General features: G+C 59.2%; 109 protein-coding genes, 1 tRNA gene and 1 other RNA gene (2 of these 111 running past the window's edge). 55 read left to right on the plus strand and 56 right to left on the minus strand.

Annotation, left to right across the window (positions count from 1 at the left end):
• On the plus strand, positions 1–1,968 hold the 3' portion of the coding sequence (locus ACTJKV_RS05165; RefSeq protein ID WP_274103058.1) for a hypothetical protein. 36 nt of this gene lie to the left of the window's left edge; 1,968 of the gene's 2,004 nt are visible here — the last part of the coding sequence; its start codon lies beyond the left edge, outside the window; its stop codon occupies positions 1,966–1,968.
• Between the two features lie 188 nt (positions 1,969–2,156).
• Here ACTJKV_RS05165 and ACTJKV_RS05170 read toward each other — a convergent pair whose 3' ends face one another.
• Positions 2,157–2,306 (minus strand): hypothetical protein, encoded by a 150-nt coding sequence (locus ACTJKV_RS05170; protein WP_162723035.1) that lies wholly within the window; start codon positions 2,304–2,306, stop codon positions 2,157–2,159.
• 50 nt (positions 2,307–2,356) lie between these two features.
• On the opposite strand from ACTJKV_RS05170, the gene ACTJKV_RS05175 reads away from it, so the two are divergent.
• The 14 genes from ACTJKV_RS05175 to ACTJKV_RS05240 all read left to right on the plus strand — a co-directional run bounded on the left by ACTJKV_RS05175 (position 2,357) and on the right by ACTJKV_RS05240 (position 15,562).
• Positions 2,357–4,630 carry a hypothetical protein gene (locus ACTJKV_RS05175; protein ID WP_274103059.1) on the plus strand — a complete coding sequence of 758 codons (2,274 nt, stop codon included), beginning with the start codon at positions 2,357–2,359 and terminating at the stop codon, positions 4,628–4,630.
• Between the two features lie 17 nt (positions 4,631–4,647).
• Complete coding sequence (locus tag ACTJKV_RS05180; RefSeq protein ID WP_274103061.1) at positions 4,648–6,129, plus strand: hypothetical protein; 1,482 nt, start codon at positions 4,648–4,650, stop codon at positions 6,127–6,129.
• The gene (locus ACTJKV_RS05185; protein ID WP_274103062.1) at positions 6,119–8,299 is read left to right on the plus strand and encodes a hypothetical protein; all 2,181 of its coding nucleotides are present in this window, start codon (positions 6,119–6,121) and stop codon (positions 8,297–8,299) included. Before ACTJKV_RS05180 ends, ACTJKV_RS05185 begins: the two co-directional genes overlap by 11 nt.
• Before the next feature lie 424 nt (positions 8,300–8,723).
• Positions 8,724–10,421 (plus strand): hypothetical protein, encoded by a 1,698-nt coding sequence (locus ACTJKV_RS05190; protein ID WP_274103063.1) that lies wholly within the window; start codon positions 8,724–8,726, stop codon positions 10,419–10,421.
• Positions 10,418–10,888: a hypothetical protein gene (locus ACTJKV_RS05195; RefSeq protein WP_274103064.1), complete on the plus strand. Its 471-nt coding sequence runs from the start codon at positions 10,418–10,420 to the stop codon at positions 10,886–10,888. The genes ACTJKV_RS05190 and ACTJKV_RS05195 overlap by 4 nt, the downstream gene beginning before the upstream one ends.
• 21 nt (positions 10,889–10,909) lie before the next feature.
• Complete coding sequence (locus ACTJKV_RS05200) at positions 10,910–11,329, plus strand: hypothetical protein (protein WP_274103065.1); 420 nt, start codon at positions 10,910–10,912, stop codon at positions 11,327–11,329.
• A 171-nt stretch (positions 11,330–11,500) separates the two neighbouring features.
• A complete protein-coding gene (locus ACTJKV_RS05205; protein ID WP_274103066.1) occupies positions 11,501–12,310 on the plus strand; it encodes a phage head spike fiber domain-containing protein in 810 nt (269 codons plus the stop codon).
• A 181-nt stretch (positions 12,311–12,491) separates the two neighbouring features.
• On the plus strand, positions 12,492–13,289 hold the full coding sequence (locus ACTJKV_RS05210) for a hypothetical protein (RefSeq protein WP_274103067.1): 798 nt from the start codon (positions 12,492–12,494) through the stop codon (positions 13,287–13,289).
• Entirely contained in the window at positions 13,290–13,457 is a 168-nt protein-coding gene (locus ACTJKV_RS05215; RefSeq protein ID WP_274103068.1) for a hypothetical protein, read from the plus strand.
• A 56-nt stretch (positions 13,458–13,513) separates the two neighbouring features.
• On the plus strand, positions 13,514–13,735 hold the full coding sequence (locus ACTJKV_RS05220) for a hypothetical protein (protein ID WP_274103070.1): 222 nt from the start codon (positions 13,514–13,516) through the stop codon (positions 13,733–13,735).
• Entirely contained in the window at positions 13,722–14,309 is a 588-nt protein-coding gene (locus ACTJKV_RS05225) for a lysozyme (RefSeq protein ID WP_274103071.1), read from the plus strand. Before ACTJKV_RS05220 ends, ACTJKV_RS05225 begins: the two co-directional genes overlap by 14 nt.
• Positions 14,306–14,689, plus strand: a complete 384-nt coding sequence (locus ACTJKV_RS05230) for a hypothetical protein (RefSeq protein WP_274103073.1) — start codon at positions 14,306–14,308, stop codon at positions 14,687–14,689. The genes ACTJKV_RS05225 and ACTJKV_RS05230 overlap by 4 nt, the downstream gene beginning before the upstream one ends.
• Positions 14,613–14,921, plus strand: coding sequence for a hypothetical protein (locus ACTJKV_RS05235; RefSeq protein WP_274103074.1), 309 nt, complete (start codon positions 14,613–14,615; stop codon positions 14,919–14,921). Before ACTJKV_RS05230 ends, ACTJKV_RS05235 begins: the two co-directional genes overlap by 77 nt.
• A complete protein-coding gene (locus tag ACTJKV_RS05240; protein ID WP_111849430.1) occupies positions 14,921–15,562 on the plus strand; it encodes a hypothetical protein in 642 nt (213 codons plus the stop codon). Before ACTJKV_RS05235 ends, ACTJKV_RS05240 begins: the two co-directional genes overlap by 1 nt.
• 18 nt (positions 15,563–15,580) lie before the next feature.
• Here the strand turns inward: ACTJKV_RS05240 and ACTJKV_RS05245 are convergent, their stop codons facing one another.
• From ACTJKV_RS05245 to cpdR, 13 genes are all read right to left on the minus strand, one after another.
• The gene (locus ACTJKV_RS05245) at positions 15,581–16,153 is read right to left on the minus strand and encodes a DedA family protein (RefSeq protein WP_274103075.1); all 573 of its coding nucleotides are present in this window, start codon (positions 16,151–16,153) and stop codon (positions 15,581–15,583) included.
• Positions 16,154–16,188: 35 nt separating this feature from the next.
• Entirely contained in the window at positions 16,189–16,536 is a 348-nt protein-coding gene (locus tag ACTJKV_RS05250) for a hypothetical protein (RefSeq protein ID WP_440598516.1), read from the minus strand.
• Positions 16,505–16,891, minus strand: coding sequence for an ACT domain-containing protein (locus ACTJKV_RS05255; RefSeq protein WP_274103076.1), 387 nt, complete (start codon positions 16,889–16,891; stop codon positions 16,505–16,507). Before ACTJKV_RS05255 ends, ACTJKV_RS05250 begins: the two co-directional genes overlap by 32 nt.
• 13 nt (positions 16,892–16,904) lie before the next feature.
• Complete coding sequence (locus ACTJKV_RS05260) at positions 16,905–18,218, minus strand: acetylglutamate kinase (protein WP_274103077.1); 1,314 nt, start codon at positions 18,216–18,218, stop codon at positions 16,905–16,907.
• A gap of 196 nt (positions 18,219–18,414) precedes the next feature.
• A complete protein-coding gene (locus ACTJKV_RS05265; protein WP_274103078.1) occupies positions 18,415–19,734 on the minus strand; it encodes an ABC transporter substrate-binding protein in 1,320 nt (439 codons plus the stop codon).
• A gap of 95 nt (positions 19,735–19,829) precedes the next feature.
• On the minus strand, positions 19,830–20,678 hold the full coding sequence (locus ACTJKV_RS05270) for a carbohydrate ABC transporter permease (protein WP_274103080.1): 849 nt from the start codon (positions 20,676–20,678) through the stop codon (positions 19,830–19,832).
• Positions 20,678–21,619 (minus strand): carbohydrate ABC transporter permease, encoded by a 942-nt coding sequence (locus ACTJKV_RS05275; protein WP_274103082.1) that lies wholly within the window; start codon positions 21,617–21,619, stop codon positions 20,678–20,680. Before ACTJKV_RS05275 ends, ACTJKV_RS05270 begins: the two co-directional genes overlap by 1 nt.
• Positions 21,612–22,712 carry an ABC transporter ATP-binding protein gene (locus tag ACTJKV_RS05280; RefSeq protein WP_274103083.1) on the minus strand — a complete coding sequence of 367 codons (1,101 nt, stop codon included), beginning with the start codon at positions 22,710–22,712 and terminating at the stop codon, positions 21,612–21,614. The genes ACTJKV_RS05275 and ACTJKV_RS05280 overlap by 8 nt, the downstream gene beginning before the upstream one ends.
• Before the next feature lie 44 nt (positions 22,713–22,756).
• Entirely contained in the window at positions 22,757–24,268 is a 1,512-nt protein-coding gene (arfA, locus tag ACTJKV_RS05285) for an arabinosylfuranosidase ArfA (RefSeq protein ID WP_440598517.1), read from the minus strand.
• Positions 24,269–24,440: 172 nt separating this feature from the next.
• The gene (locus tag ACTJKV_RS05290) at positions 24,441–25,367 is read right to left on the minus strand and encodes an ArsR/SmtB family transcription factor (protein ID WP_274103086.1); all 927 of its coding nucleotides are present in this window, start codon (positions 25,365–25,367) and stop codon (positions 24,441–24,443) included.
• 59 nt (positions 25,368–25,426) lie between these two features.
• Positions 25,427–25,687 carry a hypothetical protein gene (locus ACTJKV_RS05295; protein WP_274103088.1) on the minus strand — a complete coding sequence of 87 codons (261 nt, stop codon included), beginning with the start codon at positions 25,685–25,687 and terminating at the stop codon, positions 25,427–25,429.
• A 227-nt stretch (positions 25,688–25,914) separates the two neighbouring features.
• Positions 25,915–25,989: transfer RNA gene (locus ACTJKV_RS05300), tRNA-Val, on the minus strand.
• 81 nt (positions 25,990–26,070) lie between these two features.
• The gene (cpdR, locus tag ACTJKV_RS05305; RefSeq protein ID WP_027675545.1) at positions 26,071–26,433 is read right to left on the minus strand and encodes a cell cycle two-component system response regulator CpdR; all 363 of its coding nucleotides are present in this window, start codon (positions 26,431–26,433) and stop codon (positions 26,071–26,073) included.
• Positions 26,434–26,612: 179 nt separating this feature from the next.
• Here cpdR and ACTJKV_RS05310 point away from each other — a divergent pair, with 179 nt between their 5' ends.
• Positions 26,613–27,497, plus strand: a complete 885-nt coding sequence (locus ACTJKV_RS05310) for an N-formylglutamate amidohydrolase (protein WP_274103093.1) — start codon at positions 26,613–26,615, stop codon at positions 27,495–27,497.
• 349 nt (positions 27,498–27,846) lie between these two features.
• Positions 27,847–28,623 (plus strand): histidinol-phosphatase, encoded by a 777-nt coding sequence (gene hisN, locus ACTJKV_RS05315; RefSeq protein WP_274103094.1) that lies wholly within the window; start codon positions 27,847–27,849, stop codon positions 28,621–28,623.
• Positions 28,624–28,641: 18 nt separating this feature from the next.
• Here the strand turns inward: hisN and ACTJKV_RS05320 are convergent, their stop codons facing one another.
• Complete coding sequence (locus ACTJKV_RS05320) at positions 28,642–29,583, minus strand: alpha/beta fold hydrolase (RefSeq protein ID WP_112358554.1); 942 nt, start codon at positions 29,581–29,583, stop codon at positions 28,642–28,644.
• Between the two features lie 424 nt (positions 29,584–30,007).
• Between ACTJKV_RS05320 and ACTJKV_RS05325 the strand changes: the two genes are divergently transcribed.
• On the plus strand, positions 30,008–30,490 hold the full coding sequence (locus tag ACTJKV_RS05325) for an Hsp20 family protein (RefSeq protein WP_062598884.1): 483 nt from the start codon (positions 30,008–30,010) through the stop codon (positions 30,488–30,490).
• A 139-nt stretch (positions 30,491–30,629) separates the two neighbouring features.
• On the opposite strand, the gene ACTJKV_RS05330 is transcribed toward ACTJKV_RS05325, so the two are convergent.
• Complete coding sequence (locus ACTJKV_RS05330) at positions 30,630–31,670, minus strand: bile acid:sodium symporter family protein (protein ID WP_274103096.1); 1,041 nt, start codon at positions 31,668–31,670, stop codon at positions 30,630–30,632.
• A 199-nt stretch (positions 31,671–31,869) separates the two neighbouring features.
• Between ACTJKV_RS05330 and ACTJKV_RS05335 the strand changes: the two genes are divergently transcribed.
• Positions 31,870–32,730 (plus strand): LysR substrate-binding domain-containing protein, encoded by an 861-nt coding sequence (locus tag ACTJKV_RS05335; protein ID WP_112358553.1) that lies wholly within the window; start codon positions 31,870–31,872, stop codon positions 32,728–32,730.
• Between the two features lie 12 nt (positions 32,731–32,742).
• Here ACTJKV_RS05335 and ACTJKV_RS05340 read toward each other — a convergent pair whose 3' ends face one another.
• Positions 32,743–33,798: a threonine aldolase family protein gene (locus ACTJKV_RS05340; protein ID WP_116491965.1), complete on the minus strand. Its 1,056-nt coding sequence runs from the start codon at positions 33,796–33,798 to the stop codon at positions 32,743–32,745.
• A gap of 557 nt (positions 33,799–34,355) precedes the next feature.
• Here ACTJKV_RS05340 and ACTJKV_RS05345 point away from each other — a divergent pair.
• Positions 34,356–34,574 (plus strand): glutaredoxin, encoded by a 219-nt coding sequence (locus ACTJKV_RS05345; protein ID WP_274103098.1) that lies wholly within the window; start codon positions 34,356–34,358, stop codon positions 34,572–34,574.
• A gap of 19 nt (positions 34,575–34,593) precedes the next feature.
• On the opposite strand, the gene ACTJKV_RS05350 is transcribed toward ACTJKV_RS05345, so the two are convergent.
• Both ACTJKV_RS05350 and ACTJKV_RS05355 read right to left on the minus strand, forming a co-directional pair.
• Positions 34,594–35,184 (minus strand): hypothetical protein, encoded by a 591-nt coding sequence (locus ACTJKV_RS05350; protein ID WP_274103100.1) that lies wholly within the window; start codon positions 35,182–35,184, stop codon positions 34,594–34,596.
• A complete protein-coding gene (locus ACTJKV_RS05355) occupies positions 35,181–35,477 on the minus strand; it encodes a PadR family transcriptional regulator (protein ID WP_274103101.1) in 297 nt (98 codons plus the stop codon). Before ACTJKV_RS05355 ends, ACTJKV_RS05350 begins: the two co-directional genes overlap by 4 nt.
• An 880-nt stretch (positions 35,478–36,357) precedes the next feature.
• On the opposite strand from ACTJKV_RS05355, the gene gltB reads away from it, so the two are divergent.
• Genes gltB through ACTJKV_RS05375 form a run of 4 tightly spaced genes read left to right on the plus strand, consistent with a single transcriptional unit; the run spans position 36,358 to position 43,320 of the window.
• Complete coding sequence (gltB, locus tag ACTJKV_RS05360) at positions 36,358–41,112, plus strand: glutamate synthase large subunit (protein WP_116492390.1); 4,755 nt, start codon at positions 36,358–36,360, stop codon at positions 41,110–41,112.
• Positions 41,113–41,168: 56 nt separating this feature from the next.
• A complete protein-coding gene (locus ACTJKV_RS05365) occupies positions 41,169–41,447 on the plus strand; it encodes an antitoxin (RefSeq protein WP_274103102.1) in 279 nt (92 codons plus the stop codon).
• Positions 41,444–41,842, plus strand: a complete 399-nt coding sequence (locus tag ACTJKV_RS05370; RefSeq protein WP_274103104.1) for a type II toxin-antitoxin system VapC family toxin — start codon at positions 41,444–41,446, stop codon at positions 41,840–41,842. The genes ACTJKV_RS05365 and ACTJKV_RS05370 overlap by 4 nt, the downstream gene beginning before the upstream one ends.
• Positions 41,843–41,862: 20 nt before the next feature.
• Positions 41,863–43,320, plus strand: coding sequence for a glutamate synthase subunit beta (locus ACTJKV_RS05375; protein ID WP_062427885.1), 1,458 nt, complete (start codon positions 41,863–41,865; stop codon positions 43,318–43,320).
• Positions 43,321–43,379: 59 nt separating this feature from the next.
• On the opposite strand, the gene ACTJKV_RS05380 is transcribed toward ACTJKV_RS05375, so the two are convergent.
• Positions 43,380–44,342 carry a GlxA family transcriptional regulator gene (locus ACTJKV_RS05380; RefSeq protein ID WP_274103105.1) on the minus strand — a complete coding sequence of 321 codons (963 nt, stop codon included), beginning with the start codon at positions 44,340–44,342 and terminating at the stop codon, positions 43,380–43,382.
• Positions 44,343–44,422: 80 nt separating this feature from the next.
• On the opposite strand from ACTJKV_RS05380, the gene ACTJKV_RS05385 reads away from it, so the two are divergent.
• On the plus strand, positions 44,423–45,094 hold the full coding sequence (locus tag ACTJKV_RS05385) for a DJ-1/PfpI family protein (protein ID WP_274103106.1): 672 nt from the start codon (positions 44,423–44,425) through the stop codon (positions 45,092–45,094).
• An 80-nt stretch (positions 45,095–45,174) separates the two neighbouring features.
• On the opposite strand, the gene ACTJKV_RS05390 is transcribed toward ACTJKV_RS05385, so the two are convergent.
• The 3 genes from ACTJKV_RS05390 to ACTJKV_RS05400 form a co-directional block, all read right to left on the minus strand.
• Entirely contained in the window at positions 45,175–45,366 is a 192-nt protein-coding gene (locus ACTJKV_RS05390; RefSeq protein ID WP_111849550.1) for a hypothetical protein, read from the minus strand.
• Positions 45,367–45,519: 153 nt separating this feature from the next.
• Positions 45,520–46,758, minus strand: a complete 1,239-nt coding sequence (locus ACTJKV_RS05395) for an SGNH/GDSL hydrolase family protein (RefSeq protein ID WP_440598518.1) — start codon at positions 46,756–46,758, stop codon at positions 45,520–45,522.
• A 90-nt stretch (positions 46,759–46,848) separates the two neighbouring features.
• On the minus strand, positions 46,849–48,072 hold the full coding sequence (locus ACTJKV_RS05400; protein WP_062427985.1) for a lytic murein transglycosylase: 1,224 nt from the start codon (positions 48,070–48,072) through the stop codon (positions 46,849–46,851).
• Positions 48,073–48,272: 200 nt separating this feature from the next.
• Between ACTJKV_RS05400 and galU the strand changes: the two genes are divergently transcribed.
• Positions 48,273–49,163 carry a UTP--glucose-1-phosphate uridylyltransferase GalU gene (gene galU / locus ACTJKV_RS05405; protein ID WP_062427889.1) on the plus strand — a complete coding sequence of 297 codons (891 nt, stop codon included), beginning with the start codon at positions 48,273–48,275 and terminating at the stop codon, positions 49,161–49,163.
• 317 nt (positions 49,164–49,480) lie between these two features.
• On the opposite strand, the gene ACTJKV_RS05410 is transcribed toward galU, so the two are convergent.
• Positions 49,481–51,049 (minus strand): surface lipoprotein assembly modifier, encoded by a 1,569-nt coding sequence (locus ACTJKV_RS05410; protein WP_274103108.1) that lies wholly within the window; start codon positions 51,047–51,049, stop codon positions 49,481–49,483.
• A 152-nt stretch (positions 51,050–51,201) separates the two neighbouring features.
• On the opposite strand from ACTJKV_RS05410, the gene ACTJKV_RS05415 reads away from it, so the two are divergent.
• A complete protein-coding gene (locus ACTJKV_RS05415; protein ID WP_274103109.1) occupies positions 51,202–52,197 on the plus strand; it encodes a KpsF/GutQ family sugar-phosphate isomerase in 996 nt (331 codons plus the stop codon).
• Here ACTJKV_RS05415 and ACTJKV_RS05420 read toward each other — a convergent pair.
• Positions 52,127–53,167 (minus strand): DMT family transporter, encoded by a 1,041-nt coding sequence (locus tag ACTJKV_RS05420; protein WP_274103110.1) that lies wholly within the window; start codon positions 53,165–53,167, stop codon positions 52,127–52,129. The two genes, ACTJKV_RS05415 and ACTJKV_RS05420, sit on opposite strands and share 71 nt — an antisense overlap.
• 62 nt (positions 53,168–53,229) lie before the next feature.
• On the opposite strand from ACTJKV_RS05420, the gene ACTJKV_RS05425 reads away from it, so the two are divergent.
• Complete coding sequence (locus tag ACTJKV_RS05425) at positions 53,230–53,841, plus strand: TetR family transcriptional regulator C-terminal domain-containing protein (protein ID WP_274103112.1); 612 nt, start codon at positions 53,230–53,232, stop codon at positions 53,839–53,841.
• A gap of 106 nt (positions 53,842–53,947) precedes the next feature.
• Here ACTJKV_RS05425 and ACTJKV_RS05430 read toward each other — a convergent pair whose 3' ends face one another.
• The 6 genes from ACTJKV_RS05430 to ACTJKV_RS05455 all read right to left on the minus strand — a co-directional run bounded on the left by ACTJKV_RS05430 (position 53,948) and on the right by ACTJKV_RS05455 (position 61,262).
• Positions 53,948–54,412, minus strand: a complete 465-nt coding sequence (locus ACTJKV_RS05430; RefSeq protein WP_274103113.1) for an NfeD family protein — start codon at positions 54,410–54,412, stop codon at positions 53,948–53,950.
• 1 nt (position 54,413) lies between these two features.
• Entirely contained in the window at positions 54,414–55,469 is a 1,056-nt protein-coding gene (locus ACTJKV_RS05435) for an SPFH domain-containing protein (RefSeq protein ID WP_112953627.1), read from the minus strand.
• A gap of 43 nt (positions 55,470–55,512) precedes the next feature.
• Entirely contained in the window at positions 55,513–56,562 is a 1,050-nt protein-coding gene (hemH, locus tag ACTJKV_RS05440) for a ferrochelatase (RefSeq protein ID WP_274103115.1), read from the minus strand.
• Positions 56,563–57,063: 501 nt separating this feature from the next.
• Entirely contained in the window at positions 57,064–59,046 is a 1,983-nt protein-coding gene (locus ACTJKV_RS05445) for a 5'-nucleotidase C-terminal domain-containing protein (protein WP_274103116.1), read from the minus strand.
• Between the two features lie 210 nt (positions 59,047–59,256).
• Positions 59,257–59,625: an outer membrane lipoprotein Omp10 gene (gene omp10, locus ACTJKV_RS05450; RefSeq protein WP_062439721.1), complete on the minus strand. Its 369-nt coding sequence runs from the start codon at positions 59,623–59,625 to the stop codon at positions 59,257–59,259.
• 194 nt (positions 59,626–59,819) lie between these two features.
• Positions 59,820–61,262 carry a homospermidine synthase gene (locus tag ACTJKV_RS05455; protein ID WP_333631144.1) on the minus strand — a complete coding sequence of 481 codons (1,443 nt, stop codon included), beginning with the start codon at positions 61,260–61,262 and terminating at the stop codon, positions 59,820–59,822.
• Positions 61,263–61,504: 242 nt separating this feature from the next.
• On the opposite strand from ACTJKV_RS05455, the gene ACTJKV_RS05460 reads away from it, so the two are divergent.
• On the plus strand, positions 61,505–62,413 hold the full coding sequence (locus tag ACTJKV_RS05460) for a sensor domain-containing diguanylate cyclase (protein WP_111849683.1): 909 nt from the start codon (positions 61,505–61,507) through the stop codon (positions 62,411–62,413).
• A 7-nt stretch (positions 62,414–62,420) separates the two neighbouring features.
• On the opposite strand, the gene ACTJKV_RS05465 is transcribed toward ACTJKV_RS05460, so the two are convergent.
• Both ACTJKV_RS05465 and ACTJKV_RS05470 read right to left on the minus strand, forming a co-directional pair.
• Positions 62,421–63,056 carry an aminotransferase class IV gene (locus ACTJKV_RS05465; protein WP_113266696.1) on the minus strand — a complete coding sequence of 212 codons (636 nt, stop codon included), beginning with the start codon at positions 63,054–63,056 and terminating at the stop codon, positions 62,421–62,423.
• A 96-nt stretch (positions 63,057–63,152) separates the two neighbouring features.
• Positions 63,153–65,003 carry a M3 family oligoendopeptidase gene (locus ACTJKV_RS05470; protein WP_113266697.1) on the minus strand — a complete coding sequence of 617 codons (1,851 nt, stop codon included), beginning with the start codon at positions 65,001–65,003 and terminating at the stop codon, positions 63,153–63,155.
• Positions 65,004–65,173: 170 nt separating this feature from the next.
• On the opposite strand from ACTJKV_RS05470, the gene ACTJKV_RS05475 reads away from it, so the two are divergent.
• From ACTJKV_RS05475 to ACTJKV_RS05485, 3 genes are all read left to right on the plus strand, one after another.
• Positions 65,174–66,721 carry a sigma-54-dependent transcriptional regulator gene (locus tag ACTJKV_RS05475; RefSeq protein WP_440598519.1) on the plus strand — a complete coding sequence of 516 codons (1,548 nt, stop codon included), beginning with the start codon at positions 65,174–65,176 and terminating at the stop codon, positions 66,719–66,721.
• A gap of 207 nt (positions 66,722–66,928) precedes the next feature.
• The gene (locus tag ACTJKV_RS05480) at positions 66,929–68,806 is read left to right on the plus strand and encodes a DUF882 domain-containing protein (protein WP_062427903.1); all 1,878 of its coding nucleotides are present in this window, start codon (positions 66,929–66,931) and stop codon (positions 68,804–68,806) included.
• Between the two features lie 658 nt (positions 68,807–69,464).
• Complete coding sequence (locus ACTJKV_RS05485) at positions 69,465–71,669, plus strand: hypothetical protein (protein ID WP_440598520.1); 2,205 nt, start codon at positions 69,465–69,467, stop codon at positions 71,667–71,669.
• A 68-nt stretch (positions 71,670–71,737) separates the two neighbouring features.
• On the opposite strand, the gene ACTJKV_RS05490 is transcribed toward ACTJKV_RS05485, so the two are convergent.
• Positions 71,738–72,244 (minus strand): DinB family protein, encoded by a 507-nt coding sequence (locus tag ACTJKV_RS05490; RefSeq protein ID WP_440598521.1) that lies wholly within the window; start codon positions 72,242–72,244, stop codon positions 71,738–71,740.
• 100 nt (positions 72,245–72,344) lie between these two features.
• Between ACTJKV_RS05490 and ACTJKV_RS05495 the strand changes: the two genes are divergently transcribed.
• Entirely contained in the window at positions 72,345–72,941 is a 597-nt protein-coding gene (locus tag ACTJKV_RS05495) for a TetR/AcrR family transcriptional regulator (RefSeq protein WP_116491987.1), read from the plus strand.
• Between the two features lie 175 nt (positions 72,942–73,116).
• Here the strand turns inward: ACTJKV_RS05495 and pyk are convergent, their stop codons facing one another.
• Together pyk and ACTJKV_RS05505 are read right to left on the minus strand one after the other, a co-directional pair.
• Positions 73,117–74,556, minus strand: a complete 1,440-nt coding sequence (gene pyk / locus ACTJKV_RS05500; RefSeq protein ID WP_062427905.1) for a pyruvate kinase — start codon at positions 74,554–74,556, stop codon at positions 73,117–73,119.
• Positions 74,556–75,038 carry a DUF1036 domain-containing protein gene (locus tag ACTJKV_RS05505; RefSeq protein ID WP_062427906.1) on the minus strand — a complete coding sequence of 161 codons (483 nt, stop codon included), beginning with the start codon at positions 75,036–75,038 and terminating at the stop codon, positions 74,556–74,558. The genes pyk and ACTJKV_RS05505 overlap by 1 nt, the downstream gene beginning before the upstream one ends.
• A gap of 194 nt (positions 75,039–75,232) precedes the next feature.
• On the opposite strand from ACTJKV_RS05505, the gene ACTJKV_RS05510 reads away from it, so the two are divergent.
• From ACTJKV_RS05510 to ACTJKV_RS05520, 3 genes are all read left to right on the plus strand, one after another.
• Positions 75,233–76,021: an N-formylglutamate amidohydrolase gene (locus ACTJKV_RS05510; RefSeq protein WP_440598522.1), complete on the plus strand. Its 789-nt coding sequence runs from the start codon at positions 75,233–75,235 to the stop codon at positions 76,019–76,021.
• A 14-nt stretch (positions 76,022–76,035) separates the two neighbouring features.
• Entirely contained in the window at positions 76,036–76,341 is a 306-nt protein-coding gene (locus tag ACTJKV_RS05515; protein WP_062427908.1) for a DUF1244 domain-containing protein, read from the plus strand.
• Between the two features lie 150 nt (positions 76,342–76,491).
• Positions 76,492–76,746 (plus strand): DUF2312 domain-containing protein, encoded by a 255-nt coding sequence (locus tag ACTJKV_RS05520; protein ID WP_062439745.1) that lies wholly within the window; start codon positions 76,492–76,494, stop codon positions 76,744–76,746.
• A gap of 36 nt (positions 76,747–76,782) precedes the next feature.
• Here the strand turns inward: ACTJKV_RS05520 and ACTJKV_RS05525 are convergent, their stop codons facing one another.
• The 6 genes from ACTJKV_RS05525 to ACTJKV_RS05550 form a co-directional block, all read right to left on the minus strand.
• On the minus strand, positions 76,783–77,475 hold the full coding sequence (locus ACTJKV_RS05525) for a hypothetical protein (RefSeq protein WP_274103130.1): 693 nt from the start codon (positions 77,473–77,475) through the stop codon (positions 76,783–76,785).
• Positions 77,382–77,987 carry a tetratricopeptide repeat protein gene (locus ACTJKV_RS05530; protein ID WP_274103131.1) on the minus strand — a complete coding sequence of 202 codons (606 nt, stop codon included), beginning with the start codon at positions 77,985–77,987 and terminating at the stop codon, positions 77,382–77,384. Before ACTJKV_RS05530 ends, ACTJKV_RS05525 begins: the two co-directional genes overlap by 94 nt.
• 100 nt (positions 77,988–78,087) lie before the next feature.
• Complete coding sequence (ykgO, locus tag ACTJKV_RS05535) at positions 78,088–78,213, minus strand: type B 50S ribosomal protein L36 (RefSeq protein WP_003497670.1); 126 nt, start codon at positions 78,211–78,213, stop codon at positions 78,088–78,090.
• A 134-nt stretch (positions 78,214–78,347) separates the two neighbouring features.
• Positions 78,348–79,427 carry a 5-(carboxyamino)imidazole ribonucleotide synthase gene (locus ACTJKV_RS05540; protein ID WP_274103160.1) on the minus strand — a complete coding sequence of 360 codons (1,080 nt, stop codon included), beginning with the start codon at positions 79,425–79,427 and terminating at the stop codon, positions 78,348–78,350.
• Positions 79,424–79,891, minus strand: a complete 468-nt coding sequence (purE, locus tag ACTJKV_RS05545) for a 5-(carboxyamino)imidazole ribonucleotide mutase (protein ID WP_274103319.1) — start codon at positions 79,889–79,891, stop codon at positions 79,424–79,426. The genes ACTJKV_RS05540 and purE overlap by 4 nt, the downstream gene beginning before the upstream one ends.
• Before the next feature lie 75 nt (positions 79,892–79,966).
• Positions 79,967–80,170, minus strand: a complete 204-nt coding sequence (locus ACTJKV_RS05550; protein WP_062427987.1) for a YdcH family protein — start codon at positions 80,168–80,170, stop codon at positions 79,967–79,969.
• 587 nt (positions 80,171–80,757) lie between these two features.
• On the opposite strand from ACTJKV_RS05550, the gene ACTJKV_RS05555 reads away from it, so the two are divergent.
• Positions 80,758–80,934 (plus strand): YdcH family protein, encoded by a 177-nt coding sequence (locus ACTJKV_RS05555; protein ID WP_082447303.1) that lies wholly within the window; start codon positions 80,758–80,760, stop codon positions 80,932–80,934.
• Positions 80,935–81,077: 143 nt separating this feature from the next.
• On the opposite strand, the gene ACTJKV_RS05560 is transcribed toward ACTJKV_RS05555, so the two are convergent.
• Positions 81,078–81,842, minus strand: coding sequence for a sulfite exporter TauE/SafE family protein (locus tag ACTJKV_RS05560; RefSeq protein ID WP_274103161.1), 765 nt, complete (start codon positions 81,840–81,842; stop codon positions 81,078–81,080).
• 180 nt (positions 81,843–82,022) lie between these two features.
• Between ACTJKV_RS05560 and ACTJKV_RS05565 the strand changes: the two genes are divergently transcribed.
• The 6 genes from ACTJKV_RS05565 to ACTJKV_RS05590 all read left to right on the plus strand — a co-directional run bounded on the left by ACTJKV_RS05565 (position 82,023) and on the right by ACTJKV_RS05590 (position 87,644).
• Positions 82,023–82,676: a thiamine phosphate synthase gene (locus ACTJKV_RS05565; protein ID WP_153311706.1), complete on the plus strand. Its 654-nt coding sequence runs from the start codon at positions 82,023–82,025 to the stop codon at positions 82,674–82,676.
• Between the two features lie 8 nt (positions 82,677–82,684).
• On the plus strand, positions 82,685–83,920 hold the full coding sequence (locus ACTJKV_RS05570) for a tetratricopeptide repeat protein (RefSeq protein ID WP_440598523.1): 1,236 nt from the start codon (positions 82,685–82,687) through the stop codon (positions 83,918–83,920).
• 212 nt (positions 83,921–84,132) lie between these two features.
• Positions 84,133–84,933, plus strand: coding sequence for an inositol monophosphatase family protein (locus tag ACTJKV_RS05575; protein ID WP_062599050.1), 801 nt, complete (start codon positions 84,133–84,135; stop codon positions 84,931–84,933).
• Positions 84,934–85,318: 385 nt separating this feature from the next.
• On the plus strand, positions 85,319–86,341 hold the full coding sequence (locus tag ACTJKV_RS05580) for a flagellar motor protein MotA (RefSeq protein ID WP_112521007.1): 1,023 nt from the start codon (positions 85,319–85,321) through the stop codon (positions 86,339–86,341).
• Positions 86,342–86,343: 2 nt separating this feature from the next.
• Positions 86,344–87,375, plus strand: coding sequence for a peptidoglycan -binding protein (locus ACTJKV_RS05585; protein WP_062427918.1), 1,032 nt, complete (start codon positions 86,344–86,346; stop codon positions 87,373–87,375).
• A 17-nt stretch (positions 87,376–87,392) separates the two neighbouring features.
• On the plus strand, positions 87,393–87,644 hold the full coding sequence (locus tag ACTJKV_RS05590; RefSeq protein ID WP_062439769.1) for a hypothetical protein: 252 nt from the start codon (positions 87,393–87,395) through the stop codon (positions 87,642–87,644).
• A gap of 15 nt (positions 87,645–87,659) precedes the next feature.
• Here ACTJKV_RS05590 and ACTJKV_RS05595 read toward each other — a convergent pair whose 3' ends face one another.
• The gene (locus ACTJKV_RS05595; protein WP_112953725.1) at positions 87,660–89,462 is read right to left on the minus strand and encodes an ABC transporter transmembrane domain-containing protein; all 1,803 of its coding nucleotides are present in this window, start codon (positions 89,460–89,462) and stop codon (positions 87,660–87,662) included.
• A 236-nt stretch (positions 89,463–89,698) separates the two neighbouring features.
• Here ACTJKV_RS05595 and rpmE point away from each other — a divergent pair, with 236 nt between their 5' ends.
• A complete protein-coding gene (gene rpmE, locus ACTJKV_RS05600) occupies positions 89,699–89,920 on the plus strand; it encodes a 50S ribosomal protein L31 (RefSeq protein ID WP_062427919.1) in 222 nt (73 codons plus the stop codon).
• A 236-nt stretch (positions 89,921–90,156) separates the two neighbouring features.
• Here the strand turns inward: rpmE and rcdA are convergent, their stop codons facing one another.
• The 3 genes from rcdA to ACTJKV_RS05615 form a co-directional block, all read right to left on the minus strand.
• Positions 90,157–90,669 carry a protease adaptor protein RcdA gene (gene rcdA, locus ACTJKV_RS05605; RefSeq protein ID WP_274103163.1) on the minus strand — a complete coding sequence of 171 codons (513 nt, stop codon included), beginning with the start codon at positions 90,667–90,669 and terminating at the stop codon, positions 90,157–90,159.
• Between the two features lie 352 nt (positions 90,670–91,021).
• Positions 91,022–91,219: a DUF1192 domain-containing protein gene (locus ACTJKV_RS05610; protein ID WP_062427921.1), complete on the minus strand. Its 198-nt coding sequence runs from the start codon at positions 91,217–91,219 to the stop codon at positions 91,022–91,024.
• Positions 91,216–92,499, minus strand: a complete 1,284-nt coding sequence (locus ACTJKV_RS05615) for an MFS transporter (RefSeq protein WP_062427922.1) — start codon at positions 92,497–92,499, stop codon at positions 91,216–91,218. Before ACTJKV_RS05615 ends, ACTJKV_RS05610 begins: the two co-directional genes overlap by 4 nt.
• A gap of 249 nt (positions 92,500–92,748) precedes the next feature.
• Here ACTJKV_RS05615 and ACTJKV_RS05620 point away from each other — a divergent pair, with 249 nt between their 5' ends.
• The gene (locus ACTJKV_RS05620; RefSeq protein WP_165457088.1) at positions 92,749–92,904 is read left to right on the plus strand and encodes a hypothetical protein; all 156 of its coding nucleotides are present in this window, start codon (positions 92,749–92,751) and stop codon (positions 92,902–92,904) included.
• A gap of 142 nt (positions 92,905–93,046) precedes the next feature.
• On the opposite strand, the gene ACTJKV_RS05625 is transcribed toward ACTJKV_RS05620, so the two are convergent.
• The 7 genes from ACTJKV_RS05625 to tkt all read right to left on the minus strand — a co-directional run bounded on the left by ACTJKV_RS05625 (position 93,047) and on the right by tkt (position 101,779).
• A complete protein-coding gene (locus ACTJKV_RS05625) occupies positions 93,047–93,337 on the minus strand; it encodes a 2TM domain-containing protein (protein ID WP_153311709.1) in 291 nt (96 codons plus the stop codon).
• 326 nt (positions 93,338–93,663) lie between these two features.
• Entirely contained in the window at positions 93,664–93,798 is a 135-nt protein-coding gene (locus ACTJKV_RS05630) for a helix-turn-helix domain-containing protein (protein ID WP_236769615.1), read from the minus strand.
• A 233-nt stretch (positions 93,799–94,031) separates the two neighbouring features.
• Positions 94,032–95,057, minus strand: a complete 1,026-nt coding sequence (locus ACTJKV_RS05635) for a class I fructose-bisphosphate aldolase (protein WP_274103164.1) — start codon at positions 95,055–95,057, stop codon at positions 94,032–94,034.
• Between the two features lie 265 nt (positions 95,058–95,322).
• Positions 95,323–96,525, minus strand: a complete 1,203-nt coding sequence (locus ACTJKV_RS05640) for a phosphoglycerate kinase (RefSeq protein WP_274103165.1) — start codon at positions 96,523–96,525, stop codon at positions 95,323–95,325.
• 104 nt (positions 96,526–96,629) lie between these two features.
• Positions 96,630–98,447: a potassium/proton antiporter gene (locus tag ACTJKV_RS05645; protein ID WP_274103166.1), complete on the minus strand. Its 1,818-nt coding sequence runs from the start codon at positions 98,445–98,447 to the stop codon at positions 96,630–96,632.
• Positions 98,448–98,640: 193 nt separating this feature from the next.
• A complete protein-coding gene (gene gap / locus ACTJKV_RS05650) occupies positions 98,641–99,651 on the minus strand; it encodes a type I glyceraldehyde-3-phosphate dehydrogenase (RefSeq protein ID WP_113271630.1) in 1,011 nt (336 codons plus the stop codon).
• Between the two features lie 145 nt (positions 99,652–99,796).
• Complete coding sequence (gene tkt, locus ACTJKV_RS05655; RefSeq protein ID WP_274103167.1) at positions 99,797–101,779, minus strand: transketolase; 1,983 nt, start codon at positions 101,777–101,779, stop codon at positions 99,797–99,799.
• A 388-nt stretch (positions 101,780–102,167) separates the two neighbouring features.
• Here tkt and ACTJKV_RS05660 point away from each other — a divergent pair, with 388 nt between their 5' ends.
• The 7 genes from ACTJKV_RS05660 (at position 102,168) to ACTJKV_RS05690 (ending at position 107,171) form a co-directional block, all read left to right on the plus strand.
• Entirely contained in the window at positions 102,168–102,440 is a 273-nt protein-coding gene (locus ACTJKV_RS05660) for a DUF4164 domain-containing protein (protein ID WP_062427932.1), read from the plus strand.
• A 12-nt stretch (positions 102,441–102,452) separates the two neighbouring features.
• The gene (locus tag ACTJKV_RS05665; RefSeq protein ID WP_274103168.1) at positions 102,453–102,830 is read left to right on the plus strand and encodes a cell division protein ZapA; all 378 of its coding nucleotides are present in this window, start codon (positions 102,453–102,455) and stop codon (positions 102,828–102,830) included.
• Positions 102,831–102,909: 79 nt separating this feature from the next.
• Positions 102,910–103,067, plus strand: a non-coding RNA gene (gene ssrS, locus ACTJKV_RS05670) — 6S RNA.
• Between the two features lie 277 nt (positions 103,068–103,344).
• Positions 103,345–104,607, plus strand: coding sequence for a hemolysin family protein (locus tag ACTJKV_RS05675; RefSeq protein ID WP_062427934.1), 1,263 nt, complete (start codon positions 103,345–103,347; stop codon positions 104,605–104,607).
• Positions 104,607–105,203, plus strand: coding sequence for a 5-formyltetrahydrofolate cyclo-ligase (locus tag ACTJKV_RS05680; protein ID WP_274103169.1), 597 nt, complete (start codon positions 104,607–104,609; stop codon positions 105,201–105,203). Before ACTJKV_RS05675 ends, ACTJKV_RS05680 begins: the two co-directional genes overlap by 1 nt.
• Positions 105,200–106,024, plus strand: coding sequence for a TIGR00282 family metallophosphoesterase (locus ACTJKV_RS05685; RefSeq protein WP_062439795.1), 825 nt, complete (start codon positions 105,200–105,202; stop codon positions 106,022–106,024). The genes ACTJKV_RS05680 and ACTJKV_RS05685 overlap by 4 nt, the downstream gene beginning before the upstream one ends.
• A 307-nt stretch (positions 106,025–106,331) precedes the next feature.
• Complete coding sequence (locus ACTJKV_RS05690; RefSeq protein WP_440598524.1) at positions 106,332–107,171, plus strand: MBL fold metallo-hydrolase; 840 nt, start codon at positions 106,332–106,334, stop codon at positions 107,169–107,171.
• 89 nt (positions 107,172–107,260) lie between these two features.
• Here ACTJKV_RS05690 and ACTJKV_RS05695 read toward each other — a convergent pair whose 3' ends face one another.
• Positions 107,261–107,764, minus strand: a complete 504-nt coding sequence (locus ACTJKV_RS05695; RefSeq protein WP_274103170.1) for a pyridoxamine 5'-phosphate oxidase family protein — start codon at positions 107,762–107,764, stop codon at positions 107,261–107,263.
• Positions 107,765–107,969: 205 nt separating this feature from the next.
• Here ACTJKV_RS05695 and ACTJKV_RS05700 point away from each other — a divergent pair, with 205 nt between their 5' ends.
• On the plus strand, positions 107,970–108,716 hold the full coding sequence (locus tag ACTJKV_RS05700) for a YebC/PmpR family DNA-binding transcriptional regulator (protein WP_062427939.1): 747 nt from the start codon (positions 107,970–107,972) through the stop codon (positions 108,714–108,716).
• 205 nt (positions 108,717–108,921) lie between these two features.
• Here ACTJKV_RS05700 and ACTJKV_RS05705 read toward each other — a convergent pair whose 3' ends face one another.
• On the minus strand, positions 108,922–109,923 hold the full coding sequence (locus ACTJKV_RS05705; protein ID WP_062439808.1) for an LLM class flavin-dependent oxidoreductase: 1,002 nt from the start codon (positions 109,921–109,923) through the stop codon (positions 108,922–108,924).
• A 211-nt stretch (positions 109,924–110,134) separates the two neighbouring features.
• Between ACTJKV_RS05705 and ruvC the strand changes: the two genes are divergently transcribed.
• Together ruvC and ruvA are read left to right on the plus strand one after the other, a co-directional pair.
• On the plus strand, positions 110,135–110,647 hold the full coding sequence (ruvC, locus tag ACTJKV_RS05710) for a crossover junction endodeoxyribonuclease RuvC (RefSeq protein ID WP_062427941.1): 513 nt from the start codon (positions 110,135–110,137) through the stop codon (positions 110,645–110,647).
• A gap of 51 nt (positions 110,648–110,698) precedes the next feature.
• Positions 110,699–111,282, plus strand: the 5' portion of a protein-coding gene (ruvA, locus tag ACTJKV_RS05715; RefSeq protein WP_274103172.1) for a Holliday junction branch migration protein RuvA. 34 nt of this gene lie beyond the right edge of the window; the window shows 584 of its 618 coding nt (coding positions 1–584); it begins with the start codon at positions 110,699–110,701; the stop codon falls past the right edge of the window.

Consider the following 111,282-nt stretch of genomic DNA (forward strand, 5'->3'; position numbering starts at 1 on the left):
GCCATCAAGCACAGGGCGCAGGGACAGAAGGAGTGGGTGGGCAAGGCCGCTGAAGGCAGGCTTTCTCTTGCCAAGGACCAGGCGATCGCCGGGTACAACAAGCCTGAGCAGATCAATTCCGCCGTGGCGTCCGGCGTCAACGAAATTTACAGTCTCGGTAAGCTGAACGGCTGGACGCCGGAGGTAATCGTGGCCAAGTCCATGGACTTCGTGACGGGACTTCACACCGGGGTCGCCATGACGATGGCTGGAAAGCCTGGTGGCGCGACCGCGGCAATGGAGTATCTGAAGGCCAACAGTGCCCAGGTGGACCCGAAGGCGCGGGCGGACCTGGAGAACAAGATCAGGCCCTTGGCAATCGACGAGAAGGGCAAACAGATTGCCCTAGAGATCGTTTCGGAGAAACGGACAACCGCCGGTGCGACTGATGATGTTGTGACGGGCGCTGTGGATAAGGCTTCGCCCGGAAAGGCTGCGACTGGTTCCGGGAAGAATGGTGGCACGCGAGACGACCCCGGTCAGAATCTAACCGCTGATGCCGGAACGGATAGGGATAGCAGCAACCCTCCAGAGGGTGGGGACGCGAGGGCTCAGTCCGGCCAGACATCCGCAAATGGCGTGAACCGTGCGGCGGAGGAAGAACCGCAACGCGGAGGACCAACGCGGGCGAAAGCGTTTCTCGTTTCAATCTCGGCAAAGCCCGATCGACCCGGGGACGCGCTTCCGCTTGACAACGAATTTGCCAAAAATGCCCAGGCTTTTATCGAAGATGCGCCAGAGGACATTCGCAAGAGACTGGGGGTGAGTTTTGTAGACCCGACATCACGCGCCTCTGTTGCCTTAGCGTCTTCCGCTTCCAGTGGGCGCAGCATTCAGTTGACCTATGAGGGGAGGCCGCTGGATCAGGCTCCGGCTCCTGTTCTCGACTGGCTTCACGACAATGCCGAACAATATGGTCTGCGGTTTCCCTATGAGACCGATCCATCCTCCACCGCGCCGGAGGCGTTCGGACGTGGTGGCAGCACTCTTGTTGCGGCGCGCGACGGGGTTGCAGCGCGGAGCAACATGCTGTCCGAGGCAGAGGCAGTGAAACGCATCAATCAAATTGCAGATGAAGAGGTCAGAGCATCCACGAAAAGGCATTTTTCTAATGAAGTAAATGTGATTTCGAACGCAGAGATCGAGAAATCCAGATCGGCAAAGATGGAGGTTCTTCAGGCTGTTATGAATGGGAGGCCGGTTTCAGACGTAGCGCTGGACGTCCAGATTGCAGCCGGTCCTGACACGGTCAATGCCGCCAAGGAACTGGAGGCGAAGAGCCTTGAGGCTAAGTCCAAGCTCGATCTCTACTATGAACTTTCAATGAAGAGCGCCGTCGAGCCGCATCAATTCCTAAAGGTGGATCTGACGGTGCCGGAGATCGTCAACAATCTTTCCCGTGAGCACTGGAAGAATTTGCACGACAAGCAGATGTCGGTGCTTAACCGGGAGATAACCGATGAACGCGATGGCACCTTTTATAAGCAGGCGTTTTCAGAAGCGAGTCTAACGCTAAAAGCTGCGGGAATAAGAGACGCGAGCAAGATCGTCCGCTTTAATGCGAGGTTCCAGCATGAAATCGATCAATGGGTGAAGCGAAAGGGTGAATACCCGACCTTTGCCGAGAGACAAACGATGATCAACATGCTCACCATGGAAGTGACCTACGTCGAGAAGAGATCTTGGCTCTCCCCCATGAAATTGATCGACGATGATGAGGACCAAGTGGGTAAGGGCTTCATGTTCGATAATGATTTACGGCCAGAAGGATCTGAGGTCAGGGTGGTTGCTAAATACGAAAGAATAGGCATCGAGGATCGAAAGCGGATCTACAAGGCTCTTATGAGAAAGTACGGGAGAGCGCCAACTCCAGGCGAGATCGACAAACAGTATCGGGATGAAGCAATGGAACAAGTTGGCACCGATTGAACTTGTCCGCCCTCTGTGTCTTGCGGCCCTTGGAGTCGGGTACCTGATTTCGCGTCGTTGCGAGAGCACTCGTCACACTCAGCGCAGGATTGGTGATAATCTTTGGCTAAGCCGTGCATCATCTTCATGCTCGAGAGCCGAGGCGAGATAACCGAGCACTCGCGCTAAGTCGGCTCAACAAGCGCAAACTAGTTGATCTTTCCTGCGACAACGAATGCTTGGAAAAGCGCGCAGGTGATGACCGCAGCAAGCGCACCTTTCCACGGATCATTTGAACGGCGCCGGATGAAATAGACGATCGCACCAACGATTGCGCCAACTGCGAATGTGGCGAGCACGGCTCCAAACCATCCTCCTAGAAACCGCCCTGGGCTCTGGGAAAATCTAGATGGATCCCAATCAAGCGGCGCCGTCATCAGCTTGGTTACGACCGCCGCGCAGAGTGCTGCAAAAAACATCTTTTTCAAGCGAGATACCCATGTCCCCAGAAGAATATCGACAACGAGGGCGTGAAGAGCCCGACCCCTCTGTGCGCTATATAGCCTTTCGGCTCGCACAGCTTCAAGGCGGTCTTGATTACATGCACGCCCCAGGACGTAAAATACCTGACATATTGGCGCCACCCCGATCCGTTGTCGAGTTACAGCGAAATCTTGAGATTCAGGAGCTGTCCCAGCAGCAAAACGAGTCAATTCTACAGCAGAATCCGCTACTGTGTACATGGGTTGAAACCCCTGAAAATGCGTATCTCGCAAAAGACGATCTGAGGGCACTTTCATGGTGGGAGCAATTTTCACGCGGCAACGTGTCGGGAAACGTGCTCGAATTTTTTAAGGCGGTGCCGGGTGCTGTGGTTTCAGAATCAGGTATTGCCGCAGAGGGTGTCGGACAGCTGATGGCCCAATCTGATCCCTCTCCAATTGTGGATCGCATAGCTAGAGCCGGATCTGCATCCCCCGAAGAACGGGCGCAGTTGCGATACGACATTTCGCATCAGGGGCGAATCAACCCGGCTTTTGGCCATAATATTCTTTCAGAGGTAGAATCCGGCAGCATGTCAGAGGCGGATGTGCGAAAGATCTTTGAGCCTACTCTGGCCAAGGGTTTGCAGGATGCTGGCAAGAGCATGCAGGACTACGGCGATAAGATGCTTCCTGCCACGCCAGGCTTCGAGAATAGCTTCGGGCGAACACTTGGAAAACAGGTGGGTTCCACCTTGCCTGCCGCTGCCATTACCGTCGTCAACCCTACTGCGGGAATAATGTTTCAGGCGGCGGTGAATGCTGGGAAAAGCACTGTAAACGCGCGGATGGCTAAAGCGAATGAACATACCCAAACGAATGCCGCATTTGCAGGCCTCGGAGCAACTGCGTTCGATATTTTTCCGGGCGGCAAAGTCGTTAGAATGTTTTCCGGTGGCCCCACTCTCCGTGGACAACTTCGCGATGTTGCCGTGGAGGCAGGAATTGGTGGGTCTAAGGAGGCCGGCAAAGAGTTCGCTCAGAACTACATTGCACAAAAACTGTACGCCCCGAATAAGGAGTTGTCCTCGGGCGTAGGGCAGGCCTTCCTCATGGGCTTCTCGGAGGGCTTAGTCACGCTGGGAACAAAAAAAGCCTACGGTGGAACTCTGGGAAAGACCGGCGAAAGCGGAAAGCAATCTCAGCAAGCCGAGTTAACTCAGCGCTCTATAGCTGAAATCTCTGAGCAGGCCACGTCTTCCAATGTCCGTTCCAATGACCCCGACGCGTTCAGAGATTACGTCAACAAGGCTACTAAAGGTACGCCGATAGAGACGATCTATATTCGTGGCGACAAGTTCAACGAGATTGTCCGCAGGTTTGGCGATGACCCGAATAAGGTGATCGAGAGTCTTCCCGGTATGGACAAGGCTGAGTTTAGCTTGGCATTGTCAAGCAATGGGGACATCAAACTTCCAGTCGGAACGTACGCTGCAAGCCTGGCTGGGAGTAAGTACGATGTCTCGTTGCGCTCACATATGCGTTTCGACCTCAACGGTAAGACACCTGCCGAAGGTCAAGAGTTTATGGCGAACGAGAGCAAGTTGACTGCCCAGGCAAAAAGTGACGCAGAGACTGCGGGGGCAGTTCAGGAGAAAAACCAAACCATTGCGAACCAAGAGCGTCAGCAGGACGCTCAGCGTCTGCAGGCTTCTGGTGTCTCTCCGGAGCAGGCGCAGTATGGTGCTGTGGCGCTGGATGCAACGCGCGGGGTTAGATCTGCCAAAAATGGTCAGACAAGGGAAGACTATTCCAAGGATAATCCCCCTAACAATGCTTCCTTAGTCGGTGAAGGACAAATTTCTGCTTTGAACGGGGTTCCGGGAAAAGCCGCCGGTGCTCCTTCCAACCGGCAAGATGGTCTTAACGCGCAGACGGCTGCGGCTCCTGCCCATAGTGAGAATGACCACAGCAATCGGCAAAGCACGCAAGCACCGTCTGCGCCAATCCCCCCATCCACGGCTGCAGCTAGTATGCCTATGGAGCGTTTCAAAAGGGTGCTGCAGTCATCCACCGCACCTGCCGGCCGGCTGGAATCGCCTAGTCCTTCACCTGAGATTTTCAACAGGCAAGGTCCCGCAGTTCCGACAGAGACGCCTTGGTCAGACCGTCGAAAAACGCTGAACCGTAACGGACGATAAATCCAAGGAGGGATTCGATGGATACTGTTGAACCCGATAAAAACCCATCCCTCATTCGGCTTTTTGAAAGTGCTGAGCTTGCCGCCTTTCTTCGCGGGACGAGCCGGTATTTTCTGGAAACGCTTCCTGAAATTGGCCGGACGGACGCCGATGTGCAGGAGATGGGTGAGACCCTGCGCGACTGGGGGCGGGAGGTTTCTGGTGCTGACGAAAGTGCGATCCACGCGCAGTTTGCCCAGGCCTTCGAGATGTATCTGCTGGAGGGTGAGGCGCCTTCGGTGGCTCTTCGCACTGTTTTCGAGCATTTCGCCGAGTGGCTTCTGCATGTCTATGGAGCATTGCGCGATCTTGATTTGACGCTTTCTCCTGACATTCGCGACGTGCTTTTGCGGATGCTGGCAACACATGCGGCAATCGAAGAGGCGCGCGACGACATGTCTGCGGGCATGCTGTTTACGGGCGGGAAGACGGCGGGGCTTTCCGCGGATGAGCACCGGCGCTTGCGTCGGCTTCATGAAGCGGCGGATGATGAGGCGCATCAAAAACTGCGGCGTCAGGTGATGAAGCCGATCTTTCTCGCGCGCCAGGGTTGGTATCGCAAGGAGCGCGAGACGGTGAAGGCGATATCGACGCGGAGCTTGCAGGCCGTGCCGATCTATCAGGCCATTCAGACATTGCGCTTCGGCACCGATTTCGATGACAAGCCGGTGGGGCGGATCAAGCTCGACCGGGATATTCTGGAGCGGGACTTTGGTTTGAAGCCTCTTTCTTCCAAGCCGGATGGAGGTGAGGACGAGCTGGACCATGCCCATGCCTTTGCCGGACGTGAGGGCATTCACCCCGACATTGCCGCCGGCATGTATGGGTTTGATAGTGGCCGGACGTTTCTGCAGGCGCTGGTGCGGGCGCGTCCTATCGAACTTGCCATCGAGCTTCTGACCGAGCGGACGATGGTTGAGCGTCATGGCGATCTTTTGCTGGATGGCCAGTTGGAAGAAGAGGCGCTGAAGGCGCTGCATGGGGACAAGCGGCGCGCGTTTCTGCTGGCGGAGCTGAATGCGCTGAGCCAGCTTTCGGGCGGCGAAGTGACGACGCGTTACGAGTTGGAGGGCAATGTCCACCGGCTGTTCAGCGCGCTGAAAGTGTCCAGCGCGACGGATTCCGACCGCCACCTTGCGGCCGAGCGCAAGGGCGCCGCCGAGGCGGCGGAGGCCTTTGCCAAGGATGATCTGAGCCAAGCGGCGGAGGCGAAACGGCGACAGCTGATGGCGTGCCATTTCTATATGGCGGCCTCTGCCAAGGCAGACGAGCTTGAGGCGCTGATCGACCGCATGGCGACCTTGGATGCGATGGATGACGAGCGGGCGGGCGGCGCTGAGGCGGATCATAGCCAAGCCGTGCGTGCGCTTGCCGCAAAATTTGGCCTGGCGAGCAAACCTGTCCGGTTCGACTTGGATGGCTGGCTTGAGCAAATGAAGGAGGACGATCTTGTCCTATGACGTGCTTTCACAGGCGACGGAGGTTTACGCCAACGCCGATGAAAAGGTGTTTGGCGATCTGACCGTTTCGGAATTCGCTGCCGTTCACGATGCGATCGACAATGTCACGGAGGTTGGCCGGAGCGCAAGGAGCATCGAGATCGATGGCGAGCGGCATGATCTGGACACTGTTCTTGGCTCGGTTTTGGCGGCTATGGCGGAGCGCAGCGAGGGCCAGAACGCGGATCTGCGAGGCAGGCTGAAGGCGCTTGGAGTGGGGGCCGTGACGCCACTTTCCGTTGAGGCGGCCCAGCGGCCGGTTGAGCTCTGGGCACAGGATATGGATGGGGGCGAGGCGGGGCTCTGTTCGCGTTTCATCGTCGAGCCGGTGCGGCAGGCGTTTGAGCGCTACAAGCAAGACAGGGCTGCTCATCTCCGCGCGCTTCACGCCATTATCGAGCAGCGCCAGGCCGAACTTCTGGGGCCGGCGATCGGCGCCCCGGAGCTTGGATATACATTTGAGAACAAGGGGCAGCTGTTTCATGCGCTTTTGCACACCGGCAATGACAGCAATAAACGCAAGCTTCTAGCCGGGCGTGGCTGGCAGGCCGGATGGGAGCGCTTTCTTGCAAGGATGTGGCGCGAAGGCATTTTGGCCAAAGCGGACTATGATGCGGCGCAGGCCATCTGGGATGTGATGGAGAGGCTGAAGCGCCCAGGGCAGGAGGCGCACCGCAAGATCTGCGGCTTCTCTTTCAGGGAGGTGGTGCCTGCCGCCCTCAAGACGCCGTTCGGCACCTATGCCGGCGGTTTCGTGCCGGCGGTGTTCGAACAAGGAGCTGGTGTGGATAATGGCGGGCGGAACCCGGCGGAGATGTTTCCGACCATTGCTCCTGCCTTTACCCGACAGGGTGAGGCGAAAGACGCGCGGCCGCTGGACCTGGAGTGTTCGATGCTTGCGGCGCATATGGATCAACTCTTGAGATTCATCCATCTCGAACCCGTGGTGCAGCAGATTGGGCGGATCGTGAACAGGCCGGAAATTCTGGTGGTACTGGAAGAGATCTCGCCCGATATGATCGACACGATGATAGCGCCTTGGCTGCGCATGGTTCGCCAGCCGGTGGCTGAGGTGCAGCCAACAACGGCAGAGGGGCGGGCGTTGTCTCATGGGGTGCGGGCAATCCGTGGGCTTGCGGGGGTTCGCAGCATGATGCTCGATATCGTCAGCGCGACCGCCGCGGCATGCTCCCACTCTTCCATGCTGGGCGACGTGTCGTCCGGCCGTCTGGAGGCGGCGCTGCTTCGCTTCGGTAGAAAGGGTGAGGGCGCAGCCATGCGAGACGAGGCGGCGCGGTTGTCTTCCGTGATGCAAGCGCGGATGACGCGTGGCAGCCGGGAGATGGAGAGACGTGTTCAGGATGCGATCCTCAAGCCGAGTGATCGCGGCTTAATCAGCGAGAAGGCCGGCATCTACGGCGACATTTTGCTGCGGGGGACGCGGAGTGCCCTTGAGCTTGTTCTCTGGCATGCCGCCTATGACGAGACAATCGAGCAAGGCTTGGCGCAGGAAAAGGCTGTGGCGGCGGCGGACGGTCTCGTTATCCACGGTATGGAAAGCCCTTTCGCGACAGAGACCGGGACTGCTTTCGCCCGCCTGTTCACGCTGTTCTACAGCTATTTCAATGGCCAAGCCAAAATCTCGGGTGGAGATCTTCAGCCCATCATGCAGAGCTTCGGATACATGGGCGCACCGCGCCTGTTTGCCATCTATCTGGCAGGGATTGCTCTTCCGGCGGTTCTGGCAAGGGTGATTATCGAGGCTGGGAAAGGCGGGTTGGCGGGGGATGGAAGCGCGCCCGGGGAACTGGCCGGGTTTTTTCTGGGCGACCAGGCTGAGGGAGGCGCGGGGATGGCGCCGGTTTCGGACCAAGCCTTCGACGCTTTCCTGAAAAACTGGAATGACGCCTCCCGAAGCAACCGCAGCTTGAAAAGCGTTGACGCCACGGAGGGTGACGGATTGGCGGCGCTTGCTATGGTGCTCGGTATCTCCCGCGATCGCCTGGCCAAGGTAGCAGGGTTCGGTGATACGGAAGACTTTGATCCGATCCTTGCGCTTGACGAGGCCTCGCCTGTGTCGGGTGGTGGGGCACCACGAAGTGAGCCAGTTCAACTTCAGGCGCCGCTCTAAGAGCAATGTCGATAGAGTTGTGCGTGCTCGCGGGAACCACGCCCAAACTTGAATTTGCGTATCGTGCTTTATGCGAAAATCGATACCGATTTTCGAGCCGATGCTGTTGCGGATAATCCGCCGCAAGTGGTTGCCTCGGTATGACTAGAGCCATCAATCCCAACGTCCGAAATGATGGCGGAGATCCGGTATTCCCTACGCCGCGGCGATATTGGGCGGATCATTTCGATTTTATGCCCACACAGCCCACACTGACAAGCGCCTTCAGGGCGCTTTTTCTATGGAGTGAACAATGACGGTTTCAAGCGAAGTCAGCGTCGCCGGGCCATTCTATGGCAACGGCACGACGACGACTTTTCCCTATAGTTTCAAGATACTCGATGCCAAGCACATCCGCGCCGTGCTGATTTCGGCGTCCGGCGACGTGTCCGATCTCTCTCTCGACAATGGCGATTATAGTGTCACCGGCGTCGGCAGCGAGACCGGCGGCGACGTCATCAAGACGACACCGCTTCTTGCCGGTCAGACGCTGACGCTCGTTCGGCGGTTGCCGCTGACGCAGGAGACGTCGCTGGAAAACCAGGGAGCCTATTATCCAGAGGTGGTGGAGCGCCGCCTAGACCAAATGGTGATGCAGATCCAATCGGTGAAAGAGACGACGGAGCGATCGCTGACCGTTGAGCCTGGGCAGGAAAAACCCTCCATGACGCAGATTGCGGCTGCGCAGGGTTATTCGCAGGCTGCGAGGACAAGCCGTGATGAGGCAGGCCAGTTTGCCGAATATTCCGCAGATAGTGCGTCGGATGCTTTGGGCTCCGCGACGCTGGCTGGCCGATGGGCCAATGCGCCGGAAGATCAGGAAGTTGTGCCTTCTCCAGGTCTTTTCTCAGCTTTTCATTGGTACCGTAAGACCTTTGCGATCTGGAATTCCGTGATTGCTGGATGGTCCGGCGCGGTGCATGAAGCGCCCTTGAAAGCCTTGCCCTCTCTCGCTGACGAATTCGGTTTTGCCGATAGCGGCGACAGCTGGAAGATTAAGAAGCAAACTTTTGCTAAGCTGCAGGAAGTCTTCGGCGTGCCGATCGGCGCCACGATAATGGTGCAGGGTAACGGCAATACGCCGCCGCCTGGCTTCCTTCTGCACAACGGCGCGCCCTGCACGTCCGCTTATCCTCAACTTCGCGCGTTCCTTCTCGCCAACGGCGCGGCCGTCAACGGCAATGGCGACCCAATCATTGAAGATATGGGCGGATATTTCCCGCGTGGCTGGCGGTCTGGGCAGGTGGTGGATAGCGGGCGTTCGTCTGGCTCTACACAGGCGCAATCTACACAGGACCTCTATGCAGCGATCGATCCGACGCAATCGCGCGTCAGATTTAAAGTGATTTCGCCCGTCCCAGCATGGGAGGGGACCAGAGCAGACGATGACAATGGGACGGCGATCACAGCCGTGTATACGACGGGTGTTCCTATCCTGCCAATGAGGACCGGTGAAACCCGACCGATCAACAAAACCTTCACCTATTGGATAAAGGCTTATGCCGCAGACCTGATACCAGGCACGGCCGATCTCGCGGCGTTGCTGAACAATATTCAGGTATTACAAAACTCTGTGAGTTCGTTCGGTTTGAAGAAGGGCGCTAAGGTTTCTATCTCGGTCGGGAATTCTCTTCTTTACACCGGTATCCCTTCGGGGGTTAGCAGGATCACCTTCAACGTTCGTGGGGTGACATTTGGGAGCCCGCAAGGAACGCCACGGATACGCGTTGGAACCCCTGCCGGGGCACTGACTAGCGGTTATTCTGGTGGTTATATGGTAATCGCTCAACAAACCGGTTATGCGGCGTTGCCGACAGATGGCACAGCCATCGATATGAATGCGTCTAACAGCGCTATGGCAGTCCTCAACGGGCAAATAACATTCACGCAAGTGCCCGGTACCAGTGAGTGGCTTTACACGGGACAGTTCTACGCAACTCCAGGAGGATACCACTTTGGCATGTGGCAATCAGGTTCAATTGTCATGCCCGGCGATTTTGATCGCATTCAGCTTACAACGATACAGGGAACATCTCCAATGACCGCCGGGACTGTCTGGGCGGAATGGGAGACAGCGACATGATGCAAACAGTGTTCAACGCTTTAAATGGCGAAAACCACGAAGAAGAGTGGACGCCGGAGCCCTCAAGCGAAAGCCTTGCGGATCTCAAAGCGAGGCTGAAAGCCAGCATTGATGACACGGCCGAGGCGGAGCGGCGGAAGTACATCACACAAGGAGCCGGTCAGGCAATGACCTACATGCGAAAGGCGGACGAGGCTTCCCGCTATATCGCGGCTACCAATCCAGATGCTTCAGGCTATCCGCTTTTATCCGCAGAGGTGGGCATCACAGCGCCGACGATGCAGGAGGTTGCCCAAGTAGTTCATGCGGCCTACTCGCAATGGCAGATTATCAGCGCTGCTATCGAAGCCGCAAGACTGGCCACGAAGGCAGCGATCGAATCCTCTGAAACTATTGAAGAAGCGCAAGCGGCTGCAAACGCCTTGTCTTGGCCGTCTCCCGGTCAGAAATTTCCTCAACATTCTTAATCGAAGAAGAAAGGTCACATCATGAGCCTTAACAAGAAATTCGACACCGTCGTTTACCAGGGCGCCGGCGGCGAAGAAGCAGGTGCGCCGGTTGTTGTTTCCGTAACGCTTGATTCCTCCGGCAACCCCGCCGCGCCGCTGCCCTCTGGCCGTGCGTCAGCTTCAAACGGCGTCCCTGTGACGCTCAGCCTAGAAGACAAGGACGCTCTCGACAAAGCAAGTACCGGCTACACCGCCGCAGGCGCTTACGTCGACAACACCGCTCGTGCAGCCGGGAGAGCGTTCCTTGCCAACATTACGACGTCCGGCACGGCGACGCTCACGGTCGGTGGCACGACTATGCAACTGAATTTCATCGCTGGGCCACCGGTTATCTTGCCGCTTGCCGTCACGAAAACGGTTCTGGGCACGGCTGTCGGCACGTTCTTCGCGCTATCATAACGGGCATTTGCGATGGCTGGAGAAGTTACCACAAACTCTCTCGCGCGAGGTCGGGGTATCGTTTCGTTACCGCCCGCGTGGGTGCCTGTTGGTTCAGCCGGATATCGAGATTTTCAGCAGAACCGCGCTTACATGTCTGGGGGCGTCCTCTCGTCGAGCTTGGAGGGACTGGTGGCGTCACGCGCCAGCGCCGGGTTTGATTTAGACATGTTGGCGGTCTTTGCGCCTAATCAGCCTCGCAGGAATGGCGCAGGGTTGCTGGTCGAGCCATCCGGCTCAAACAGGCTGCTCAGGTCTACCGATCTCACTCAGGCCTGGAACAAGAGCAACACGCTTATTGGCGAGACGCAAGACGATGGAACGCAACTCGTTACTGAAGGCGTGGGCTCTTCTGAAGTCCTTCAAACCGTCACTGGCGTCACGGCCGGAGCCGCATTCCTTTTCAGCGTGGTTCTAAAACGAGGGAACCACAACTGGTGCCGAATACGAATTGACGAAGGCGGCGGTGGCGAGTTCGGAAATTGCTGGGCCAATCTGGCAACGGGCACGGTCGGAACCCTCAGCACATCGGGAGGCGGCTGGATGGTGTTCCCGGGAATGATACCGCTAAGCGGTGGGCGGTTCGTTTTCTTCGGCGGATATCTTCCCAATGGTTCAACCACAACGCGCCGAGTGAGGATCTCATCCGCTGCTGGCGATGGCAGCCTGACCTCCGTTGATAACGCGACACGGTTTCAGGGTTTTCATCAGTTGGAGCCGCCAAGTTCGTTGCCACGATCTCATGCTGTGACTGCGGGAAGTGCTGTCACACGGGCTGCTGACGTGATTACCGATACTGTCCCTGCCGTGGCATCTCAATGCACGCTGACCTACAGCAACGGTTCAACTGCCTTACTCACAGACCTGACGCCGGGTGGAAGTCTACAACTGCCGCCCAACCCACTTCGGACCACCCTCCTCTCAATGGATTTCCGCCCATGAACATCACTCATCAAACAAGGAAAGTATTCTAATGGCAGGGGAAATCACGTCGCGTTCGTTGGCTCTCGGCCGGGGAATTGTCGCTGCTTTGGTGCAGCCCGTGCTGGTTTGGCTTCTAGCGACCGGTGCATGGAACGATGCTGGTGCTTGGGACGACACAGCATCATGGAAGGATAGCTAAATGGGTCTTTCATTGATTTCAAACGAGGACAAGGGCGCGAGCATCCGAGAGAAGCTTAATCGTCTCCTCGCGATGTTTACAGAAAACCGATACGCCACCGATACCGTCCCTGGCGCGACCGACGATAGCGCAGCCGGTTTCGAGGTCGGATCCAAGTGGTTCAACCAGTCCACAGGCATCGAGTATATTTGCCGCGACGCGACTGCCGCAGTTGCTTCTTGGGTGCGCCAGGATAATGCCGATTTCTTCGGCTATATCTCGGGCAACTATTATCAGGGTCTCAACACACTCGTCTCTGCCGGCGCTGCTGTCGTCGGCGGGCAAATCAAGTTTCATCCGATCGTCATCAAAGAGCGGGTGACGATCTCTGAACTCGCGGTTCGCGTAACCACTGCCGAAAGCGGCAAAGCCTTTCAGCTTGCGATCTATGCCGCTGACCCTGCCACCAAACTGCCTTCGGGCAATGGTCTTGGCGCTACGGCAAGCATGTCGGCGGGAACGACTGGCGCAATGAGCGCCGCAATCGTCGGCGGGAACCTGACGCTCAATCCGGGGCTCTATTGGGTCGGGATAAACGGCGACACCACAACAGCCATCTTTCAGGCCTTCGGTTCCAACTCAACCTTCATCGCTGCCCTGATTGGCGGCACAGCGTCACAGGTGGCATCCGGAACGGCCTCTTCGGTTTCGTTCCTGGGCAATACGCAAACTTTCGGTACGTGGCCCGATCTCACAGGCCAAGGCTTCAGCAGAGGCAACAATAGCGGTTACGCGGGCATTTTCTTCAAGGTGGCATAAATGGAAGACGTCGAGCTTTACTTGCAGTACGACGCCCAAGGCAACATTACGGTTTCCGTGGTGTATCCTCAGGGAAACGTAAACACGCTTTACGTTCCGCATGATGTCCCGCCGATCGAGCGTGACGATCGCATCAATGCCTTCAGGGCAGAGCAGCAGGCGCTGTAAGACGCCTCGTGACGTTTCGCCTGTAGCGGCATAATCCAACAATCAGGGACATCCCCATGCTTATCTCAAATTGGTGGCAGGTGCTGAAGCGCGCCTGGTCCATTAGATGGATCGTGCTCGCAGGACTTCTGTCCGGCCTCGAAGTCTTCCTGCCGATCATCGATGGTTCCCTCGAAATCCCGCGCGGGCTTTTCGCCGCGCTATCTGGTGCCGCGACTTGCGCGGCCTTCATCTCCCGAATTCTTGCTCAGAAAGGTGTATCGGATGCCGATCAATAGGATTGTGCCGACGCGGCGTGGGCTGGCGGCTGTTGCGGCCGTGTTGGCCAGCGTCACTGCGGGTGGTTATGCGGCTTATGACCGTTATTCGGATGTGGGGCGGATGGACCCTGCGGTTATTCTAGCGGTGGAGAAGGCCATCATTCCCTGGGAAGGGCTGGTGTTGACATCGCACTGGGACCCTTTCGCGAGGATCTGGGATATCTGCTACGGCGAGACCCAGGGTGTGGGCCCGGGCATGAGGAAGACGAAGGCGCAGTGTCGCGATATGCTGCTGCGCCGGGTGCATGACGATTATTACCAAGCGATCATGCAATGTTCGCCGAAGCTTGGGGCGGCACCCGTCAGCGTTCGTGCGTCAATGATTTCCGGGTCCTATAATTTTGGTGTCGGGGCCTGGTGCCGGTCGACCGCGAAGGCGCGGATCGAAGCGGGGCAGTGGCGGGCGGCATGTGAGGCGCAGACGGCTTTTAACCGAGCGGGTGGGCGCGTCGTGCGTGGACTCGTCAACCGTCGGGAGATGGGGGACGCGCAGCGCATCGGCGAAGCCGAGCTTTGTGTGAGCGGCCTATGAGTGTTTTCTTTCCGACTTCGCTTATGGCGCGCCTGGCAGCACTGATCCTTTTTCTCTTGCTGCTCTTGGGCGGCTTTCGGCTGTGGCTTTCCGCGCATGATGCGGCGCTGCTGAAAGGCTATGTGCTGCTCTCGGAAAAGACCGCGGCCGAGGCCAAGGCGGCCGAACTCGAGCGACAGCGCAATGCCGCGGCGCTGGCGCTGGAAGATTATCGCAAACGTGCGGCGGCGGATGCGCTGGCGCAGCAGGCGCTTGAAGCCCAACTCGAAGAGGCGATCCGCAATGACAATCAGAAGATGGATGATGGCGATTACCGCTGGAGCGATGCTGATCGTCGCTGGCTGTGCCGGCAAAGAGGCGCGGCTGATTGCGGCCGCTAATGCGACGGGACGGCTCGCGGCAGGTGTGCGCCTGCCGGATTTGCCGGACGAATGTCGCCAGAAGATGCCAAGGGTCGTTCCGAAATACGGCATCGAAAAGCCGCGCAACACGCAGTTGCGATGGGAGGTGGCTGCCGAGCTTGCCGATCAACGCACCGGGCGCTGCGCTTCCTTTTACGGTGGCGTGAGGACGCGCTTCGACGGAGCGGCACCGCGCCGCGGAGAAAAATGATGGGACCTGACGAGATGAATGGCAACGATGCCCACCGGGCCTATAGCGACGCCGCGACCGCCCAGCTCGGGGAGCGCGTCACCAATCTTGGGCGCCGCCAAAGCGATCTTGAAACCGAGATGCGTTCCGGTTTCAAGCAGGTGGAAAACACCATGTCGGCCATTGCCAATGAGATGCGTTCGTCGATCTCTGGCCTGTCCGCCAGCCTTGCGGAGCGTAGCCGCACCCAGTGGCCGGTCGTCTGGTCGGCAGTCGGCGTCTCCTTCACAATTTTGGCGGCGCTGAGCGCTTTCGTCTACGGCACGCTCAGCAAGGATCAGAGCAGGCTTGATACCGCCATTCTGAAGAACTCCGAGCTGGCGCAGACAGCGGTCGCGAAACTGGCCGATACCACGCAGCAGAGCATCATTGCGATGACGGAGCGAATGGTAACGCGGCAGGAGATGGAGTGGCGCCAGCAACGCAGTTCCGAAGATCGGCTTCGCATGGAAGCCGAAGTCAAGGATCTGCGCGATGCGCAGGTTCCGCGCCCGGAGCTAGAGCGCGCCTTTGCCGGATATGATCAACGGTTCAAGGATCAGCAGCGACAGATTGACGAGCAGAGACGGCAGACAAGCGCTGGTGCGTTGCCTGTGCGGTGATTGTCCTCCTCACGCCGCTCATGTTTTCTCCGATGACCGGATGTAATGATGCGCGCCGAATGCGATGGCGGCGATGATGACAAGGGCTGGGATGATGGCGACAGCCATATGGTGGCCAAGGCCGAGCCTGCCGATCAGTGTCTCGACGGCCTGTCCCAATCCATAGCCGACGGCTGTGATGACGGTGCCCCAGGTGGCGGCGGAGACCAGGTTGATGGCAAAGAAGCGAAGCGGCGAAATGGAAGAGAGGCCGATCGCGACCGGGCTGATGGTGCGAATGCCATAGACGAAGCGGAAACAGAAAATGAAGGCGTTGGGATGCTTTTCGAGCCATGACGTTACCCGCGTCATGGCAGGTTTTGCAGTCAAGCGTTTGACGGCTTTGACGCCGCTCGCGTAGCGGCCGAGATAAAACAGAATTTGATCTGCCAGGAACGAGCCCGCCGCAGCGGCCACGGCAGCCTGCCAGTAGGGAAACACGCCCTTGTGGGCAAGCACGCCGCCCAGAAACGCCACGGTCTCTCCCTCCACGCCCGAGCCAATCAGGACGGCGGCAATGCCGTAATCGGTGACGAATTGTTCAAAAGCCATGATGTCTTCCAGATGATCGATCGGTGGTAAGACTGTCATGATGCATAATTGGTTGCCATCAAGGAATGCTCGACGCTGAGATTCTTGACCGATGCCAGCCGATCCGACGCTTCGATGATCCAGATGGCAGTCCTTGCCGTAAGCTGGAAAAACATCACAAGCGATTCAATGCCGAAACAACGCAAGAAATCAGAACTGCCTTCCAAGATATGCCCGGTTTGCGGGCGGCCCTTCGTCTGGCGGAAGAAATGGGCGAAAGACTGGGTGACTGTGAAATTCTGCTCCCAGCGGTGCCGCGAAGCGAAATGAGGAGTCGCTCCTAGATTCGTGTGCGTGAGAGGCTGCTCGCGCTTACGAAACGAAGCGATGTCCTGCCTCTTCAAGCAGGCGCGCCGCTCGATCCCACTCTTTCTCCGGCACAAGAATATGTTCGCCGTCAAAGGTGCAGAGCACGAAGACGCCGATGCCTTGTTCGGAGATCGGCTGAATCAGCGATTGGAGAATACCCGTAGCATTAAACGGGATCGGGCCGAGGCTGCGGAAGCAGCGCCAGTTCGGTTCGGCTTCGACGTTTGTTGGTACTCGGTCCTGCAGGCAGACGAGGGTCAGTTCGTCGTCGCTTCTGACCATGGCGGAAAAGCCGGGGCCATCAAACCACGCAGGCAAGGTTGCATCGGGCGAAAGCCGCGCGACGCTGAAGACGCCCGGAACGGCCCGTAGATTTATTGCGTGCGGCACGGCGCCTTCTCCTTCACGGTTTGGTTTCAGTGTCGATCAAGGTCGTTGGTCGCACGGCACAATGGGCGACGCATTTTTCGATCTGCGAGAAATCCGTCAGGCCGCACCAGAACACTTTCCACCGCTCCTGTTTGAAGCAGCCATCGGACTGGGCGTAGTAGAAGATGTTCACCTGATTGTTGTGGCGGGAGCGCCAGAACAATTGCGGTGTCTCTTCGCGCATGACCTTCCAGACCGCACGGCCGAGGCCTTCTCCCTGTGCTTCGTCCAGTACGGCGAATTTGTCGAGATAGGGTACGCCATCCTCTTCCGTCAGGATGATCGCGGCGCGGTAGTGTTCGCTGATGTAGGCCCGCAGCAGCCGGGTGCGCTCAAAATAATCTTCGACGACGCGTCGTCCGAAACTCGATTCAATCAGCGCCCGCAGACGGGTCAGGTCGAGTTCTTCCCATGATGTGGCGCGCAGCACCCGTTCACCACGGCGGATCAACGTGCCGGAGCCCTTATGGGTGAAAAGCTCTTGCGCCAGGTTGGCCGGGTTGGTGATGGAGATCGAGGATTCCATCGGCAAGCCATCGAGCAATTGCTTCATCCGCTCGATCTTGAAGGTGAAGCCGCTGTCCGAATAGGCCTTCTCGGCGAACTGGTCGTATTCTGTGGAGAGGTTGATCGAGTCGATTCTGCGACCATTGTCATGGCGCAAGCCGCCAAAACTCGTGAGAAAGATCACCTTGAAGGGCTGCAGCGCGCGCACCAGCTCGTTGGTCGCGTCATCGCTGCCGATCGCTATTGTCTGGCCGGATGGGGTTTCGCCAACGCTGCCGATGACAGGGATCGATCCTGCATCGAGACTGGCTTCGATCGGCGCCAATCTCACTGCGCTCACTGTTACAAGGTGAGAGCTGGCATTGCTTGTCGAAACGTCTGCCGCAAACACGCCTGCCGTGATCGAGGTGGCGCGCGTGCCTTGCTCCTGCAGCAATTGAACGAGCTTCAGGTTGAGGCCATCAAACGTCTCGCCATCGGCAGTCTCTTGTGGCTTGCCTGCGGCGCTGGCTGCCCTCTCATGAGTGGCGCTCTCATCCTCTGTCCGCGAACTCCGTCCCAACAGAACAATCGGCGTCAGCCCCACTTGCTGCAGAAACGACAGCGAAGAGGCGGTCGCCTCTGCCTCCTGCGCATCGCGCAGGATCGCGCCATCGATCTTGACGAGCGCGAAGCGCTTGGCATCGAGCTGAGAGAAGCGTTTCAGATACTGGTCGATCTCCTTGGCGCTTGCCATGGTGGAGAGAAGACGCACGATTGTCTGGCGGGTGTCGCTTTGCATTCTAGGCACGGTCGTTGACAGTCTCGGACGATGAAGTGGGCCTTCACCCATAGGACCAAGATTGGTCTTTTCCAAATCATATCGACCATAAGGGTGAAAAAGAGGCCGCGCTCTCCCTCAAACAAAATCTCGCGCCTCGCCCCCGGGAGGGTAGGCGAGACGCGAGAGACCGCAGCAAAGGGCTGCAGCCGGCAGATCAGAGGTTGGCGAGAAGCTCGTTGACGCGGCTTTCCATATCGGCGAGCGCGGAATCGACGTCCTTCTGGCCGGTAATGGCCGCGCTCATTTCCTCGCCGACAATGTCCTGAATGGCGAACTGGCGCTGGACGGCGGAGGGCAGCGGCTTGCCAAGCGTGGCGATCGGCGCAATCGTGTCGCGATGCGGCAGCGCCTTGAACTCGGCGGATTCGATGACCGCCTTGTAAGCCGGCAGGTGACCGGTGCGCGACCATTCGAAATCATTATCGGCAAAGAATTTCAGGAACTTGGCAATCGCCGCCTCCTGCTCCGGCGTGCGATCCTTCTTGGAAACCGCCCAGCTGTGGCCATCGGCATATTGCGCCTTGGCGCCGGGGAAGAGCTGCGGATAGGGATAGACCGCATAGCCGCCCTTGTTCAGCGCAGTGCCCGGCTTTTCAGATTGGGCATTGTAGTCGCCGACCATCCAGGTGCCGTTCAGGTGCACGCCGCCTTCACCGCCAAGGAACGCGTTAATGGAGCCGCCGTAATCGAGGTCCTTCGTCGTGTCGTCCTTTTCGAAGATGGTCTTGTACATCTCCACGATCTTGCGTGCTTCCGGCGTGTTGAACTTCACCTTCTTCGGATCGGCGAAGAAATCGGAATTCTGCTGGAAAAGATAGGTGTAGAGATTGCGGGCATAGAGCGCCGTCTCGTTGGCGAGGTTCTGGACGAAATAGGGCTTGCCGGTCTTCTGTTTGAACTGCTCGGCCTGGGCCAGCAACTCTTCCGGTGATTTCGGCAGGATCGGCGTGCCGTCGGCATTGACGAGGCCTGCGGTTTTGAACAGGTCCATGTTGATGTGGTAGAGCATGGTCCAGTTGTCGATCGGCAGGCCGTAGATCTTGCCGTTCTTGGTCACGCCTTCCTTGGCCGCATCGGTGAATTTGTCCGGCGTCACGCCAACGGTCTTCAACATGTCGTCGAGCGGGACCAGCAGGTCCTTGGACTGATAGTCGGACAGGACGGATTCATGGATCGTGACGATGTCCGGTGCATCGCCCGAGGCGAACTGCGCCGTGAGCTGGTCGTAGCCCGGCCATTCCACCGTGGTGACGTTGATCTTGATATCCGGATTGTCGGCGGCGAATTTGTTGATCATCGATGTGATGATGCCGCATTCGCCCACCGCCTTGCTGACATCGGTGTTCTTGCCGAAATCTGCGTCGCAGGCGCCAAAGAAGCGCTGCACCTGCAATTCGGTCTCGGCAAAGCTTGGTGATGCGACCAGCACCGCGGCTGCGGATATGGTTGCGAGAAACAGTGTCCTCAAAGTCATGATAGTCTCCTCCTCCTCAGGTTTCGCCGTCGCTGGGCGAGCGGCGTCTTTTCCTCATTCGTTCAGGCTTTGCATCTTGGCCGGAGCGTCGTGCATCACCGCACCGCCGCGCCAGATACGGCGGTGACGATATATTTCTGGAAAAACAGATAGATGATCAGGATCGGTGCGCCGGCGAACACCGCCTGCGCCATCAGAAAGCCGATGCCCTGCGACTGGGCAAAGTTCATCTGCGTCGAGGCGATGCCGACGGTGAGCGTAAACATTTCCTTCTTCGTCGCGGAGATCAGCGGCCAGAAGTAATCGTTCCAGGCGCCGAGAAATGTGAAGATGCCAAGTGTCGCCTGCGCCGGGACGGTCAGTGGCAGAAGCACCTTCCAGAAGACGCGGAAGCGGCTGGCATTGTCGAGGATCGCAGCTTCATCCAGTTCCTTTGGAATGGCGCGGAAATATTGCGTCATCAGGAATACGCCGAAGGCGGAAGACAGACCCGGCAGGATCAAGCCCGGATAGGAATTGTGCAGGCCAAGCCAGCTGAAGATCTGGTGGCGGGCAATGAGCACCGCCTGTTCCGGCACGGCCAGACCCAGAAGCACCAGAACGAAGAGGACGTCGCGACCGGGGAAGTTCAGCCGGGCGAAGCCATAACCCGCAAGCGACGAGAGGATCAGCGTCATGATCGTCATGCCGCTGGCCACCACGATGCTGTTGAACACCCAGAGGAACACGCTCGATGTGCCGATGGTGTCGATATAGTTCTTGATCGTGTAGGGAAGCTGGAAGACCGAATGCGGATCGACCATCAGTGCGTTGTTGTCCTTCAAAGACAGCGCGATGACGTAAATTACGGGGGCTGCCATAACGATCGCTAGAAGGATGACGAGGCCGTAGAGCACGCGGTCGCCGAAGGATCTGCCGATGATGTTGGAGTTCTGCGAAGCCATCACACATCTGCCTTTCTGCGGGATACCAGAAATTGCACCATGGCCGCGATCAGGATCAGCACGAAGAGGATTTCGGATGCGGCGGCACCGAGGCCGAGATCCCAGCGGCGGAAGGCGGTTTCATAGATGTAGAACACGATCGGCTTGGTGAGGTTGTTCGGGCCGCCGCGCGTCATCAACAGCGCCTGGCCGAAGAGCTGGAACTGAAAGACGATCTGGATGATGACGACGAGCACGAAGGTGCGCTTGATCGAGGGCAGGGTGATGGACCGCAGCGTCTGCCAGCGATTGGCATTGTCGAGAGCGGCGGCCTCATAGATATCCTGCGGGATCTGTTGAAGTGCCGAGAGAAACAGCATCATCGGCAGGCCGATGCACCACCAGACGGTGGCGATCGCGATGCCGATCATGGCAAGGCTCGGGTCCGACAGGAAGGCCGGTGCCCTAGCACCAAACAGACCGAAGATCATCGACAAAAGGCCGATGTCGGGAATGTAGACGATGCGCCAGATCAGCGTGACGATGGTGACGGACAAGACCGAGGATGAGAAGAACAGGCCCCGGAGGACGGCGGCGCTGCGCGTGCGCCGGTTGAGGCAAAGCGCCAGGAACAGGCCGAGCAGGGCGAGCGACGGAACCGTCAGCAGCACAAAGTAGAAGGTGTTCCAGATCGACTGCAGGAAGATCTTGTCATTGAACAGACGGACGTAATTGCCGAGGCCGATAAAAGGGCCAGAGGAAAACGTATCCGCCTTGTGGAAGGACAGCCAGATACCCCAGAACAGCGGCACGACAAGCAGCGTGACGAAGAAAACGAGATAGGGCGCGACGAAGAGAAAGTTTCGCCATTGCGGCGCGTAGATATCGACGCTTCTCGCGCGCTTGACGGAGACTGCGCCTGCAGCCTGATGGGCGGTGGTTGCACTCAGTGGTTCAGCCATGACCCACCTCCCGCGCGTGCCAGGCGCGGCCCGATGCATCGAAAAGATGCGCCTTGGTGCTGTCGAAGGACAGGCCGACACGATCTCCAACCGAGACGCGGCTATCGCCACTATCGGAACCGACAAGTTGCTGACCATCGGCAAGGCGCACATAGACCAGCGTGCGTTCGCCCAGCCGCTCCACCACATCCACCACGCCTTCCGCGTTGCCGCTGCCTTGCGATGTGATACGCACATCTTCCGAGCGCAGGCCAAGTTCGAAAGCGCCGGGCGCGATACCGGTGGCTGGAATGGCGGTTACCATCCTGGTGCCCGAAGCGGTCTCGACGGTGACGACGCCGGCATCCGTGCCGATCGTGACGGGAAGGAAATTCATCGCCGGTGCACCGACGAAGCCCGCGACGAAGCGGCTTGCCGGACGGTTATAGATCTCCATCGGCGTGCCGATCTGTTCGATCTGCCGATTGTTCATGACGACGATCCGATCCGCCAGCGTCATCGCCTCGATCTGGTCATGGGTGACGAAGATCATGGTCGACTTCAGCCGCTGATGCAGCTGTGCCAGTTCGATGCGGGTGCGGGTGCGCAGTGCCGCATCGAGGTTGGACAGTGGCTCGTCGAAGAGGAAGGCTTTCGGTTCCTTTACAACGGCGCGACCGATGGCGACACGCTGCCGCTGGCCGCCGGACAATTGCCCGGGCTTGCGCTCGAGCAAATGGCCGATTTCCAACATGCGTGCGGCTTCGGCAATGCGCGCATCGATGACGGAGCGCTCGACGGCGATGTTCTTCAGCCCGAAGGCCATGTTGTCGCGCACCGTCATATGCGGATAGAGCGCATAGGACTGGAAGACCATGGCGACGCCGCGCTTGCCGGGCGGCTGGTCGTCTATGCGCTCGCCATTGATGCGGATTTCTCCGTCATCGACACTTTCGAGCCCCGCAATCATGCGCAGAAGCGTGGACTTGCCGCAGCCGGATGGGCCGAGGAACACGACGAATTCATGCGCCGGAATGGAAAGCGACAGTCCTTCAAAAACCGTCAGCCCGCCGAAGTGCTTGCTCACATTGTTCATATCGATACTTGCCGTCATAGTGTCTCCTCCCGTGACCCGTATGGCGATGTCGCAAGGCCCTGTCAGACCTTGATGCGCACCATCTGGTAGGAGTAGGGCGCGCATGTCGCCGAAAGCCGGCCGTTGGACAGCCTTGCCGTGTCGGCCTTTTTCGGCGCAACATTGTCCATATTCGTCTCGGTATTGACCGCTTTCAGATCGGCATGGGTCATGACCTGGTGATCGGCGATGCTGCTGGTGCTGCCGAAGGCTGCGACATCGAACTCGGCCTCGATCTCGTTTTCGGAGCGATTGACGACGAAGAAGCTGACGAAGCCGCCTTCCTCATCATGCACGGCGGAAACGTCGAGGCAGGACACCTCGCCCGCCGTCTCGCTCTTGTAGGTGGGGCTGTTGACCTTCAGGTCCAGCGCCTTGCCGCGGCCATAGCGCGAGGCAAAGAGGAAGGGATAGAAGATCGTCTGGCGCCAGGCTGGGCCGTTCGGCGCGGTCATGATCGGCGCAATAACGTTGACGAGCTGTGCCAGGCAGGCGATGCGCACCACATGCGAGCGACGAATGAAGGTGTTGAGGATCAGGCCGACCTGCAGCACATCCTCGAACGTGTAGATGTCTTCCAGAAGTGGCGGGGCAAAGGGCCAGCCATCGGCACCGGCAAGCGTCTTCTTGTCCTGTTCCTTCGAGTGATACCAGACGTTCCATTCGTCGAATGAGATATAGACCTGGCGCGACGAGCGCTTCTTGGCCTTGATGTAATCAATGACGCCTGCGACCGACATGATGTAGTCGTCGAGCTTCTGGTTCATCGCCAGATAGTTGCCGACATCATTGGCGTGATTGTCGAAATACATATGCAGCGAGATATAATCGACCTCGTTATAGGTGTGGTCGAGAACGGTTGCCTCCCACTCCGGATAGGTTGGCATCTTGGCATTGGATGAGCCGCAGACGACGAGTTCGAGCGAGCTGTCGAAGGCGCGCATGGCCTTTGCCGTTTCGTGGGCGAGGCGGCCATATTCATCCGCCGTCTTGTGGCCGATCTGCCAGGGGCCGTCCATCTCGTTGCCAAGGCACCAGAGCTTGACGTCGAAAGGCTCCTTGCGGCCATTGGCGATACGCTTGTCGCTCCACTCGCTGCCGCCCGGGTGGTTGGCATATTCCAGCAGATTGCGCGCTTCATCCAGTCCGCGCGAGCCGAGATTGACCGCCAGCATCATCTCGGTATTGGCGGACACGCACCAGTCGGCAAATTCATGCAGGCCGACCTCGTTGCTCTCGGATGTGTGCCAGGCGAGATCAAGGCGAACGGGCCGTTCTTCCTTAGGGCCGACACCATCTTCCCAATTGTAGGCGGAAACGAAGTTGCCGCCGGGATAGCGCACGATCGGAACGTCCAGTTCCTTGACGAGATCGATGACATCCTGACGCATGCCGCTCTGATCAGCCGTTCTGTGGTCCGGCTCATAAATGCCGGTATAGACGGCGCGACCAAGATGCTCGATGAAGGACCCGTAGAGCCTGGGATCAATATCCGCCACGACAAATTGCGGATGCGCCACAACCGATACCTTCATGCATTCCTCCCATTAGTATCATAAAAAGCGATATGTATCGCTATTACGGATACTAAATCGGAAAATCCGGTATGGGTCAACAGGGAGAGCTGCAACGTTGCCTGAAGATGCTACCCGTAATTTCTAACAGCTTGATGTCGCGCCGTTATTTTAAATATCGGAATTATTGATACTATTCGATCTTCAGGCGTAGCACGATGTCCTGATCGTAATTGCCGAAGCCCTTGCCGAAGATATTGATGCCGCCCGGATGCTTGGCGTCGTCCTCTATGCCGATGCGCACGCGGATGGAGTGATGGCTGGCAAGATCGAGGTCGGCCAGCGTGACATTCGAGATCTGCACGCCATCGACGAAGGTGCCGTCCGGTCCGACGCGCCAGTTCTTCAGCTTGCCATATTGCGAGCCCTTGAGCTTCCACCAGTCTGGCGTATAGACGCCACGCTTATCGCCGAAATCTCCGGGCGAGGTCCACACGCCGACCTTCTTGCCGTTGATGGTCAGCGTTATGTCAGACGGCCAGTCGGCGCTGGTTCCTGGCACTTCCGAGCTCAGCTCCACCGCCACTTCAAGCTCGCGAATTGCGGCGTTGGAGAGTTTGGCATTGTTGGGGAACTGATATTCCACATGGCCACGGGTAAACCAGATCAGCCCCGCCTTCATCCGGTCCGGATCCAGAAGCGCATTCGGCACATCGAGAAGGCCGATGATACCATCTGGTGAACAGAGCCCGCAGGGTGCCGTCACCTCGAAGCCGGTATAGAGGCCGACCGGCATGGACACCTCGATCACGTCCTTGCGCGGCTCTCGCACCTCACTTTTGAAGACGATGACCACCTCTTCCACCGTGGCGCGACAGATTTTCTGGCTGCCCTTGCGCGCCTTCTGCGTTTCGCTCTGCAGCAGGCCCGCATCTTCCAGAATCTGGATATGGGTGGAAACCGTCGATTGCGGCAGGTCCAAAGCCGCCGCCATGTCGTTGACATTCATCGGGCCGCGATCATGCAGCATTTTCAACATGGTCGCTCGCGTCGGCGAGGCAATGCCCTTCAACACGGTGTGGTCGGTCTCGGGATCGATGATGAGGAATTTTTTCGTCATGGCGCTTTTACATTCGGATTTTCCGATTTGTATCGCGCTTTCTGATAATTGAAAAGTCGCTACTTCCTGTCTGCCCGATCCCGTCTAGAGGCGGTGAGGCTGAAATAGGCTTGCAGGAGCACGGATACGAAAAATCCGACGGCAGCGAGAGCGGTATAGGCTACGAGGCGATTGGAGAGCGTGTACCATCCGCACAGGATCGCTACGGCATTCATTCCCATCAGAGCTGCAACGACGCCAAAAAAGCAGATTGCTGCTTTCCACGGACCTGAGGCGGCGCTGACGAAGCGCCTCAGCCCAGATGAGGTGCGATTGCTCATTCGTCTACCTTTATCACATAGTCCTGTTTCTATCGCGCCCGAACTCATCCTCGGAGCGAAGGGAACTCATACCGCACTGGCTCGTCGCCACGGTGCATTCTGGCTTGTTGCTTCGAACGCCAGCGACGTGGTCCTGTCTGAGGTATATTGCTGTCTGGGGAAGGGCGGGACAATAAAGAAAAAGGCCCTGCAATATTTTGCAAGGCCTTGATTTCTTTAAATTCGGATGGTGGGCGTGACAGGGATTGAACCTGTGACCCCTACGATGTCAACGTAGTGCTCTCCCGCTGAGCTACACGCCCTCCGTTGCGGCGCATAAATCACATAACCGAATGAAGCGTCAACTGCCTTTTTCGATTTTGTGACAGGTTTTTTTGAAACCCTTACGCCACAAGGAGTTTGTTGACCTCGTCGACGAGGTCGCGAAGGTGGAATGGCTTGGAAAGCACCTTGGCATCCTTCGGTGCCTTCGAATCAGCATTCAAAGCAACCGCTGCGAAACCGGTGATGAACATGACCTTGAGGTCGGGATCGAGTTCGGTGGCGCGGCGCGCAAGCTCGATGCCGTCCATTTCCGGCATGACGATATCGGTCAAAAGCAGTGAGAAAGGCTCTTCGCGAAGCCGATCATAGGCGCTTGCACCATTATCGAAGGACGAGACCTTGTATCCGGCCTTTTCAAGCGCCTTCACCAGGAAGCGGCGCATGTCATTGTCGTCTTCGGCGAGAAGAATTTTCTGAACCATATAAGTGACCGTAACTACAGAATTATTGGGATACCCTATCGCGATTGTACCATTGTCGGAGTAAATATCATGTGAATGGTAGAATCACGAGAGGGTGACTGCCTGCCAGTATGGACTTGCACTGGCGCAACTGGCAACATGATGCGTCTGGCAGAATTATGACATGGTAAACGGGGCGCATGGACTGGGTGACGGGCGAATATGAGCTGTTCGAGGTGTGCGAGCCAGCGCTGCACAGCATTCCCTTCGTCTATAATTCACCCCATAGTGGCCGCTGTTACCCCGTTTCCTTTCTTGAATCCTCGCGGCTCGATTCCTACGAAATTCGCCGTTCGGAAGATTGTTTCGTCGATGAGCTTTTTGCGTGCGCTCCTGATATCGGCGCGCCACTGCTGAAGGCCAATTTCCCCCGCGCCTATCTGGATGTCAACCGCGAGCCCTATGAGCTCGATCCGCGCATGTTCGACGGCGCACTGCCATCTTACGCCAATATCGGCTCCATGCGGGTTGCAGGCGGTCTCGGCACCGTGCCGCGCATCGTGGCGGAGAACATGGATATCTACGCGCACCGCCTATCGGTGGAGGAGGGGCTGTCGCGTGTCGAGGGCATCTACAAGCCCTACCATGCGTGCCTGCGACGCCTCGTCTCGCGCACCCATGCCACGCATGGCATGGCGGTGCTGATCGACTGCCATTCCATGCCTGGCAATATCCGCCTTGCCGGATCGAACATCCGCCCCGACATCATCATCGGCGATCGTTACGGCACCAGCGCCTCTGCGGAGATTTCCCGTGCGGCTCTGCATTTCCTTGAAGAGCTTGGCTTCAACGCCGTGTGCAACAAGCCCTATGCCGGCGGTTTCATCACCGAGCATTACGGCCGGCCGATCCGCTCGCTGCATGCGTTGCAGATCGAGGTAAATCGCGCACTCTATGTGGACGAGAAGACCTTTCTGAAGGCGGCGGATTTCCCGGCGATGCAATCGGCCCTGGGCATCTTCATGCGTCAGATGGCGGGCTTCGTCTCGGAATATGTGATCGATATGGCCTTTGCGGCCGAATAAAGCTTCTTTCATCCCGAACAGGACGCCCGGACGTCTCGCGCCGATGCTGGGCTGAACGCAAAAAAAACCGCGCCTTCGCGCGGTTAAGTCTAGGGAGGAAACACCCAAGGAGGGTATTTACAGTCAAAGACTGTGAACTCCACGCTACATCAATTTGCACAATTGTCAATCATTATAATTATTTGCATAAATTATAGGCAATATTTGGGTGTTTGCATGTATGGTGGCCTGGCGTTTCTTGGGCATGCCTATTCAGCAGGCAATAGGTGCCTCACGTGGGGAGAGTGGACGAGTCGCGCAGAACCGCGCTATGTGATCCTCCAGCCAATCACAGACGCCGGGGATTTTCATGCTGCCAGATCGCGACTTCTTCTTCCGCCTCGCCGATGCCGCCAAGGCTGAGACGCTGCCCCGGTTTCGCACCGGCATCGCTGTCGATAACAAGCAGGCCGGCGGTTACGATCCCGTAACGGAGGGCGACCAAGCAGCCGAAGCGGCGATCCGCGCACTGATCACCGAGCGTTTCCCAGATCACGGCATTCTTGGCGAAGAGCATGGCAGCATCGGGCTCGACCGCGAGCATGTCTGGGTGATCGATCCGATCGACGGCACCCGCGCCTTCATTTCAGGCGTGCCGGTCTGGGGAACGCTGATCGGTTTCCAATCCGGCGGTCGCGCCAGAATGGGCCTGATGGACCAGCCCTTTACCGGCGAGCGCTATTACGCCGATGGGGAGAAGGCATGGTACAAGGGGCCGGAGGGCGAAAAAGAGATCAGGACGCGGGCCTGCCGGTCGCTTTCGGATGCCATTCTCTTTACCACCTCGCCCCATATCTTCACCGCACCGGAAGCCGAGCGTTACGGCGCGGTGCAGGACAAGGTTCGCCTGTTCCGCTATGGCGTGGATTGCTATGCCTATGCTTTGCTGGCTGCCGGCCATGTGGATCTCGTCATCGAATCCGGCCTGAAGCCCTATGATGTCGGTGCGCTGATCCCGATCATCGAACAGGCGGGCGGCATCATCACCACCTGGGATGGCGGGCGACCGGAAGGGGCGGGGCGGATTATCGCTGCCGGCAGCAAGGCTGTGCATGAAGAGGCGCTGGCGCTGCTCTCCGGCCTCTGACCCTTTTAGGGCGGGACGCTATTCGTCCGGGGCGAAGAAGGCATCCAGCGCCGCAAGCGCCTGGGCGCGGTAGATATCGCGTTCCTGAAACAGTTCGTGGCGGGCACCGATGACCGGGATCAACTGTGCCGCGCGGAAATTGCGCGACAATTCCTCCTGCACCGCATAGGGCGTGATGGTGTCGAGAACCGGGGCCAGCAACAGGGTGGGAATGGTGATGCGGGTCAGGTGATCCTGCCGCGTCACTTTCGGCATGATCTTCATGACTTCGTAGAGCCAGCGCGCCGTAGGCCTGCCGATGAAGAGCTCCGGATGGCTGTTGGCGATCGCAATGTTACGGGCAAAACGCTCGGCATCGGAGGTCAATGGGTTGCCATCGAAATCCCGCTCGCGATTATCCCTGCCCAATTGCTTGCCGCCAAAACCTGTCCATGTCAGGGCGGTGGCAACGGTCTTGATCCAGCGGGGCGAAACGGATTGGCCGCCAAGCCCGACGAAGGGCGAGCAGAGCGCCATGCGCTCGATGCGGTTGGACAGTTCCGGCGCCATGGAAAGCGCAATCAGTCCGCCGGTGGAGTGTGCCACCATGAAGAAGGGCAGGCGGGTATCCGGCAGCACCACCTGTTCCAGAAAGAGCGATACATCCTTCTGGTAATCGGAAAAACGGCGCACATAGCCGGCATCCGCCTTCTTCAAAAGCCGCGCCGAGCCGCCCTGGCCGCGCGTGTCGAAAGTGGCGACCCAGAAGCCCTTGGCCGTCAGATCGCGGATCGTCTCAAAGTATTTCTCGATCGTTTCGTTGCGTCCGTGCAGCAGCACGATGGTGCCGCGTGCAACCGGTCTTTCGGAACGGAAGATTGCATAGCGCAGGCTCTTCTTGCCATGGCCTTCAAAGGTTCCGACATGGTGGTTGTCGGGCACGGGGTTGCCTTTGGTTTCATGGAGAATGGCTTCGGTCATCGATATCCTGCCTCGGGGCAAATCGTGGTCGTGCGGAGAGGTGTTTCAAGGGGATAGGTTGAGCGATTGTGTCCGTCAAAGGAAAACATGCGCAAAACGGACAAGGCGGGAAAAATTGCCGGAACCGTCGGTTTAGCAGTCGCGGTTCCGGCCAGTCGGACAAAGAAGAAGGGACGATGCTTCTCTGCCCTCGAAGTTGCCTCCGATAGGGTGGTTCTAGCGGTCGCTCAATGAACGGATCTGGAACCTGCCATTCAGAAATCGTTCAGGTGAAATCGAATGCCTTTTTCCCTCTTGAACTGCCAAAACACCATTCCCACCTATTGCTCACGGTCGCCAGAACGGGGCCGTGTCAAGGTTTCTTTCATCGCCAGAACGGGATGGAGAGCCACACTCGCAAACAGTCGCTTCTAAGGAGGACACCATGCGTCACGTTGATTTTTCCCCCCTTTACCGCTCCACCGTCGGTTTCGACCGTCTGTTCTCGATGCTCGACAGCATCGGTCAGCCGGAGCAGGCTCAGGCTTATCCGCCCTATAATATCGAGCGGACCGGCGAGAATGCCTATCGCATCACCATGGCGGTTGCCGGCTTCGACGAGACTGAACTCAGCATCGAATCTCGCGCCAATGTGTTGACCGTCAAGGCCGAGAAGGCTGAAGACACCAAGGCATCCGAGGGCGACTTCCTCTATCGCGGCATTGCCACGCGCGCTTTCGAGCGCCGCTTCCAGCTTGCCGACCATGTGGAAGTGCAGAATGCTTCGCTGAAGAACGGTCTTCTGCATATCGACCTTCTTCGCAACATTCCCGAAGCCATGAAGCCCCGCCGCATCGCGATTGCGACCGACGCATCGGACGCGCCGAAGCAGATCGAGGCACAGGTAACGCCAACCCAGGTGAACTAAACCTCGAGGTTAGCGCGTGAATAAGAAGACGGCTCCCGCAAGGGGGCCGTCTTTTTTGCATTTATAGGCGGTCGAAGACCCTGTGACGTCATCCGTTGTTGACGCGAGGATCGACTGTCTTCAGCGGCGGCAGGGAGACTTACGACGCCGTCTTGGCTGCGATCGCCGCCGCCTCCGGTGCATCTGCCACGGGCGCCGCGATCTTTGCAGCTTCCGCTTCCTTTGCCTTCTTCGCATAGTGCTGTGCAATCACGGCGCAGGCCATCAGTTGGATCTGGTGGAAGAGCATGATGGGCAGCACGATGGCGCCGATGCTTTGGCCGGCGAAGATGGCGCCTGCCATCGGCACGCCGCTCGCAAGGCTCTTTTTCGATCCGCAGAAGGTGATGGTGATTTCATCTTCTTTCTTGAAGCCGAGCAGGCGGCTGCCAAACATGGTGAGGCACAGGACAAGGGTCAGCAGAACCATGTTGATGCCAATCACGACGCCGATGTCGCGTAAGGTGAATTGGTTCCAGATGCCTTCCACCACCGCATCGCTGAAGGCGAGATAGACGACCATCAGGATCGAGCCGCGATCGACAGGGGCCAGCAGCGTCTTGCGGGCGCGTATCCACTTGCCGATCCAGGGCTGCAATGCCTGGCCGGCGATGAAGGGCAGCAGAAGCTGCAGGAAGATCTGGCCGAACGCATCGAGCGAAAAGCCGCCGCCATGGCCGCCAACGGTAAACAGGAAGCCGACGAGAAGAGGCGTCAGGAACATGCCGAAAATGTTGGAGGCGGATGCCGCGCAGATTGCGGCCGGCACGTTGCCTCCGGCCATCGAGGTGAAGGCGATGGACGACTGCACGGTGGAGGGAAGCACGCAGAGAAAAAGGACACCCATATAGAGTGGCTGCGGCAAGATGCTGTCTGGAATATAGCCCGCCGCAAGGCCGAGAAGCGGGAAGATGCCGAAGGTGACGAGAAGGATGACGATGTGCAGGCGCCAATGCAGCATGCCCGCCACCACGACGTCTCGCGACAGGCGCGCGCCATGCAGGAAGAAGAGCAGCGCGATGGCGCATTTCGTCGCAATGGAGAAATAATGTGCCGGCTCTCCGCTGATCGGCAGCAGCGACGCGAGGATGACGGTAGCGACCAGCATCATGGTGAAGCGGTCTGGCAGGAAGCGGCTCATGGCGCGGCCTTTCTAGAATCTGGTGCGCAGAACGGCACGGCGCTCTGCAATCGTTTGATCCGTCGTAGCCGATCTAAAGCGTGAGGACCGTGAAAGATCCCACACCCTCCAAGCCGGTTTGCGGATTGAAATCGGTCTCACTATCGCTCATCATGAAACCAGATGCAAAAACTAACAGTTATCATGTTTTGAGATAGCCATGCTGAACCTCCAACATCTTGCAAGCTTCGTTACCCTCGAGCAGACCATGAGTTTCACCCAGACCGCCGAACGGCTGGGGATCGGCCAATCGACCGTCAGCCAGCACATCCAGCGACTGGAAGCGTCGCTCGGCCAAAAGCTGATCGCCCGTGATACCCATCGGGTGCGCTTGACGCCGGAGGGTGAAGCGCTTCTGGGCTATGCCCGCAATATGCTGGATCTCAACAATAAGGTCGCGGCCCTCTTCGGCGAGAGCAGGCTGCGCGGTCGCCTGCGTCTCGGCGTCTCGGAGGATTTCGTCGCAAGCCGTCTCACCGTCATTCTGGAAGAGTTCACGAGGCTTTATCCGCTGGTCGATCTGGAGCTGACGGTATCGCTCTCCGGCGTGCTCTATCAGATGCAGGACAATGGCGAACTCGATGTCGTGCTGGCCAAGCGTCGGCTTGGCGATCAGCTCGGTCATTTCCTTTATCGCGAACCGCTGATCTGGCTCGCCAAGGACCCGGATGCGATCCTCTCCCGCAAGGAAGCGCTGCCGCTCATCGCCTTTCCGCCGCCGAGCATCACGCGCAAAGCCGCGCAGGAAGCCCTCGATCGGGCAGGCGTTGCCTGGCGCATCGTCTGCACCTGCGGAAGCCTCAGCGGGCTGACGGCTGCTGCCCGCGCCGGCATGGGCGTTCTTGTCCAGCCTCGCAGCATGGCGCCGTCCGGCTTGCGAGAGTTGCCGCAAGGCAGTCTGCCATCGCTGGAAGACGTGGAGTTCGTGCTGCAGCCGCGCAAGGGCGCGGATGCGGAGCTAGTGCGGGCGCTGTCGTCGCTGGTGACGGCGAAGGGGATGGTCCCGGGCAGTTATGCTTGAGCGTGCAGCGTCTTACGCCCGACCGCAAATGCGCAGAAACGAATCCACGTCGCTCTCTTCCGTCGCAAAGCTGGTGACGAGGCGGATCAGCTGTTCGTTTTCGCCGACCGGCTGCTGCATGTCGTGCGGAACCGGCCAGTCGTAGAAGCTGGCACCGGCATCTCGGGCAGCCTTGGCAGATTGCTTGTCCAGGACGACGAAGAGCTCGTTGGACTGTGTGGGCCAGGCGAGGCGGGCGCTGTTGGAGGCGGAGAGGCCGTCACGCAGGCGGTTTGCCATGGCGTTGGCGTGGGCGGCGAGCTCCAGCCACAGGTCGTTCTGGAAATAGGCGTCGAACTGGGCCGCCATGAAGCGGGTCTTGGAGAAAAGCTGGGCGGAGCGCTTGCGGATGAAGGGCAGGTCTTCTGCCATTTTCGGATCCATGTAGACGATGGCTTCCGCGCACCAGCAGCCGTTCTTCGTCGCGCCGAAGGAGAGGATATCGACGCCGCGCTTCCAGGTCATTTCCGCAGGCGTGGTATCGAGCGCGGTCAGCGCATTGGCAAAACGCGCACCGTCCATGTGCAATGGAACGCCGGCGCTCTTGGCGATTTCGGAGATCGCGGAGATTTCGTCGAGATCATAGATCGTGCCTTGCTCGGTCGCCTGCGTCATCGTCACCAGCATCGGCTGGCCCTGGTGAATGGAGCCGGGCGGAAAGCGATCGATGGCGGCTTTCAGGTTCTTAGGCAGCATCTTGCCGTTTGGCCCTGCCACCGGCATCAGCCGCGAGGCGTTGGAAAAGTAGATCGGCGCGCCGCATTCGTCCTCGATCACGTGGGCTTCGGAATGGCAAAAGGCGATGCCGCCCGGGCGGGCGACGCTTGCGAGCGCGAGAGAGTTTGCCGCTGTGCCCGTGCCGACGAAGAAGACAGCGACTTCGCGCTCGAAGATTTCATTGAACTTCTTCTCAATCGCCTGGTCCAGTTCGCTGGTGCCGTAAGCGGCGGCAAAGCGGGTGGATTCCTTCATCAGCCGCTCGTTGATGGCCGGGTGGGCGCCAGCCCAGTTGTCAGAAGCAAAAATCATCGTCAGCACTTTCAAGCATGTTGCGGGCAGGAATGTCGCGCGGTTGGGATGGTTGGCAAGACTAGGCCCGTGGTTTTACGAGCATATTTCAGCCAAGGCAAATCCGGTAATCAGACAACACGGTCTCCATCCTGTTCAAGGGCTTCCGATTTCGGGCGAAGGCACTTCGGACGGTCCGGTCCATTTCGCACGTCTGCCGCGCAAGTAGGTCTAGGTTATCTCGCGGTCGAACGAACGGTGTGACCATCCTAACTTCAGTCGATCTTATCGACCATCTGGCTTCCTCACCCTGCGCCAGAAGGACACCTTCAAGCCGTGGATCGATATCGACCAGACGAAACTCGTGCGTCAGAACGATCACCGCATGCCATTTATCGACAAGGGCACTTATTTCAACGTCCAACTGTCTCCAAGAGGTACGGTGAAGCACGGCGCCGACATCATTGTCGCACTTTGGAAAGGTGGCTTGAAGTCGGCCCACTGTCGCACGGGAATGACCAATCCGCGGCTACTCACCTGTGTCAACGCCTCGTGCTTAGCGTGTGAGGGGTAAGGGAATGGCATATATCGTAACGACCAAGCCAGGCTGCGTTGATTGCGTCTTGGCAAAGGCTCTGCTCAAGAGCAACAACGAAACCTTTTTGGAGTTGGTCTCCGAAACGCCGGAGCGGATCGAGTCGTTCAAGGATCCCGGCTACCGGTTGCTCCCGATGGTCTTCCATGATGGAGTGCTAATCGGTGGCTATGACGTTTTAGCCGAATACTTCGAAACGTGAGGATGGGGCTTGGGCCCCATCATTCGTCTTCCTTCTTGAAAGCCTTGAAGGGAAGTGAAAGTAGGTGCGCCGGGAGACCAGCAAGGAACTCCACGACGGAACTTATCAGGCTGAAATTAAGGTATCGCGCAATCTTCTTGGCTTCGTCCAGATCACCTTGGGCGATCGCCTCGAAATACTCTTGCCGCGCATCGGCCACCATCTGTCCGTAGATGCGATCAAAGACTGATTTCGGCAGAACGGCTTGAAGAATACCAATAGCGCGATATCCCGGAGCGCGATAGATAACGTTCTGCTTTTGGGTGCCAAGAACCGCGTTTGCCTCGATGAGCCTTTCATCAAGCCTTTCGATATCATTTTGTAATGCCTTGGATTCAGCTTTTGAAGCTGCTATCAACGCTTGCCAATTGGCACTATTGGTGTCGAGTTTGTGTAGCCAACGGTCTTTGTATTGGATGACCATGCCTTCGATTTCATCGTCGCATGAAAGATCGCTGGAAAAAATACCCGCGCGATTGATATTGTGGGAAACAATTTTTACGTTTCTCGGCCAGCTTCCCTTTTTAAGGTAAGCGCGCGGAAATTGGTGATCTTTATCGTCGGTGCTCATACTGTGATACCCTGGCTCAACGCGTTATACTGTCTGTGCATTTCGTTGGCGCGATCGAAGACGCGTTGTCCCTTGCCGGTGATCCAATAGCGCCTGCGTGGTAGACCAGCAACTGAGGCTTCCTTTTCAGCCTCAGACTTCACCCACTCCTTCTCTTCCATTCTGCCGAGATAGACATAAATCGTGCCCCTTTTTAGCTTGTCCGACTCCCTGACCATTTCCAGTCCGTAAAGTCGCTTTCCGGTAGTGAGAAGACGCAAAATTTCCATCTCCAGGTCTGTCGCTCCAAACATATTCAATCCAATCAACGGTGACACTAAGAAAGCCTATGACTCTTACATACCATAAGATTTGAGTCTTACAAACTGTAGGACGTGAGAATCTTGCGGGGTAATGCGCTCCCGCTACGTTTTCGCCATGCCAACGAGCATGACATTGGGGTCTAAAATGCTTGGCGCAGCAGGTCCGCCGCCGCTCTGACAAAGGGATCAATAAGCTCATCAGCGAAGACGAGTTTATGGAAAGGCTGGTTCAGCGCCTAGCCAACAAGTATCGCTAGCGCGTCAACTATCCTAAAGTGATCAATGAAGACGTCGAGCTGAGTGATAATGTCTACAAAGCCAAGATGGACGGTGAGGGTGCATCCCGTGTGAAGGTCCACGTCAACGTCTTCATAGAGCCCTATTCCTCGCAGCCCGAAGCAGAAACCCATTTCGGTAAATTCTGAACAAAGGAGAAGCCATATTTGGCCGCCTGCTCCGTCGTCACCCGACGATAGTCGCTAACGAGATGGTAATAATGGAAATTACGGATGGCTCTGATCGAGATGCCGCCCAGCTTGGCTGCAAGCTGACCAATGAAGTGCTTCCGCTGATCTCTATTCACCTGCACGTGTGTGCGATGAAGTTATAAAGGCGATCATTTTAGCGCAGCTAAACAAGAAAATTACGCGTTACTTCCTTCCGTTGAAATTTCACGTCACAATGGTTCTCTATAAATTAACGGCATCCCCTTGCGGAAGGTGGGTGTTTCTGTCATTGTTCAGACAGAATTAAGACAGCATTGCTGTCCTAAATTGAAATGCGGAGACGGATTTGGCTTTCAAGATTGGGGCCGGATCGGCCTCCGCCTCTCTGCGTGACACCATGCAACGAGTTTGCAGGAGGGATGAAAATGACCATACGGCTGGAAGGCGAAAACGCCCAAGGACTTCAGACCCTGGCACTTCAGACGAATGACTGTCCGACCGACGCGCCGAAGGCGATCGCGCCTCGCGCCACGATTGGCGGTCTTCCGGCCAAGCAGGGTCTTTACGATCCGCGCAATGAGCACGATGCCTGCGGCGTCGGCTTTGTCGCGCATATGAAGGGTCAGAAGTCGCACCAGATCGTCAAGGACGGTCTTTTCATCCTTGAGAACCTGACGCATCGCGGCGCCGTCGGTGCCGACCCGCTGATGGGTGATGGCGCTGGCATCCTCGTGCAAATCCCCGACCGCTTCTTCCGTGAGGAAATGGCAAAGCAGGGTGTGACGCTGCCGAAGGCCGGCGAATATGCCGTGGGTCACATCTTCTTCCCGCGCGATCCGGAACGCATCGAGCACTACAAGAAGGTCATCGTTGATGTCATCGGCGAAGAAGGCCAGCAGTTTCTTGGCTTCCGCGACGTGCCGGTGGACAATGCCTCGCTCTCCAAGGCGGCGGACATTGCCGCGACCGAACCGCATCACGTGCAGGTCTTCATTGGCGCCGGTCGCGAAGCCGCCACCAATGCCGAATTCGAACGCCGTCTGTTCCTGATCCGCAAGGTTCTGTCGAACCGCATCTATGATGCCGGCGGCGGCAAGGAAGCGCAGGATTTCTATCCGGTGTCGCTCTCCTCCTCGACCATCGTCTACAAGGGCATGTTCCTGGCCTATCAGGTCGGTGCTTACTATAAGGACCTCGCCGATCCGCGCTTCGAAAGTGCGGTGGCGCTCGTTCACCAGCGCTTCTCCACCAACACCTTCCCGTCCTGGAAGCTCGCCCACCCGTACCGCATGGTTGCCCATAACGGCGAAATCAACACGCTGCGCGGCAACGTCAACTGGATGGCGGCGCGCCAGGCTTCGGTCTCGTCCGAACTCTTCGGCGATGACATTTCCAAGCTCTGGCCGATCTCCTATGAAGGTCAGTCCGATACGGCCTGCTTCGACAACGCGCTGGAATTCCTGGTGCGCGGCGGCTACTCGATGGCCCATGCGGTCATGATGCTGATCCCGGAAGCATGGGCTGGCAACCAGTCCATGTCGGCCGAGCGCAAGGCGTTTTACGAGTATCACGCGGCCCTGATGGAGCCATGGGATGGCCCGGCCGCCGTTGCCTTCACCGATGGCAAGCAGATTGGCGCCACGCTCGACCGTAACGGTCTGCGTCCAGCCCGCTACCTCGTCACCGATGACGACCGCATCATCATGGCGTCTGAAGCCGGCACGCTGCCGGTACCGGAAGAGCGCATCGTCAAGAAGTGGCGTCTGCAGCCTGGCAAGATGCTGCTGATCGACATGGAAAAGGGCGAGATCATCTCGGATGAGGACGTCAAGCACGAGCTTGCCGCCAAGCATCCGTACCGCACCTGGCTCGACCGCACCCAGCTGATCCTGGAAGACCTGAAGCCTGTGGAGCCGCGCGCGCTGCGCCGCGACGTCTCGCTGCTCGATCGTCAGCAGGCCTTCGGCTATACCAGCGAAGACACCAAGCTTTTGATGTCTCCGATGGCGACCACCGGCCAGGAAGCTGTCGGCTCCATGGGCACCGATACGCCGATCTCGGCCATGTCGGAAAAGTCCAAGCTGCTTTACACCTATTTCAAGCAGAACTTCGCGCAGGTTACCAACCCGCCGATCGATCCGATCCGCGAAGAGCTGGTGATGAGCCTTGTCTCCTTCATCGGCCCACGCCCGAACATTCTGGACCATCAAGGTGCCGCCCGTGCCAAGCGTCTGGAAGTGCGCCAGCCGATCCTGACCAATGGCGATCTGGAAAAGATCCGCTCCATCGGCCACACGGAAGACCGTTTCGACACCAAGACGCTCGACTTCACCTATGATGTGGAGCGTGGCGCCGAAGGCATGCCGGAAATGCTCGATCGTCTGTGCGAGCGGGCGGAATCGGCCGTGCGCGGCGGTTACAACATCATCGTTCTTTCCGACCGTCAGGTGGGTCCGGACCGCATCGCCATCCCGGCGCTGCTGGCAACGGCTGCCGTTCACCATCACCTGATCCGCAAGGGTCTGCGCACCTCGGTCGGTCTCGTTGTCGAAACCGGCGAGCCGCGTGAAATCCACCATTTCTGCCTGCTGGCCGGCTATGGCGCGGAAGCGATCAACCCCTATCTTGCCTTCGACACGTTGCTCGACATGCACAAGCATGGCGCCTTCCCGAAGGAAGTCTCCGACGATGAGGTGGTCTATCGCTACATCAAGGCGGTGGGTAAGGGCATCCTCAAGGTCATGTCCAAGATGGGCATTTCCACCTATCAGTCCTATTGCGGCGCGCAGATCTTCGACGCCATCGGCCTATCGTCGGAATTCATCGAGCAGTATTTCTTCGGCACTGCCACCACCATCGAAGGTGTGGGCCTGAAGGAAATTGCCGAAGAAACCGTGACACGCCACATGGCTGCCTTCGGCAAGGACCCGATCCTTGCCAACACGCTCGATATTGGCGGCGAATATGCCTATCGCATGCGCGGCGAAAGCCACGCCTGGAGCCCGGATTCGGTCGCCACCCTGCAGCATGCCGTGCGCGGCAACAGCCAGGAGCGCTACCGCGAATTCGCCGAAATGGTGAATGACAGCAACCTGCGCATGAACACCATTCGTGGCCTGTTCAAGCTCAAGAGCGCCGAGCAGTCCGGTCGCAAGCCGATCTCCGTCGATGAGGTCGAGCCGGCGGTCGATATCGTCAAGCGCTTCTCCACCGGTGCGATGTCCTTTGGCTCGATCAGCCGTGAAGCGCATACCACGCTTGCGATTGCGATGAACCGCATCGGCGGCAAGTCCAACACGGGCGAAGGCGGCGAAGAGTCCGATCGCTACATGCCGCTTCTCAACGGCCAGCCGAACCCGGAACGCTCCGCCATCAAGCAGATCGCCTCCGGCCGCTTCGGTGTGACGACGGAATATCTCGTCAATGCAGACATGCTGCAGATCAAGGTGGCGCAGGGTGCAAAGCCCGGCGAAGGCGGTCAGCTGCCCGGCCACAAGGTGGATGCAACGGTTGCCAAGACCCGCCACTCCACGCCAGGTGTTGGCCTGATTTCGCCGCCGCCGCACCACGACATCTATTCGATCGAAGATCTGGCACAGCTGATCTACGACCTGAAGAACGTCAACCCGGAGGCAGACGTTTCCGTCAAGCTCGTCTCCGAAGTGGGCGTCGGCACGGTTGCTGCCGGTGTCGCCAAGGCGCGCGCCGACCATATCACCGTGTCCGGCTTCGATGGCGGCACGGGTGCGTCGCCGCTCACCTCGCTGAAGCATGCCGGTAGCCCATGGGAAATCGGCCTTGCCGAAACCCAGCAGACGCTGGTGCTGAACGGTCTTCGTTCGCGCATTGCGCTGCAGGTGGATGGCGGTCTGAAGACCGGTCGCGACGTCATCATCGGTGCGCTTCTGGGTGCCGACGAGTTCGGCTTCGCCACCGCCCCGCTGATTGCCGCCGGCTGCATCATGATGCGCAAGTGCCATCTCAACACCTGCCCCGTGGGCGTTGCAACGCAGGACCCGGTTCTGCGCAAGCGCTTCAAGGGCACGCCCGAACACGTCATCAACTACTTCTTCTTCGTTGCCGAAGAAGTGCGCGAAATCCTCGCTTCGCTTGGTGTTTCCAGGCTGGACGAGATCATCGGCGCTTCGGAGCTTCTGGAAAAGGATGAGATGCTGGCGCACTGGAAGGCACGCGGGCTCGATTTCAGCCGCATCTTCCACAAGGTGGAAGCGCCGAAGGAAGCCACCTACTGGACCGAGCGCCAGAAGCACCCGATCGACGACATTCTCGACCGCAAGCTGATCGAGAAGTCCATGCCGTCGCTGGAAAACCGCGAGCCGGTGGTCTTCGAAGTGCCGATCAAGAACGTCGATCGCTCCGCCGGTGCGATGCTGTCCGGCGCGCTCGCCAAGCGCTGGGGCCACAAGGGCCTGAAGGACGATACGATTCACGTGACGCTGCGCGGCACAGCGGGTCAATCCTTCGGCGCGTTCCTGGCACGCGGCATCACCTTCGATCTCGTCGGTGACGGCAACGACTATGTCGGCAAGGGTCTGTCTGGTGGTCGCATCATCGTGCGTCCGCCGGAAAATGCCCGTATCGTTGCGGAAAACTCGATCATCGTCGGCAACACCGTGCTTTACGGCGCGATCACCGGCGAGTGCTACTTCCGCGGCGTGGCCGGTGAGCGTTTCGCCGTGCGCAACTCGGGTGCGATTGCCGTTGTCGAAGGCGTGGGCGACCATGGCTGCGAATATATGACGGGCGGCATCGTCGTGGTTCTGGGTGAAACCGGCCGCAACTTCGCAGCCGGCATGTCCGGCGGCGTGGCCTATGTTCTGGACGAGACGGGCGACTTCGCCAAGCGCTGCAACATGGCCATGGTCGAGCTTGAGCCGGTTCCGGAAGAAGACGACATGCTGGAAAAGCTGCACCATCACGGCGGCGATCTCATGCACAAGGGACGCGTCGACGTTTCCGAGGACATGACACGCCACGACGAGGAGCGCCTCTACCAGATGATCTCCAACCACTTCCACTACACCAACTCCACCCGCGCCAAGGACATCCTTGACCGCTGGAGCGAGTTCCGTCCGAAGTTCCGCAAGGTCATGCCGGTCGAGTACCGCCGTGCGCTTGAGGAAATGGAACGGCTGAAAATGGGGGTCGCAGCAGAGTAGTTGGGTTTCGACAAATCTTGTGATATGCTTTGTCATATCACAAGATGGAGGTAGTCATGAATGACCATTCCAGCGTCGTTAAAATCGCGCAGGTCTTCAACAATGGACGTAGCCGCGCCATTCGTATTCCGAAGGAATTCGAATTCGAGGCTGACCAGGTGGAGATCCGCATGAATGAAAACGGCGATCTGGTGGTTCATCCGGTGAAAGCACCTCGATCTCCGGCAGGTTTGGTGGCTTTTCTGCGGACGCTTGAGCCGCTTACGGAAGAGGATCAGATGCCGGAAATCGAGGACTACCCACCGGAACCCGTCGATATCGATTTTCCGGAATGAAGTATCTCTACGACACGAATATCATCTCGAACCTTATTCGCTCACCCGACGGCAAGGTTGGTCAGCGCACCGAAATGCTGGCGGTTGGAGATCTTGGGACAAGCATCGTGGTCGCGGCAGAGCTTCGGTTTGGATACCGCAATCGGGGATCGAAGCGGTTGGAAGTCCTGGTCGAGCAGGTTCTGGCAGATTTCGAGATAGCCCCGTGGGCGTCGCCTGCGGATATGCATTACGCCGAGATACGCAGCATCTTGCAGCAGCAAGGTCAGCCGATCGGGCAAATGGACATGCTGATCGCCGCCCATGCGCTTGCGCTGGATGCGGTGGTGGTGACGGACAATGATAGAGAATTTTCCCGCGTGCCGGGATTGAAAGTTGAAAATTGGCTGCGTTAGGCCGCGGAAGGGACTGAGACATGGGCAAGGTTACAGGTTTTCTGGAGATCGATCGTCAGGTTGGCAAGTATCAGCCGGCGTCAGATCGTATTCGCCATTTCCGGGAATTCACCATTCCCATGTCGGATGCCGAGGTGCAGAAGCAGGCGGCGCGCTGCATGGACTGTGGCATTCCGTACTGCCACGGCCCGACCGGCTGCCCGGTGCACAACCAGATCCCCGACTGGAACGATCTGATCTACAACAACAATTGGGAAGAGGCGATCCGCAACCTCCATTCCACCAACAACTTCCCGGAATTTACCGGCCGTGTCTGTCCGGCACCGTGCGAGGAAGCCTGCACGCTGAACCTCGAAGATGCGCCGGTTGCGATCAAGACGGTGGAACAGGCGATTGCCGACAAGGCCTATGAGCTGGGCTTCATCGTGCCGAAGCCCGCCACGGTCCACACCGGCAAGAAGGTTGCGATCATCGGTTCCGGCCCGTCCGGTCTTGCCGCTGCCCAGCAGCTTGGCCGTGCTGGTCACGAGGTGCATGTCTATGAGCGCGAAACCAAGGCCGGTGGCCTGCTGCGCTATGGCATTCCCGACTTCAAGATGGAGAAGAACTTCATCGATCGCCGCGTCGAGCAGATCAAGGGCGAAGGCGTCACCTTCCATTACGGCGTCAATGTCGGCGTCGATATGAGCGCAGAACAGCTGATGGCCGAGCATGATGCCGTGCTCTATTGCGGCGGCTCGGAAACCCCGCGTCCGGCCGGTATCGGCGGCACGGAATTCCATGGCGTTCACGATGCCATGCCCTATCTGGTGCAGCAGAACCGTCGCGTCGGCCGCGAAAACATCGACAGCGTCGGCTGGCCTGCCGATCCGATCCTTGCTGGCGGCAAGCATGTCGTCGTCGTCGGCGGTGGCGATACCGCGTCTGACTGCGTCGGAACCGCCTTCCGCCAGGGTGCCGTCAAGGTGACCCAGCTCGACATCCGCCCGATGCCGCCGGAAAAGGAAGACAAGCTTGCCGTCTGGCCCTACTGGGCAACCAAGATGCGCACCTCGTCCTCGCAGGCCGAAGGTGCCGCGCGTGAGTTCCAGGTGGCAACGCTTGAATTCGTCGGTGACGAGGATGGCGTGTTGACGGGCGTGAAGTGCTGCCAGGTGGATGAGCGCCGCAAGCCAATCGCCGGCACGGAGTTCATCATCAAGGCGGATCTCGCCTTCATCGCCATCGGCTTCTCCGGCCCCTTCACCGATAGCATTTTGAAGGAACTGGACGGCAAGCTGACGCTCAACACCGACCGTCGTGGCTCCACCAACGTCGTTGCCAATGATCGCGACTACAAGACCTCGATCGACAAGCTCTGGGCAGCCGGCGACGTGCGCCGTGGCCAGTCGCTGGTCGTCTGGGCCATCCGCGAAGGTCGCCAGGCGGCGCGCGCCATCGACGAAGCCCTGATGGGAAGCTCGGTTCTGCCGCGCTGATCAGCGGCCCATCTGTCAAATTATCAAGCGCCCGGGACATCGTTCCGGGCGTTTGTGTTTCACTCCACGGCCATAAACCGCTCGCGATAGGCCTGCGGGCTGACCCCGAAGCGGCGCTGGAACAGGCGGCGTAGCGTTTCCTCGCTGCCGAAGCCGGCGCGGCGGGCAGCGCGCGAGACCGGCTGCGCCTGTTCCAACAGGCGTCTCGCGGTTTCCAGACGCATTTTCTCCAGCGCTTTGGCCGGTGTCACTCCGGTCTGTTCGCGGTAGTGGCGGGAGAAGCTGCGCAGGCTCATCCCTGCCTTGTCGGCGAGATCACCAAGTGACAAATCCTGCGTGATGTTTTCCATCATCCAGGCATGCAAGCCGTCGAAGCGACCGCCTTCATCCTGAAGCGTAAGGGCAGCGCTAAATTGCGACTGCCCGCCGGGGCGCTTGAGGAAGACGACGAGCTGGCGCGCGACGGCAAGCGCCACATCGCGTCCGAGATCGTTTTCCACCAGCGCCAGCGCCAGATCGATGCCGGCCGTCACGCCGGCAGAGGTCCAGATGCTGCCGTCCTGAATGAAGATCGGGTCGGGATCGAGCCGGACCTTGGGGAAGCGTTTCCGGAACTCGCCGCAGCGCTGCCAGTGCGTGACTGCGCGCCTGCCGTCCAGCAGCCCGGTGCTTGCCAGCAGAAAGGCACCGCTGCAGACCGATGCCGTTCGTCGCGCCAGCTTGGAGCGCTCCGCGATCCAGTTGATCAAAGCCTGATCCTCGCAGGCACGGTAGACGCCCCAGCCACCGGGAACGATCAGCGTGTCGATCGGCTGGTCGCTTAAGGGCAGGGAAGATGTGCCGATCGGCAATGCAGAGGATGTGACGATCGGATTGTCAGCGCCGACGGCCACCGGCTGATAGGGCGCCGGCTTTCCGGCGTGCAGACAAAAATCATTGGTCGAGGCGAAGACCTGCAAGGGGCCGGCGACATCCAGAAGCTGGACATCCGGGAAAGCTAGAATTTCGATGCGGCGGGTCATTTTGGCCTGAAGCGTGGGATGAATGGCAATCTCGCCAAACGATGCGCGCCCATCATGCTCTCGTCAACAGGAGAGTTCACATGACCTATCGCTTCGGTTTCCTCGTCTTTCCGAATATCCAACAGCTCGATCTGACCGGGCCTTACGAGGTCTTCGCCTCGGCGCAAGACAGCGAGGTGCATCTGGTGTGGAAGGACAAGAGCCCGGTTCGCTCCGTGACCGGGATCAGCTTCACGCCGGATGTCGATTTCAAGGATAGCCCTCAATTTGATGTGCTCTGCATTCCAGGCGGCGAGGGCGTCAATGCGCTGCTTGGCGATGAAGAGGTGCTGGAGTTTATCCGCCGCCAGGCAAAGGGCGCGCGCTTTATCACCTCGGTGTGCACCGGCTCGCTGGTGCTTGGCGCTGCCGGACTGCTGAAGGGCAAACGGGCGGCGACGCACTGGAACGCGATGGATTTCCTGCCGCATTTCGGCGCGACGCCCGTTCATGAGCGCGTGGTGAAGGACGGCAATCTGATCACTGCGGGCGGTGTGACCTCCGGTATCGATTTCGGTCTTTCGCTTCTCTCGGAATTGATGGGCCGGGAGGAAGCCGAGATCGTGCAACTGTCGCTGGAATATGCGCCGGCGCCGCCCTTCCATTCGGGCACCCCGCAAGAGGCGTCGCCGGATGTTCTGGACAAAGCGAAAGGTCGGATCGCGCGCTCACGTCAGGAACGGGAACGGCTAGTCGGCCAGATCGCTTCATAGCGGTGGCTCACCAGCGCATGCCCGCAAAAAAAACGGCCCCCGTGCATCTGCGCGAGGGCCGTTTTCCACATGTGTGGACATCAATGCTTGTTCTTGTGGCTCTGCTGGCCGGCCTTCATGTGCTGCTCCGACGAGCCACCCTGCTTGCCGCTGCTCTTGCTGTCTGCCGAGGACTTTGAAGATGCGCTGCGGGTTGCCTTGTCGTCGCTGTTCTTGTGCGACTGCTTGCCAGCCTTGACGTGCTGTTCGTGCGTGCCACCTTGATTGGCCATGACGGTATACTCCTCATATCCATCTTTTTAAGCAAGGCCTCATGCCTTGCCGGGCGTTAACACGAGGCCAGCGTCGATCGTTCCGATTTTAATATTTCGTGATGGCCAAGATCGTCGTTCGGGTAGCCGACTACCGGTTTTCCCGCAGAACGTTCATTTCGCGGCGGTTTCATCCGTTGGCGACATGCGATAATCATCCACGCGGCCAAGCGGCGCATCTTCCATCAGCCCGCGCTTCGTCAGTCTTTCGCGTGGCGTCTCGACAACGGAGAATTTCGCAGGCGCCTGCTTGCCGCCCAGCAGCGCATCGCCACCGTCGAGGTCAGGGTCGGTCAGGCTGATCGGTTGAGTACGTACCTGCTGCGCATCGATGCCCATAGCGGGCAGCGAGGTGAGGGAGGGCAGGTTGCTGCCGTCCAGCGTGCCGAGGCCGGGCTCGGCACCATCCAGATGGCGGCGGACGAATTTCTCTACGTAGAAGGCAAGCTTCTGCTTGCCGGCCTGCGTCATGCCGATGCCATCCGCTTCACGCAGACGGGCCTGCTGGCCGTTCACGTCATAGCCGGTGGTCACGTATTTGCCGCCCTCATCGACGAAGCCATCCCAGACATCGACGAACTCGCCGCCGAGCTTTTCGATATGGCTGCGGTAAAGCCGATTGAAGCCGACGAAATCGGCCGTCAGCGATGGCGACTGGAAGGCGGGCAGGCCGACCCAGAGCACCGGCACTTGCTGGCGCTTGGCAAGGGTGATCAGCGCATCGATGCGCCGCTCATATTCCTTGAACCAGATCTCGCTGCCGTATTTCTCCTTGGTGCCGCCAATGTCCATGGCCTGACGGTCATTGGACCCCATCATGATGACGATGTTAGCGGGCTTGGTGTCCTTGATAAATTGCGGAAGATTGGCAAACCAGTCGTAGTAATCGGAGCGCACAAGGCCGGATGAGCCATTGGCGCGCACATCGATAGCGATGCTCGCCGAGGTCTCGAAGGTGGAGACCAGCGCTTCGCCCATGGCGCCGGCGAGAAAATCACCGACGATGAGAACACGTCGGGCATTCTCCAGCTTCTCCACCGGTGCAGGCTTAGCGGTGCGCATCTGCACCACCGAGGGTGTGCTGCGCGGTGCGGGAGGCCTGGTGACGGAGCGGCTGGAATTTTGCCGCTGCGGCGCTGCCTGCCGGCGCTGCTCGCGGCGTTCGGGGGCATAGAGACGATCATTATATTGGTTGGGACCGCCGAAGAGCATTTCCATCAGCGTGCGGCGCTCGCGATACTCCTGCGCAATGGCAGGCGCCGTCCATGAGGGCAGGCTGAATGTCACGACAAGAAGCGCGACGCTGCCGCGCTTCATGATCTTTGCAAAGGGTCCTGCTTCTCTTGTGGTCATGGCGTGATGTTCCCGAGACGGTCCCATTGATTATATTCTAATATACGAGGCTCGTCAGGACTTTTATCCGCTACGCGATCGGTTGCCCGATCAGTTACGAAGCGCTCTCAGCAAGGTCTGCGATGGCTCGCCGTCATTTTGCAGGCCCATGCGCTTCTGGATGGCGCTGATTGCCGCTTTCGAGCCGGAGCCGAAATTGCCGTCGATTTCGCCATCGTAATAGCCGAGTTCCTTCATGCGCGTCTGGAGCTCGAACTTCTCCTTGATGTCGAGCGTGCCATTCGGGCGCGGCCACTTCTGCTGCATGCCGCCGAAACCGGCAATCTCGTCTGCCAGAAGGCCGACGGCCAGTGCGTAGCTGTCCGAGGCGTTGTAGCGCTTGATGGTGAAGAAGTTCTTGGTCATCAGGAAGCCCGGACCGTTGGAACCACCTTCGAGCTTCAGCGTCGCGCGATCCGAACCGCGCGGGAAACCCTTGCCATTGGGGCGGAAGAAGCCGAGCTTCTGCCATTCGGCCAGGCTCTTCGTCTGGTCCGCATAGCGCGCACCACCCGCAGGCACGGCTGTCTCGTAGCCCCAGGTGCGGCCGGGCTCCCAGCCGTTCTTGGCCAGAAGATTTGCAGCGGTTGCCAGCGCATCCGGCACGGAATGCCAGATGTCGCGCTTGCCGTTACCGTCCGCATCGACCGCATAGAGCAGGTAGCTCGTCGGGATGAACTGGGTGTGGCCCATCGCGCCTGCCCAGGAGCCGGTCAGCTGCTTTGGCGTGACATCACCGGACTGCAGGATCTTCAGTGCGGCAATCAGCTGGGTGCGGGCAAACTTTGCGCGCTTCGGGTCGGAATAGGCGAGTGTCGCCAGCGCCTGGGGAATATTGTGCAGGCGTTCGGGCTTTTCCAGCACCGCGCCGTAATTGGATTCCATCGACCAGATGGCGAGGATGACGTGCTTGTCGACGCCGAAATTGCGCTCGATCCAGTTGAGCGTCGTGGCGTGCTTCATCTTCATCTCGCGGCCGATGCGCACTGTGTAGGGGTTCACGCGGCTGTCGAGATAATCCCATATCTGAGTGGTGAATTCGGGCTGGAAGGTTGCCTTGCGCAGCGCATCCGGATCAGGTTCAGTCACGCCTGCAAAGGCTTTCTGATAGGTCGCGCGCGAAATGCCTTCCTTGGCGGCTGTGGCATAGAACTGGTTGATCCATTGTTTGAAACCCGCATCTGCACTTGCAGTGACGGGCGTCAAAGCAATTGTCAGGCCTGCGAGTGCCACGCAGCCAAATTTACGGACGCCGGAAAGGATCATCTTTTTCATCGTCAGTCTTTCGTTTCTCTCGAATGTCAGTTCGATTGCGAGATACGCATCGGGCTTCACGATGGGGTACCAAATTAAAGTCAACAAATTCTTTACCATTAACGATAGGTAAGGTCACGCTTTGCAAAAACTTGCCACTTTTGTCATAACAAGTTCGTGTGCGTTACTTAAATGCCGTTGAAATCTCTGAGGAGGGATGTGTGGTAGAAAAAAAGAAAATTCGGAAAGCGGTCTTTCCGGTGGCTGGCCTTGGCACTCGTTTCCTGCCGGCAACCAAAGCTGTTCCGAAGGAAATGCTCACCGTCGTTGACAAGCCGGTCATCCAATATGTGGTGGACGAAGCGGCTGAGGCTGGTATCGAGCATTTCGTATTCGTGACGGGACGCGGCAAGGGTGTGATCGAAGACTATTTCGATATCCAGTTCGAACTGGAGCAGATGCTGCGCGAGCGCAACAAGAACGCCGAACTGACGCTGCTGACGAACATTCTGCCCAAGGCCGGCACGGCCAGCTTCACCCGCCAGCAGGTTCCGCTCGGTCTTGGCCATGCGGTCTGGTGCGCCCGTGACATCGTCGGCGACGAGCCTTTTGCTGTTCTTCTGCCCGACATGATCATGACCGGCGACAACAAGTCCTGCCTCAAGGGCATGGTTGAACTCTACGATCAGAGCGGCGGCAACGTTCTGGCGGTCGAAGAATGCGCACCGGAACTCGCCCATCGTTACGGCATCGTCGCGCCTGGCGAAGAGATCGGCAACGGTTTCCGCATCACCGACATGGTGGAAAAGCCTGCCAAGGGCACGCAGCCATCGAATTACTTCATCAATGGCCGCTACATCCTTCAGCCGGAAATCTTCACGCTTCTGGAAACGCAGGAGCGCGGTGCCGGCAATGAGATCCAGCTGACCGACAGCATGCTGAAGCTTTTGAAGCAGCAGGACTTCACCGCCTATCCGTTCCGCGGCGAGACCTACGACACCGGCGCCAAGGATGGCTTCATTCTGGCAAACCTCGCTTTCGCCCTGCAGCGCGAGGACATCCGTCCGCTGATCGAAGGCCCGCTGAAGGACATCATCGCCAAGATGGGCTGATGACCGGATAACTCTCGCCCTGCCATGTCGGACTTGGTCTCACGTGGCGGGGGAGGCATCGGTTCTGAAAAACGTCGATCCCGGCCTCGTGCCGGGATTTGTTTTTGTGGCACAGGCCCAAACTTGTCGGGCGAGGCGGTGGGGCTCGTTCAGTCAAACCAAGTCTTTGGTCTGAAAAGACCTTTCTCGCCGCGCAGACGCGCGTCGGCTGGATTCCTGTGACAAGCACAGGAATGAGGGTGCAAACGAGAGCTATCGCTCATTAAACCGGACAGCAGTGGGTCAAGCTGAAGGATGACCCTGACAACACCAACGTCCTATCGCTTGAGCGTCAGACCGGCACCGATGCGCCAATTGTGGTTGTTGGTCACGGGCGTGGTGTCGTAGCTGACGTCGGTGGTGAAATCGAGGTAGCGGTTGATATTCCAGGTCAGACCGGCGCCAAGCGTATATTTCGTTTCGTCCCTGATGCTGGAGGTCTGGAAGTTGCGCCGCTCCAGTCCGGTCGTCAGCCGTGCCACGAGATCATAGCGCAATTGCTGAATCAGGCCGATGGTCAACTGACGCGTCACCCAGCCGCCCTCCGGGCCGCCGGCAAAGTCTTCAATGTCCGTCTTCAGGCCGAAGTTGACGTCCGTTCCGCGCATTGGCGACCAGGTGAGGGTGCCATCGGTGGTCAGCGCGTTGACGGATGCCAGGCGGCTATCGTCATAGTCGCGCCGCAGAAGACCGACGGCGACTTCGCCGCGCCACTTCTCGCCAAGATCGATCTGCGTTCCGACCTTCGCGCCATAGGAGACGGAGGAGCGCTGGTAGCCGGTTCTGTCGGTCTTCTGGTCGTAGGAGCTGAGCGCCCCTGTCGCTTCCAGGAAGGGAATGAGGGCGGGCGACACTTCATAGCCGACACGGCCGCGGATGGCGGCACCTGCGCGATCGCGGTCGGACAGGCTGATCGGCTGGCCGTTGAGCCCCTTGGCGTCGGTGTAGACGGTGCGCGACAGATCGAGTGCGGCGAGCGTCTTGACGAGGGCGACATTGTGCTCGACCGACGCGCCGGTGGTGAAGAGGTGCTCGCCACCCTGCACCGCCGCACCGGTAATGGCGTTCGGATCGGTGGTGTCCTCGCGGCTGAAGGTGTAGCCGGCTTTCAGCCTGGCTGTGGTCTGGTCGGCCAGATCGAGGCGCAGTTCGGCCTGCACATTGGCGCTCGGGCTTTCGCCCGCGCTGCTGCCGCCGAGATTGCGCTCATAGATCCCTTCGCCGGTGACGGTGAGCGCATGGCGGGACCAGTCGCTCGTCAAGGTGCCGCGGATACCGGTCGCCAGATAATTGCGGTTGGTCGATCCCGTGGCAAATGTCTTGTTCTCATGGTTGATCGTCTGGCTGATGGACGGACGCAGCGTCAGCGTGCCGATACGGATGCCGGGCGCGGTGCCATCATCGATCGCAACCTTTTCGCCGCCATCGAGCGTCGTCTCATAGGTGTTTTCCCGCCGATCAACCGGCTCAATCGCTTCATCGACAGGCTCCGCCACGGCGCTGCCAGGATCGACGCTTGTGCGCGTGCCGTTCGTGGTCGTTGTGCCGGTGGTTGGCCGTGGAGTTGGAACGACGGTCGCGGCAGGCGTCGGGTTCTGGCCGGAGGCCGGATCGTTGGCATAAGGGTCGGCGCTTTGCAGCCCGGCAGGCTGCACCGGCGTGTTCCGATCCGTATTCTGTCCGGTATTCTGGCCCGTGTTCTGACCTCTATTCTGCCCGAGCGTCTGCGCTTGCGCCGGCAGGGGCAAGGCGAGCGAGAGAGACGCGCACAGCGACAGGCAGGCCGGCAGAGCGGCGGCTGCTCTGCGCAACGTCGTTTGACGTAGCGCGGTGCTGTGAGAGGTCATGCGTTTCACCCGGTTCGGTATCTTGGTTACCCAAAGGTAAAATCGCATGGTTAATATCTGGTTGATTATGCGCCCTCTTTCGGCTCACCATCAGGGGTAGGAGCGGATTTCGCCAATAGACAGGCAAAGGCGAAAATAGTAACAGTCGCGCCATGACCACGAGATCTGCTGCCCTGACCGAAAACAACGCCATCGAGTCTGCGCTGAGAACCGTTTCGATTGAGCGGAACGGGCTGGCGGCGCTGGAGACTGCGCTTTCTGGAGAGCTTGGCGACGCCTTTGCCGAAGCCGTAGATGTGATCGGCAACATCACCGGGCGGCTGATCATCACCGGTGTTGGCAAAAGCGGCCATATCGGTGCCAAGCTTGCGGCCACCTTCGCCTCCACCGGCACGCCTGCCTTCTTCGTGCATGCGGCGGAAGCCAATCATGGCGATCTTGGCATGATCGGCGGCAATGATGTGGTGCTGGCGATCTCCAAGGGCGGCGAAAGTGCCGAGCTTCGCAGCATCATCAATTACACCCGCCGCTTTGCCATTCCGCTGATTGCACTGACCTGCGCCAAGGGTGGATCATTGGCGAAAGCCTCCGATATCGTCCTTCTGATGCCGGATGAGGAAGAAGCCTGCCCGCACAGGCTGGCGCCGACCACATCCACCTTGATGCAGCTGGCGCTTGGCGATGCGCTGGCGATTGCGCTTCTGGAAGCACGCAAATTTACCGCTGGCGATTTCCGCGTGTTTCATCCCGGCGGAAAGCTCGGTGCCAGCCTGACGCTCGTCGGCGACATCATGCACACCGGCGATCGCGTGCCGCTGGTGGCGCAGGGCACCCCGATGGCCGAGGCGATCCGGGTTCTGGCGCAGAAGCATTTCGGCTGCGTGGCGGTTCTCGATGAAGATGGCCGCCTTTGCGGCATCGTCACCGAGGGCGACATGGCGCGCAACCTGACGCGCAATCTGGCGGAACTGACGGTGGACGACATCATGACCCGGACGCCGAAGACCGTGACGAAAGAGGTTCTGGCAACGGCGGCACTCGCCACGCTCGAGAAGCACCATATCGGCTCGCTGATCGTCATCGACGCCGACAAGCGGCCGATCGGCCTCGTTCACTTCCACGATCTGCTTCGGATCGGCGTGGCCTGATCCATGCCATCGCAGGCTTGCGTCTGTTGCCGTAAAGGGTGAGCAGGAGACCCGCCGAGACAATCAGCGTTGCCCCCATCACGGTTTGGAGGGTGGGCACGTCTCCAAATATCAGAAAGCCCAGAATGCTGACCCAGATGAGGCTCTGATATTCCAACGGCGCCAGCAGAGACGCCGGCGCAAGACGATAGCCTTCCAGGAACAGCAGCTGCGCGAGCACGATCTCTATCCCCAGGATCGCGCACATGCCGATTTCGAACCAGCTGGCTGGCATGGTCCAGTCCATCAGCAGGCCGCTGACCAGACAAAAGACGAGACCCGTCGTCAGCAACTGCGCCTGCGTGCTCTCCCTCGTCGCAGCCTTGCGGGTGTAGACAACCGTAAGGGCCCAGAACAGGCCGGAAGCAAAAGCAAGGAGCGTTGGCGCGAGGTTGAGGGAACCGGCTGGATTGGCGGCGATCACCGTGCCGATCATCCCCATGACGACCGCTGCCCAGCTTGCCCTTCCCACCTTTTCGCCGAGGATCGGTATGGAGAGGACGACGATGATCAGCGGGGCTGTGGCGTAAAGCGTCGTGACCTGTCCAAGCGGCATAAGCTTGGCCGCCGCGAAGAAACAAAAGGTGCAGGCGATTTGAAACAGTGCCCTCAGCGCCGTCGCCCACTTATAGGGGCTCTTGATGACCTCCCGGCACGCGGCAGGCTTTATCACGAGGGCACCAAGCACCATCGCGAAGCTGCGGATGAAGATGAGCTGCCATACGCCGAACAGGTCTCCCATCCACGCCATAGTGGCATAATGCATTGAGTACATCATGTAGGAGCCGCAGACCAGGATGATGCCGAGTGCGGTTTTCTCGCGGGTGGTCGTCACCCCTGACGGCGCGGCGGTTTCCTCGCGCGCATGCAGACATTGAGGTGCAGCAGGACCTTCGCGAGGGGTGTTGGGTATGATGGTTTCATTTGACATCGGCCACCTACAAACCCCTTAATGCCTCAATGTGAATCAGATAGTAGACCGGTCGTCTAGTTATGGCACGAGAGAATGCGACACGACACAAGCTTATTTGCGAAGGGCTGAAACGCCTGATGGCGCATGGCTATGAGGGGGTGGGTATCGGGCCGATCCTTGCCAGTGTGGATGTTCCCAAGGGCTCCTTCTATCACTTCTTCAAAAGCAAGGACGATTTCGTCGGCGCGATCATCGAGCATTACGCCGAGATTTGGGATGGGCGGCGCAAAGACATCTTTGCCGATGAGAGGCTGAGTTTTCTGGAACGTCTTGATGCCTATCTTGCGGTGCTTGAAGGGACGATCCAGGAGGAGCATCCAGCAGGCGGTTGTCTGCTTGGCGTCTTGGGACAGACCATTTCAGGCCGAAGTGCCATGCTGCGCGCGAAGCTCGCTGAGGCTTACCGTTCCTGGGAAAACAGCATCGCAAGCGTCCTCCAGGAGGCGGAGAAGGCTGGAGAGTTGAGGGCGGGTATCGATCCGCAAATGGCTGCTGTTGAGCTGATCGACGCTTATGAGGGTGCGATCATCCGCGTCAAGCTCAACGATGATCTGGAAGCCTTCGCGCGTTTTCGAAAATTGGCGATCGCCAAATTGCGTCGTGACCGCGATGAGCAGGTCTGCAGCGCATAGAGCCAGCCGAAGGCGACAAATCGGCCAACATCAGCCTCATGTCATCGCCCGAGAGCGTTTCCAGTCGACACGAGAACGCCCTGGTGGCTTAACGCCTTGAACGGAGTCAGCCCTCAGCCCTCTCCACCGTCAGGGTGCGGCCATGGGCCGAGGCGATGCGCACGCGTGTGCCGGCGGGCTGGTCGGTGCCTTGCACGGGCCACCAAGTGTCATCCAGACGAATGCGGCCGCGGCCTTCGGTGATCGGCTCCTGAAGGGTGGCCGTGCGGCCGATGAGGCTTGCCTCGCGCTGGTTGAGGAAGGGTTCGTCGGTTGTCGCATGCCTGCGGTCATAGTAGCGGCGACCGGCAATAGCGAAGACGACGGAAAGTGCTGCAAAGAGCAGGAGCTGGATCTGCCAGCCCCAGAAGCCCATGTCCCACAGCGCCAGAGACAGCGCGCCAACCACCAGGGCAGCCGCGCCAATCCAGATCAGGAACACGCCGGGGGCCGCCAGTTCCGCTACCAGCAGGATGGCCGCCAGCAGCCACCAGCTCCAGGGACCGAGATCGGCGACGAGTTTCTGGATCATGTCACTTGTCCGTCGGGCCGGCGAAAGGGTTGGGCACGGTCACGTTGATCGTCTGGCCGCTGGGGCGATTGGATGGCGGAACGGAGGAACGGCTTGTCGTGGCGCGTGGAGCAGGCGGCGGTGTCGTGCCGTCATTGTCCCTGCCGAAGACCTCACGGGCAATGGCGCCGATGCCGCCGAGCGAGCCGATCAGCGAGGAGGCTTCCATCGGCATCAGCACGATCTTGGAATTGGTCGCCTTGCCGATATCGGCCAGCGCCTCGGTGTATTTCTGGGCGATGAAGTAGTTGATGGCGTGGATATCGCCGGCGGCAATCGCTTCCGAAACCATGCGGGTCGCATTGGCTTCGGCTTCTGCCAGACGTTCACGCGCCTCGGCATCGCGGAAGGCGGCTTCGCGCTGGCCTTCGGCTTCCAGAATGGCCGATTGCTTGGCACCTTCGGCACGCAGGATCTGCGCGTTACGCGAACCTTCGGCCTCCAGAACCTGGGCGCGCTTCTCACGCTCGGCCTTCATCTGGCGGGCCATGGAGGTGACCAGATCCTTCGGCGGCGCAATATCCTTGATTTCGATGCGCGTGACCTTGATTCCCCAGGGGCCGACGGCTTCATCGACGACGCGTAGCAGGCGGTCATTGATCGCATCGCGGTTGGACAGAAGCTCGTCGAGATCCATCGAGCCCATGACGGAACGAATATTGGTCATGGTCAGGTTCTGGATGGCGAATTCCAGATTGGCGATCTGGTAGGCGGCCTGGGCGGCGTTCAGCACCTGATAGAAGGCCACCGCATCGGACGACACGCTGGCATTGTCCTTGGTGATGACTTCCTGGGTCGGAATATCCAGCACCTGCTCCATCACATTCATGCGTGCGCCGATCCGCTCGATGAAGGGGGTGATGATGTTGAGGCCGGGCTCCAGCGTGCGGGTGTAGCGACCGAAGCGCTCCACCGTATAGCGGTATCCCTGCGGCACGGTCTTGATACCGGCAACCAGCGTCAGGATGACAAGAACAACCGCCGCAATGACAAAAATATCGAAACCGCTCAAGTCCATTCCTGCTCTCCTGTTCAATCACCGGGCGAAAGAGCGGGTGGGATCAGACCCAGCCCTGCAACTCCTTGCGCACAACTTTTTCGAGAACCCGCATACCATCCGCACTGTCGTTGAGGCAAGGAATATGGGTGAACTTCTCGCCGCCATGGTGGAGGAAGCTCTCGCCCGCTTCGCCGGCAATTTCTTCCAAAGTCTCAAGACAATCGGAAACGAAGCCGGGGTTCATCACGGCAATGCGCTTGACGCCTTCGCTTGCGAGCCTCTCCACCGTCTTGTCGGTATAGGGCTGCAACCACTCTTCCGGTCCGAAGCGAGACTGGAAGGTGATGAGGAAGCGGTCCTTGTCCAGCCCCAGCTTTTCGCGCAGCAGGCGACCGGTCTTCATGCACTGGCAGTGATAGGGATCGCCCTTCCTGAAGTAGGATTGCGGAATGCCGTGGAAGGACGCGATCAGCTTTTCCGGCTCCCAATCCAGCGTTGCCAGATGGGTCTTTACCGAGCTGGCGAGCGCATCGATATAGGTTTCGTCGTCGTGATAGGGCGGCACGGTGCGAAGTGCCGGCTGCCAGCGCATCTTCATCAGATGCTCGAAGGCCTTGTCGTTGACGGTGGCCGTGGTCGCGGCGGCATATTGCGGGTAGAGCGGGAAGAGCAGGATCTTCTCGCACCCCTCGGCCTTCAGTGCATCGATCTTGGAGGCGATCGAGGGCTGGCCATAACGCATGCCCCAATCGACCACCACATTCGGCAGGTCGGTCAGCGCCTTTGCCATCAGCTCGGACTGGTTGCGGGTATAGGTGCGCAGGTAGCTTTCGTTCTTCTCGTGGTTCCAGATTTCCTCATAGGCCTTGCCGACCTTTTGCGGGCGCTTGTTCAGCACGATGCCGTAGAGGATCGGATACCAGAAGAGACGGGACCATTCGATCACGCGCTTGTCGCTCAAGAACTCCGCGAGGTAGCGGCGCATGGATTTGTAATCCGTGCCATCGGGCGTGCCGAGATTGACGAGAAGAACGCCGACCTTGCCGAAGGAAACCTTCGGATGGTCCTTGGGCAGGTGGCTTGCGGGGAAAGTGGTGATGTCTGCGGCCATTAACTTGTCCTGAACTCTCATGAATCGCGGAAGACTACGTCCGCGCGCGCAACGTGGATCAACCTTTAGACTATCATTCCCTCGATCTGAATTGATTTCTGAGAACGGGCGCGTGGCATATCAGCGCGATGCGGGACGATTGAGCGGTTGACGCCCCGTTGCTAGGGCCGCGACTTTGGCGTTGTTCCTCGCGGGCACTCGTAAGCCCGTGAGGAGATAGATCCTCGGGTCAAGCCCGAGGATGACGCGCAGGAGGGGTAGTATCCCGCTTGGCAAGATCGGCGAAACAGGCAATCCGGTTAAAGGTCCTAAGATCGGCGGATGGTCCATTGTGAATCTCGGACGACGAAAACCTCTCGACCGTCATCCTCGGGCTCGACCCGAGGATCCATCTTTTCAATGGCTTGCGGGTGATCATGTCCACCCTCGGCCCGGGGACGAGTGGAAAACCAAAAGCCGGCCCGCAATGCGAACCGGCTCTTGTCATCAATCAACCAAAGATCAGTTGGCCGGGATGGTCAGCTCTTCGCCCACCTCAATGTGGTTGGGACGACGCAGCTCGTTGGCTTCGGCGATCTTCTTCCAGTCGATGCCCTTGCCGTATTTTTCCTCGGCGATCTTCCACAGCGAGTCGCCCTTGGTGACGACGTATTTTGCTGCCGCGGTGGCGGCTGCCGGTGCGGATGGCGTTGTTGTGGAAGGAGCGGCAGGTGCGGCGGTAGACGGCGCTGGTGTGGCCGGTGCCGGCGTTGCCGGTGCTGGCGTGGCGGGAGCCGGGGTTGCAGGAGCAGCAGGAGCCTGAGCCGTGGTGGCCGGAGCGGGTGCTGCCGGTGCCGGTGCGGCGGGCTGCTTTGGCGGGGCGACGTAACCGGCAGGCGTTGCGTCTACGATACGGCCATCGGTGTAGGGCTTGTAAGGGCTGTGCGCGCCGATATAGGCGGCGACCGCATCTTCCAGGCTCGGTCCGAAGTCATAGGGGTTGATCGCGTTGGTGGCGAAGGTCTTGAAGCCGTCGCCGCCGGTGCGGGTATAGTTGTTGGTCACGACGCCATAGGTCTTTTCCGGGTCGAGCTTGACGAAGTTGTCGCCTTCCTTGACTTCGACGGAGACAATGCGGCTTCCGGCAGGCTTGGAGCGGTCGAAGGTGTATTTCAGGCCCGACGCCTGGACGAAGCGACCCGCACCTTCTTCGATCTGGCTTGCGCCATTTTCGAGCGCGGCCTGAAGGTCGGCGCCCTTGATCTGGAAGGTGGCGATGGAGTTCTGGAACGGCAGAACCGTCAGAACTTCACCCATGGTGACCGGGCCGGCATCGATGGAGGCGCGAAGACCGCCACCGTTCTGGATGGCGATGGTGATGCCCTGATCCTTCACGCGGTCAAGCAGCGCGTCGGCAACGAGGTTGCCCATGGAGCATTCCTTGGCGCGGCAGACCTCACGCGAGCCGTCGATCGGGGCTTCGCTGACGCCAATTTCCTTCTTCTTCATCTCTTCCAGCGGTGCGGCAAGTTCTGCCACGCGCTTGTTGTAGGCATCATCCTGGGCAACGGCTGCGTCGAGCAACTTCGGTGCGCCGCTGACGGATTTTACCACGCCGTTATCGTCGAAGGTGACGGCGAGATCGCCGAGATATTTGGAATAGGCATAAGCGGTGACGACCGGAACATCGACGCCCGATGGGTTCTTGACCATGGTGGGATAAGGGCCGGCGGCCTTCGGGTCAGTGCTGGAGAGCAGCGTGTGGCTGTGGCCGCCGACGATCACGTCGATGCCATCCACTTCTCTCGCGATTTCCTGGTCGCGTACATAGCCGACATGCGAGAGCAGCACGATCTTGTTGACGCCCTGATCCTGCAGTTCCTTCACCGCGCCCTTGAGATAGGCGACCTCATCCTCGAAGGAGACCTTGTCGCCCGGAGAGGAGGTTTCGCCCGTATCGGTGGCGAGAACGGACACCACGCCGACCTTCTGGCCGCCCATGTCCTTGACGACATAGCCCTTGAACTTGTCCTTCAGTTCCGAGCCGTCGGCAATCTTGGTGTTGCCGGAAATGATCGGGAACTTGGCGGCGTTGATGAACTTCAGAAGTTCTGCCGGGCCGTCATCGAATTCATGGTTGCCGATTGCCATGGCGTCGAAGCCGATGCCGTTCATGAATTCGGCGACCGGTCCGCTCTTGTACTGCGTATAGAAGAGCGAGCCCTGAAACTGATCGCCGGCATCGAGAACCAGAATATTGGCGTTCGGTCCAAGCTCGGCGCGACGCGCATCGATCGCACCCTTCACCCGGGCGATGCCGCCAAAGCATTCTTTCTTCTCCGTCTCGGCAGCCGAGCAGGTGGAATCATATTTGTTGATCGGCTCGATGCGGGAATGAAGATCGTTGATATGCAGGATGTTGAGTTGATAATCGGCAAGTGCTGCACCCGCCGAAAGCGCGACCACGGACGCGGTCATCAGGCTAAATCTCAAAATCCTGTTCATCAGTCTCTCTCCTGTTGATGTCGTGCTTTTCGTTTCAGACCGTCCACATTCACAGCTAATGCAAGACTGTGACAGCCATTCGAAGGCATGTTTCCATCTTGAAGCATCTGCCGCAAGTAGAATTCTTGTGGTGGAGAGACAATAAAAAACGCGCGCTACACGCGCGCGTTGAATAAGAGATCGCTCTTTATTGGGGTGGGGCCTTTCGGCTCAGCCCTGGCGGGTCAGAGTGAACTGGCTGTTGGTGTCCGTCGTGCAGTTCAACTGACCGGGAGAAATCAGGGCGCAATTGACGCGCGACTGGGTGTTGCGCACCAGCGAGGTCATGTTGATCTCGTAAAGGGTGGGGGAGATCGCCACGTAGGTTCCGGATGCCAGAAGCGTGTTGGTGTCGGAGGAACGGGTGGAGAAGGATCCGTTCTGGAACGTGGAGACGATGCCGTTACGGTCGATCCAGCGGCCATCCACTGCGGGGCGCTGCGAAATCGACGGCATGGGCCGCATGGGGCTTGAGGCTGGAGCACAGGAAGAAACGGCAACTGCAGCCAACAGCAAGGCAACACTTGTCTTGAAATACATTATTCTTTTCTCCTGCGATTCTTCAGCCAATGGTTAATGACCATGGCGCGAGTTCCGGTTTATTGCAAGCGAACGACAGGCGATACACACCGGTTCCGGCATCGCACGACAAAACCGCAAGCGTGGCAAAACTGCATCAATGCGCAGTGGGACGCGCTCAGGTTTCGCCTGAGCGCCTTCCTTTCCATCAGGGCTCAGCGCACCAGAATGTTGCGGAACTGCCAGGGGTCGTCCTTGTCGATATCGTCCGGGAAGAAGCCGGGACGACCGTCCAGCGGCGTCCAGTCGGTGTAATGGCCTTCCACCGGGCCGAGATAGGGCTTCTGGATTTCGAGGCAGCGGCGATAATCCATCTCGTCAGCCTCGACGATGCCGACGTCCGGATTTTCCAGCGCCCAGACCATGCCGGCCAGAACCGCGGAACTGACCTGCAGACCGGTGGCATTCTGGTTGGGGGCAAGCTTGCGTGCCTGTTCGAGCGTCAGGCGCGAGCCATACCAGTAGGCGTTCTTCTCATGGCCGTAGAGGAGCACGCCGAGTTCATCGGCGCCATCGACCAGTTCGTCCTCCGTCAACACATGCTGCACGGCTTGCGCCTGTCCGCCATTGCCGAACATCTCATAGAGAGACAGAACCGCGTCGTTGCAGGGGTGGTAGGCATAGTGGCAGGTGGGGCGGAAGGCGACCTTGTCATCCTCGTCGCGCACGGTGAAATAGTCGGCAATCGAGATCGCCTCGTTGTGGGTGACGAGCAGGCCATATTGCGCGCCATGCGTTGGGCACCATGTGCGCACGCGGGTATCAGCACCGGGCTGCTCCAGATAGATGGCGGCCTTCGATCCCTTCTTGTGCTTCCTGGCGTTTTTCGGCTTCCACGTTTCGTGGCTGCCCCAACCAAGCTCGGCGGGCTGCAAGCCTTCGGCGATGAAGCCTTCCACCGACCAGGTGTTCCAGAAGGTGCCGAAGGGTTTGGGTTCGCGGGCGCGCTGCGTGTCGCGCTCGGCCACATGCACGCCCTTGACGCCAAGGGTCTGCATCAGCTTTGCCCAGCCCTCGCGGTCGCCGGTTTTCGGCTCCTCGATCTTTACGCCCATATCACTTGCCAGATTGACAAGCGCCTGCTTGACGAACCAGGAGACCATGCCGGGATTGGCGCCGCAGGTGGAAATGGCGGTCGTGCCGCCGGGATGTTTTTCCTTGGCTTTCAGCATGGTCTGGCGCAGCCGGTAATTGGTGCGGGCGGAATTGTCGGCCTTGTCGTCGAAGTAAAAGCCCGGCCATGGCTCAACGACGGTGTCGATATAGAGCACGTCATGCTTGCGGCAGAGCTTCATCAGATCGACGGAGGACGCATCCACCGACAGGTTGACGCAGAACCCGCCCTTGCCGCCTTCGACCAGCGGCGTCATCACGTCCTTGTAATTATCCTTGGTCAGATGGGTGCGGATGTGGCGAATGCCTTTCTCGGCCAGATCATCGGCGATGTCCTCGCGCGGATCGATGACCACGAGTTTCGTCCGGTCGAAGGTAAAGTGCCTTTCGATCAGCGGAAGCGTGCCACGGCCGATAGAGCCGAAACCGATCATGATGATGGGGCCGTTGATCTCCCCGTAGATCGGGTATGCAGCTTCCGTCATTTCAATTCCCTTCGTAAACTATGGTCTAAAACCAGATTATCCATTCGTATCAATAAAGTACAACCACATGACGCGAATATGAAGCACGTCTTCATTCTCTCTTTACTATCGAGAATGATGCATCCTTTCTCGCAATCGCAATTTTGACACGAGCCGATATAATTGTCTGCTAAATAAGCGGCCATGAGGGGCGCTGGCCGGATTTCAGGTGACGAATGTTCCGTCATGATGAGCACTCTTACATCGGCGGTCTTCTGGAGCGCGTGGCGGCGTTGCAAGACGTTACGCCTGTTCTTATCGCGCTCTACGATACGGAAGACCGTGTTCGCTATGCCAACCGGGCCTTTCGCGAAGCCTTCCATCTCTCCGAAGACAGCTTTCCCACCTGGGCCGAGATCATCCGTTTGAACTATCAGAACCGTCAGGGCCTGATCATCAATACGAGGGATTTCGAGGCCTGGCTTCTCTCCGCTCAATCGCGGCGCGGCAAGCAGGCCTTTCGCGGGCTCGAACTCGACATGCATGACGGGCGCTGGATCTGGATGACGGAGACGGTGGAAACGGATGGCTGGATGCTGTGCGTCGGCACCGACATCACCGCACTTCGCCAGAACCAGCGTAGCCTGCGGCAGGATCGCGACCTTGCGCTGCGCGCCGCGCAGACCGATGAACTGACCGGAACCTCCAATCGACGTTTCGTTTTCGCTCGCCTGGCAGCTCACGCCGAAAATGTCGACAAGGACATCGAGCCCCCGTTCGGCGTTTCCATCATCGATATCGATCTGTTCAAGGGGGTCAACGACCGCTTCGGTCATCAAGGTGGCGACGCGGTGCTGCGCGACTTCGTCAAGCTTGCCCATTCGACCATTCGCCGGCCGGATTATTTCGGCCGTGTCGGCGGCGAAGAGTTCATGCTCGTGATGCCACGGACGGGGCTGGAGGAATGCGCCTCGATCGTCGGACGCATTCTGGAAAAAGCGGCAGAGTCACGGCCCTTCGCAGACCATCCCGAATTCTCCTATAGCTGTTCGGCCGGCATTGCGCTCTACAAGGCGGGTGAGGGCAGCAACGAACTCTATCACCGGGCCGATCGGGCGCTCTATCTCGCCAAGCAGAATGGCCGCGCCCGGCTGGAATGGATCGTCAACTGAAACCGGATCAAACCAGTTCGGCCGGCACCAGCCCGTGCAGTGAATTGCCGACAAAAATCTTCCTGCCTTGCAGATCTTCGGGCTTCAGCGCCTGTCCGCGCGCCTTGCGGTCGCGGATAAGATCGGCGCGAAGGACGCCGGGCAGAATGCCGCTATCGAGCGGTGGGGTCAGCAACTGGCCGTCCGGGCCTTCGACGAAAAGGCTGGTGGCAGAGCCTTCGCAGATTTCGCCGCGCTCGTTAAGAAGCAGGACCTCGTCAGCCTCCTTGGATGAAAACTCAGCACGCGCGGCATCATAGGGTTCGCGCCGCGAGGATTTGTGCCGGTAGAATGTGTCGCTGGAATCGAGCCGGGTCTTTTCGGCGATCTTCAGCCGCCAGACGGCGTCCGGCGCAATCGGCTGAAAGGGCTCTGCGGCAATCTCCAGCTCGCCCTTGTAGTTCATCACCAGAGCGACCTTCATGGGGCCGTCGCCGTTCACGGTTGTCTTGAGTGCCGAGGCCGGATCTTTCGGCGGGCGAAAACCCAGTGCATCGGCAGACCGCAGCAGGCGGCGCAGATGCTGTTCCAGGCGCTGGAAGCCGCTTTGCGGCTCCCATCGCAATGTTTCCCTCAAGGTAAGGTCAGCGGGCTTGCGCTTCATGCTCCTGGTCCGTCTTCTGCATCTGTTCCGACGGGATATAAAAACCGGCGAAGCTTGTCCGAAATGGGAGCGTCGCCGATTTTTGTTGTCACGGTCTCATTTTGACGGCGCGTCGAGGGCTTCCAACTCGTCGATCAGGCCTTCAATCATCGACAGGCCCTTGCTCCAGAAGGAGGGGTCGGTCGCATCAAGGCCGAAGGGTTTCAGAAGCTCCGAATGGTGCTTGGTGCCGCCGGCCTTCAGAAGCTCGAAATACTTCGCCTGGAAGCCCTCGTCGGCATTCTGATAGACGGCATAGAGCGAGTTCACCAGGCAGTCGCCAAAGGCGTAGGCATAGACATAGAAGGGCGAGTGGATGAAGTGCGGGATATAGGTCCACCACGTCTCGTAACCTTCCGAAATGCGGATCGCCGGCCCGAGACTTTCTTCCTGCACCGATAGCCACAATTCACCGATCTGTTCGGCGGTTAGTTCACCCTCCTTGCGGGCGGTGTGCACCTTGCGCTCGAATTCGTAGAAGGCGATCTGTCGAACGACGGTGTTGATCATGTCTTCCACCTTGCGCGCCAGCATGGCCTTGCGCTCACGCGAATCGGTGGTGGCTTCCAGAAGCTTGCGGAAGGTCAGCATCTCGCCGAAGACCGAGGCCGTCTCGGCAAGGGTCAGCGGCGTGGCGCACATCAGCGCGCCCTGCTCACCGGCCAGAACCTGGTGCACGCCGTGGCCGAGCTCATGGGCAAGCGTCATCACGTCGCGCGGCTTGCCGAGATAATTGACCAGAACATATGGATGGGCGGAGGGCACGGTCGGATGGGCAAAGGCGCCCGGCGCCTTGCCGGGACGGGCGGGTGCATCGATCCATTCCTCATCGAAGAAGCGGCGGGCGATATCGGCCATTTCCGGGGCAAAGGCACCATAGGCAGAGAGCACCATATCCTTCGCGTCACCCCAGGGGATGATGGCGTTGGACGTATCTGGAAGCGGCGCGTTGCGATCCCAGTAGTTCATCTGCTCCATGCCAAGCCAGTTGGCCTTCATCTTGTAATAGCGATGTGACAGGCGCGGATAGGCCTCGCGCACGGCAGCCGCAAGCGCATCGACCACCTCGCGCTCAACGCGGTTTGCCAGATGGCGGCTATCGGCAATGTCTTCGAACTTGCGCCAGCGGTCGGAGATTTCCTTGTCCTTGGCGAGCGTGTTGGTGATCAGCGTGAAGACGCGCAAGTTGTCCTTGAAGGTGGCGCTGAGTGCGGCCGCCGCCTTGCGGCGCGTTTCCGGGTCCGGCTCCTGCAGCATGTTGAGCGTCGGCTCCAGAGCCAGGCTTTCGCCATCGATCTCGAAGCGAAGGTCGGTCATCGTTTCGTCAAAGAGGCGGTTGAAGGCGGCTGCACTCGTCATGGATTTCTCCAGGAACAGCTGCTCCAGGCTGTCATCCAGCTGATGCGGCTTATCCTTGCGCAGGTCCACCAGCCAAGGCTTGTAGTGCGCCGCAAGCGCATCCTTGTCGAATGCGGCATCGATCAGCGCATCATCGATGCGGTTGAGTTCCAGCGGGAAGAACAGAAGGTGCGAGGCAATATCGGTGAGCTTGGCCTGGGCATCGCCGTAGAGCTTTCCATTGGCCGGGTTCGACGTATCGGAAAAGTAGGTGAGGCCCGCAAAGGAACCGATGCGGCCGAGAATGTCGTCCAGCGCTTCATATTCCTTCAGGGCCGCACCGATGCCCTCATCGCCGGAACGGCTGGCGGCAGCTTCAAGCTTGCCCTTCCATTTCGTCTCGAATGCCTTGGCATCGCTCTCAGCCTTTTTCAGGTCGCCCTTGTATTCGGCAGAATCGACCGAGGGGTAAAGATCGGAGAGCTTCCAGACCGGCAGGTCGCCAAGGGCAGCGCTTGCGCTTTCGGCGGGAGAGAAGGCGGGCATGGGGGTCGATGTCGTCAAGGTCATGAAACGCGTCCTTTTTGTCTTCGCATCGAAGCATATGGGTGCCTTTGTTTCCTGTGGCAATGCTTAAAATGCAAGCAATTCTTACAACCCGATGTTGAAGTCTTGCGTGGCAAAGTCGAGCCAAAGAGCCTGCATGAGGCAGGTTCATAAACCGGAAACCGGAGCTCGAAATGACCGTTCACGTTCTCATTGTCGAAGATGATCCCGTCCAGCGCCGTGTGCTGAAACAGGCCGTGGAGCAGAATGGACATGCGTGCCTGCTGGCCGAGAGCGGCAAGGCGGGCCTTGGGATCTTGAAAACACGTGGGCCCGAGATCGGTGTCATCGTCATCGATCTGGCGATGCGCGGGCTGGACGGTCTTTCCTTCATTCAGGCGGTTCACGATCTCGGCATGGACGTTCCCGTTGTCGTCCAGACCGGGCAGGGCGGCATCGACGCGGTTGTGGAAGCCATGCGGGCGGGCGCCTTCGACTTCGTCGTCAAGCCAGTTTCGCCCGAACGTCTTGGCACGGCGATTGCCGGTGCGCTGAAATCCGATGATCCAAAGGGGCGCTCCCTGCGGCGCGCGCGCCATCAGCCGGTTGGGCTTGCCGATATCGTTTCGGCCAGTCCTGCGATGACACGCGTGGTGGATCTGGCAAAACGCGCCAGCCACTCCACCATTCCCGTGGTGCTGGAAGGCGAGGCGGGGGTCGGCAAGGAGATGATTGCACGCGCCATCCATGCGGGCAGCGAGCGGGCGACGAAGCCATTCGTGATTTTGAACTGCAGCGCGATTGCGCCTGAACTGATCGAGAACGCGCTATTTGGCGGCTCAACGATGGATGAAGGTGAGGCTGGGGAACGCCAGCAGGCCAAGTTCCTGGAGGCCGATGGCGGCACGCTGTTTATCGATGAGCTTGGTGACCTGCCGCTTGAGGTGCAGGTGAAGCTTCTGCGGGCAGCGCAAAGCGGAGAGATCGAAGCCGCCGGATCGTCCAGGCGCCGCAAGGTGAATGTGCGGCTGATTTCCGCCACGGCGAAGAATCTGATCGAAGAGGTGAAGGAAGGCCGCTTCCGCGAAGACCTCTATTACCGCCTCAATGTCTTCCCCATCACCATTCCGGCACTGCGCCGCCGCAAGGAAGACATTCCCTTCCTGGCGCGCACCTTTGCCGAGCGGTTCTCGCTTGAGCAGAAATTGCCGCAGTCGGTCGGCGTCAGTGCCGCAGCACTTGCGCTGCTGACCGCCTATGACTGGCCGGGCAACATCCGCCAGCTGGAAAATGCCGTCTTCCGTGCAGCCGTGCTGGCGCAGGGCCGTGAGCTGGCACCAAGCGATTTCGTCCAGATCGCCGCGCAGGTTCCAGGCTTCGAGGGCGATGCGCGAGAGACAGGCGCACACGCCGCGGATCGATCCGTGGCGGGAACCGCGCCTTCGCTGGTGGAGGTCAAGGCATCTGAAGCACCGGGTACGCATGGGACTGCAACCGAGGAGGCAGACGTGGAGAATGATGGCGTTTTTCCCAGCGGCAGTCTAATCGCCAGTACCGATGAGACCGGCAATGTGCGCACCATTGCCGAAATCGAAGAAGAGCTGATCCGGTTTGCCCTGCGATTCTACCGCGGACAGATGAGCCAAGTGGCGCGAAAACTGGACATCGGGCGCTCGACACTCTACCGTAAGTTGAAGGATTATGGCATTGATCCCGACAATCCGATGCATGACGCGGCATGACGATGAGGGTTGAAGCCTAAATTAGGCGTTGGCATTTTTGTTAACCCCTGAGCAAGGATATTCGCTTACCCTTCATAAACCTCTTGTTAGTTGTCTGTTCACTATATAGAGGAAGGTTGTATGTGTGTGGCAAATTTGCCATCGTGTCACCGTAATTGAGGTTCAAGTGGGACAATGTGACAAATTGTCTGCCAGGCGGGGATCGAATTGCCATATCTGAATCGGAATAACGCGCATGCGGGCAAGTCTGCGCGCGGCTTGATCAAAGATATATGCACGAAGCTGTCGGCACGCGTTGTCACCGTTGCGTGCCTGATGTTAGCCGCAATGCCCATCTTCAGCGTTTCAGCGACGGAAGCCGCCGCCGAGACACGCAGTTTGAAGCTCTATTATATCCACACCAAAGAAAAAGCCGTCATCACATTCAAGAGAAACGGCAAGTACGATCAGAAGGGCCTGCAGGAGCTCAATCGCTTCCTGCGCGACTGGCGTCGCAACCAGCCCACCAAGATGGATCCGCGCCTTTTCGATCTGGTCTGGGAAGTGTATCGCCGCTCCGGCGCCACGGACTATATCAACGTCGTTTCCGCTTTCCGCTCGCCCGAGACCAACGGCATGCTGCGTTCGCGCACCAAGGGTGTTGCCAAGCACAGCCAGCACACGCTCGGCAAGGCGATGGACTTTTTCATTCCCGGCGTGAAGCTCGCCCGCTTGCGTGAGATCGGCATGCAGATGCAGATCGGTGGCGTCGGCTTCTACCCGACCTCCGGTTCGCCCTTCGTCCATATGGACGTCGGCAATGTCCGTGCATGGCCACGCATGAGCCGCCAGGAACTCGTTCGCATCTTCCCGAACGGCAACACCATTCACCTGCCTGCCGATGGCAAGCCGCTGCCGGGTTACGATCAGGCTCTGGCCGACTACAAGAAGCGTGTCAGCTCCTCGTCGATCCAAGTGGCGAGCACCGCTGGCTCCGGACCTGCGACATCCTCTTCCGGCGGCAAGCGCAAGACCCTTCTTGCAGCCCTCTTTGGCGGTGGCGACGAGGATGAAGATTCCGAAGAAATCGCAACACCCGCACCGGCCGGTCGTTCGCCAGCCCCTGCTCCTGTAGCAGAAGAGGCAGAAGAAGCCCCGGTCGCTGTGGCATCTGCGGCGCCCGTGCCGAGTGCCGTAAATGCACCGCTGCCGACCGCACGCCCGGCCTTCCGCGGCGAAGAAGCTTCGACTGGCCTTGCGACGGCGCTTTATTCGCCAGGTCGCAATGCCGCTCAGGATGCGCTCCAGGCTGCGACCACGCCAACTCCAACCGCCGCACCGGCTGAACAGAAGTTCGCCGATCTGGCCGAGGTCTCGGTTCCGGTTCCGACCCTGCTTGGACCGCGCGGCATGCGTGGCGATGCTCAGGGTTCGGTCATGACGGCGTCACTCGACTCTGAAAACGCACCGGCCGATGCGCTGGTCGCCCATGTGCCGGTTCCGGCCAATCGTCCGGCTGTTGCAGAAGCACTGATCGCCTCTGCCAATGCCGATACGGAAGGCCAGGATGACGTAGCCGACAGCCAGGCCTCTCTGTCTCCGACGGTCATTGCCGCTCTGGAACAAAGCGGGCAGGATGCACGCTCTGCCGTGACGGCGGCTGCCATGCCGACGGCTGCACCATTCCCGTCATCGGCTGCTGCCTATGCTGCACCGACCCCGGTTGAGGCGCCGCGCCAGGTCGCCAAGCTTGATCCGATGGTGACGCCGAAGGCAAAGAGCTTTGGTGACGAGTTCGATCCAAAGCCAGCGGCTGCCAACAATAGCGGTCTCAATGCCGGCCTGCCGACCAAGGGTGGTCGCCCGAGCAAGCAGGATGCCGTCGTATCGCAGCAGGCCATGGTCAGCGGTGGACGCCTGACGCAGGAAGCGATTTCCGATTGGGCGCTCAGCCAGAACAAGGGTGCGACTGTTCGTGCGGTGAAGGCACCACGCGTCAGCAACCGCATGCTGAGCCACGATATGTCGGCCTCGAATGCGAGCTTCCGCCAGGGCGCCAAGGCGATCGACTCCAGCCGCTTCAGCTCACCGGTCAGAATGCCTTAATCAGCTTCTGCAGAGCATAAGAGAAATGAACGGCCCGGAAATCGACATCGATTTTCGGGTCGTTTGTTTTTTCAGGCATCCTGAGGTGTGGCATTTTTCCAGAGTTGCTCTTCAGGCGACCACGCTGTGTCTCACCAAAGCGCCGGGCGTCCTCTTGGACGCACAAAGGACGCTTTCCCATTTTGAATCGACGCACCGTGCTTTGCGAAAATCGGGTCCGCCATTCGGGCCGATGCTGTTGAGAGTCGTCCACGGAGGGGGCGTCTCAGGCGATTGAGACCATCTCTGTTCTTGCCGAAGCGTGCGCGGAGCTTTCGTCAGCCACGCCATCACCTTGACGGGCGCTGATGGCGCTGTTAACGCTTTTTTCATTGCTTTGTTTGTCGCGGCGAAAGTTATGCGTGTATCGCCGCACGTCATTTGTTTTAGGTCGCGCAAAGGCAGTGGTCTTGAGAGACGCTGCACGCATGAAGCTCTTTCAATGCGCCGGTTCTGACGAACCATGTCCCTGATGAATTCCGTGTTCCTGTGTCGATAAAAGACGCGCCGTAAGGCCGTTTTGAATCTCGCCTCAACGCTCTTTCCTTCTGCCACGGGCCGAAGCGCGCTGAGGCTGGTTCGTCGTCACATGGGCATGCCACTCGACGGTATACGCGCCATGACCACGATTTCCCTGCTCGCCACACGCCAGATCGCCATGCTCTCCACCTCCGTGATTGCGGGGTTGACGAGTGCCGATGTCGATGCGCTGAGTTCGGCGCAGATCAAGGCGCTGAGCAGCACACAGATCGGCGCGCTCAACACCTCCGTGATTTCGTCGCTTTCCTCTGCCGATGTCGGTGCCATCGCGCCAAAGTCGATCATCGGTCTGACCCTGTCGCAATTGATGGCCATCGGCACGACGCAGGTATCCGGGCTGACGACCGCGCAGGTTGCATCGCTCTACAGTAGCCAGATCGATAATCTATCGAGCGCGCTCATCGAAGCGTTGAACTCGGCCCAGGTGGGTGCCTTGAGCAGCGCGCAACTCGCGACGCTCTCGTCTGCCGAGATCAATAGTTTCACCACCGATGAACTGGCCGCCATAAAGAAAGCCAATATTGGCGGACTGTCGAGCGCCGTCATCGCCGGGTTGTCGACGACGAAGTTTGCTGCGCTGACGCCTGCCCAGCTTGCCGCATTCAGTTCAACGCAGATGAGCGCCTTGACGAGTGCGCAGCTCGCAGCGCTGACGCCGGCGCAGATGGGTGCATTGACGCCGAAGCAGATCGCCGGGCTTTCGACTGACGTCCTCCATAGCCTCAGTTCCGGGCAGGTTGCCGGCCTGACAAACCGTCAGATGTCGGCACTCTCCGCCACCCAATTTGATGCTCTCAGCAGTGCCGGCCTTGCAGCCCTTGGCAGCCAGCAGGTGAGCGGATTGACAGCCGCACAGGCGGCAACGCTGACGGCCGCCGAGCTCAACAGCTTCTCAGCCGATGAGATCGCAGCGATCAAGAAGAACGTCGTGGCGGGCATCAGCACCGCCGCGATTGCCGGTCTTTCCACCAGCCTTGTCTCGGCAATCACGACGGCGCAGATCGCCGGCCTGAATTCTGCGCAGTTGAGAGCCCTGACGGCAGCCCAGCTTGCCACGCTTTCGAGCGGGCAGATCGCCGCGCTGAAGCCGGACCAGATCGCCAGCCTCACCACGGACGCGATCGCTGCTCTGAATGACGCGACCCTGTCGGCGCTCACCACGCGCCAAATCTCTTCGCTGACCGCTGCGCAATTCGACGTCTTGAGTTCCGACGACATCGCGCTCTTGAACGAAAATCAGGTCGCCGGCCTGACCTCCGCGCAACTCGCCACGCTGTCCTCTGCGGAACTCAACCGCTTCACCACGGCAGAGATCGCCGCGCTGAAAAAGGGTGCTTTGACAGGGCTGTCCACGGCGGCGATTGCTGGACTCTCCACCACTCTGATCGCGTCAATGACGACGGCGCAGATTTCTGCCTTGACCTCCTCGCAGTTCCAGGCGCTGACCTCCTCCCAGCTTGCGGCGCTCACTGCCACACAGATCTCCGCGCTGAAGCCGCAGCAGGTCGCCAACCTGTCGACCGCGGTGATCGCGGGTTTGAGCGACGCGACGCTTTCGGCGCTGACCACACGCCAGATTTCGGCGCTCACCACAGCGCAGTTCGGGTCGCTCGACAGCGCGGATATTGCGCTTCTTAGCGCAGCACAGGTCGCTGGACTGACCTCGGCGCAGCTTTCAACACTGTCTGCGGCAGAACTCAACAGCTTTACCACGGCGGAGATCGCAAGCCTGAAGAAGAATGTGTTGGGCGGCTTGCCGACAGCCACCATTGCCGGCCTTTCCACCACCTTGCTGCAGGCAATGACGACAGCGCAGATTGCGGGCCTCTCCAGCGCACAGGTCAACGCCTTGACCTCTGCTCAGATTTCAGCGCTGACGCCGAGCCAGTTCGCGTCGCTTTCGACCGCTCAGATCGCGACGCTTTCCACCGCAACGATCGCCAATCTCACCACTGCGACGCTTGCGGGCATGAGCACACGCCAGATTGCCTCCCTGACGACGGCGCAGTTCGAAGCGCTGAGTTCGGCTGGTATCGCAGCGCTGACCGAAACTCAGGTCGGCGCTCTCAACAGCACGCAATTGGCGACACTCTCGGCTGGTGAACTCAACAGCTTCACCACCGCCGAAATCGCCGCCATCAAGAAGAAGGCGATTGCCGGGCTGAGCACAGGTGCCCTGAGCGGCCTCGACACCAGCCACCTTGCTGCCTTCTCGTCCAGTCAGGTGGACGGGATGAGCCCCGCGCAGGTCGATATCGTGATCGCAGCCTATCGGAGTGTGTGATCGAGAGATGGGCCGATGCTGTACCGATATCGCTCTCGGTTGCGCGTCCGGCCTTAAAGCCGCTCTTATCAGACGGATTGTTGGCGTCGATGAGGATCGGCTTGGTGCAGATAGACTGCAAAGGTATCCCATGGCGGCGTTATGGAGAGTTGCCACAGCAGGCGGCCCACTTCACCTCGATGATAGCCCGCATGGAGGGCGACGTGAGTCAGCATCTCCTCGCGGCTCATATGGCCCTTGTCACCATCGGTAAACGTAAAGGCCACTCTCTCTGCTAGAATCGGGTAGGTGGCTCTGCTTGTGTAGTCAACATACCACATGTCGGAGAGGATCACTGAGGTCCGCAGCTCATTGAGGGTCGGTATTTCTTCTAGATTGTCTGACGAGAACGTGTGCGGAATAGCCTCCAAATGCGCGGCAAAGATCCTTGAAACCACATAGTAGTGGCTGATGAGACGAAGCGCAGCCTGTAATTCCGTGCGATAGCTTTCACGATCCAGTTTTTCCAGCGTGTCGAACAAATCGACGTTGGCCCATGCATGATAACGGAAAAGAGTGTGGAGAAGCGTGCTCATTGCCAGTGCTCCTTTTGAGCGCTACGAATGTGAGTAAGTTCTTCACATTTTCTTCTGAGGCACGTTTTTGTCTACTCGCGTTGCAAAACGGCAATCGGTGATGCGCAAGGAGCCAAAGCAGGCCCGTTCCCGCGTTACGGTTGAGGCGATCGTAGAGGCGGGTGCTCGCATTCTTGCGGAAGAGGGGTGGGCAGGTTTCACCACGAACCGGATAGCGGAGGTGGCTGGCGTCAGCATAGGTTCCCTTTACCAGTACTTTCCTGACAAGCTCGCCTTGGTCGATGCGATCCGGCATCGTCATCTCAATGATAGCATGGAGGTGATGCGGCGCGTGCGGGCAGATGGCATCTCGCCCGAGCAGTTCGCCACGCAACTCGTCGCCGCCGTGGTCGCGATCCATAGCATCCATCCAGGCCTTCATCGCGTCTTACTGGACGAAGCCCCCACCTTCGAAAAATATCGGGCCCCTCACAGCGACTTTGAGCGTGAATATCTCACCTACTACGCCGAGGCGGTCGCCACGTTTCGAAAGCGCGCGACGAACGAGGCAGATCATGTTTCGGGTCGTGTGATTTCAGACGCAATCGATGGAGTGATCCACAACGCGGCGCGACGAGGCGCCCTCAGTGATCCCATGATGCAGCTTGAACTTGTTCGGTTGGTGCGCTCGTACCTCGCAGATGACCGATATTCCTAGCGCAGACGCCAAAAATCCCTTGATCAAAACGGATACTTTAGTGGCCCCTCTGGGCCGGATTGGGAGTTTCCCTCACCATCCATAAGCCGTCGAAAACGTCGATCCTCGGCACAAGGCCGAGGATGACGCCGAGAGGGCGGCACGCGCTCCCTTTTCCATGTCGATGCTATTCTGCTTAAACGCCGCTCTGGCCGTCCTGGGCAATATAGGCGATGCGGACCATGTTGGTGGCGCCGGGCGTGCCGAGGGGGACGCCGGCCGAGATGATGATGCGGTCGCCGGGCTTGCCGAAGCCTTCGGCCACGACGATGCGGCATGCGCGGTTGACCATGTCGTCGAGGTCGCTGGCATCACCGGTGACGACGCAGTGCAGACCCCATACCACCGACAGACGACGGGCCGTCTGAATGATCGGTGAGAGTGCAATGATCGGAACCTGCGGGCGTTCACGCGCGGCGCGAAGGCCGGTGGTGCCGGACGAGGTGTAGGTGACGATGGCCGCGAGGCGCAGCGTCTCGGCAATCTGGCGGGCAGCGAGCGAAATGGCGTCGGCACCGGTCGCCTCCGGCTGGGCGCGCTGCGCGTAGATGATGTTGGAGTAGTGCGGGTCCTGCTCCACGGTGCTGGCAATGGAGGCCATGGTGGAGACGGCTTCGACCGGATAGTCGCCGGAGGCGGATTCGGCAGACAGCATGATCGCATCCGCGCCTTCGAAGACGGCGGTCGCGACGTCGGAGACTTCAGCGCGGGTCGGGACCGGTGCCGAAATCATCGATTCCAGCATCTGGGTTGCAACAACGACCGGCTTGCCGGCGCGGCGGCAGGCGCGGGTCAGCTGCTTCTGGATGCCGGGAACGGCTTCGAGCGGCATTTCCACGCCAAGGTCGCCACGGGCCACCATCAGCGCGTCGGAGAGTTCAATGATCTCTTCGATGCGTTCGAGCGCCTGCGGCTTTTCGATCTTCGACATCAGGCCGACACGGTTGCCGGCAATCTTGCGCACTTCCGCCAGATCTTCCGGGCGCTGCACGAAGGAAAGCGCGACCCAGTCGACTTCTTCGGTCGCGAGAACTGCGGCGAGGTCGGCGCGGTCCTTGTCGGTCAGAACGCCAACGCCGAGCAGCGTGTCGGGCAGGCTGATACCCTTTCGGTCGGAAATCTTGGTGCCGGAAACGACGGTGGTGACGATGCTCTTGCCGTCGCACTTTTCGGCGCGCAGATGCAGCTTGCCGTCATCGATCAGCAGGCGATCGCCCGGCTTGACGGATTCGAGAATTTCCGGATGGGGCAGGAACACGCGGTTCTTGTCGCCAGGGGCTTCGTTGTTGTCGAGCGTGAAGGTCTGGCCAGCGACGAGATCGACCTTGGTATCGGCAAACTTGCCGACGCGCAGCTTCGGTCCCTGCAGATCCGCCAGAATGCCGATCGGACGGCCGTTGCGGCTTTCGACAGAGCGGATGCGCTGAATCAGCGTACGCATCACGTCATGGCTCGCATGGCTCATATTGATGCGGAAGAGATCGGCGCCGGCAAGATGAAGCTTCTCGATCATCGCCTCTTCTGCCGAAGCGGGGCCAAGAGTTGCAAGGATTTTGACTTTGCGGTTACGCTTCATCAGTTCTGACTTTCCTGTGTTCCTGGCGTGTCCGAAAGCTGGACCATCCAGCTTCCCTGTCGGCCAGTATCGTATTCCTTGAAGCCCATGCGCTGGAAGCTGCGGGCATAGCAATCATCGACGCCGTTGATCTTGAACTCGTTTTCGGCCACGCACATGTTGACGTCGCCGGTCCAGCGGCCGCCGCGGGCCGCATCCTCGGCGTAGAGATAGTAGTAGCGCGATTGCAGCTCACCCTCGATCAAAGTGGCGCATGTGGAGGCAGGCACCTGCCACCAGCCTTCGCTGACCCAGCCTTCCTTTGCGCGATAGCCGATGGCAACGCCGACAAGGTTCTGCGTGCTGTTGCAGACGCGGAAATCCGCCAATGCCGGCTGCGCTATCAAAAGGGGAGAAGAGAGGACGGCGGCTGCGGTGAAAATGCGGATCGCGCGCCGATGTTTCTCGAGGAGAGCGGGGAATGTGTATGTCACGGCGTCCATCCGGATTCCATGGTTATAGTGAAAACACTTCTAGGCGCGGAGGCCCAAGAATGTCAACGCGAGTTTAATCGATTATATTGTCAGGTCGGGTCTCTGGTGCGGTGCTGTCGATGGCCGTTTACCCGTGCAAACTTGCGCGTGGCGTCAAGCCATGCCATCAAGCGTCTCTCCCTTAGCTGCCCCAGAAATCAATTATGCCAGACTTTCAGCCATACGAAATCATAGAAGGCGATTATGACAAAGGCATGGTTTTGCTTGCAGACCATGCCATGAACCTTCTTCCACAAGCTTACGGCAATCTCGGTCTACCGCAAGCCGCGTTCGAGCGCCATATCGCTTATGACATTGGTGTGGAAGGTTTGACCAGAAAGCTTGCGGCGAGTCTTGGCGTGCCTGCCGTTCTCGGCCGCTTTTCGCGTCTGTTGATCGATCCCAATCGCGGCGAGGACGATCCGACGCTGATCATGAAGATTTCCGATGGCGCGATCGTGCCCGGCAACCATCCGATCACGGACGAGGAGTGGGATAGGAGGGTCGAAACCTATCACCGTCCCTATCACAATGCCGTTGATGCGGTTCTGACCAGAACGGCAGAGACGTCAGGCAAGGCACCGCTGGTGTTTTCGCTGCATTCCTACACGCCGTTCTGGAAGTCCGTTCCGCGTCCCTGGCATGCGGCGGTTCTGTGGGACACGGACCACCGCGCCGTTCACCCGCTGATTGATCATCTGAGGGCGAGCGGCGATATTCTGGTGGGCGATAACGAGCCTTATGATGGCGCACTGAAGGGTGACACCATGTATCGCCACTGCATGATGAAGGGCATCCCGCATGCGCTTCTGGAAGTGCGCCAGGACCTGATCGGCGATGAGGCGGGCATTGCCGCCTGGGCTGATCGTCTCGCTCCCATTTTTGCCGCAATGAATGACGATCCCACCCTGCATGAGTACAAGCAGTTCGCCTCGCGGACTGGTCCTTACTGAAAGGCGACATCGATATGAGCGAGCTTGACGAGAAGCAGAGAACCGAGTTCGAGGCAGCCGCCTTCCGCAGGCTGGTCAACCATTTGCGCAATCGCCCAGAGGTGCAGAATATCGACCTCATGAACCTCGCCGGCTTCTGCCGCAACTGCCTGTCCAACTGGTATGCGGATGCGGCGAAGGATGCCGGTACCGATCTCAGCAAGGACGAGGCGCGCGAGATCATCTACGGCATGCCCTATGAGGACTGGAAGCGTCTTCACCAGAGCGAAGCGAGCGATGGCCAGAAAGCCGCCTTCGAAGAAAACCGCCCGAAGGAATAGCTGCCTCCCACCCGATTAGGCTTGACGTGAGGCCTTTCCACGGGCAGTTCACCAGCCGGGAATTTTGGCTGCCTTTGATGAGCAGCAGGCGAAGATTTCGCCTTACGAAAAACGGGCTCTAAGCGGGCCGAACTATTGAAGGATCATGGAATGGACGAAACAGCCACAACCGAAACCGTCGCCGCCGCCGAACTTCGCCAGATTATCGAGCGTATCGAACGCCTGGAAGAAGAGAAGGCGGCAATCCAGGGTGACATCAAGGATGTCATGGGCGAAGCCAAGGGCCGCGGCTACGACACCAAGGCGATCCGCACCATCATCCGCCTTCGCAAGAAGGATGCCAACGAGCGCATCGAGGAAGAGACAATTCTCCAGACCTATATGGCCGCACTTGGTATGGAGTAAGGTCTAGAGCTGCGGGACCAAAGACGGCCTCGCAGCTTACTTGTTTTCCGTCAGGATGTTTTTGTTGGCTATCAGCAACTCCATAATTTTGCTTCTAACGAATTCTTGCTCTTTCAAAAGCTCTGACTGACGCTTGTTCAAAGCGCGCTCCACCTCTGTGAACATGACGACAGTAAAGAGAAAGTCGCCAAATCCATCGGCACGAGTAACATCACTAACTGGGCGTTCCGTGGTCAAGACGCGAAAGATGTTTCGCTTTTCGTCGTCGGAAACTTCGAATACGAGTTTATGCGCGAACTTGTTGCGGAGCGCGTTGACAGCTTTAAGTACACTCCCGAACTCGTCCCTGAAAAATCCCAGAGCCTGACATAAGCCGAGCTTCTCCGCGAAAGACCTGTGCGCGTTAAAATAAGCTTCTGGATGATCGAGGTGCTCGTTGAGGACGGCCGTGATTATATGATCAAGATATATATGGGCGACGATTAATTTTGCCCAATCTTCGGAAACTGATATCCGGTCGATAAACGTGCTGATGTCGAAACTAGGATTGTCGCCAATCGAGCGTAGTAGCAGCTCTTCTTTCTCAAATCTTCCTTGCTTCAAAATTGGTTCTGCTTTCTCTGAAAGTAGGCGGATCAGCTGCGCGTGCCAGCCAGCTTTTCGGAGAGCTCGCCCATTTCCTTCTGCGCTTCCTTGTCCGCCGGGTAAAGCGTCAGGTAGCGCTCCCATACCTTCATCGCCGTTTCGTTGCGCTCTGAGCTTCCCAGAATATTGGCGAGACCGGCAAGGGCGGGGAAGAAGCGTGGCTCTTTTTCCAGCGTGCTGTTGAGGTCGGCCATTGCCTTGCGGGTGTCGCCGTCGGCCAGATGTATCATGGCGCGGCGGTACCAGGCGCCGGCGTAGTCCGGGTCGAGGAAGATGGCCTGGTCGAGGAAGTCATAGGCTGCGGCGCTGCGCTTCTGTTCATTGGCCTCTTCGGCCCATTGCATCAGCAGGTTGATCGTGGGGCTGCCGGAATCGCTCCACTGGCCGACGATTTCGGTGGCGATGCCGCGGGCCTTCTTGGCGTCGCGCTCCTTCTTCAGATTGTTGAAGAGATCGCCGACCGGGTCTTTGGAGGCAGGCTGCTCAGGCTGAGGCGCTGCCGCGACCGGCTCCGCAGCATGGGCGGTAAGCGTCGTGGCCGGGGCAAGTGGGCTGAGCGAGGCGAGGAGAAGAGCACAAAAACGAAATTGGCGCATGCGGATCACGATAATCCGTATGCGCCAATTAGGAAATCGAATTCTGTCTGCTATCAACAAAGTGATCCGCTTTTTCAAACGGAGCACTGCAGAAACGCAATCAGCCCTGACGAGCCTTGAAGCGTGGGTTCTGCTTGTTGATGATGTAGACGCGGCCCTTGCGGCGAACCAGACGGTTGTCGCGGTGACGAGCCTTAAGCGCTTTGAGCGAGTTCTTGATCTTCATTTTTCTGGTCCGCAGTTTGGCGGGCTTTCGCACGCATAATCTAAACAATCAAAAGCGCGCAACGGGGCGCGCCTTTTTCGGTTGGCAGGCAGATACCCTTTCGGCACCGGCCTGTCAACACGCTACGCAAGCTTTTACCGGGAAAACCCCGGCTTTCCAGCCTTGGTGAGTTGCGTCACATGGCCCATCTTTCGGCCCGCACGGGCCTCCGTCTTGCCGTAAAGATGCACGAGGCAGTCTTTTTGGCTCAGCCATTCCGGCACGCTGTCGATGTCGTCACCAATCAGATTGGTCATCACGCAATCGGAATGACGCTCTGCGCTGCCAGGCGCTAGGCCCGCTACGGCGCGGATATGCTGTTCGAACTGCGAGACCACGCAGGCGGCTTCCGTCCAGTGGCCGGTATTGTGGACGCGCGGCGCCATCTCATTTGCCACCAGCGAACCATCCGCCAGCACGAAGAACTCGATGCCGACGACACCCACATAATTCAGCGCGGCCAGCAGCTTCTGCGCCGATTCCACCGCGACGGTTCTAGCCGCATCGGAAAGATCGGCAGGAATGGTCGACGTATGGAGAATGCCGTTCAGGTGAACGTTTTCGGCAGGATCGTAGCAGGTGACGGTGCCATCCTGGAAACGCGCGGCGATGATGGAAATCTCACGCTCGAAGGGAATGAAGCTTTCGAGAATCAGCGGCACCTTGCCGAGCGCATCGAAGGCGCCGGTCAGATCTTCGCCGCCCTTGAAGACGCGCTGACCCTTGCCGTCATAGCCCATGCGCCGCGTCTTCAGCACGCCCTTGCCGCCGAACTCCGCAAGTGCGGCTTCAAGGCCGGCCTGATCGTCCACGGCGCGGAAATCGGCCGTCGGGATGCCGCAGCCATTGAGGAAACGCTTTTCCGTCAGGCGGTCCTGCGAGGCGCTCAGCGCTTGCGCCGGCGGATAGACCGGCACGGAAGCGGCGAGCGTTTCGGCGGCAACGACGGGCACGTTTTCAAATTCGTAGGTCACGACATCGCAGAGGCTTGCGAGTTCGGCCAAAGCCTTCTCGTCATCGTAAGCCGCAACGATCTGGCGATTGCAGACCTGGGCCGCCGGGCAATCGGCCTGTGGCTCCAGCACGACGGTGCGGAAGTTGAGACGGGCGGCTGCCATGGCCAGCATGCGGCCAAGCTGGCCGCCGCCGATGATACCGATGGTGGAGGATTTCATTGCGGCGCGTCCATGGGGTATTCAGCAACGATTGCCGTCTGGCGGGCGCGGTAATTGTCCAGCCGGTCGGCCAGATCCTCGTCGGAAAGCGCGAGCACGGCTGCGGCCAGAAGGGCGGCATTGATGGCGCCCGCCTTGCCTATGGCAAGCGTGCCGACCGGAATGCCCGCCGGCATCTGTACGATGGAATAGAGGCTGTCCTGGCCGGACATGGCTTTCGACTGAACCGGAACGCCGAAGACGGGGAGAGGGGTCAGCGCTGCCGTCATGCCGGGAAGATGGGCAGCGCCGCCGGCACCGGCGATGATGACCTTGAAGCCTTCGTCCTTCGCATTGGTGGCGAAATCGAACATCCGTTCCGGCGTGCGGTGGGCGGACACGATGCGCGCCTCATATTCGATATCGAGCGCATCCAGCGTATCGGCGGCGTTTTTCATGGTCTCCCAGTCAGACTGGCTTCCCATGATGATGGCGACGGGCGGCGTTTCAGTGGTCAAGCGGCGTCTCCTTGTCCAGAGGTTGTCAGGGTCCAGAGCTTATCAGGCGATGATATCCGGGATGATCTGATCTTCGATCTGGGTCATCTTGTCCTTGATGGCCAGCTTCTTCTTCTTCATCCGTTGAATTCTGAGCGCTTCGCAATTGGTCTGGATCATCGCGTTGATGGCCGTGTCGTAATCCTCATGCTCCTGCCTCAGCCTTGCCAGCGTAAGCCGGACGTCCGCCTGTTCCTGGTCGGCCATCTCGTCGTCCCCATTGTAATGAACCGGACCGCCATCCGGCATCTCTGTTGTTGGTCTTCGTGCCTGTACCATCAAATGGCGGTAACGGGAAGTTTCCTTAGAGCGCTTCCTTGTCAAATGGCAACGTTCTGCCGGAGCAGGTTTTCGTCAGGGCAAAGGCGATTGGCGAAGGGCATACCCAAAGGTACGGCCGAGCCGATCGCCTTTGATCCTGGCGGAAAAATGCCCGGCCCTGCCGCCGCGCCGCTTCGCAGTGCGAAGCGATAAGCGCGCCGGGCGATTGAAGCTCTTGCAGATTTGCCAGCAAATCTGCGGGAGGGTTGGTTGAAACGGGCCACCTGCTTGCCCGGCCGGCTTGGCCGTATGCGTTGGCTACGGCACGCGCCATCCGGACAATCAGTCGATCCCGTTTGAACCAACAGAACTGTTTCCATTTAACAAGGAAGCGCTCTTATAGCATTTTTGCCGCACTATTGCCCCGATTTCGCCTTCGACAAAGCGCGCTTTCCGTGTCACAGTGCTGTCGTAAACCTGAAACTCCAGCGATGGAGCGCTGGAGGTAGGTTCAACAAGGAAGGACGTGCCGCATGACCATTCAGGCTCATATTGCATCGCTCGAAAAGAAACACGGTGCTCTGGAGGAAGAGCTCGAGAGTATTCTTGCTTCCCCGTCTTCCGACGATCGGGAGATAGCCAATATCAAGCGCAGAAAGCTGCGTCTTAAGGACGAGTTGCAGAGGCTGAAAGCGACAACGAAACATTGATTTTCAATAACTATTGAGACCGCAGGGCGAGTTTTCGCCTGAGAAGCGGTAAAAGTTCAAGGCCCTGGTTGCAAAGCGCGATCAGGGCCTTTCCGTTTTGCCGGCAGGGGGCTGCGGCATGCATGCGCCGCAAGGGGCATTTGTTACACCGGCAAGCCATCCCAGAGCAGTTTCAACGCCGCGATAAAGGCCATTCCATACATCAGCGGATAGAAGACGGCGGGCTTCATGTATTTGACAACCTTGGCGCCGGCAAATGTGGCAATCATCGCCACCGGCAGCAGCGTGGCGGAGGTGGTGAGGTTGGTGGAATCCAGCGCCCCCAGCGCAAAATAAGGGATGAGCTTGATCGCATTCATGATGGCGAAGAAGCGCACGCTCATGCCGGTATAGGTCTTCGGATCCAGCTTGAGTGGCAGCACATAGATCTGGAAGGGTGGACCACCGGCATGCGCGACAAAACTTGCATAGCCCGACAGTGAAGACCAGAGCGTGGCGGCAGCCGGTCTCTGCGGTTTTGGCGCGATCTCCTGTCCGCGGCGGGCGCGGAAGCTCTCGTAGAAATAGCGCAGGACGAAAAGGATGGTGACGGTTGCGACGACGAGGCGCATCGCGTCGGGGGAAATCAGCGTCGAGGTGGCCCAGCCGAGCGCAATGCCGGCAATGGCGCCCGGCAGCATCAACAGCAGCGTTTCCCGATGGTTATGGTGACGCCATGCCCAGAGTGCCACCAGATCCATGACGATCAGAATGGGAAGGAAGATCGCCGCCGCCTGCACCGGCGGCACGGCCAGCGCCATCAGCGGCACGCCCATCAAGGCCAGGGCGCCGCCAAGCCCGCCTTTCGACAGGCCGACCAGAACGACAGCGGGAATGGCAACAAGGAAGAAATGGAGATCGAGCGACATGGTCAGGACTTGAGATGAGCGTGTGAGACGGCCATTGGAACAGGCCGCGAGGGGAAAGGACGACAAAGAGTCCAGCTATGAACTGTTGATCCTTCGTGCAGTCCGGTTTATCGGAAACAGTATATGAAAACGAGTGCAGATTGGCGATGAAGCGTTCTTTCTGCGGAAAATGGAAAAATCATGGGTTCTCCTGAAGATCGCTGCCGTCTGGTTCTGATCGTGCCGCAAGCCGAAGATGCTGGCCTGCAAGCCAAGGCGCTGGAGGATGCCCTGAGGGGCGGCGATGTCGCCTCCGTCATCATCCCCCAATACGCTCTCGATGACGACAGCTTCCAGAAACGCGCGGAAGTGCTGGTGCCGATCGTGCAGGCGGCGGGTGCCGCAGCGCTGGTTGCCGGTGACAGCCGCGTTGCCGGCCGCGTGAAGGCCGATGGTCTGCATGTGATAGGCGGCTTGGAGCCGCTGGCGGAAGCGGTGGAAAAGTTCACGCCGAAGATGATCGTCGGCGGCGGCAATGCCGATGACCGGCACAAGGCGCTGGAGCAGGGCGAAGCGAACCCGGACTATATCTTCTTCGGCAAGCTGGAGGGTGACATCAAGCCGGAGCCGCACCCGAAGAACGTCGCGCTTGGCGAATGGTGGGCCTCGATGATCGAAATTCCGTCGATTGTCATGGGCGGTTCGGATGTCGCCTCTGTGGTTGCGGTTGCCGAAAGCGGCGTGGAATTCGTCGCACTTCGCCAGGCCGTCTTCGCTCACGCGGGCGGCGCGGCGCAGGCCGTTGCCGAAGCCAATGCATTGCTTGACGAAAAAGCGCCACGGTTTGGCGGTTGATACGGGCGATGATCCTTCGCTTGCTCCGCCTTTCCCCATCGATCTCGCTTCTGGCGATGGCTTGCGCCATCACAGCGGCCCCTTCCTTTGCGCAGGGCCAGGTTCCAGCTGCCGGACAACAGTCTGCGCCGCAGCAGGCTGAGCCGCAGGCAAGCCCTGATCTTCTGCCGGGCCTTCAGCCGCAGGCGCAAGGTACTGATGGCGCGGGCGAGGAAGACACCGATTTTGGACCGGTGGTGAACCAGGGACCGGATGTGCTGTCGCGACCGACGGACCAGGATGCCGATCCGCTGCGGAAAGGCCGCGTGACCGGCGGCGATCAGAAGGATCTCCAGCCTTCGGAGGGCGTCACCGTCTATCAGCGCATGGGGGCCGAGCTTCCGCCGCTGCCGAAGGAAAAGGAATTCAAGGGCAAGATCGACGAGGCCTATGGTCATTATCAGCGCGGTGAATATGTGCAGGCGCTGGACAAGGCGCTGACCCGCGCGCAGGACGGCGATGCCGCAGCGCAGACGCTGGTTGCCGAAATGATGAGCCGCGGTCTCGGCATTGCCCGCGACGACAAGACCGCCGCCTTCTGGTACGAGCAGGCCGCCAAGAATGGCGATGCCGTTGCCATGTTCAAATACGCGCTGATCCTGATGGAAGGCCGGCTCGTCAAGCACGACAAGACGCTTGCCGACGACTACATGCGCCGTGCGGCCGAGGCAGGCAATCCGGAAGCCGAATTCAACTGGGCGCAGATCCTCGTCTCCCAGACGCCCGGGCCAAAGGGTCTGATGGCGGCGCTGCCCTTTTATGAGAGGTCGGCGGAAAAAGGGATTGCTGATGCCCAATATGCCGTGTCGCAAATCTATTTCAACGTGCCGGAGGTGCCGAAGGAAAAGAAGGCAAAGGCGCGCGAATGGCTGACGCGGGCAGCGAAGGCGGGCTTCGATACCGCGCAGGTCGATCTCGGCATCTGGCTGGTCAACGGCACGGCCGGCGATCGCGATCTGGAAGAAGGTTTTCGCTGGCTGAATGGCGCTGCTCAGCGCGGCAATGTCGTGGCGCAGAACAAGGTGGCGCATCTCTACATCCAGGCGCTCGGAACGCGCCCCGATCCGATCGAGGCGGCCAAGTGGTATGTGCTGTCGCGCCGCGCAGGACTAAAAGACCCGGGGCTGGAAGATTTCTATCTCGGCATCGAGGACAGTCAGCAGAAGCAGGCGATCGACGCGGCCAACAAGTTCCGGCCCAACTGAGGGCGAAACCGCTGCACACTTTTGCTCGACTATGCTTCTTGCGATCGCATGTCGTAAGCGCAAAACCGCTCCACACTTTTGCGCGACAATGCTTTAGCCTTGAATTTCGGTACGTTTTGTGGTCTTGAACCCGCAAACCTAAAATAGAAACCAATATGCCTGCCTGCCCCGATCTTGCGCGGCCGGTTCAGCCACCTTCCAGGAATGTTTTCATGGCCCGTTCAGCCCTTCTCAATGTCATGGTTCAGGCCGCCTTGAAGGCGGGAAAATCTTTGTCGCGTGACTTCGGTGAAGTGCAGAACCTGCAGGTATCGGTCAAGGGACCAAGCGACTTCGTGTCCCAGGCCGATCTGAAGGCCGAAAAGATCGTTCGCGAGGAGCTGATGAAGGCTCGTCCGACCTATGGCTTCCTCGGCGAAGAGGGCGGCGAGGAAATCGGCACCGATGGCGCCCATCGCTGGATCGTCGATCCGCTGGACGGTACCACCAACTTCCTGCACGGCATTCCGCAGTTTGCTGTCTCCATCGGTCTGGAGCGCAGCGGCGAAATCGTCGCCGGCGTCATCTTCAACCCGGCAACGGACGAGCTTTACACTGCCGAGCGTGGCGGCGGGGCGTTCCTCAATGACCGCCGCATTCGCGTTGCGGCCCGCAAGCAGCTTTCCGACAGCGTAGTCTGCTGCGGCGTTCCGCATCTCGGACGCGGCAACCACGGCAAGTTCCTCGTCGAGCTTCGCCATGTGATGGGCGAGACCGCAGGCGTGCGCCGCATGGGTGCCGCTGCTCTCGACCTCGCATATGTTGCAGCCGGTCGCTTCGACGGCTTCTGGGAAGCGGAACTGTCCCCCTGGGATATCGCCGCAGGTATCGTGCTCATCCGCGAAGCCGGCGGCTTCGTTTCCGATATGGGCGGCGCCAACAGCATGCTTGAAAGCCGCAGCGTGGTTGCTGGCAACGAGTACATCCAGAAGGCGCTGCTGGACGTCGTCAACCGGCCGGTTCCTGGCCGCTGATAGGGACCGAGGCGTCTCCTCTGACGCCCCCATTCCTGTGCCCGTCACAGGAATCTGGTCGGACCAAATCTTTGGTTTGAAAGAATGTTTTCTCGTCGCGCTGACGCGCGACGGCTAAGCTTCCCGTGACGGGTACAGGAGTGAGGGTGGGTCAAGGAATCCTTGCTCAAGGCACTTGCCCGGTCTATCGCGACGCCCATGTGTTCGATCCCGTACGGTACGACCGAACCTCACCTGAGCCTCCCTTTCATTCTTTGAAAAAGCTTTGTTCTCAAAAGGCTTTTCACTTCAATTCGTCGTAATTTTACTCTAGCTTCCGCTCCGAACCATGCTGATGCCCCAGTCTTGAGGGCAAGGTCATGGCAGCATTAGAGGAACGGGCCCTATGGCGGATACGGAACTGCTCGATGTCGGCGTCGAGAAACCGCTGACGAAAGAATATCATCACAAGCTGTCCAGCCCGACGCCGTTCTTATGGACGATGATGATCTTTCTCATCATCGTGTCCTTCCTTGCCGCCATTCTGTTCCGGCAGGCGCAATCGGCCTTTATGACCAATCCTGGACTGAACGGCTTCATTCTCGGCGTTCTCGCCATCGGCATCGTTCTGGTGTTCATGCAGATTTTGAGCCTGCGCCCCGAAGTGCGCTGGTTCAACAATTTCCAGGCGGCCGGAAGCGTCGACAAGGCCGGGCGTCCGCCGAAGCTCCTGGCGCCGATGCGAGCGCTGATCGGCAAGCGCGGTGAGGTGCGGGTCTCGACCGTCACGCAGCGCTCCATTCTCGATTCCATCGCCACGCGTCTCGATGAATCGCGCGACACCTCGCGCTATCTCATCGGCCTTCTGGTTTTCCTCGGTCTGCTCGGTACCTTCTGGGGTCTGATCGGCACGATCGGCGCCATCAGCGACGTCATCCAAGGCCTCGATCCGACATCGGGCGACAGCAGCGATATTCTGTCCTCGCTGAAATCCGGCCTGACGGCGCCGCTGTCGGGCATGGGCACGGCGTTTTCGTCCTCGCTGCTTGGTCTTTCCGGCTCGCTGATCCTCGGCTTTCTCGATCTCCAGGCGGGCCGCGCGCAAAACCGCTTCTACACGCAGCTGGAAAACTGGCTGTCTTCCGTTACCGATCCGGGCGTCGATCTCTCCGTTGACGGCAAGCCCGTTGCGGCGAGCGGTGCCGCCGGGACCGAGCGTTCGCTTGCCGCCATGCATAATCTGGCGGAGGGCATTCAGGGACTGGTGAAGAATATGCGCGGCGAGCAGCAAATGCTGCGCGACTGGATCGAAGCGCAGCAGGAGGAATCCAAGGCGCTCCGTCGCACGCTTGACCGTCTCACTGCGCGAATGGATGCCGACCAGAAGGCGGCCAGGCGATCCACTCCCCACGATAACGGGAGCGCGTGATCATGGCGCTTGCGCGCAACCGCCGTCGCGACAGAGGTATCGATTACTGGCCGGGCTTCGTCGATGCACTATCGACGCTGCTCATGGCGATCATGTTTCTGCTCACCGTCTTCGTTCTTGCACAGTTCGTGCTCTCGCGAGAAATCTCCGGCAAGGACGAGGTCATGACGCGCCTCAACAACCAGATTGCCGAATTGACCGAATTGCTGGCGCTGGAAAAGGGCAGCAAGCAGGATATCGAAGACACGCTTGCCAATCTGCAATCCACCCTTGCCCAATCTGAAAACGAACGCTCGCGTCTGCAGGCGCTACTCGATTCCGGTGCGGGCAACAGTTCCGCCGCCAATGCCCGTGTCGGGCAGTTGACGGGCGAGCTTGAGGATGCGCGCGAAGCCGGTGCCAGAGCCTCGACGCAGATCGAATTGCTGAATCAGCAGATCGCCGCACTGAGAGCCCAGATCGCTTCCGTCGAGGCGGCACTGCAAGCTTCGGAAGCCAGGGACACATCCTCTCAGGTGAAGATCGCCGATCTCGGCCGTCGTCTGAACGTGGCGCTGGCGCAGCGTGTGCAGGAGTTGAACCGCTATCGCTCCGACTTCTTCGGACGCCTGCGCGAAATCCTCTCGGACCGCGAGAACATCCGCATCGTCGGCGACCGCTTCGTCTTCCAGTCGGAGGTTCTGTTTCCGTCCGGCGGCACAGATCTCAATCCGGAGGGGCAGGTGGAGATGGCGAAGCTTGCCGCAGCACTCATCGATCTTGCCAAGGAAATCCCACCGGAAATCAACTGGGTGCTGCGTGTCGATGGTCACACGGACAATGTGCCACTTTCGGGCTCCGGTCGTTTTCGTGACAACTGGGAGCTATCGTCGGCCCGTGCCACCTCCGTCGTCAAGTTCCTGATTTCCAAGGGCGTACCGGCCAACCGTCTGGTCGCTGCCGGTTTTGGCGAGTATCAGCCTTTGGCGGAAGGCGAGACGCCGGAAGCCCGTTCGCAGAACCGCCGTATCGAGTTGAAGCTGACGGAGCGATAGTTCTTGAGGAGAGACGCATGAAAAGCGATGAGGCTTATGCGATCGCGCAAGCTGCGATGGCGCAGTTGAAAGCAGCAATCTTTATGCAATTGAAGGCCGCTGGGGAAAGGGGGCTGAAGAACTCCGAACTTGGGCGGTCTCTTGGAATCTACACCGGTCACGTGGAGCATGAAGGGCACATTTCTCGTACCCTTCTAGAAATCATGAAAGCGGAAGGTGTTGTGGAACAGAATGAACAGACTAAAGTCTGGTCACTCCGCACGTATTGAATAGCCGCTTACAGTTTAGGCTTCGAGACGCTCAGCTTCTTCTTGCCCGGTGTTGAATTGCAGGCGTGCCAGCTTGGCGTAAAGGCCGCCCTGACGGATCAGGCTTTGGTGCGTGCCTTCCTCTATGATGCGGCCTTCATCCATCACCAGAATGCGGTCGGCCTTGAGCACGGTTGCGAGGCGGTGGGCAATGACGATGGTGGTGCGTTTGGCGATCAGCTCGTCCAGCGCCTTTTGCACCAGCGTTTCGCTTTCGGCATCCAACGCTGAGGTTGCTTCGTCGAGCAGCAGGATCGGGGCATCGCGCAGAATGGCGCGGGCAATGGCGATGCGCTGGCGCTGGCCGCCGGAGAGCGTGACACCGCGTTCGCCGGCTACGGTGTCGTAACCTTCCGGCAGTCTGGCAATGAAACCATCGGCCTGCGCGGCGACCGCTGCAGCCCGGACCTGCTCACGCGTGGCATCCGGCCTGCCAAAAGCGATGTTGTCGTGGATGGAGGAGGCGAAGATCGCCACATCCTGGGGCACGATAGCGAGCCTGGAGCGCAGCTCCTTCAAGGTGACGGAGCGGATATCGGTGCCGTCGATGGTGATGCGGCCGGATTGCGGATCGTAGAAGCGCATCAAAAGCGAGAACACGGTGCTTTTTCCAGCGCCCGACGGGCCGACGATCGCCACTGTTTCGCCGGCGGCGACGTGGAAGGAAAGGTCGGAAATAATCGGTCTGCCTGCACCCTTCGGATAATGGAAGGCCACATGCTCGAAGCTTGCCTCGCCGCGCGCCGGAACGGGCAGCAAAACGGGCGCGACCGGTTCTTCGACGGGGGACTTTTCCTCCAACAATTCGGAGAGGCGTTCGGCCGCGCCTCCTGCCTGCGACAGCTCGCCCCAGACTTCCGAGAGCTGGCCGAGAGAGCTTGCGGCAATGACGGAATAGAGAACGAACTGGCTGAGCGTACCGGCTGAGATCGCGCCGGTCAGAACGCTATGCGCGCCATACCAGAGAATCGCGACGACGCTGCCGAAGACCAGACTGATGGCGACTGCGGTCAGAATAGCGCGAGCGCTGATCGCCGCGCGTGCGCCATGATAGGCCTTCTCCACGGCGGCATCGTAGCGGCTGTTTGCCAGCATCTCGGCATTGAAGGACTGGATGGTGCGGCTGGCGGAAATCGTCTCGGAGGCGAAGGCAGACGAAGCGGCAAGCGTATCCTGCGTGGTTCTGGAGCGCGAGCGCACCGAGCGGCCAAAGGCGATCAATGGAAAGACGATGAAGGGAATGGCAAGAAGGGCAAGGCCCGCAAGCTTCGGGCTTGTATAGACCATCATTGCCACGGCGCCGAGACAGAGCAGCGTGTTGCGCAGCGCCACGGAAGCCGACGATCCGAAGGCGGAGCGGATCTGCACCGTATCGGCGGTGAGGCGCGAGGTCAGTTCGCCGGAATGGTTGGTATCGAAAAAGGCCTGCGACAGCGAGGTCAGATGGGCGAAGACATCACGGCGCAGATCGGTCACGACGCGTTCGCCGATGATCATCACATAATAATAGCGCATGGCGCTTGCGAGGGCGAGAATGATGGCGATCGCCAGCAGCATGGCAAAATAGTTGTTGATCATCGCGCCATCGGTCGCTTCAAAACCGTGGTCGATGATGCGGCGCACGGCAAGCGGTAGCGCAAGCGTGGTGGCGGAAGACAGCACGAGCGCAAAAAGGGCCGCGGCGACCAGGCCGCGATAGCGCTTGAGGTAGGGAAACAGGCTTGCCAGAGGTTTCAGCGTCCTGCGCCCTGCGGGCTTGTGTGCCTCAATGTCTGCCACGTGCATTACTCCTTGGTGCCGCAGGATCAACAGGTCCGGCGGCGACGCCGTTTTGGCGTCTTGATATGTGTCTTGCCGTGATCGGCAGGCACTTGTTATCTCGGCGCCCTTCATGTATAGGCTCCGCATCAAATTGGGAAGCCATGGCCTAAAGGGCTCAGGTTTCATTTATTGAATCGGCTCAGTTGACGCAATTGCGGCAAATGGTCCGCACCCACTTACGCAGGAAGATTGTCATGAAGGCTGAAATCCATCCCGACTATCACATGATCAAAGTTGTCATGACCGATGGTACCGAATACGAAACCCGTTCGACCTGGGGTTCCGAGGGCGCAGTTATGAACCTCGAAATCGATCCCAGATCCCATCCGGCCTGGACTGGTGGCAACCAGCAGCTGATGGACCGCGGCGGTCGCGTTTCCAAGTTCAACAAGCGTTTCGGCGGCCTCGGCCTCTAATCCGTTTGATCATGGACTGCAAAATAACCTCGGAGCGATCCGGGGTTTTTTGTTGTCTGGATGGCGGAGCGTGGGTTTTGCTTCGTGTAGGACGGATCGGCGCGCTGCACTCTGCTGACACCGCCTGCTCTTCAAGCGCTCTTTGACGTCCCGGCCTCGTGGCACAGTCCATCCCAGACAACAAAAAAGCAGGCCGGAGCCTGCTTCTTCAAAATCATGCGTCGGGAATAGCGCGATCAGTTGCTGTTGAACGCGGTGCGCAGCAGGTTGAGCTGTGCCTGAACGCTGTTTTCGTTGTCCGGGACCTTTGCTTCCGCTGGGCGATAGATTTCGCGGTCGAGAAGGGCAACGCGGTTCTGCAGGCGAAGCGAACGCTCGACGAGATCGCGGAAGGATTCCGGCAGGTCGTTCCAGCCTGGAGCGTTGCGATCGACGTTGAAGTTGTCGAGGCGGACCTTGTTCTTTTCGTTGAGAACCTGATCGCGGGTCATCTCGCCATTGTTGACGGCGCGCTGCAGCAGCAGCCAGGATGCCATCTGCATCAGGCGGGTGGTGAGGCGCATGGATTCCGCGGCGTAGAGCACCGAGGCCATACGCGGCAGCACCTTGGAGGCTGCGCGGCCAGAGCCATCGAGATAGCTTGCCGTTTCTTCCACCAGGCCCATGCCCTCGGCATAGAGAGTCTTGAACTGGTTCGAGGCTGCGGCGCGGCCGGCGAAGCTGATGGTATTCAAAACCTGTTCCGACATTTCTTTAATCCCTGCTTACGCATGATACGGTGAGGCAACGGAGTTAGCGGGTGAATTGTTCCGGCCTTTGTATTTTCAGGATGATACCAATACCGCAAATGCGCAAGCTGATTATTAAAGAAAGGTTAATACCCACAGTTTTGCAGGTTTTCCAACAGAATAAAAAAAGAGCCGCAAAAGCGGCTCTCAAGGTAAAACAGGGAGAAAAATCAGACCAATTCGCCGATAGGAGAAACTGCCTGAGGTTCAGCAGAACTGAACATGTATAGTAATCTCTCAGAAAGCTTAATATTTGGTTAATGGTAAACGAAAAACTGTCTCGCGGGGTAACGTTTGCTCAGCATTCTTGATCTCATCTGGTGCGAAACAGATTTTCCGCTGCCTTGCGGCCCGCCGACTTCTTCTCCTTTTCGCCCTCCAGCCGTTCGATTTCAGCTGACAGAATATTGATGCGTGCGGTCAGCTCATCCACCGAAAGCAGCGTCAGGTCGGCGCCAATGATGTGCGTGGTGTTCTGCTTTTGCGGAAGATCCTCGTCAAAGATACTCATATTCCTGCTCCCTTCTGCAAATCTGCTTCCTCTTCAGGATATTGCGGTGCTCTGGGGTCAAGCGAAGCGCTTTCCGGTGTCAGTAGCGGCGCAGGGGCCGTCGGCATGGTGGAGAAGTTATCCTTCTCCGCGGTGGTGAGCGCGGCGCGCTGCCTCGAGCGGAAGATAGAATAAGCCGTAATCAGAAGATGCGAAACCGCCGTTACCAGAAACAGCGCGTAGGGACCGAAGGAGGTCATGATCGGGCCGCCAAGCGTCGGGCCTATGATGGTGCCGATGCCGTAAAGCAAAAGCAGGCCGCCCGAGACTTTGACGAAATCTTCCGAGGAGGCGAAGTCGTTGGCGTGTGCGACCGCGATCGGGTAGAGCGCATTGGCGGCGGCACCATAAACGCAGATCATTCCGATCAGCACATAGACATGTGTCGGGTGGATGATCGCGATCGCAAGGCCCGCGACGGCGGCGAGCGCCGAGAGGCCTGCCAGCACGAAACGACGGTCGATACGGTCGGACAGCTTGCCGGCCGGAAACTGCGCGAGCGCGCCGACGAAGATGGTGGAACTGACCATGATGGCGATGGTGGTGGGATCGAGCCCCGCACGCGCGCCGAAGACGGCAGCAAGCGTACCATAGGCGCCATTAGCGATGCCGACCAGCAGGATGCCGACGAAGGATACCGGCGAATTGCGGTAGAGCGCCCGAAGATCGAGCTTGACCTTCTTCAGCGGTTGCGGGCTCTCCGCTTTTGACAACATGGCGGGAAGGATCGCGACGCAATAGATGATGGCGCAGACCATGAAGAGCGATGTATTGCCCACATGGCCGAAGGGAATGACGAGCTGTCCGGCCACCACGCCGAAGAGCGTAATGGCGATATAGAGCGAGAAGATCGCACCGCGGCTTTCATTGGTGGCGCGCTCGTTCAGCCAGCTTTCGATGATCATCGAGGTTCCGGCGGTGCAGAAACCGGTCAGGGCACGCAGGGCCACCCAGGAGACGTCGTCGATAAAGAGACCGGTCAGGAGAACGGTGAGGCAGATGACTGCAACGAAGCTGCCGAAGGCACGGATATGGCCGGCCCGGCGCACGATGGCGGGTGCTACAAAACAGCCGATGACGAATCCTGCCGCCCAGGAGGTGCCGAGAAAACCGAGCACTTCGTTGGAGTAACCTTCTTCCGAACCGCGCACCGGCAGAAGCAGGCCCTGCAGGCCGTTGCCAAGGAAGAGGAAGAGGGTGCTGGTGAGAAGAGCGAATACGGGTAGAATATTTCTGCTCATAAAGTCTCTCTCATGCTGATGCTATTGCCGGTATCATGTGGAAGATGGTGCGAATAAGACGCCGCCATGGTGAGCATAAAAATGTCCACCCTGTGACGATGTAGAATGAGTTTGACATTTGGCTCACGGATGCGGCAAGCCCCTAAATAGACATTTGCAGTTGAACCGGCGGCAGCGGCCAAGGGTTCCCGAAGAAGATGGCAGAAACGGTGGCACACAGCTTGCCCGATTGAGCCAAAAGGTTGCGTGATGACGAAGGCGATCGGCCTTTTGCTACTTCTGGCCATGGGTATCCAGCTCATCCGCCCGCTCGGATTCCCGGGCTTTAGACGACGTGCCGATTTCTGGAAGATCGCCGTGGTGGCCTTCGTTCTGTGGACGCTGGTGCTGCTCCTGCGGCCATGAATTTTGGCGCTCCCATCGATGATGGAAGCGCCTACAGCATCGGCCCGAAAATCGCTCTCGATTTTCGGAAAGCACGATGCGTAGCTTCAAAAAGCTAAAGCGTCCTTTGGGCGTTTAACAAAACGCACGGCGCTTTAGATGATCAGAGTTTGCGCCCGAGATAGTCCTCGACCTTCTTGCGCTCCCATGCGGCATTGAGGAAGGGCACGAGGTCGAAGGTGGTCATGCCGTTCATCGCAAGGGCGACACCCCAGCCGAGGGCTGGCCAGATGGCCCAGAAGTAATGCGGGCTGGTCACAAGGTTGATGACGACCAGCATGGCGATGACCAAGACATATTGCGCCACATGCAGGTAGAACTTCTTGATCTTTCGCACGCGCTCGAATGCGAGGGCTTCTTCGGCTTCTCTGGAGTCGACAGCAATGCTTTGCATATCCGTTTCCTTTTCTACGGTCAGTTGCGACACGTCGATCTCGAAGACGGATGTTAGAGCGTTTCCTTGTTAAATAGAAACGTTCTGCCGGAGCAGGTTTTCGTCAGGGCAAAGGCGATTGGCGAAGGGCATACCCAAGGGTACGGTCGAGCCGATCGCCTTTGAGCCTGGCGGAAAGATGCCCGGCCCTTCGGGTTGGTTGAAACGGGCCACCTGCTTGCCCGGACGGCTTGGCCGTATGCTTTGGCTACGGCACGCGCCGCCCGGACAATCAGTCGATCCCGTTTGAACCAACAGAACTGTTTCTATTTAACAAGGAAACGCTCTTACGTTGCGAGCGTTTCCAGGCTCGCGGATTGGCCGCGCTCGATACGCTGAATGGTGCGCACGCTCAAGCCACTGACGATTGCCAACTGCTCCTGCGACCAGCCACGCTGTAGCCTGAGTTTCTGTACCAGCATCATTCTCTCCAAGGTTCGACGCGGCCGACATTTCCGCAAACCGCCATCGATCACCACGCCATCCGCCCGACTGTCGGGTTGCTGTCGGGACGGTGACGGGCCTGTCATGGCGGCATACTGCGCCGGGCGAGCGTGAATTTGAAGAGCGGCGAGCCGCCGCGAAAAGAAAAAGCCGCTCAAGGGGAGCGGCTTTTCAGTACAGTCTTATATAGGGCTTACATAGCGAGGCGACGTCACGCCGCCTTCTCAAGCTCCTGCTTCCAGTTGCCGCGCGCTGCCAGAGAATTCATCTCGGCGCGGTGGCGGAAGGCGCGCTGGCCGGCTGCGACATTTTCCTGCTTGCCGCCCCAGGCATGGAGTGATGCTTCCTGCAATGCGCGGCCATAGGAGAAGGTGACCGACCAGGGCAGGTCATAGCCGGCATTGATGGCCGAGAGGTGGGCTGTGGCCTCTTCCGATGACTGGCCGCCGGAGAGGAAGGCGATACCGGGCACAGTGGATGGCACGGTGGCCTTCAGCACCTTGACGGTCTTTTCGGCGACCTCTTCAACGCTTGCCTTGCGGGCATTCTTGCCGTCGATGACCATGTTGGGTTTCAGGATCATGCCTTCCAGATCGACGCGGGCATCATAAAGCTCGGTGAAAACAGTGCGCAGCACCCATTCAGTCACCTCGGCGCAACGGTCGATGCTGTGGGTCCCAGGCTTGCCGTCCATCAACACTTCCGGCTCGACGATCGGCACGATACCGGCCTGCTGGCAAAGGGCTGCATAGCGGGCAAGCGCCTGGGCATTCGCCTTGATCGATCCCCATGTCGGAAGCCCATCACCGATCGCGATGACGCCGCGCCATTTGGCAAAGCGTGCACCGGCCTCGTAATAGGTCTTCAGGCGATCCGCCAGGCCATCAAGGCCCTCGGTCACCGTCTCGCCGGGGAAGAAGGTCTGCGGCTTGGCGCCCTTGTCCACCTTGATGCCGGGAACGGCGCCGGCGGCCTTGATGATCTCGACGAAAGGCGTGCCATCGGCGGCCTTCTGGAGGAGCGTTTCCTCGTAGAGAATGACGCCGGAGATGCACTTCGTCATCGCCTCGTCGGTGCGGAACAGCATTTCGCGATAATCACGGCGGCTGGTTTCGGTCGATTCCAGACCGATCGTATCGAAGCGCTTCTTGATCGTGCCGGTGGACTCATCCGCCGCCAGCAGTCCCTTGCCGTTCGACATCATTTTTTGTGCAATATCTTGAAGACGTTCGGTCATTTGCGGTTCTCCCAATACATAATCATACTCAGATACCAGACAGAGGCAGAAAGATGGCAGGCTAACGCCTTGAATCGTTTGAAAAGGTTTTGATGTGTCAACGTTTTTTAAGGCTGTCTACGACGTGTGAAATCGGCGAAAAAGAAGACGCTTGATGCGCCGTTTGGTTCCGAAGACTGAGGTGGGTGCTGAAGCAATAAAAAAACCGACGCCGGTTATGGCGTCGGTCAATCGTTTCACTCAGGCGCCTCTTGGTAGAAGCGCGTTACTTCTGTTCCTGCAGAATAGCGACGCCGGGCAGGACCTTGCCTTCCATCCATTCGAGGAAGGCGCCGCCGGCTGTCGAGATATAGGTGAAGTCGTCGGCAACGCCCGCATGGTTGAGTGCTGCGACCGTATCACCGCCGCCGGCGACGGAGACGAGCTTGCCGGACTTGGTGCATTCGGCGGCGTGGCGGGCGGCAGCGACCGTTGCGGTGTCGAAGGGTTCGATTTCGAAGGCGCCGAGCGGGCCGTTCCAGACCAGCGTTTCGGCGCGCGAAATCCAGCCCTTGATGGCTTCGACCGATTTGGGACCGACATCGAGCACCATGGCGTCTTCGGGGATGGCGTTGATATCGACAATCTCGTTGGCGGCATTGGCCTTGAACTCGCGGGCAACGACGCCGTCATCCGGCAGCACGATGGCGCAGCCAGCCGTTGCGGCCTCGATCATGATCTGCTTTGCGGTTTCGGCCAGATCATGCTCGCAGAGCGACTTGCCGACCTGCGTGCCGCGGGCGGCGAGGAAGGTGTTGGCCATGCCGCCGCCGATGACGAGTGCGTCGACCTTCTTGACGAGGTTCATCAGGAGATCGATCTTGGTGGAGACCTTGGCGCCGCCGACAATGGCAACGACCGGCCGGGCAGGGGCGCCGAGACCCTTTTCCAGCGCTTCCAGCTCCGCCTGCATGGTGCGGCCGGCATAGGCCGGCAGATGGCGGGCAAGACCCTCGGTGGAGGCATGGGCGCGGTGGGCGGCGGAGAAGGCATCGTTGACGTAGACATCGCCGTTCTTGGCAAGCTCGGTGACGAAGGCCGGATCGTTCTTTTCCTCGCCCTTGTGGAAGCGGGTGTTTTCCAGAAGCAGGATATCCCCGTCATTCATCTTGGCGATGGCGTCCGCAGCAGCCGGGCCGATGCAATCGGTGGCGACGCGGACGGCGTGGTCGAGAACCTCTTCAAGCGCAGGCGCGATCAGCGACAGCGACATGTCGGCAACCGGCTCACCCTTCGGGCGACCGAAATGGGCGAGCAGAATGACCTTGGCGCCCTTGTCCGAGAGTTCCAGGATTGTGGGTGCCACGCGTTCCAGGCGGGTCTTGTCCGTCACCTTGCCGTCAGCAACCGGCACATTGAGATCGACGCGAACGAGAACGCGCTTTCCGGAAATGTCGGTGAGGTCGTCAAGGGTCTTGAAGGCGGGCATAGATCAATCCTGTAAAACGTGTTTGAAACAATGTCTTCGGGCGCGACCATACTATGCCTGACCGACGACGCAAGGCGTTTTCGTCACGATGCCATGACGGGTTTTCACTTCGCGTTCAGGCGGGCGCGGCGCCTTTCCTTGCGGTGCTCGCGGGCACGGTGGATGATGTCTTTCAGGCTGATGAAGATCGGTAGCGTGGTCGCCGGTTCGACCGGTTCAAGCGAAATGCCGATGCTGGAAATCGCGTGGTTTTCATCAAGATCGCGGACGATCAGGATCAGCGAGCCGAGACGGATGCGATCGGCATATTCGGCTTTTCCGCCAAGGCGGGATTCGATCAGTTCGCCAACGGTGAGCGACTGCTCCTGGGGCGTGATCAGCCCCGGCCCGTAGGATGCATCCAGTTCCGTCGCCGGGCGTTGCGGCGAGATGGCAAAGGTGCCGAAAATGTCCTCGTCATCGGCGGTCACCGGCTTGGCGCTGGCAAAGAGGCGGTCGAGCAGCCTTGCATTGCTGGGGATGACGAAGAGATAGACGAGATCGTTCTCTCGAAGCCTGCCGGCATATTGATAGCGGATCGATGTGCCGTCGCGCACGACCAGAGACGGCATGGCCCAGCGGGGAATGCGTTCGCCCTGCAGGATCGCGCTGCCCTTGGCCACGCGGTAGGAGATCAGCTCGTGGGTTGCCGTGCCGGGCAGATCCACTTCCAGCTTGTCCACCTCGCCCATGCGCGGTGGTACCACGAGGCCAAGACGGGTTGCGACAGGCTTAATCGTCCAGCCCTGCAGGAGAAGCGAGACGAGCACGATGATGAAGGCAGCGTTGAAGTAGATCTCGGCATTGTTGAGCCCACCAAGTGCGGGCAGGATGGCGAGCAGAATGGAGACGGCGCCACGCAGACCGACCCATGCAACGAAGCTCGTTTCCTGCTGGGTGTAGTTGAAGGGCATGAGGCTCAGCCACACCGCAAGCGGCCTTGCAACGAAGATGAGGAAAAGCGCAAGCAGGATGGCGGGGATGATGATGGCCGGAAACTGCGAGGGTGTCGCCAGCAGGCCGAGCATCAGGAACATGATGATCTGCGCCAGCCATGTCATGCCCTCATGAAAACGGCGGATGGCGCCCTTGGCGAAAATCTTGCGGTTGCCGGAAACGATGCCCGCGACATAGACGGCGAGGAAGCCACTGCCGTTCAGCGCGCCGGTGAAGGAGAAGACGAGGAGCGCGAGCGCCAGAACGAGGATGGGTGCGAGCCCGCGATCCATGGTGAAGCGGTTGACGACCTTGACGATCATCAAGCCGCCGAGCACGCCGAAGATCAGGCCAAGTCCCATTTCTTCGAGGAACATCAGCAGGAAGCCGCTGTCGAAACCCGCCAACCCCTTGCCGCGACCAACGACTTCCACCAGTGCGATGGTCAGAAAAATCGCCATCGGATCGTTGGTGCCGGACTCCACTTCCAGCGTGGAGCGCACTTGGTCACGAATATGGATGCCGCCGATGCGCAGCAGGAAGAACACGGCTGCCGCATCGGTGGAGGCGACGATGGAGCCGAGCAGCAGGCCTTCCAGCCAGGAGAAACCGAGCAGCAGCGCAGCAGCGCCCGCGAAGAACACCGCCGTCAGGACGACACCGACTGTGGCAAGTGTGAGGGCGGGCCGGGACGAGAGCCGGAAGGTCTGTAATGGCGTGCTGAAACCGGAATCGAAGAGGATGACCGCCAGCACCAGCGATCCGAGCATATAGGCCAGCGCACTGTTGGTGAATTCGATGCCGAGACCATCCTTGCCAGCGGCAAGGCCGATCATCAGGAAGAGAAGCAGCAGGGGCGCGCCAAAGCGGTAGGCGATCAGGCTGGAAAAGGCGGCTGCAAGAACAAGGACGTTGGCGACCAGCAGCAAGAGATAAAATGATTCCAATGCCCTAACCTTTGCAAGCGATGCTTTGAAGCTGGCGCACAGCCTCCCGTCTGCGACTACCGAATCTTGTCAGTGATTGTTCAGGTTGAAAATGGACCAGAGCAAGGCGGGAGCGCCAGCGCCGGCGACGGACCCATAAAAAAACCGGCGGGATTGCTCCCACCGGTTCGTTGGATTGTCACTGACCGTCAGATCAGATGGTCTTGGCAAAAGCCACGGCCGTGTCGGACATGCGGTTGGAGAAGCCCCACTCGTTGTCGTACCAGGAAAGCACGCGCACGAAGTTGCCTTCCATGACCTTGGTCTGGTCGGTGGCGAAGATCGAGGAGTGGCTGTCGTGGTTGAAGTCACGCGAAACCAGCGGCTCGTCGGTGTAGCCGAGAACGCCCTTCAGCGCGCCGTTCGACGCAGCCTTGATGGCTTCGTTGATTTCTTCGACCGAGGTTGCCTTCTTGGCGACGAACTTGAAATCGACGACCGAGACGTTTGGTGTGGGAACGCGGATCGAGGTACCGTCGAGGCGGCCCTTGAGGTGCGGCATGACAAGACCGACGGCCTTGGCAGCACCGGTCGAGGTCGGGATCATCGACAGCGCTGCAGCGCGGGCGCGGTAAAGATCCTTGTGCATGGTGTCCAGCGTCGGCTGGTCGCCCGTGTAGGAGTGGATCGTCGTCATGAAGCCATGGTCGATGCCGATCAGGTCATCGAGAACCTTGACAACCGGCACTAGGCAGTTGGTGGTGCAGGAGGCGTTGGAGATGACGAGGTGATCCTTCGTCAGCTGGTCGTGGTTCACGCCGAAAACAACCGTCAGGTCGGCACCGTCGGCCGGAGCCGAAACGATGACGCGCTTTGCGCCAGCGGTGAGGTGAGCGGCAGCCTTGTCACGGGCGGTGAAGATGCCGGTGCATTCCAGCGCGATATCGACGCCCAGTTCGCCATGCGGCAGCGTTGCGGGGTCGCGCACGGCGGTGACCTTGATCGGCTTGCCGCCGCCAACGGTGATCGTGTCGCCTTCGACCTTCACCTCGGCCGGGAACTTGCCGTGAATGGAGTCGTAACGCAGCAGGTGTGCATTGGTCTCGACAGGGCCAAGATCGTTGATGGCGACGACTTCGATGTCGGTCCGGCCGGATTCGACGATGGCGCGAAGGACGTTACGGCCGATGCGGCCGAAGCCGTTAATGGCTACTTTTACAGTCATTTACAGTCTCCCGATCAATAATTTACGTCTGAATGGAATAGCTTGGGCGCGAAGTGGCGAAGGCGTGGGGCGCGCTCCACCGCTTGCGGCGGTCGACGACCGAAGATCATGACGTGCAAGACGCCCTGATCTTCGGCCAATGGGATCAGCCGAGCTTTTCTTCGGCTGCGGCGACAACCGCTTCCGCGGTGATGCCGAAGTGCGGGAAGAGGTCCTTGGCCGGTGCAGAAGCACCGAAGGACTGCATGCCGACGAAAGCGCCGTCATTGCCGATGAAGTAATCCCAGCCCTGGCGAATGGCCGCTTCGACGGCGATCTTGACCGGCGCGTCGCCGATGATCGCCTGACGATAGGTTTCCGGCTGCTCCTTGAAGAGTTCGAAGCAGGGCACGGACACGACGCGGGCGGAAATGCCCTTGTCCTTCAGCGTGGCGGCGGCCTTCAGCGCAAGCTCGACTTCCGAGCCGGAGGCGAAGATCGAGACCTTCGCGTCGCTTGCCGAAACCAGTTCATAGGCGCCGTAGGCAACGAGGTTCTTCTCCTCATAGTCCTTGCGGGCCGGCGTCAGGTTCTGGCGTGTGAGTGCCAGGGCGGAGGGACGATGCTTTTCATGCAGGGCAAGCTGCCAGGCTTCTGCCGTTTCCGTCTCGTCTGCCGGGCGGAAGACCAGAAGGTTCGGAATGGCGCGCAGTGCCGCGATCTGTTCCACCGGCTGGTGGGTCGGGCCGTCTTCGCCAACGCCGATCGAGTCATGCGTCAGGACGTGAACGACGCGGATGCCCATCAATGCGGCAAGGCGGATCGACGGACGGCAATAGTCCGAGAAGATCAGGAAGCCGCCGGAGTAGGGGATCAGACCGCCATGCAGCGAAATGCCGTTCATGGCCGCGGCCATGCCGTGTTCGCGGATGCCGTAATGCATGTAGCGACCGGAGAAGTCGGTCGGCGTGATCGACACCATCTGGCTGGTCTTGGTGTTGTTGGACGGTGTCAGGTCGGCGGAGCCGCCGAGCATTTCCGGCACGACGCCGTTGATGACTTCGAGTGTATCTTCGGATGCCTTGCGGGTGGCAACCGTCGGGTTGTTGGCCGCAACCTTCTTCTTGAAGGCGTCGATGGAGCTGTCGAAGTTTCCGGGCAGATCGCCGGCGAAACGGCGCTTGAACTCGGCCTTCTTTCCAGCCTCGACCGCTTCCAGGCGGGCTTCCCACTCCTGGCGTGTCTTGGTGGAACGCAGGCCTGCCAGACGCCATGCGTCGAGCACGTCTTCAGGAATGACGAAGGGTTCGGCTTCCCAGTTGAGATGCTTGCGGGTTGCAGCGATTTCTTCTGCACCGAGCGGCGAGCCGTGCACCTTGTGGGTGCCAGCCTTGTTCGGGGCGCCGAAGCCGATGGTGGTCTTGGCTGCAATGAAGGTCGGGCGATCCGACTTGTGGGCTTCTTCGATGGCAGCGGCAATCGCTTCCGGATCGTGGCCGTCGATCTCGATCGTGTGCCAGTGAACCGCCTTGAAGCGTTCGATCTGATCGGTGGAGTCGGACAGGCCGACTGCGCCGTCGATCGTGATGTTGTTGTTGTCCCAGAAGAGCACGAGCTTGTTCAGGCGCAGATGGCCGGCAAGCGCGATCGCCTCATGGCTGATGCCTTCCATCAGGCAGCCGTCGCCGCACAGAACATAAGTATAATGGCTCTGCAGGTCGGAGCCGAATTCTTCTTCCAGCTTGCGCTCGGCAATCGCCATGCCGACAGCATTGGCAATGCCCTGGCCGAGAGGACCGGTGGTGGTTTCGATGCCGGTGGCATGACCATACTCCGGGTGGCCGGCGGTCTTGGAGCCAAGCTGACGGAAGCGCTTGATCTCGTCGATCGTCATGTCTTCGTAGCCGGTCAGATACAGGCACGAGTAGAGCAGCATGGAACCGTGGCCGGCGGACAGCACGAAACGGTCGCGGTCGGGCCAGTGCGGCGCCTTGGGATCGAATTTCAGGTAGCGGGTAAAGAGAACGGTGGCGACATCCGCTGCTCCCATCGGCAGGCCGGGGTGGCCGGAATTGGCCTTCTCCACAGCATCCATGGCAAGAAATCGGATTGCATTGGCCATCCGGTCGTGTTTGTCGCGAGAAATCATGGCTTTTCCGTTTGTTCCGGGTGAAAGGAGATAGTCGTTCTAACTATCCAAAAAGCGGGTTGATCCATAGCAGGTAGGGCGGCTCTGTCAATAAATCCAGCCTGATGTTGCGGTTCGATCGGTCACAAAAATCGTTTCGCATCAAAAGATTCGCGCGCCGCCCATGGCCACATTCGATCTCGCGCAAGCTTCGCGCCGCGCTGTGGCCATAATCAGGCAGGGATGCTGAAGCCCATGTTTGCGACTTTGCATTCATCCACAGCCCAAAGTGCTTGAATGTATTGGTTTGATTGACGCGGGCGCAAAACGGGTAATATCGTATCAATGCCTTGAGTGACATAGGGCGGCAACGATTCGGGCTTGCCGCTTATGCGGTTTGGAAGAAACGATGACGGCGGAAAAAACAATACAAGTCGCGCTGTCGGAGCTCAGCTCCGCAATCACCAGCCTTGAAAACGCCCTTGATATGCGCCTGGAGCGCCAGCGGGAAAGTGCCGAGGTGGAGGGTGAGGTCAAGCGCGTGCACGTGGATCGTGCCCGTCTTGCTCAGGAGCTCGACCAGTCGCAGTTCCGCGCCAATCGCCTGGAAGAGGTGAACCGCGAGGTCTCGCGCCGCCTGGTGACCGCCATGGAAACCATCCGCGCCGTACTGGACAGATAAGAGGAGGCCCGCATGGCTCAAGTCACCGTGATGATCGACGGCAAGGCCTATCGCATGGCCTGCGAAGCAGGGCAGGAAGACCACCTGACCGATCTCGCAGCGCGTTTCGACCGCTATGTCGGCCATCTGAAGAGCCAGTTCGGCGAGATCGGCGATCTGAGGCTGACCGTCATGGCTGGCATCATGATCACCGACGAGATGTCCGAGCTGTCGCGCAAGATCGAAGCGCTGGAAAACCAGGTCGCGTCCTTGCAGCAGAACCGCGACGGCATGGCTGAAAGCAAGGCGAAGGCCGACGAGCAGATCGTGCTCGCCATCTCCGATCTCGCCGTGCGGTTGAACGGCATTACCGAGAAACTGGTGGAGAGACCGAAGCCTTCGGTCAATTGAGCTTGCGAGCGTAAGCCTGCCATCAAGATTGTCTTCGATAGCCTCTTTCGAAACGGACCGATCCATCATATATAGAGCGTGCGTTCTGCGCTTCTCGACAGGAACCACAATCCCTGGGGCCATACTCGATCCAAAGGGAGCTGTCCCTGGCCAGCCTCGTGGGGCTGGACACACGGTGCCCACCTACGTTTGTAGGCACCCAGGATCGTAAACATCCATCGGTCGTCGCGGACGCACTTTATCATTTTTGGCTTATGCTGACGTGCTCATTTCTGGCGTGGCAACAAACCTTCGGTTTCAAATCGCGTCCTTCTGCGTGAACGTGACGCCCACGATTATTTTATCCGCTTTACGATGAAAGCTTTGCAATGGCGCTATGTTGTCATTGCATTGGTGGAACAAATCTTTATTATTCGGATTGGTATGTCCGTTCAGCCTGTCCTCAAGGCGAATGCGGTTGCAACCGCGACGTGCCGTTCAACAGCCCAAAGAGCTAAACTTGTTTACTGAAATTATGATCGTGGTCCTGCTCACCGTATTGAACGGGGTGCTCGCCATGTCCGAGCTTGCTGTCGTCTCTTCCAGACCGGCGAGACTTAAAGTGCTGGCCGCTCAAGGCAGCAAGGGCGCCACGATGGCGCTCAATCTTTCTGAAAATCCCGGACGGTTTTTGTCCACCGTGCAGATCGGCATTACGCTGGTCGGCGTTCTCTCCGGTGCCTTTTCCGGCGCCACACTTGGTGCCCGCTTCACGCTTTGGCTCGCTGAACAGGGCGTGCCGGACCGTGCCGCCGATGCGCTTGGCGTCGGCGTCGTGGTTGTTGCCATTACCTATCTCTCGCTGATCGTCGGCGAACTCGTGCCGAAGCAGATCGCGCTACGCGACGCTGAAAAGGTCGCGGCCCGCGTCGCGCCTGCCATGGTGTTCCTGTCGAAGATCGGCGCGCCCGTCGTCTGGCTTCTCGACAAGTCGGGCAGGATCGTGCTTGCCCTCCTCGGTCATAGCGGTGAATCAAACGCCTCTGTCACAGACGACGAAATCCGCACGGTTCTGGCCGAGGCGCACAGCGCCGGCGTGATCGAAACCGAGGAATCGGCGATGATCACCAGCGTCATGCGCCTGGCCGACCGCAATGCCCGCGGCCTGATGACGCCGCGTCGCGACGTGGAAGTCGTTGACATCGAGGATACGGCTGAGGAAATCCGCGAGCAGCTTCGTGCCACTCAGCGTTCGCGCCTTCCGGTGCGCAACGGTGCCTCGGATGAAATTCTCGGCGTTCTCTTCGCCAAGGATGCCTTCGATGCGCTGGCGTCTGGCAAGGAACTCAACATTCGCGAGTTGCTGCGTGAAGTGCCGGTCGTTTCCGACCTCACCAGCGCCGTTGACGTCATCCAATCTCTGCGCCGTTCCACGGTGCATATGGTTCTCGTCTATGACGAATATGGCCACTTCGAAGGCATCATCAGCTCCGGCGACATTCTGGAGGCCATCACCGGTGCCTTCCAGGAGGACGACGGCGAAGAGCCTGCGATGGTGGAGCGCGAGGATGGCAGCTTCCTGGTTGCCGGCTGGATGGCGGCCGATGAGTTTGCCGATCGCATGGGCTTCCAGATTGACGAGGATGCCGAATTCGAAACCGTCGCCGGTCTGGTGCTGGACGAATTCCGCCGCCTGCCGGAACTGGGCGAGCACATCACGCGCAACGGCTGGCGCTTCGAGGTCATCGATCTTGACGGCCACCGCATCGACAAGGTCCTGGTCAGCCGGGCTGCGTGATGAACGAAGCCGGTTCTCTGACAAAAGCGCAATTGCGTCTCGAGCGTCTCGCCCTGCGGGACGCTCTTTCCGTTGAAGACCGCCAAACAAAAAGTATGGCGATGGCGCAGTTGGGTGCGCAGGCTCTCTCCTTTAGCCCCGGTACCATTGTTTCCGGCTTCATGCCGATCCGCTCCGAAGCCGACATCCGACCGCTGATGGAAGCCTTGCGCGACAAGGGCGCCACGCTTTGCCTGCCGGTGATGCTCGACCGCGAGACCATCGTCTTTCGCGCCTTCGCTCGCAACGCCGAACTGGTGAAGACGGGCTTTGGCACGAGCGGGCCGGATGAAAGCGCTGCGGTCCTCGATCCGCATATTCTGCTGGTGCCGCTTTCCGCCTTCGATGGCCACGGCCAGCGCATCGGCTATGGGGCCGGGCATTATGACCGCGCCATTGCCCGCCTGCATGCAAAAGGACTGGAACCACTGTTGATAGGCATTGCATTCGATTGCCAGGAAGTGCCATCAGTGCCGGCTGAAGCGCATGACGTTGCGCTGGACGCGATTTTGACCGAAAGCGGCTTGCGGCATTTTTCTGGCAGGACAGGGGCATGAGACTACTTTTTCTCGGAGATATGGTGGGCAAGACCGGACGCACGGCCGTCTGGGAAAAATTGCCGGGGCTGATCTCCGACCTGAAACTGGATTTCGTCATCGTCAATGGCGAGAACGCCGCTGGCGGCTTCGGGATTACCGAAGACATTTATCTGGAAACGATCAATGCCGGCGCGGATGTCGTCACCACCGGCAACCATGTCTGGGACCAGAAGGAGGCGGTTTCCTTCTGCGAGCGCCACGACCAATTCCTGCGCCCCGCCAATTACCCGAAGGGCACGCCCGGCAAGGGCTCCGGCCTGTTCTATGCCCGCAATGGTGCGCGTGTGCTGGTTGCCAACATCATGGGCCGCGTCTTCATGCATCCCGAGTTGGATGATCCCTTCAGCTCGGCGGAGAGCATTCTGGCGGCCTGCCCGCTGAAGGAGCAGGCGGACGCGATCATCTTCGATTTTCACGCGGAGGCGACGAGCGAGAAGCAATGCTTCGGCCATTTCGTCGACGGCCGCGCCAGCTTCGTCGTCGGAACGCACACGCATGTGCCGACCGCTGACGCCCAGATCCTGAACGGCGGAACCGCCTATATGTCGGATGCCGGCATGTGCGGCGACTACGATTCCTCGCTTGGCATGGAAAAGGAAGAGCCGATCAACCGGTTCATTTCGAAAATGCCGAAGGGTCGCTTCGAGGCGGCCAGTGGTCCTGCGACACTGTGTGGTGTTGGGGTCGAGATTTCCGATAGCACCGGGTTGGCTGAGAAGATCGCGCCTTTGCGGATCGGACCGAGACTGGCGGAGACTGTGCCGGCGTTTTGGAATTGATGGTTTTTGGGCGGATTTGGGGGTTGTGGGTCACCCCCCTCTGCCCTGCCGGGCATCTCCCCCCCAAGGGTGGAGATTGGCCAGAGGGAGGCTCCCCATTTCATCATCAACGTTGAAGAAGTTCGAGCGTTCGCCACGAGTCGATCTCCACCCTTGAGGGGGAGATGCCCGGCAGGGCAGAGGGCGTAAAGCCCCATCCACCAACGCCGGATGACAACAATGTGAGCGCCCCCCACCGCTTACACCTAGACGAACCCCCATCCTTGCCGCATCTTTTCGTCCATTCGCCTTTCCGGGGAGTGGTGCCATGCCTCGCATGTTCATGCCTGCATTGATCGCCATGCTGTTCAGCGCCGCTTCTGTCGCGGCGCAGGAGCCTCCCGATCGACCGCCCGTCAGCCAGTGCCAGGCGATTGCGCAGGCGCTCCCCCGCGTCACTTTCGCGAGCTTCAACCCGACCGATGTCAAGAAGGCCCAGTTAAGCGACCGCGAGGAAGTGAAGATCCAGTACATCGGGCATTCGACCTACACCATCGAGTCGCCGGAAGGGGTGGTAATTGCCACCGATTATAATGGCGTCTATCGCCCACCGGTCATGCCGACCGTGGCGACGATGAACAATGCGCACACCACCCACTACACCCTCTCGCCAGAGCCTGAGATCAAACATGTGCTGCATGGCTGGAGCGATGTGCCGGGTGACAAGGCCGTGCACAAGCTGGAGGTGGGCGACGTCTATATCCGCAACGTCACCTCGGATATCCGCAACCGCTGGGGTGGTGGCGGTCTTCTGACGAAGGACGGCAATTCGATCTTCATTTTCGAGGTGGCGGGCCTTTGTATCGGCCATCTCGGGCACCTGCATTACGAGCTGACGGAAACCCAATATGCTGAGATCGGCAGGCTGGATGTGCTGATGGTGCCAGTCGATGGTGGGTTGACGATGGGTGCCGACAGCATGAGCCGGATCGTCAAGCGGCTGCGCTCAGCGCTTATCCTGCCCATGCACCAGCCGAGCGCGCTGGAGCGGTTCCTCGTCGCCTTCGGCCCACAGTTCAAGATTGCCTATGCCAGCGATCCGGTGATCCGCGTCTCGATGCGCAATCTTCCCAAGCAGCCGCAGATCCTCGTGCCGCAGGGCATGTAGCCGCATTGGCGCAAACGTCATACGTTAAAGCAAAAACGCCGCGCGTCCCTAGGATGCACGGCGTTTTTCCAGACAAGTTTAGATCAGGATTACGCGAAGGTCAGGTGCTGGCGAACACCGACATCCGGCATCTTTTCATCGGACATATTGGCCTTGGCGATTTCCCAGCCGAATTTCAGCGTGCTGTCGGTGGACGCCCAGATATCGGCATCGTCCACGTGAAGAGCCAGCATGACGAGCTGCGGGTCGCTCTTGCCGTGCTCATACCAGGCTGCGGTGACGGAGTTCCAGTACTCGTCAAGCTTGGTCTTGTCGTCGCGCACTTCGAGCTTGCCGGACAGGCAGGCGTGGTAATCATGATCCTTTCCGATAACGCAGAAGTGGGCACGCGAACCGGACTTCAGCGACTGAACAAGGTCGGTATCCTTCTTGGAGAAGAACCAGATGGTGTTGGTCTTCGGATCGGCATGCGGTGCCATGGGCTGCATGTGGTTGCGGAGACCTTCCAGACCCAGCATGCCTGCATGGACGGAATTGATCTCGTCCCAAAGCTGACGGGCGGGTTGTTCGCGTGCTTCAGTCAGACTTACCATTCAGTGATCTCCTTGCGGTTCCTGTTCCTTTCGGCAGCGATCCGGTCATGATCGCGCCGCCTGTGATCACAACGGCGGGAGAGGATTTCTGTTCCTTGCAGCGCTGTCATGTGGATGCGAGAAGAAGGGGGTTACGGGCTTGAACAGCCGCGCCATCGCACTTATAAGGCCCACAATCCAAACAAACGATCCGATCAGGGGTGCCATGGCTGGCCATTCACAGTTCAAGAACATCATGCATCGCAAGGGGAAACAGGATTCGATCCGTTCGAAGATGTTCTCCAAGCTTGCGCGTGAAATCACCGTTGCAGCCAAGTCCGGTCTTCCGGACCCGACCATGAATGCTGCTCTTCGCCTGGCCGTGCAGAACGCCAAGGCGCAGTCCATGCCGAAGGACAATATCGACCGCGCCATCAAGAAGGCGTCCGGCGCGGATGCGGAAAACTACGATTCCGTCCGCTATGAGGGCTACGGCCCAGGCGGCACGGCGGTCATCGTCGAAGCGCTGACGGACAACCGCAACCGCACGGCATCCAACATCCGCTCGATCTTCACCAAGGCCGGCGGCGCGCTTGGCGAAACCGGTTCGGTTTCCTTCTCCTTCGACCGCGTTGGCGAAATCACCTACAAGGCGTCGGTTGGCGACGCGGACAAGGTGATGGAAGCGGCGATCGAAGCCGGTGCCGAAGACGTGGAAAGCAGCGAAGACGGCCACACGATCATCTGCGGCTTCGAAGACATCAACGAAGTCTCCAAGGCGCTTGAAGCCACGCTCGGCGAAGCCGACAGCGTCAAGGCCGTCTGGCGTCCGCAGAACACCGTTCCGGTGGATGAGGAAAAGGCGCAGTCGCTGATGAAGCTGATCGACAACCTCGAAGACGATGACGACGTGCAGAACGTCTATTCGAACTTCGAAGTGTCCGAAGAAGTCATGGCGAAGCTGTCAGCCTGATATCGGCTTCTACCATTCCGCGACGTCATCCTCGCCCATGAGGCGAGGATCTAACCCACTCGTGACGTGCAGAAACTATGGATCCTCGCCTCAAGGGCGAGGATGACGGTGGAGAGGGGCACAAGCCCGGTCCATCGACCTGATGATGAAGCAGAGACAAACGGTCGGCTTCTATCAAACGCAAGGACAGGATTTCATCTTGGCCTCACGCCGCCTTCTTCACGCCGTTTCGTACGTCCGCAAAAACCTCAACCGAGCGCAGCCGCTTGTTGATGTCGTGGATCGGCATGGACACGATCAATTCATCCGCGCCGGTCTCGCCCAGGAACTGCTGGAGTTTGCGATCGATGGTCGCGTGCGAGCCGACGGCGGCGTAACGCAGCGTATGTTCGACGGTGATCCGCTCCATGTCGTTCCAGTAGCCATCCATGCTCTCGACCGGTCGCGGGAAGGGCGTGCGGACGTTCTTGCGCAGATTGACGAATTGCTGCTGGGCCGAGGTGAAGAGATGCCGGGCTTCCTCATCCGTATCCGCACCGACGCCCATGATGCCCACCATGACATAGGGCTCGGATAGCGTCGCAGACGGCTGGAAGCGCTCGCGGTAGATGGCGATGGCATCCATCAGCATATCGGGTGCAAAATGCGAGGCGAAGGAATAGGGCAGGCCAAGCGCTGCGGCCAGATGGGCGCTGTAGATGCTGGAGCCCAGCAGCCAGATCGGCACATTGGAGTTCACACCTGGCACGGCAAGGATCGCCTGATCCGGTTCGGGCGCGCCGAGATAGCGTTGAAGCTCGACGATATCATGCGGGAAATTCTCGGCCCCTGCATCGAGATTGCGGCGAAGTGCACGCGCCGTGCGCATATCCGTTCCCGGTGCGCGGCCAAGTCCGAGATCGACACGACCCGGCAGAAGAGCGGCAAGCGTGCCGAACTGTTCAGCGATCACCAGCGGAGAGTGGTTGGGCAGCATGACGCCGCCCGAGCCGACGCGGATGCGTGAGGTTGCGGCACCCACATGGGCGATGACAATCGACGTTGCGGCACTTGCGATACCCGGCATGCCGTGATGCTCGGCCAGCCAGAAACGCTCATAGCCGTGTTCTTCCGCCTTGATCGCCATGCGGCGCGAATTGTCGAGCGCCTGGCTTGCGTTCTCCCCGTCGCCAATCGGCGATAGATCGAGAATGGAAAAGGGAATCATGGCATGCTCCTTCCGGCCTTTATTTAGGACCTTATTTAAGGTGTGGCGTCGTATTTGCCATCCTCGTCGCAGCGAATTGATCCATGGTTCAAAAAAACTGACGGCGTGAGCGTGTATGGCGATCCGCTGGCGCGGCGCATTTTCTCATTGAATGTTTTTGTTTTGTTCACTTATGGCTGGCAGGTTTCCTGACCAGACGATAGGGTGAGACATGCAAAACGCGATTCGAATTATCGGCATTGATCCGGGCTTAAGGCGTACGGGCTGGGGCGTCATCGAGACGATCGGCAACAGCCTGCGTTTCGTGGCGTCCGGCACGGTAACGTCCGATGGCGACATGGATCTCGCCTCGCGCCTTTGTCAGCTGCATGACGGGCTGGCGGATGTCGTTCACTCCTATCAGCCGGATGAGGCGGCGGTGGAACAGACCTTCGTCAACAAGGACGCGGTGGCGACCCTGAAACTTGGTCAGGCGCGTGGCATTGCCATGCTCGTTCCCGCCCGTGCGGGCCTGCCCGTATCCGAATATGCGCCGAATGCCGTGAAGAAGGCGGTTATCGGTGTGGGGCACGGTGAAAAGCAGCAGATCCACATGATGCTGAAAATCCTGATGCCGAAGGCCGAGTTCAAGGGTAATGACGCCGCCGACGCCTTGGCGATTGCCATCTGCCACGCGCATAACCGCGGGGGCGACCGGATGCGCCGGCTTCTTGCTGCGGGCTAAGCGGGCGTTCTTCGGCTCTTCACCTCTTTCTCAAATATCACGGACGCGACGATGATCGGCAAACTCAAAGGCACCATAGAGGAAATCGGCGACGACTACGTTCTCGTTGACGTCCATGGCGTCTGCTACGTGGCGCATTGTTCGGCGCGCACTCTGTCCAGGCTTGGCTCAGCCGGCGAGGCGGTGGTGCTGTTCATCGAGACCTATGTGCGCGAGGACCAGTTGAAGCTTTTCGGCTTCATGAGCGCTCTTGAGCGCGAGTGGTTCAATCTGTTGCAGAGCGTGCAGGGTGTGGGCTCCAAGGTGGCGCTAGCGGTTCTCTCCACCCTCTCGCCGTCCGAACTCGCAAACGCCATCGCACTGCAGGACAAGGCTGTTGTCTCCCGCGCGCCGGGCGTTGGCCCGAAGGTTGCGATTCGCATCGTCACCGAATTGCGCAACAAGGCGCCGGCCTTTGCTGGAGAGGCGGCAGGTGCCATCGGTCTCAAGCAGGAGATCGGCGAAGGCGCGGCACCAGCACCTGTGGCCGATGCCGTCTCGGCCTTGACCAATCTCGGCTATTCGCGAGACCAGGCCGCCAATGCGGTGGCTGCCGCCTTGAAGAATGGTGGTGAGGGTGGCGATAGCGCCAGGCT

This window comes from Agrobacterium sp. 22117, assembly GCF_052045735.1.
Lineage (GTDB): Bacteria > Pseudomonadota > Alphaproteobacteria > Rhizobiales > Rhizobiaceae > Agrobacterium > Agrobacterium cavarae.

What these genes read in the sequence shown, in the direction of transcription:
- ACTJKV_RS05175 (WP_274103059.1), top strand. Translation starts at nt 2,357, where the DNA reads ATGGATCCCAATCAAGCGGCGCCGTCATCAGCTTGGTTACGACCGCCG.
- ACTJKV_RS05180 (WP_274103061.1), top strand. Translation starts at nt 4,648, where the DNA reads ATGGATACTGTTGAACCCGATAAAAACCCATCCCTCATTCGGCTTTTT.
- ACTJKV_RS05195 (WP_274103064.1), top strand. Translation starts at nt 10,418, where the DNA reads ATGATGCAAACAGTGTTCAACGCTTTAAATGGCGAAAACCACGAAGAA.
- ACTJKV_RS05200 (WP_274103065.1), top strand. Translation starts at nt 10,910, where the DNA reads ATGAGCCTTAACAAGAAATTCGACACCGTCGTTTACCAGGGCGCCGGC.
- ACTJKV_RS05210 (WP_274103067.1), top strand. Translation starts at nt 12,492, where the DNA reads ATGGGTCTTTCATTGATTTCAAACGAGGACAAGGGCGCGAGCATCCGA.
- ACTJKV_RS05215 (WP_274103068.1), top strand. Translation starts at nt 13,290, where the DNA reads ATGGAAGACGTCGAGCTTTACTTGCAGTACGACGCCCAAGGCAACATT.
- ACTJKV_RS05220 (WP_274103070.1), top strand. Translation starts at nt 13,514, where the DNA reads ATGCTTATCTCAAATTGGTGGCAGGTGCTGAAGCGCGCCTGGTCCATT.
- ACTJKV_RS05225 (WP_274103071.1), top strand. Translation starts at nt 13,722, where the DNA reads ATGCCGATCAATAGGATTGTGCCGACGCGGCGTGGGCTGGCGGCTGTT.
- ACTJKV_RS05230 (WP_274103073.1), top strand. Translation starts at nt 14,306, where the DNA reads ATGAGTGTTTTCTTTCCGACTTCGCTTATGGCGCGCCTGGCAGCACTG.
- ACTJKV_RS05235 (WP_274103074.1), top strand. Translation starts at nt 14,613, where the DNA reads ATGGCGATTACCGCTGGAGCGATGCTGATCGTCGCTGGCTGTGCCGGC.
- ACTJKV_RS05240 (WP_111849430.1), top strand. Translation starts at nt 14,921, where the DNA reads ATGGGACCTGACGAGATGAATGGCAACGATGCCCACCGGGCCTATAGC.
- ACTJKV_RS05245 (WP_274103075.1), bottom strand. Translation starts at nt 16,153, where the DNA reads ATGGCTTTTGAACAATTCGTCACCGATTACGGCATTGCCGCCGTCCTG.
- ACTJKV_RS05260 (WP_274103077.1), bottom strand. Translation starts at nt 18,218, where the DNA reads ATGCAAAGCGACACCCGCCAGACAATCGTGCGTCTTCTCTCCACCATG.
- ACTJKV_RS05265 (WP_274103078.1), bottom strand. Translation starts at nt 19,734, where the DNA reads ATGACTTTGAGGACACTGTTTCTCGCAACCATATCCGCAGCCGCGGTG.
- ACTJKV_RS05270 (WP_274103080.1), bottom strand. Translation starts at nt 20,678, where the DNA reads ATGGCTTCGCAGAACTCCAACATCATCGGCAGATCCTTCGGCGACCGC.
- ACTJKV_RS05275 (WP_274103082.1), bottom strand. Translation starts at nt 21,619, where the DNA reads ATGGCTGAACCACTGAGTGCAACCACCGCCCATCAGGCTGCAGGCGCA.
- ACTJKV_RS05280 (WP_274103083.1), bottom strand. Translation starts at nt 22,712, where the DNA reads ATGACGGCAAGTATCGATATGAACAATGTGAGCAAGCACTTCGGCGGG.
- arfA (WP_440598517.1), bottom strand. Translation starts at nt 24,268, where the DNA reads ATGAAGGTATCGGTTGTGGCGCATCCGCAATTTGTCGTGGCGGATATT.
- ACTJKV_RS05290 (WP_274103086.1), bottom strand. Translation starts at nt 25,367, where the DNA reads ATGACGAAAAAATTCCTCATCATCGATCCCGAGACCGACCACACCGTG.
- ACTJKV_RS05295 (WP_274103088.1), bottom strand. Translation starts at nt 25,687, where the DNA reads ATGAGCAATCGCACCTCATCTGGGCTGAGGCGCTTCGTCAGCGCCGCC.
- cpdR (WP_027675545.1), bottom strand. Translation starts at nt 26,433, where the DNA reads ATGGTTCAGAAAATTCTTCTCGCCGAAGACGACAATGACATGCGCCGC.
- ACTJKV_RS05310 (WP_274103093.1), top strand. Translation starts at nt 26,613, where the DNA reads ATGGACTGGGTGACGGGCGAATATGAGCTGTTCGAGGTGTGCGAGCCA.
- hisN (WP_274103094.1), top strand. Translation starts at nt 27,847, where the DNA reads ATGCTGCCAGATCGCGACTTCTTCTTCCGCCTCGCCGATGCCGCCAAG.
- ACTJKV_RS05320 (WP_112358554.1), bottom strand. Translation starts at nt 29,583, where the DNA reads ATGACCGAAGCCATTCTCCATGAAACCAAAGGCAACCCCGTGCCCGAC.
- ACTJKV_RS05325 (WP_062598884.1), top strand. Translation starts at nt 30,008, where the DNA reads ATGCGTCACGTTGATTTTTCCCCCCTTTACCGCTCCACCGTCGGTTTC.
- ACTJKV_RS05330 (WP_274103096.1), bottom strand. Translation starts at nt 31,670, where the DNA reads ATGAGCCGCTTCCTGCCAGACCGCTTCACCATGATGCTGGTCGCTACC.
- ACTJKV_RS05335 (WP_112358553.1), top strand. Translation starts at nt 31,870, where the DNA reads ATGCTGAACCTCCAACATCTTGCAAGCTTCGTTACCCTCGAGCAGACC.
- ACTJKV_RS05340 (WP_116491965.1), bottom strand. Translation starts at nt 33,798, where the DNA reads ATGATTTTTGCTTCTGACAACTGGGCTGGCGCCCACCCGGCCATCAAC.
- ACTJKV_RS05345 (WP_274103098.1), top strand. Translation starts at nt 34,356, where the DNA reads ATGGCATATATCGTAACGACCAAGCCAGGCTGCGTTGATTGCGTCTTG.
- ACTJKV_RS05350 (WP_274103100.1), bottom strand. Translation starts at nt 35,184, where the DNA reads ATGAGCACCGACGATAAAGATCACCAATTTCCGCGCGCTTACCTTAAA.
- ACTJKV_RS05355 (WP_274103101.1), bottom strand. Translation starts at nt 35,477, where the DNA reads ATGTTTGGAGCGACAGACCTGGAGATGGAAATTTTGCGTCTTCTCACT.
- gltB (WP_116492390.1), top strand. Translation starts at nt 36,358, where the DNA reads ATGACCATACGGCTGGAAGGCGAAAACGCCCAAGGACTTCAGACCCTG.
- ACTJKV_RS05365 (WP_274103102.1), top strand. Translation starts at nt 41,169, where the DNA reads ATGAATGACCATTCCAGCGTCGTTAAAATCGCGCAGGTCTTCAACAAT.
- ACTJKV_RS05370 (WP_274103104.1), top strand. Translation starts at nt 41,444, where the DNA reads ATGAAGTATCTCTACGACACGAATATCATCTCGAACCTTATTCGCTCA.
- ACTJKV_RS05375 (WP_062427885.1), top strand. Translation starts at nt 41,863, where the DNA reads ATGGGCAAGGTTACAGGTTTTCTGGAGATCGATCGTCAGGTTGGCAAG.
- ACTJKV_RS05380 (WP_274103105.1), bottom strand. Translation starts at nt 44,342, where the DNA reads ATGACCCGCCGCATCGAAATTCTAGCTTTCCCGGATGTCCAGCTTCTG.
- ACTJKV_RS05385 (WP_274103106.1), top strand. Translation starts at nt 44,423, where the DNA reads ATGACCTATCGCTTCGGTTTCCTCGTCTTTCCGAATATCCAACAGCTC.
- ACTJKV_RS05390 (WP_111849550.1), bottom strand. Translation starts at nt 45,366, where the DNA reads ATGGCCAATCAAGGTGGCACGCACGAACAGCACGTCAAGGCTGGCAAG.
- ACTJKV_RS05395 (WP_440598518.1), bottom strand. Translation starts at nt 46,758, where the DNA reads ATGACCACAAGAGAAGCAGGACCCTTTGCAAAGATCATGAAGCGCGGC.
- ACTJKV_RS05400 (WP_062427985.1), bottom strand. Translation starts at nt 48,072, where the DNA reads ATGAAAAAGATGATCCTTTCCGGCGTCCGTAAATTTGGCTGCGTGGCA.
- ACTJKV_RS05410 (WP_274103108.1), bottom strand. Translation starts at nt 51,049, where the DNA reads ATGACCTCTCACAGCACCGCGCTACGTCAAACGACGTTGCGCAGAGCA.
- ACTJKV_RS05415 (WP_274103109.1), top strand. Translation starts at nt 51,202, where the DNA reads ATGACCACGAGATCTGCTGCCCTGACCGAAAACAACGCCATCGAGTCT.
- ACTJKV_RS05420 (WP_274103110.1), bottom strand. Translation starts at nt 53,167, where the DNA reads ATGTCAAATGAAACCATCATACCCAACACCCCTCGCGAAGGTCCTGCT.
- ACTJKV_RS05425 (WP_274103112.1), top strand. Translation starts at nt 53,230, where the DNA reads ATGGCACGAGAGAATGCGACACGACACAAGCTTATTTGCGAAGGGCTG.
- ACTJKV_RS05430 (WP_274103113.1), bottom strand. Translation starts at nt 54,412, where the DNA reads ATGATCCAGAAACTCGTCGCCGATCTCGGTCCCTGGAGCTGGTGGCTG.
- ACTJKV_RS05435 (WP_112953627.1), bottom strand. Translation starts at nt 55,469, where the DNA reads ATGGACTTGAGCGGTTTCGATATTTTTGTCATTGCGGCGGTTGTTCTT.
- hemH (WP_274103115.1), bottom strand. Translation starts at nt 56,562, where the DNA reads ATGGCCGCAGACATCACCACTTTCCCCGCAAGCCACCTGCCCAAGGAC.
- ACTJKV_RS05445 (WP_274103116.1), bottom strand. Translation starts at nt 59,046, where the DNA reads ATGAACAGGATTTTGAGATTTAGCCTGATGACCGCGTCCGTGGTCGCG.
- omp10 (WP_062439721.1), bottom strand. Translation starts at nt 59,625, where the DNA reads ATGTATTTCAAGACAAGTGTTGCCTTGCTGTTGGCTGCAGTTGCCGTT.
- ACTJKV_RS05455 (WP_333631144.1), bottom strand. Translation starts at nt 61,262, where the DNA reads ATGACGGAAGCTGCATACCCGATCTACGGGGAGATCAACGGCCCCATC.
- ACTJKV_RS05465 (WP_113266696.1), bottom strand. Translation starts at nt 63,056, where the DNA reads ATGAAGCGCAAGCCCGCTGACCTTACCTTGAGGGAAACATTGCGATGG.
- ACTJKV_RS05470 (WP_113266697.1), bottom strand. Translation starts at nt 65,003, where the DNA reads ATGACCTTGACGACATCGACCCCCATGCCCGCCTTCTCTCCCGCCGAA.
- ACTJKV_RS05475 (WP_440598519.1), top strand. Translation starts at nt 65,174, where the DNA reads ATGACCGTTCACGTTCTCATTGTCGAAGATGATCCCGTCCAGCGCCGT.
- ACTJKV_RS05485 (WP_440598520.1), top strand. Translation starts at nt 69,465, where the DNA reads ATGACCACGATTTCCCTGCTCGCCACACGCCAGATCGCCATGCTCTCC.
- ACTJKV_RS05490 (WP_440598521.1), bottom strand. Translation starts at nt 72,244, where the DNA reads ATGAGCACGCTTCTCCACACTCTTTTCCGTTATCATGCATGGGCCAAC.
- ACTJKV_RS05495 (WP_116491987.1), top strand. Translation starts at nt 72,345, where the DNA reads ATGCGCAAGGAGCCAAAGCAGGCCCGTTCCCGCGTTACGGTTGAGGCG.
- pyk (WP_062427905.1), bottom strand. Translation starts at nt 74,556, where the DNA reads ATGAAGCGTAACCGCAAAGTCAAAATCCTTGCAACTCTTGGCCCCGCT.
- ACTJKV_RS05505 (WP_062427906.1), bottom strand. Translation starts at nt 75,038, where the DNA reads ATGGACGCCGTGACATACACATTCCCCGCTCTCCTCGAGAAACATCGG.
- ACTJKV_RS05510 (WP_440598522.1), top strand. Translation starts at nt 75,233, where the DNA reads ATGCCAGACTTTCAGCCATACGAAATCATAGAAGGCGATTATGACAAA.
- ACTJKV_RS05515 (WP_062427908.1), top strand. Translation starts at nt 76,036, where the DNA reads ATGAGCGAGCTTGACGAGAAGCAGAGAACCGAGTTCGAGGCAGCCGCC.
- ACTJKV_RS05520 (WP_062439745.1), top strand. Translation starts at nt 76,492, where the DNA reads ATGGACGAAACAGCCACAACCGAAACCGTCGCCGCCGCCGAACTTCGC.
- ACTJKV_RS05525 (WP_274103130.1), bottom strand. Translation starts at nt 77,475, where the DNA reads ATGGGAGCGCTACCTGACGCTTTACCCGGCGGACAAGGAAGCGCAGAA.
- ACTJKV_RS05530 (WP_274103131.1), bottom strand. Translation starts at nt 77,987, where the DNA reads ATGCGCCAATTTCGTTTTTGTGCTCTTCTCCTCGCCTCGCTCAGCCCA.
- ykgO (WP_003497670.1), bottom strand. Translation starts at nt 78,213, where the DNA reads ATGAAGATCAAGAACTCGCTCAAAGCGCTTAAGGCTCGTCACCGCGAC.
- ACTJKV_RS05540 (WP_274103160.1), bottom strand. Translation starts at nt 79,427, where the DNA reads ATGAAATCCTCCACCATCGGTATCATCGGCGGCGGCCAGCTTGGCCGC.
- purE (WP_274103319.1), bottom strand. Translation starts at nt 79,891, where the DNA reads ATGGGAAGCCAGTCTGACTGGGAGACCATGAAAAACGCCGCCGATACG.
- ACTJKV_RS05550 (WP_062427987.1), bottom strand. Translation starts at nt 80,170, where the DNA reads ATGGCCGACCAGGAACAGGCGGACGTCCGGCTTACGCTGGCAAGGCTG.
- ACTJKV_RS05555 (WP_082447303.1), top strand. Translation starts at nt 80,758, where the DNA reads ATGACCATTCAGGCTCATATTGCATCGCTCGAAAAGAAACACGGTGCT.
- ACTJKV_RS05560 (WP_274103161.1), bottom strand. Translation starts at nt 81,842, where the DNA reads ATGTCGCTCGATCTCCATTTCTTCCTTGTTGCCATTCCCGCTGTCGTT.
- ACTJKV_RS05565 (WP_153311706.1), top strand. Translation starts at nt 82,023, where the DNA reads ATGGGTTCTCCTGAAGATCGCTGCCGTCTGGTTCTGATCGTGCCGCAA.
- ACTJKV_RS05570 (WP_440598523.1), top strand. Translation starts at nt 82,685, where the DNA reads ATGATCCTTCGCTTGCTCCGCCTTTCCCCATCGATCTCGCTTCTGGCG.
- ACTJKV_RS05575 (WP_062599050.1), top strand. Translation starts at nt 84,133, where the DNA reads ATGGCCCGTTCAGCCCTTCTCAATGTCATGGTTCAGGCCGCCTTGAAG.
- ACTJKV_RS05580 (WP_112521007.1), top strand. Translation starts at nt 85,319, where the DNA reads ATGGCGGATACGGAACTGCTCGATGTCGGCGTCGAGAAACCGCTGACG.
- ACTJKV_RS05585 (WP_062427918.1), top strand. Translation starts at nt 86,344, where the DNA reads ATGGCGCTTGCGCGCAACCGCCGTCGCGACAGAGGTATCGATTACTGG.
- ACTJKV_RS05590 (WP_062439769.1), top strand. Translation starts at nt 87,393, where the DNA reads ATGAAAAGCGATGAGGCTTATGCGATCGCGCAAGCTGCGATGGCGCAG.
- rpmE (WP_062427919.1), top strand. Translation starts at nt 89,699, where the DNA reads ATGAAGGCTGAAATCCATCCCGACTATCACATGATCAAAGTTGTCATG.
- rcdA (WP_274103163.1), bottom strand. Translation starts at nt 90,669, where the DNA reads ATGTCGGAACAGGTTTTGAATACCATCAGCTTCGCCGGCCGCGCCGCA.
- ACTJKV_RS05610 (WP_062427921.1), bottom strand. Translation starts at nt 91,219, where the DNA reads ATGAGTATCTTTGACGAGGATCTTCCGCAAAAGCAGAACACCACGCAC.
- ACTJKV_RS05615 (WP_062427922.1), bottom strand. Translation starts at nt 92,499, where the DNA reads ATGAGCAGAAATATTCTACCCGTATTCGCTCTTCTCACCAGCACCCTC.
- ACTJKV_RS05620 (WP_165457088.1), top strand. Translation starts at nt 92,749, where the DNA reads ATGACGAAGGCGATCGGCCTTTTGCTACTTCTGGCCATGGGTATCCAG.
- ACTJKV_RS05625 (WP_153311709.1), bottom strand. Translation starts at nt 93,337, where the DNA reads ATGCAAAGCATTGCTGTCGACTCCAGAGAAGCCGAAGAAGCCCTCGCA.
- ACTJKV_RS05630 (WP_236769615.1), bottom strand. Translation starts at nt 93,798, where the DNA reads ATGCTGGTACAGAAACTCAGGCTACAGCGTGGCTGGTCGCAGGAGCAG.
- ACTJKV_RS05635 (WP_274103164.1), bottom strand. Translation starts at nt 95,057, where the DNA reads ATGACCGAACGTCTTCAAGATATTGCACAAAAAATGATGTCGAACGGC.
- ACTJKV_RS05640 (WP_274103165.1), bottom strand. Translation starts at nt 96,525, where the DNA reads ATGCCCGCCTTCAAGACCCTTGACGACCTCACCGACATTTCCGGAAAG.
- gap (WP_113271630.1), bottom strand. Translation starts at nt 99,651, where the DNA reads ATGACTGTAAAAGTAGCCATTAACGGCTTCGGCCGCATCGGCCGTAAC.
- tkt (WP_274103167.1), bottom strand. Translation starts at nt 101,779, where the DNA reads ATGATTTCTCGCGACAAACACGACCGGATGGCCAATGCAATCCGATTT.
- ACTJKV_RS05660 (WP_062427932.1), top strand. Translation starts at nt 102,168, where the DNA reads ATGACGGCGGAAAAAACAATACAAGTCGCGCTGTCGGAGCTCAGCTCC.
- ACTJKV_RS05665 (WP_274103168.1), top strand. Translation starts at nt 102,453, where the DNA reads ATGGCTCAAGTCACCGTGATGATCGACGGCAAGGCCTATCGCATGGCC.
- ACTJKV_RS05675 (WP_062427934.1), top strand. Translation starts at nt 103,345, where the DNA reads ATGATCGTGGTCCTGCTCACCGTATTGAACGGGGTGCTCGCCATGTCC.
- ACTJKV_RS05680 (WP_274103169.1), top strand. Translation starts at nt 104,607, where the DNA reads ATGAACGAAGCCGGTTCTCTGACAAAAGCGCAATTGCGTCTCGAGCGT.
- ACTJKV_RS05685 (WP_062439795.1), top strand. Translation starts at nt 105,200, where the DNA reads ATGAGACTACTTTTTCTCGGAGATATGGTGGGCAAGACCGGACGCACG.
- ACTJKV_RS05690 (WP_440598524.1), top strand. Translation starts at nt 106,332, where the DNA reads ATGCCTCGCATGTTCATGCCTGCATTGATCGCCATGCTGTTCAGCGCC.
- ACTJKV_RS05695 (WP_274103170.1), bottom strand. Translation starts at nt 107,764, where the DNA reads ATGGTAAGTCTGACTGAAGCACGCGAACAACCCGCCCGTCAGCTTTGG.
- ACTJKV_RS05700 (WP_062427939.1), top strand. Translation starts at nt 107,970, where the DNA reads ATGGCTGGCCATTCACAGTTCAAGAACATCATGCATCGCAAGGGGAAA.
- ACTJKV_RS05705 (WP_062439808.1), bottom strand. Translation starts at nt 109,923, where the DNA reads ATGATTCCCTTTTCCATTCTCGATCTATCGCCGATTGGCGACGGGGAG.
- ruvC (WP_062427941.1), top strand. Translation starts at nt 110,135, where the DNA reads ATGCAAAACGCGATTCGAATTATCGGCATTGATCCGGGCTTAAGGCGT.